Below are 101,613 nucleotides of genomic sequence, written 5' to 3'. Positions count from 1 at the left end.
TCTTTCCCCCCCTTCCCCCCCCCCCCCTCCTCCCCCCCCCCCCCCCCCCCCCCCCCCCCCCCCCCCCCCCCCCCTTTCCCCCCCCACCGCCGTGTCCGCGCCCCCGGGTGACGACGGTGCACCCGGGGTAGGAGCGGAGGCGGCCGGGGCGGCCGTCGTGACGCAGCAGGGAACCTGCTCGCCTCCAACGATCGACGCCCGTCCCGGTCCGTCGGCGGTCCCCGGTCGCCCTGTACGGCGTACGTGATCAGCCGTGACCGGCTTCCTCCGCCACGCGCTCCAGTCGGAGCCGATGGTTCTCCCACCGCAGGCGATCACCCGGCGGCAGGTTGCCGTTGCCGTCCCGCAGACCGACGGCTCCGTCGATCAGCTCCCGGACGATGTCGGCGTGGGCGGTACAGCCCGACGATCCGCTCGCGCGACTCGTCGGCGGCGGCCCACATGTCCGCGTCGGATTCCGCGCCGTCCGCCAGCCAGGGCAACGCCTCGCCGGGACGGTCCCGGGACTGACAACCGGGGCGGGGGACGTCCCGCAGCCCCTCGGAACCGGGGGAGCGGGCCCGAAGAGGGGTACGGTGCCGTGGGGCGGGCATACTCCGGAGACAACCAGCCTGGTCTGGTGAGAGACCCCACGCCACCATCCGGCCGTACTGAGCGGCTGACGGAAGGTGCGGGTGGTCTTATCCGGCTTTGCACGGCCCGGTGCCGTGTGCTTGACGGCCTTCTCGCCCCGTTCGGGGAGCCGACCGTGATGGGCTCCCAACCGAACGGCGGACCAGACCATGCCTGCCGCCTTTGCCGTAGCCGTCCATGCCCTCCAACCCGGCCGCACGGTCGTGGCCGTGACCGGGGAACTCGACATGGAAACCGGCCCCCACCTCACCGAGGCCACCGACGCCCTCGCCCTGCGGGGGCTGGACCTCACGGTGGACATGTCGTCCGTGACCTTCATGGATTCCTGCGGCCTCGACAGCCTGTTGCGCCTGCGCCGCCGCGCCGATGCCGAAGGCGCCACCCTGCACCTGCGCGGGCTGCCCGAGCAGGCCCTGCGCGTCCTGGACCTCACGGGCACCCGCACCCTGTTCCGGCTGCCGGCTGCGCCCTGTCCCACCGGCCGGGGAGGGGCCTGCTGCCCCGTGTGATCCTGCGCAGGGCGGGCCGTGCCCCGTGGGGGGACACGGCCCGCCCCGACGGTTACAGCGTGCGGCTCAGGCGGTCGGTGAGCAGCCGGGTGAAGCGGGCCGGGTCGGGCAGGTCGCCCCCTTCGGCGAGCAGCGCGCTGCCGTAGACCAGCTCGGCGATCTCCACCAGTGCGGGGTCGTCGGCGCCCGCCGCGTGTGCCGTGCGCAGGGCGGTGATCAGCGGGTGGGCCGGGTTGAGTTCCAGGATCCGCTTGACGGTGGGCATCTGCTGGCCCATCGCCCGGTACATCTTCTCCAGGGTGGGCGTCACGTCGTGGGCGTCGCCGACGATGCAGGCCGCCGAGGTGGTCAGGCGCGAGGACAGCCGGACCTCCTTGACCTGTTCGGACAGGGTGGTGGTCAGCCAGGGCAGGAGGGCGGCGAAGTCCTCCTCGCGCCGGGCCTTGTCGGCCTCGGTCTCCTTCTCGTCGTCGGCGGATCCGTCGAGGTCGACCTGGCCCTTGGCGATGGACTGCAGACGGTGGCCGTCGAAGGCGGGGACCTGGTCGACCCACACCTCGTCGATGGGGTCGGTGAGGATCAGGACCTCGTACCCCTTGGCGGCGAAGGCCTCCATGTGCGGGGAGTTCTCCACCATGGCCCGGCTCTCGCCGGTCAGGTAGTAGATGGTGTCCTGGCCGTCCTTCATGCGCTCGACGTACTCGCGCAGGGTGGTGGTCCCGTCGGGGTCGTGGGTGGAGGCCGCCGACACCAGCTCCAGCAGGGCCTCGGTGTTGTCCGTGTCCTCGACCAGGCCTTCCTTCAGCGCCCGGCCGAACTGGGCCCACACCTTCGCGTAGCGCTCGGCGTCCTTCGACCGCATGTCCTTGAGGGCGCCGAGGACCTTCTTGACCAGGCGCCGGCGCACGCCGCGGATCTGGCGGTCGTGCTGGAGGATCTCGCGGGAGACGTTCAGCGACAGGTCGTGGGCGTCGACGACACCCTTGACGAAGCGCAGGTAGTTGGGCATGAGCGCTTCGCAGTCGTCCATGATGAACACCCGCTTGACGTACAGCTGCACGCCGGGCTTGGTCTCGCGGGAGAACAGGTCGAAGGGGGCCTGCGAGGGGATGAAGAGCAGCGCCTCGTACTCGAAGGTGCCCTCGGCGCGCATGTGGATCGTCTCGGCCGGGGGCAGCCAGTCGTGGCCGATCTGCTGGTAGAACTCGTTGTACTCGTCTTCGCTCACCTCGCTGCGCGGCCGCGCCCACAGCGCCTTCATCGAGTTGAGCGTGTCCTCGGTGCCGGCGTCCGCGGTGGCCATCCGGATCGGCCAGCGGATGAAGTCCGAGTACCGCTTGACGATCTGACGGATCTTCGTCTCGGACAGGTAGTCGGCGAGGCCGTCCTCGCTGTCGGCCGGCTTGAGGTGCAGGGTGACCGAGGTGCCCACGGGCAGCCCGTCGACGGCCTGGATGGCGTAGGTCCCCTCGCCGTCGGACTCCCACTGGGTGCCGGAGTCGGTGCCGGCGCGCCGGGTGCGCAGGGTGACCTTGTCGGCGACCATGAACGCCGAGTAGAAACCGACGCCGAACTGCCCGATCAGGCTCTCGGCGGTGGCGGCGTCCTTGGACTCCTTGATCTTCTCCAGCAGGCCCGCGGTGCCCGACTTGGCGATCGTGCCGATCAGCTCCACGAGATCGTCCCGCGTCATGCCGATGCCGTTGTCACGGACGGTCAGGGTGCGGGCGTCCTTGTCGACCTCCAGCGAGATGTGCAGGTCAGGGGTATCGGTCTCGGTGAGGCTGGAGTCGGTCAGCGATTCCAGCCGCAGCTTGTCCAAGGCGTCGGAGGCGTTCGAGATCAGCTCGCGCAGGAAGATGTCCTTGTTCGAGTAGATCGAGTGAATCACCAGGCGGAGCAACTGGCGGGTCTCGGCCTGGAATTCCAGCGTCTCGACACTGCTGCCCATGGGGGTCTCTTTCTGTGGTCAACGGGCGGATGACAGTCCGATTGTCATCCACTGGATGACATGTTACAGCCGTGGCAGTCCGGCGCGGGGGCGTTTCCCGATGCCGGTGCGCACGCCCCCATCCCCCATCCCCATCCCCCTGGTGGGACGGTGGTGGGGTGTTGGTCGAAGTAGAGGCAGCGCAGCTTGCTCCGTCGATGCCCATGGCTGTCCGCGTGCACTCGCCGGTGGGCGCCGTTGTGGGGCTGTGGCAGGGGGATCCTGAGGCAGTGGGGCGGGAGCACCACGTCGAGTGGACTGTGGATGAGGACATCGCCTGGACTGTGAATACCTGGCCAAGTGCCGCTGGTGTCTTCGAGCTGCGGGACGAGGGCGACCGCATCGTCTTTCGTGGGCGGCTGAGCCTCTTCGAAGACGGAGGCGCTGCCCTGGAGGTGGGTGGCACGCAGATCCTGTTCGACCTTGCCGACCCGCCACCGCCGGAAGGCGTCGATGGGATCGTGGGTCGAGGTTTCTGCGGAACGGGACCGCGTCACCGTCTGGCCCTGCGGGTTCTGACTGCCGGCGGCTGGTCCGGTGTCGCGCCGGTCATCGCACCGCCGCCGGACACTCCGTCTTGAGCGCGTACCTGCGGCTCCGGCACCCGGCGCAAGAGCCGGCGCCGATCCATGCGCCCTCTCAGGCCGCCATGAAGCGGCTCAACTCGCGTGACCTCTGCTGAAGGGCGGCTGCCCAAGCCTCGTCAGAGGAATCGGGGGCCGTCGGGACCTGAACATCCTTGAGGCCGCCGGCCCCGGCGACGGGTGCCGGCTGCCATGCCACCTCGATGCCCGCTCGCTCCGCCAGGGCCAGCACCGTCACGACGAACCCCTCGGACAGGGCAGCCACGACGGCGTGCCTCGTTCCCCGGTGCCATGCGAGCAGGGCGGCGACGAACGCCTCGAACACGAGGGGGTCGATCTGGCACTCGTCGCTCCGCATGGGGCCGATGCCGGAGGGGAGGTTCAGTTCGGCCTGGTAGACGCGCACCTGGCGCATGAAAAGCCGGGAGGCCCCGTTGGACGGGTTCCACAGGGTCTGGTCACCCATGCCGTAGTACTGGCTCAATGCGGCTCCTCCCTGTGAAGGTCGTGCTGTGGTGGGCGATGACCGGCACGGTGTCCGGCATCCCGCGAGGCTATCCGAGGGTTCCGAAACGTTGCTGCGCGGGTCTCGCCTTGAACCGCCAAACGGCGTGCTCCAGGCCGCCCTCGTCGTGCCCGAGAAGCGCGGTGGCGTCTTCGTACACCCTGCGCAGTTGCTCGTAGCCGAGGCCCAGGCTGCCGGCGTCCGCAGCGAAAGCACGCGGCCGAGCCATGTGCGGAGATCGTCGCGCGTGTCCACTCCGTGGGCGGCCAGGAGGTCGGTGATGGCGCGGGCTGTCGCGGCCTTCCCGGCGTGGCCGAACCTCATGGCGACGGCAAGGTCCTCCGTGGCCAGTCGAGGGCCGGCGCCAAGAAGGTGCTGAACGTGGTCGGCGAGGCGCTGGGCGAGGCTGGGCACGGTCATGGGTCGATGGTGACGGGCGCGTCCGGTCGTCCGGGCGGAAAGGCCGAGAAGTCGACGTCCAGCTCGTGGCCGGCCTCCCCGGCCTTTCCGAAAGGCGCGGGTGACGGGCGGTGCGTTTCGCGTGAGCGTTTACTCACCGGTACGCAGGAGGGGGGAGGGGAGGGAGGGGAGGCGGTCGGCCAAACCACGGCAGGTTTCGAGACAGACAAGCGGTCGGCGGTGCAGCCCGGGGGGAGCGGAAAACAAGGCTCCGGGTTCATCTCACCTGGGATTACTGGTCAAAACCGAACAGAAAACGATCGAAACGTGACCTGAGTCACGCTGAGATGGGGTGGTTTCGCAGCTTAGGGTGGCAATGTCGATCACGGGCCTGGCGGCACTTCCGCCCCCCATCAAGCCGGCCCTGAGTATGCGTACCGGCATACCGGCAAACCGACAGACCATTCACGAGTTGACCCACTAGCGGGGACGCTGAGGTATTGGTTATGCGGAAAGCTTTGAGAGATCGGATCCTGGTGACCGGCGGCGCCGGTTTCATCGGCGGGCATCTCGCCCGCGCCCTGGCGGCATCCGGCAAGGACGTCACGGTCGTCGACGACCTGCGGGTACCGCCCCTCATTCCGCCGGAGGGAACGGGGAAATTCCTTGAGAAATCCGTTCTGGAGTTAGAGGAGAGGGACCTCTCCGATGTGCGGCTGGTCTACCACCTCGCCTCGCACAAGAGCGTCCCTCGGTCCTTCAAGCAGCCGCTCGACTACCTCGACAACGTGGATTCCGGCCGCCACCTGCTGAACCTCTGCACCACGGCCGGCGTCCCGAAGACCGTCGTCGGCAGCACCTGCGAGGTGTACGGCCAGGCCGACGTCCTGCCCACCCCGGAGAGCAGCGCCCTCTCCCCGCGCTCGCCCTACGCGGCCAGCAAGGTCGGGCTGGAGATGGTGGCCGGGGCGCACCAGCGGGCGCCGGGCGCCCCCGAGGTGGGCATCGTCCGGTTCTTCAACGTCTACGGGCCCGGTGAGCGGCCCGACGCCCTCGTCCCCAGGCTCTGCGCCAACCTGCTCACCCGCAACGAGCTGCCCGTGGAGGGCGACGGCGAGCAGCGCCGCGACTTCACCTACATCGCCGACGTCGTCGGCAAACTCCTCGCCCTCGCCGACCGGCCGCTCCTGCCCGTCGTGAACTTCGGCTCGGGGCGGTCCCTCTCGGTCAACGAGGTCGTCGCGATCCTGGAGGGGATGTCCCCGGGAGCCCGGGTGGCGCGCAAGGAGGGGCGGCCGAACGAGATCGCCGAGTTCCGGGCCGACACCGCCCTCCAGACCGGGCAGGTCGGCGCCGCGCCCGCCGCGGTGGGCATCGAGGAGGGGATCCGGCGGACCCTCGCATGGTGGCGTTCCCGGCATCCCGACGACACACGCCAGCGCATCTTCCAAGAGGAGGGGGCCGACTGATGGCCGGCTACACCGCACCCGTACGCGCCAGTCTGGACGTCACCTACGCGTGTGACCTGCGCTGCATCCACTGCCGGACCAACACCGGGGAGATCCCCCTCCACATCCGGCGCAAGATGCTCTCCATCGAGCAGCTCCAGGACATCATGCTCCAGCTCGACCGGATGGGCACCTTCGAGATCACCCTCACCGGCGGCGAGCCCACGATCCGCAAGGGGTTCTGGCAGCTGCTGGACGTGGTCCCGAAGCTGCGGCACTCGACCGTCACCCTCATCACCAACGCGGCGGCGCACACCCGGGAACAGCTCGACCGGATCGTGGACAGCGGCATCTCGTCCGTGCGGGTCAGCATGGACGGCACGCGCGAGACCTTCGCCGCCGTCCGCCTCATGGACGTGTTCGACACCGTCGTGGAGAACTCGGTCTACCTGCGCGACCGCGTCAGCAGCTTCAAGGTGCTGACCACCGTGATGAAGACCAACCAGCACAACGTGTTCGACCTCGCGCACTACCTGCGGGCCCACGGCTTCCGCCGCCAGGACCTCATCCTGGTCCGGGCGCACGGCCGCGGCGGCCGCAACCGCCTCCTGCTGACGGAGGAGGAGACCATGGCGGTCCACCGGCGGGTGACCGCGTTCAAGCAGGACGTCCCGGCCACGGACTTCGACCTGAACCTCAACGCGCCCTACCTGGTCCCGGGCGAGAAACTGCGCCCGTTCCAGGACGTGGTCATGTTCCCCTACCTGGTCCGCGACAGCAGCATCGCGATCTCCGCCACCGGCGACGTCACCATGAGCCGCCTCTACAGCGCCGCCCCCCTGGGCAACACCAAGGACGCCGCGGTGCGCGAGATCTGGACCCAGGGCCAGCGCCAGCTCGTCGAGGAGCAGGAGGAGTTCACCGAGGAGCGGCTGCGCGAGATCTTCTGGGACTTCGCCTCGGACGAGGGGGCCGACGGCCCCCCGCTCACCTCCCTGCTGGACCGGCAGATCTTCGAAGGCGCGGAGGTGAGGTAGGCCGTGGCCAGGGAGGCACTGATACGGCTGTACGACCTCACCCCGGGGCTCCGGGCCCTGCCCGCCGCAGCCGCCGAGGCCAACGCCGCCGCCGGGGCGGCCCCCGTCGCCGTACGGGTCCGGCCGGGCGCCGGCCCGCGGGCCGAGTCGGCCGTCGAACTGCACCGCGACGGGACCCTCCTGGGCCGGTGCGCCGTCAACGCCGACGGGCCGGGCACCGTCGGCGCCGTCGAAGTGGCGGGCACGGTTCCCGCGGCGGACCGGGCCGACGTCCACTGGCTCCTCGTCCGGGCGGCCCTGGAGCGGCTGCTGTGGCTCGGCTACGCGTACGCGCTGGTCGAGGTCGGCGCGCACGCGGACCGCTTCCCGCCGGAGCTGAGCCGCGCGGCGTGGTGGATCCCGGACTCCACGGAGCCCCGCAGCGCCGTGGCCCGCGACGACCGCAGCCTGGAATGGGCGGACCTCTTCATCGACTTTCGCACCTGGAAGCCGAGTTCCACGCCCACGTCCCTGACGGTCGGCGGCCGGGACCTGTGGGTGCGCCGTCCCGAGGCCAGTGAGGAACTGCTGATCGTCGACTGGCTCAGGGAGACCTTCGGCGGCGGCTGGGCGAGCGAGATACACCGCTCGTTCGCGCGGGACCCGATCTCCTCGGTGATCGTGGTCGACCGCGACAGGGAACTGCCGCCCAAGGACCGCCTGCTCGGCTTCCTCGCCTACGACACCGCGCGGCTCGGGATGCTCTCGGCGATCGCGCTCGTCCCCGGGGCGCGCGGCCGCGACCTGTCCCTGGCGACCGCGCTCATCGAGGAGTGCCTGCGCGAGGCCCGGGCCAGCGGTATGACCTACGCCGTCCTCGGCGGGGTGGGCGAGGCCCGCCCGGCGGCGCTGCGCGCCTTCGGCGCACTGTGGACCATCCCCGGCTCGTGCCCGGGAATCTTCGGGAGGGGTGTGCGGAACTGATGGAGATCGTCCTTACCGTCTCCGACCAGGTCTGGGGCGGAAAACACCGCTACATGTACGACGCGGCGCTCGGGCTGGCCGGGGCGGGCCACGCGGTCACCGTCCTCGCGGAGGAAGGCGGCGCGATGCTCCGCGAGTGTCGCGCCGCCGGGCTCCGGGCCGTCGCCGTACCGCCCTTCGCCGCCGACGCGGCCGACGCGGCCGAGGGAGCCGACGCGGCCGCTGCCGCCGACGCCGCCGACGCGGTCAGCCAGGCGCTCGCGGACCTCCGCCCCCGCATCGTCTGCGTCACCGGCCGCGCGGACGCCGCCGCCGTCCACCGGGCCCGCGCCCGGGACGGCCTCGACGCCGCCGTGGTCCTCTTCCGCCACTCGGCCTTCCCCCTGGGGACCACCGAGGAGGTGCGCGGCCTGTTCAGCGGCGTGGACCTCGTCCTCGCCACCTCGCGGGAACAGCGCCGGCGCCAGTTCGAGCCCCTGATCAAGGCCGGCGTCCTGCGGGACGAACAGGTCGAGGTCCTCACCAGCGGCGTCGGGGACCCGCTGCTCGCGGCCCTGGACGCGTCGGACCGCGAGGCCGCACGGCGGGAACTGGGACTGCCGCCCGACCGGTTCGTGTTCCTCGTACTGGCCCGGCTCTCCTGGGAGAAGGGCGTCGACCGGGTGATCGACGCCCTCGCCGACCTCGGCCTCCCGCCGACGGCCACGCAGCCGCTGCTGCTCGTCGCGGGTGACGGGCCGCTGCGGGAGGAACTGCGCCGCCAGGCCGCGGAACGGGGCGTCGCCGACCGCGTCCGGTTCACCGGCCACCAGACACAGGTCGCCCCGCTGCTGGCGGCCTGCGACGCCGTCGTCCTCGCCGGCACCGTCCCCGAGACGGGCCCGCTCGCGCTGAAGGAGGCCATGGCCGCCGGCCGTCCCGTCATCGCCTCCGCCCAGGGCGGCATCCCCGAGTTCGTGGAGGACGAGCGGCACGGCCTGCTGGTCCTCGACGACGAGGACCTCCGGCAGGCGATGCGCCGGCTCCTGGACGACCCGGAGGCCGCCCGGGCGTACGGGGCCGCCGGATCCGAGGCGGTGCGCGGCGGCCACCGGGCGGCGCGGCGCGCGGAGTACCTCGTCCACCGCCTCGACCTCCTGGCCCTGGACCGGCTCGGCCCGCAGGCGCTCCTCGACGAACTGGCCTGGGACGACGTACGGGTGCGCGAGGAGGCGGAGGGCGGCTTCGTCTTCGTACCGCGCACGTCGCACATCATGGAGCTCGACCGCGACACCTACGCCGCCCTGCGCACGGCCGTCGAGGCCGGTGAGCCGCGCCGGCTGCTCACGCCCCCGGGCACCGGCCCCGCCGCGCTCGTACGCCGGCTCTACGCCATGGGCGCGCTGGTCAGGCAGGGCGCAGCCGCCCCCGGGCGACCGGCCGCGGAGGACGCGTGAAGGTCCTGGTCATCGCCGCGCACCCGGACGACGAGGTGCTCGGCGCCGGAGCGACGCTCTCCGCCCTGAGCCGGCAGGGCGCGCACGTGCACGTCCACATCCTCGCCGAGGGCGTCTCCCTGCGGCACCGGGGCGTGACGATCGAGCACGCCCGCGACCGCTGCCGGGCCGCCGCCGAGGCACTCGGCGCCGCCGAGGTCTCCTTCGGCGGCCTGGCCGTGGACGGCAGCCTCCTCGCCGACCTCCCGCAGCGCCATGTGGTCGACGCCGTCGGCCGGACCCTGCGCGCGGCGCGCCCCGAGATGGTCCTCACCCACCACCCGGGCGACATCCACGCCGACCACCGCGGCGTGGCCCGGGCGGTGGTGTACGGCACCCGGATCCTGGGGGCCGGATCCGTCCGGCAGGTGCTGCACTTCGAGGTCCTGTCGTCGACGGAGCAGCAGACGGGCCTGGCGGCCCCGTTCGCACCGAACCTGTTCTACGACGTGACGGGGCACGTCGAAGCCAAGTGCCGGGCGCTGGCCGCCTACCCCTACGAGGTCTTCGAACCGCCCCACCCGCGCTCCCCGGAAGCCGTGCGGACCCTGGCGTCCTACCGGGGCACGCAGGTCGGCGTGGAGGCGGCCGAGGCGTTCATGACCGGCCGGGAACTGCGCGGCCCCCTGTCCGTACGACCCGATGGAGGCGATGTGCGATGAGAGTGCTGGTGACCGGGGGAGCCGGGTACGTGGGCTCCTTCACCGTACGGCGGCTGCTGGCCGCCGGCCACGAGGTCGAGGTCGTGGACGACCTCAGCACCGGCCGCCGCGAAGCCGTCCCGCACAGCCGCCTGCACGTCGTGGACGTACGCGACACCGCGGCGATGGCCCCGGCCTTCGAGGGGTTCCGCCCCGACGCCGTGATCCACTTCGCGGCCCTGAAGTCCTCCGAGGCCTCGCTGCGCGACATCGCCACCTACTTCGACGTGAACGTCACCGGAACGCAGAACGTGCTCGCGCTGTGCGCCCGCACCGGGGTGGAGCGCTTCGTGTTCTCCTCCTCCTGCGCGGTGTACGGCACCCCGCAGATCTGCCCCGTGGACGAGACCGCGCCGGTCCGGCCGCAGAGCCCCTACGGCGAGACGAAGTACGTGGGCGAGCGCATGATCGCCTCCTACGCGCAGGCCACCGGGATGCGCCACGCCGCCCTGCGCTACTTCAACGCGGCGGGCGCGGCCGACGACGCCTCGTGGGGGGAGTACGCGGGCCCCTCGGCGACCCAGCTCCTGCCGGTGGCCGTACGCGTCACCCTCGGCCTGGCCCCCGTCCTGCGGATCTTCGGCGAGGACCATCCGACGCCCGACGGCACGGCGCTGCGCGACTACGTCCACGTCGAGGACCTCGCGGCCGCGCACCTGCGCGTGCTGGAGGGCCTCGACGACCCCGCGCGCTGCGGCCCCGTGAACCTGGGCCGCGGCAGGCCGGTCAGCGTGCGCGAACTGGTCGACGCCCTGCGCCGGGTCTCGGGCAAGGACACCCCCGTCGCCGTGGCGCCGCGCCGCCCCGGCGACCCGGGGCTGTCCTGGGCCGACCCGGGCCTGGCGCTGAGCCGGTTCGGCTGGCGGGCCGAGCGCGACCTCGACGACATCGTCCGTACGGCGTGGGACTGGCACACCACCGCCCCCGCCTCGCTGGAGTGACATGCACCTCTACCTACTGCGCCACGCCGAGGACCGCGGCGGCACACACCTTCCGCACGGTGCGGACCTGACCGGGCGGGGGCGGCTGCAGGCCCGGGCCGCCGCCCGGTGGCTGGCCGGACGCGGCCCCACCGAACTGCGCACCAGCGTGCTGCCGCGGGCCCGGCGGACCGCGGAATTCGTCGCCGGGCGCACCGGCCTCGCCGTCCGGGAGGACCCGCGCCTCAACGAGATCGCCTGGGCCGCGCCCGGGGGCGGGCCCCTGCCGCACCCCCGGGAGGACCGGCTGCATCCGCCGCCCCCGGGCGCGGAGTCCTGGCACGCGTTCCTGACCCGGGTCGCCGCCTGCGTGAGCGGGCTGTGCCGCCGGGCCGCGGCGGACCAGCGGATCGTACTGGTCACCCACAGCGGCTTCTTCGACGCCGTGAACGAGCTGCTGTGCGGCGGCGGAAGCCGGATCGAGCTGCTGGTGGACCACGGCGCGATCACCCACTGGCAGTACCGGCCCGGGCACCCGGGCGGAGCCTGGCTGCTGCACCGGCACAACACGGTCCCCGCCGTCGAGCGGGGACCCTCGGACAGGACGGGGGCGGGAGCATGACCGGACGACGCAGGCTGGTCGTCATCTGCGTGGACGGCGGCCTTCCCGGGGTCATCCGGGAGCACGACTTCTTCAACCTGAGCCGGGCGCTGACCACCCTGCCCGGTACCCCCGTCCACGACCTGCGCAGCGTCTTCCCCTCCTCGACGGCCCCCTCGCACGCCTCCTTCCTCACGGGCACGCACCCGAACGGGCACGGGATCGTCGGGAACCGGTTCTGGGAGCGGGAGGACGCCCGGGAGATCCGGGAGCGCGCCGAGGACCCGCTGTCCTCCTTCCACCCGTACGAGAGCAGTTCGCTGACCGCACCCGGTCTGCTCGACTGGTTCGCCGGCCAGGGCGCCTCCGCGGCCGCCGTGCACTTCCCGCAGACCTTCTCCCGTACCGTCCGGCAGACGTCCCCCGGCTGCTACTGCCTCTACGCTCCCGCGCGCGAGCTCGTCGTCCCGCTCGCGCCGGCCGCCGCCGGGGCGGCCGACGGATGGGTGGACGTCCCGTACCCGGGGCACGAGGTGCGCCTGTACCTGCACGTGGACCGGCGGTCCGGGACGGTCAGGGTGGGCGGCGGCGAAGGGACCGCGTCCGTGGCCGGCCCGGAGCCCGTCCGGCTGGACGTCGCGGTGCCCTCGGGCTCGGTGTCGGTGGCGGTCTCGTGCCGGCCGCTCGGCGGTGACCGGATCGGGCTGCGGCTGGGCACCGCCGTGATCACCCTGGGGTTCGGCGGGCTGGAGGTGGCCGGCCGCCCGGGGGAGGGGCCCGCCTCGCTGCACGTCGAGTACACCGCCAACCCGCACCACGCCTTCCACGAGTCACCCCGCGCCGAATGGGTGGAGCGGACCGCCCTGGAGGTGCTGGAGCGGCACGATCCCGACGTCCTCTTCGTCCGCTTCAACCAGGCCGACCACGCACAGGAGTTCCTGTACTGGCACGCGGTCCGCGGCGGCGCCGGCGAACGCGACCGGGCCCGGCAGCAGATCCTGGACGTCTACGCCCGGATCGACGCCTGCGTGGCACGGCTCGCGGAGGCCGTGGGCGAGCAGGCGCAGTACCTGCTCTTCTCCGACCACGGCATCGACTACGTCGAGACGCACCTGCGGCCCGACACCGTACTGGCGGACCTGGGCCTGGCCGACCGCATGGTGTTCCAGGGCGACAGCAACTGCGCCTACCTCTACGCCGACGTACCGCTTCGCCCCGAGGAGGAGGACCTCGTCGGACGGGCGCTGCTGGCGCTCGATCCGTCCGTGCGGGTGCTCCCGGCCGCCGAGCAGGACCGGCTGAAGCTGCCCGTGGGCAGCCCCCGGCTGGGGCGGCTGACGGTCGCCTGCGGCCGGCACGTGGAATTCCAGTACGCCGGCGCTCCGCCCGCGGAGGCCGTGGCCTCGGCCTCCCACGGGTACCTCCCCTCGGATCCGGCCATGAACGGCTTCTACCGCGCCTTCGGGAGCGCGGCGGTACGGTCGACGCCCCCCGCGGACATCACGGGCGCCGCCGCCGTGGTCCGCAGCACCTGGCTCCGGGCCACCCGGGGAACCTGACATGGCACACACCGCGAGTGACAGCGCGTACGAGGTCGAGGGCCTGCACAAGCAGTTCGGCGGCGCCGCCCGGCCGGCCAATACGGAGATCTCCTTCCGCATCGGCCAGGGCGAGTTCTTCGGACTCCTCGGCAGCAACGGAGCGGGAAAGACCACCCTGATCAAACAGATGATCGGACTGGTACGGCCGGACCGGGGCACGGTCCGGCTCCTCGGCCGGGACGTCCTCGCCCACCCCCGCTTCACGGCCTCCACCGTCGGCTACATGCCGCAGACCGCCTTCGCCCTCAACAGCCTGACCGTCAAGGAGGCCGTCTACTTCAGCGCCCACCTGCGCGGGGTCACCGCCCGGGCGGCCCGGCGGGAACGCGACGCCCTGCTGGAACTGCTCGGCCTGACCGGCCTGGCCGGCAAGGTGGCCCGGCAACTCTCCGGCGGGGAGCGCCGGCTGCTGCAGATCGCGGTGACCCTCAGCGGCTCGCCCCCCGTCCTCATCCTCGACGAACCCACCAACGAACTCGACCCCTCCCGCCGCCGCCAGGTGTGGCACCTGCTCAGGGACCTCAACCAGCGCGACGGCCGCACCATCGTCCTCATCACCCACAACGCCATCGAGGCGGAACAGGTGATCGAACGCGTGGGGATCCTCAAGGAGGGCCGGCTCGTCGCCCTGGGCGCCCCCGCCGCACTCAAGTCCTCCCTGCACTCCCGGGTACGCCTGTCGATCACCCTCGGCGAAGGGCAGGCGCACGAACTGCCCGACTACGCCCAGGTGCAGCACCTGCACCGCGGCAGGGTCGTCGCCCTGGTCGACTCCGCGGACCTGCCCCGCCTGACCAAGGAGGTGGACCTCACCCGGTTCCCCGAGTTCACGCTGCACACCGCGACCCTGGAAGACGTCTATGTCAGCTACGCATGACGGAAAACGCGGGCTGGGCTTCCCCGGGCAGGTCTGGGACCTGTTCCGGATCCAGCTCACCAACTGGCGCTGGTCCTGGCCCCAGATGGTGCTCACCGGGACCCTCGCCCCGCTCGTCAGCATCGCCGCCCTGGGCCTCTTCGCCAGGAACTCCGGCGCCGGGGCGACCGAGTACGTCCTCACGGGCAGCGTCACCATGGCGATCCTCTTCGAGACCCAGAACAGGATCGCCAGCAACTTCGCCTTCATGCGCGGCAACGGCGCCTTCGAGTACTACGCCGCCCTCCCGGTGCGGCGCGAAGCCCTCATCCTGGCCACACTGGCGGCGTTCACCGTCCTGGCCCTGCCCGCCATCGCGGTGACGCTGCTGCTCGGTTCGGCCCTCCTCGACGTCCGGCTCGCGTTCTCCCCCCTCGCCCCGGCCTGCCTGCTGCTCGCGCTGCTCCCCTCGGCCGGGCTGGGCGCCCTCATCGGCAGCAGGTCCGCCACCATCGAACAGGCGTCCTCGCTGAGCCTGGCCACCACCCTCGTCATGATGGCCGCCGGACCCGTCGCCGTCCCCCCGGACCTGCTCCCCGACGTACTGGTCCGGATCGGCCGCCTCAACCCGGCGGTGTACGCGGCCGACGGCCTGCGCTCCTCCCTGACCAGCCCCGACGGCCACCGGGCCCTCGCCGACATGGCGGTGCTCGGCGTCTTCGCCGCCGCGGTCTGGGCACTGACCGCCACCCGCATGCACTGGCGCGCCCGCCCCCTCTCACGAAAGGGACCACGTCCATGACCGAGCAGGAATTCCTCGCCGTCCTCGCGCCCCTGATGGAAGAGATCACCGGAAGCCCCTTCTCGCGGGAGCAGATCGACGTGGCCTTCGGCGACCTCGACATCGACTCCCTCAACCAGATGGAGATCATCAGCCGGGTGGAGGACGAGTTCGGCTGTCAGCTGGAGGACAGCACCCTGCGGACCATCCGCACCCCGCGCGAACTGCTGGAGCACCTGGCGAAGTCCGACAGCCCGGCATGAGCACACCGAGCCGCACCCGGTCGCGGGCCCGATGGCCGCTGCGGCCGGTGTGGCCGGTGTGGCTCGCGTGGTGGGCCGCCGTACACGCCGTCCTGCTGCTGCTGCTCCTCCTGACCCTGCGGCGGGACGGGGAGCTGAGCGCCGCGCTCTGCTCCTGGGCGGCCGACGGCGGCGGGCGCGTCCGGATCCTGGAAGCGCTCACCTCCTGGGGCGACCCGTGGCCGGTGACCCTCCTCGCCGTCGGATCGGCGTCCTACGCCCTCCTGCGGCGGGACGTCACCGGCGCCGCCGTCCTCCTCCTCGTCCCGTACGCCGCCACCCTGAGCTGCAACCTGCTCAAGGACCGGGTCCAGCGCCCGCGCCCCGCGCTGGGCTGCGCCGCGCTCCACGCCGAGGGCTTCGGCTTCCCGAGCGGACACGCGGTCGGCGTGACCACCGGCTTCCTGCTGGCCGCCCTGTACGCCGGCGCCCGCACGCCCCGGCGCGTGGCGGGGCCGCTCCTCGTACTGGCGGCGGTGGCGGCCGAACTCGTCGCGTGGAGCCGGGTGTTCCTCGGCGTGCACTTCGGTGTCGACGTGCTGGCCGGCCAGCTCCTGGGCGTCGCCTGGCTGCTGCCCGCCGCCCTGGCGCTGCGCCGCCCCCGTGGCCCCGTGCCATGATGCGACGGTGCCGTTCAACCACAATGACCACTACCACGACCTCTTGCTCCGCGAGCTCCCCGCCTCCTGCCGCAGGGCCCTCGACGTGGGCTGTGGCGAGGGGCGGTTCGCGACGGAACTCGCCCGCCGGGGGATCGAGGTGGACGCCATCGACCCGGACGAGCGCGTCATCGCCATCGCCCGGGAGCGCGGCGCCGGGGCCGAACTCCCCGGACGCGTCCGCTTCGAGCGGGCGGACGTCACGCGGCTGGAGCCGCGACCGGGCACCTACGACTTCATCGCCTGCCTGGCCAGCATCCACCACGTCCCCTTCGAGACCGTCCGCACGCTTCGCGCCTCCCTCACCGACGACGGCGTCCTGGTGATCCTCGGCTGCTACCGCGAGACCTCCTTCACGGACCGCGCGCTGAGCCTCCTGGCCGTGCCCGTCAACGCCGCGTACCGAGCGGCGGTCTTCCTCGCGGAGCGCCGCTCGCCCGCTCCCCCCTCGGCCTCCACCGCTCCGGTGGCCGCCCCGTCGATGTCCCTGGCGGAGATCCGCCGCGCCTGCGGAACGGACCTCCCCGGAAGCCGCATCCGGCGGCTCCTCTTCTGGAGGTACCTCCTGGTCTTCCGCAACGACGCGACGGGCGGGACCACCGCATGAGCGACCGGTACCGCCTGGGGGCCACCTGCGTCGCCTTCGACGCCGCGGGGCGCGTGCTCATCACCCGCCGCCGCACCCCCGAACGCTGGGAACTCCCGGGCGGACTGGTGGACCCGGGCGAGGCGTTCCAGGACGCGGCCGGGCGCGAGACCCACGAGGAGACCGGGGTCCACGTGGAGGTCCACGGCCTGGTGGGGGTCTACCAGCACCCCAGCCGCGGCATCCTCGCCGGTGTGTTCCTCGCGACCGCCGTGTCCGGAGAGCCCGGCCCCACCGCCGAGGCCAGCGCGGCCGAATGGGCGGAGGTGGACGACGCCCTCACCCGCCTGCACCCCCTCTACCGCCCCCGGCTGGAAGACGCCCTGCGGGCCAGGGCGTCGGTGGCGTTCCGGGTGCACGAGGGCACGGAGGTGCTGGCACTCCTCGAATCCAGACCCCTCTGAGGCGAGCTGAGGACAACGCCGGGCAGACCGCTTGCCCACCGGCCGGCGCCGACTACGGCGACGCTCCGTCCAAGGCCAGCGCCGTCCGCGCCAGTCCGCGCAGCCAGGCGTGGGCCTGGTCGGTGTCGTAGCGCTGATGCCACGACAGGTACACCGACGCCGACGGCAGTTCGAGCGGGAGGGGCAGTACGGCCAGGCCGAGGTCGGCGACCGCCGGCCGTGCGGTGGCTTCGGGGACGCTGACCAGGAGATCGGAGCCGCGCGCGAACTCCAGCGCGGCCGCTTCGGTGGGCACGCTCGCCACCACGCGGCGGGTGAGGCCGTGCAGCGCGAGGGCGTCGTCGAGCGCGTTGCCGAGGTTTCCACGCCGCGAGACGGTGACGTGTTCCGCCGAGGCGTACTGCTGGGCGGTGACGGTTCCGACGCGGGTGAGCGGGTGCCCCTGCCGCACGACGACGACCAGGCGGGTCCGGCCCACGTTCTCGGCACGGATGTCCGGTGCGCTCGGCCGGTTGGCGTTCGCCTCCAGGTCGACCTCGCCGCGCCGCAGCCCGGGGGTGTCGACGCTCGATTCCGCGACGAACCGCAAGCGCACCCCCGGCGCCTGTCCCCGTACGGCCGAGAGCAGTGCGGCACCGCTCAGGGCGACCAGGGAATCGTGCCAGCGGAGTGTGAAGGTGCGCTCCAGCGTCGCCAGATCGAGTTCACGGCTCGGTGCCAGCACCCCCTGGACCTGGTGCAACAGCTCATGCACCTGGGCCCGGACGGCGATCGCATACGGCGTCGGGGTCATCGTGCGCCCGGTGCGCACCAGGATCTGGTCCCCGGTCGTGCGCCGGATCCGGCCCAGACTCCGGCTCATCGCGGGGGCGGTGACGTGCAGGCGGGCGGCCGCCCCGGCCACGCTGCCTTCCTCCAGCAGCGCGTCGAGCGCGGCGAGCAGATTCAAATCCAATTGCATCTGAGTAATCCTAGGCGTGCTTGACATGCATTTGAAGTTAATCAAGGAGGTGGATACCTTCGAAACCAGAGCGGGGCACGGAACGCACAGCCCGGACCGGACCGCCTCAATCACCCCTCCTCACCTGGGAGTACCGCCATGCCCGAAACGCTTCAGGCCACTGATGTCGCCGCCTCCGACGCCGACCTGCTCGGCCGGACCGCGATCGCCGTGCGCGCGGCCGGTGCCGCGCTGCGCGAGCGCTTCGGCGAGGTGGTCCGCTACCGGACCCGCGAAGAGCTGATGCGTGCGCTCGCCGCCAACGACGACACGGCCCTCGACATCCTGCGCCCCCGCCTCACGGCACTGCGCCCGGCCGCCGGCTGGGTGGAGGACGAACTGGACGGCGGGGCGCTGCCGCCCGGCGAATGGTGGGTCGTCGATCCGGCCGAAGGCAACGTCAACCACCTGCACGGCCTGCCGGAGTGGGCGGTGACCGCCACCCTCGTGCGCGAGAACCGGCCGGTGCTCACCGCGGTCCACCTCCCGTTGACCGGCGAGACCTACACCGCGCTCACCGGCGCGGGCGCCCACCTCGACGGCCGGCCGCTGCGCGTCTCCCAGACCGCGGACCTCGGCCTGAGCATCGTGGCCACCAGCCAGGCCCGGCCGGACGAGGACGAGCAGGTCGTGCGGCGCGTCGGCTCCTCGATCACCGCGATGCTCTTCGACGCGCTCGTCGTCCGCACCGCCGTGCCCGCGACACTGCACCTGCTGGACGTGGCCGCCGGCCGGATCGACGCCTTCTGGCAGTTCGCCGGAGCCCGCGCGGACCTCCTGCCCGGGGCGCTGCTCGTCACCGAGGCCGGCGGACGGATCTCCGACGCCGAGGGCCGCCCCTGGACCCCGCAGAGCCAGAGCCTCCTGGCCGCCGCGCCCGGCGTCCACGCCGAGGCCGTCGCCACGCTCTCACGCTGACCGCGCACCACCAACCGCACGCACGGAAGGACCAGATCATCATGACCAGGATCGCAGTTCTCGGAAACGGCCGCGTGGGCGGCAGCCTGGCCGCAGCCCTCACCCGGGCAGGGCACGAGGTGACCGTGGCGGACCGCACGCCGGGCGCCGCCGCCGACGCCGCCCGCACCGCCCGGATCGTCATCAACGCCACCCCGGGCGCCGGCTCGCTGGACCGGCTCGTCGCCCTGCGCGGGGAACTGCGCGACAAGATCCTCGTCGACGTCTCCAACGCCACCGTCGACGGACCGGACGGACTGCCCGCCGACCTGATCTATCCCGGCTCAAGCCTTGCCGAGCAACTCCAGGAAGCGCTCCCCGAAACCCGCGTCGTCAAGACGCTCAACACCATGCTCTTCCCGGTGATGACCGCCCCGGCCACGCTCACCAGGGCGCCCGACGCCTACCTCTCCGGCGACGACCCGCAGGCCAAGGAGACCGTCCGCGAACTGCTCCTCGACCTCGGCTGGCGCAGCGAGTGGATCACCGATCTCGGCGGGATCCGGACCGCCCGCGCCACGGAGGCCGCGATCCTGTTCGTACCGCACGTGATCCGGGCCAGTGGATTCGCACCCTTCGCGATCTCCATCGCCCGCTGATCCGCACGCGGCGGCAAGTCGGCGCCAAGTGCGTGCCAAGAGGGGCCGGGCACGGTGTCGTATCCCCTGTCGGCATTCGACCCTGGAGCGAACGACCGTGTCTCCCCGCAGTACCCCCCGGAGCGGCGCGATGACGCTGCTCGACTCCGCCCCGCCCGGCGTCCTGGACGCCTACCGCACCTGCGAGTTCGTCACCCTCGCCAAGGACGGAACGCCACTGGCCTGGCCGACGGCGGTCGCACGCCGCGAGGACGGGACGCTGCTGCTGACCACCTCCCTCGCCTTCGCGCAGAAGGCGTTCAACGTCCGGCGGGACGGCCGGGTGGCCCTGCTCTTCTCCGACCCGACGGGCAGCGGTCTCGCACACGCGCCGCAGATCTTCGTCACCGGCCGCGCCGAGTGCCCGGACACGGTCATGGCGGGCCCGCGGGGCGCCGAGGAGTACTGGCGCACGCTCTTCGAGCGGCAGCCGCACAGCCGCGCGTACCTCCGGCTTCCCCTGCGGCCGCTGATGTCCTGGTACTACCTGCGCCTCCTCATCACGGTCACGCCGGAACAGGTCATGGTGCGGCCGCCGCTGGAAGAGCTCCTGCACCACGACCTGCCGCCCGCCGTGGCCGGCCCGTCGCTGCTCCCCGGAGCCGAACAGCTGGGGCGGCTCCCCTCGGCGGTGCTCGCCGCACGCGATGCCTCGGGGGCCCCGGTCCTGGCCCGCACCCGCCCGCGGCCGACGCGGTCGGGCTATCTGGTCGAGGTGCCGCCGGACTGCCCCGTCGAGCCGGGAGCGGCCAGCCTGCTGGTCCACCGGCACGACGAACTGCTCCACCACATGTACAACGCGCTCGTGCGCGGCGACCTGCGGCATACCGGCGCGGGATGGCTCCTGACGCCCTCCGCCGTCGTCGAGCCCATGGGCTCGGGGCGTGCGAGCGACGCCCTGCGGGTCCTGAGGCGGACGAAGCGGTCCACCGACCGCTACCTCCGGCGCCGAGGCCTGCGCCGCCCGACAGTGCAGTGGGACCGGTTCCGCGCCCTCGCGGAGCCGGGGGCGGCGGCGGAGGGGAGCTGAGGGGAGACCCACCCCTGACCAGGGACCCGTCTACGATGTTCTTGTCATGATCACATTGAAGGTGCTCGGCCCCTTCCGGGCCGAGGTCGACGGCCGTCCGGTCGACACCCGGGGCCGGCTCGCACGGATGGTCCTGGTCCAACTGCTGGTCGCCCGCGGGTCGGTCGTTCCCACGGAGCGCATCATCGAGCGGCTGTGGCCGACGCGCGTCCCGCCGAGCGCGCAGGCGTCGCTGCACGCCTACGTCGCACGCCTGCGGCGAGCCCTCGAACCGCGGCGGCCGCCCCGCACCCCGGCACGGGTGCTGGTCAGCGCGCCCTACGGCTACGCCCTCGCCGTGGAGCGGGACGCGGTCGACGCCTGGGTGTTCGAGGACCAGGTGGCCGCCGGCTCGGCGGCGGGACTGCCCGCGCACATCGCCGCCGAGTGCCTGACCCGGGCGCTCGCCACCTGGGGCGGTCAGCCGTACGCCGAGTTCGCGGACGAACCGTGGACCGCCGGGGAGCGCACCCGCCTGGAGGAGATACGGCGCGGCGCCCGCGAACGGCTCGCCGCGGCCCGGCTGCGCTGCGGACAGACCGCACAGGTACTCGCCGACGCGAGGGCTCTGACCAGGGAGCAGCCGCTGCACGAGGAGGGCTGGCGGCTGCTGGCCCTGTCGTTGTGGGCCCACGACCGTCAGGGCGACGCCCTGGCCGCGCTGCGGCAGGCCCGGCGCCTCCTGGACGAGGACCTGGGCGTCGCACCCGGCCCCGCCCTGCTGGAGCTGGAACAGGCCCTGCTGCACCAGCGGTTCGACCTGCTCCACCGGGAGACCGCCGATCCCGCCGCACCGGGCGTACCCGCCGCACCGGGCGTACCCGCCGCACCGGGCGTACCCGCCGCACCCGGCGTACCCGCCGCGTCCGCCGTGCCCCACGCCCCGCCGCAGACGGCGCCGCCCGCCACCCCGACGGTGCTCGCCGCCGACCGCCTCCTGGGCCGCGACGAGGAACTCGCCCGCATCTCCGCCGCCGCCGACCAGGCCCGCGCCGGCCGGGCTCAGGTGGTCCTGGTCTCCGGAGAAGCCGGAATCGGCAAATCGAGCCTCCTGGAGGCCACCCTCCGGCAACTGCCCGCACAGGGCTGGCTGACCGCCTTCGGACAGTGCCCGGAGACCGAGGGCGCCCCGCCCGGCCGGGCCTGGTTCGACATGCTGCCGGACCTCGCGCAGGCCTCCCCGCCCGGCCCGTACGCCGACGAGCTCGCCCCCCTGCTGGCCCCGGGCACCGAGACCGGCCCCGCGCAGCCGGACGGCAGCCCCGCCCGCCGCTTCCGGCTCCACAAGGCCCTGCTCGGCTGGCTCCGCGACACGGCACTGCGGCAGCCGCTGGCCGTCCTCCTGGACGACCTGCACCGGGGCGACCAGGAGAGCGTCGAGCTGTTCCTGCTGTGTGCCGAACAGCTGCGCGACGTACCGCTGCTCCTGGTCGGCTCGTACCGCACCGGCGAGGGCGACCTGACCGCGGCACTCGCCCGCCTCGCCGCCCACCCGCCCGTACGCCTGGCACTCGACGGACTGTCGGACACCCAGGCGAAGGCGCTGCTGCGGCGCACGGCGGCCGGCATGAGCGACCGGGCCGCGGCGGCCCTGGCCGAACGCGCCGGCGGCAACCCCTTCTACCTGCGCGAGAGTTCGCTCCTGCTGGCCGGAGAGGGCGAGGAGAAGGCGCTGGCCAGCATCCCGCAGGGCGTCCAGGACGTGCTGCGCCGCCGGCTGGCCCTGCTCGCGCCGACCGTCACGGCCGGGCTGCGCCTGGCGGCCGTCGCCGGACGCGAGGCCCCGGTCGCCCTCCTGGTCCACGCCGCGGACCACGACGCCGATCAGCTCCTCGACGCCCTGGACGCCGGCATCACCGCGGGACTGCTCAGCGAACCGCGACCGGGCACCGTCCGCTTCAGCCACGCCCTCGTACGCGACGCCCTCGAAGCCGACCTCACCCGCCTGCGGCTGGCCCGTATGCACTCCCGCCTCGGCCGGAGCCTGATCGCGCTCGGCTCCGACGACGTCGCCGCCACCGCCCACCACCTCCTGCGCGCCTCGGCGGTCGTCACCGCAGACGCCGGCCCGGCGGTCCACCACGCCCGGCTCGCGGGCGAGCAGGCCGTACGCCGCTACGCACCGCAGAACGCGGAGACCCTCCTCGGCGAGGCCCTGCGCCTGCTGACCGACCACCCGGCCGCCTTCGCCGGCCAGGACGCCTCCCTGCTGCGCGTCCTGCTGCTCGGCCAACTGGTCGACTGCCGGATCCGGATGGGCGCCGTGGTGCCCGCCCGCGAGGCGCAGCGGCAAGCCGTACGGGTCGCCCGCGCGGAAGGACGCGCCGATCTGCTGACCGCGGCCTACACGACCTGGACCGAACCGACCCCCTGGCGCGTCCGCGCGTACGCCGACTCCGACCCCGAGGCCGTCGCGGAACTCGGCAGGCTGCTGGAGAACCGAAGCCTGGCCGACCGGCAGCGCTGCCTGCTCCTCGACCAGCTCGCCGACGCGCTCGACGACACCGATCCGCGCGCCCTGACCGTCGCGTACCAGGCCGTGGAGGTCGCCCGGGCGATGGGCGAGCCACGCCTGCGGGGGCTGACCCTCACCTCGCTGCTGCGCCGGGTCGACTGCGAACTCGACCCCGGCGCCTACCTGCCGCTCCACGAGGAACTCACCGAGGTGGCCGCCTCCCAGGACAGCCCCGAGTACTCCTGGATGAGCGCCTACACCGCCGCCCGCATCGCCGCCGCCCGCAACGACCCCGAGCACATGGAGCGCTGCCTCGTGCGCGCCGACGGCATCGCCCGCACCTACGAGCTCCAGGGCGCGTTCGCGGTGGCCCGGCTGCGCCGCCCCATGCTCGCCATGGCGCAGGGGCGCTTCGAGGAGGCGGAACGGGAGCTGGGCGCGGCGGTGGCGGAACTGCGGGCCCGGGGAGCGGTGGACCTCAGCGGTCTGGCGGGTCTGGCCCTCGGGTGCATACGGCTGCGGCAGGGCCGCCTCGCGGAGGTCCTCCCCGTGCTCCTCGCCGTGTGGGAGCAGTACCAGCCGCACAACGAGGCCCTCACCGCGCTCGCCCTGCTCGCCGCGGGACGCCCCGACGAAGCCCGCGAGGTCTTCGCCCGGCGCGCTCCGCTGCTGCCCGACTTCGCCTACTCCATCCTCGCCGGGCTGCGCGGCGCGGCCGCCGTCGCCTTCGGCGACCGGGAAGCGGCCGCCGAGGTCTACGCGGACCTGCTGCCCCTCGCGGGGCTGGCGGGAGGGGCGAGCAGTCTCAGCCTCGTCTTCCGGCCCGTCGCCCAGACCCTGGGCGAACTCGCCCGGTTCCTGGGCCGCCCGGACGACGCCCGGCGCCACTTCCACGAAGCCGTGCGGGTGGCCGCCGCCTGGGACTCGCCGCACTGGGAGGCCGCCGCCCGGGCCGCCCTGGCCGACCCGCCGGCGGCGTCCGCGCCCGCGTAGGAACGGCCGGGGTCAGCCGCCGGTCAGCTCGGCCGTGAACCGCGCCGCCAGATCCAGGTATTCCTCGGGGGAGTCCGTCGTCAACTGGAGGTCCACCAGCACCTCGTCGGTGTCCGCCCGGCACATCGCCCTCAGGTGGTCGCAGATCTGCCGCACGGTCCCCCGCCGATGGGTCTGCGCGGGGTCCGCTTCGGCCGTGGTGACGTGGGCGTTGACGCGGAACACCCGGCGCAGCGCCCCCGGGTCGCGTCCCGCCCGCTCGGCCGCTTCGCGGGCCACCGCCCAGAGACCGTCGAAGTACGGCAGCGGCATCGAGGCCGCGAGCCAGCCGTCCGCACGCCGCCCGACCCGCTCCAGGGCGAACGGGGTGAACCCGCCCAGCAGGAGCGGGGGCCTCGGGCTCTGGAGGGGCCGGGGCAGGACGGTCGAGGGCGGAATCGTCCACAGCGGGCCGGTGTGGACCACCGTGCCGGACCGCCACACGGCCTCAAGGACGTCCAGGGTCTCCTCCAGCCGAGCGCCACGCCCCTGCCACGGCACCGCGGCCGCCTCGTACTCCTCGCGCATCCAGCCCAGCCCGAGCCCCACGTCCAGACGTCCGCGGCTGATCAGGTCGAGGGTGGTGAGCGCCCGTGCGAGCACGAGGGGCGGCTGCCACAGTGCGTTGAGGGTGCTGCTGCCCAGGCGCACCCGCGAGGTCGCCGCGGCCGCCACGCCCAGCGCGAGCAGTGGATCGAGGTGCGTGCCGTAGCGGACGGGCATCGGTCCGCCCGGGTAGCCCTCGGGCGGGGTCAGCGGCGCCAGGAGCCGGTCGGCCACCCAGAGGCTGTCGCAGCCCAGCGCCTCCAGGGCCGTACACATGGCGGCCGTGCGGCCGGGATCGGCGAACGGGCCGAACTGGGGGACGGAGAATCCGAAGCGCATCGGCGGGCTTTCCTCGATCGGTACGGGAAGTGCGGTGGGACGGTACGGACGGACGCGGACGCGGACGCCGCCCGCCGGTACGACGGCTCACGCGGCGGTCGCGCGCCGGCCGCGGATCCGACGCGTCTCGCGCCGGTACTGCCGCTGCCCGAGCAGCTTCCACAGCACCCGCGCCGGGACGGGCAGGCGGGCCAGGAACTCCCGGCGCTCCTCGGGCGGGCAGTCCTCCAGGATGGCTCCCAGGGCGATCATCAGCCGGTCCCTGGGCGTCTCGGCGAGGCCCCGCTCACCGACCGCCCGCCAGTCCTCCCCGCCCACGTGGAGCGCGACCAGCGGCATGACCTCGCGCTCCTCCTCGTCGAGATGGGCGCACAGCTGCCGGTGGTGCCGGCGCAGCGCCTCGGCCAGCTCGTCGCGGTCCGCCGGCAGCGCCCGTGCCTGCCAGCGGTCCATGAGCACCTGGACCTCGTCCATACCCTCGGTCAGCTCGCGGTGCTGCGCCCCCATCGCGAGGACCTGCTCGGCGTCGAGGTCGAGGTGGGGGAGGAGGACCGGCCAGAGCACCTCGTCCTCGCCGGTGTGGTGGGCGTGCAGGCCGACGGTGTACTGGCGCCAGTGCTCGGCGAGAATCCGGGCCCGCGCGGTGTCCGAGGGCCGGACGTCCTGGACGAGCTCGGCCAGCAGGCGCGACTCGCGACGGAACACCTGGTGGATCATCGCCATCTCACGGGTGTAGGGGTGGACGGCGGGGTCGGAAACCTTGTTCGTGGTCATGCGCCCAGTCTTCGGAGCGGGGTTGCCGGCCACTTGCAGCCGGCTTGCCACACCCGTCACCGCCGAGGAACACCGTCAGGACGGCGCCGATTCCCTACGATCGTGCCGTGCCCCCCTTTTCCCTCGAACGCACGCCCCCGCTCGCCCCTGCGGAGGCGTGGCGCCGGCTGACGGAATGGCCCCGCCACGCCGACGTGGTCCCGCTGACCAGGATCGAGGTGCTCACCGCGCCGCCGACCCGCGAGGGAACGCGTTTCGTGGCCCGGTCGGGCCTCGGACCGGTGAGCGTCGACGACGTCATGGAGGTGACGGTCTGGCGCCCGCCGACGGGCGAAGAGCCCGGCCTGTGCCGGCTGGAGAAGCGCGGCCGGGTCGTCCTGGGCTGGGCGGAGATCGAGGTCCGGCCCGGACCGGGGGGCGGCAGCCGGGTGGTGTGGCGGGAGGAACTCCGCGTCCGCTTCCTGCCCCGCCTCTTCGACGGCGCCCTGAACCGCGCGGCCCGCCTCATGTTCGGCCGCGCGGCGACCCGACTGCTCAGGAAGCCCTGCCCTAACGGGTGAGAGTTCCTCCGATTCCGGCGACTCAGTGTATGGCTGTCGATACGCTCTGTCATCGCAGAGGAAGAGCGCTCACGAAAGGCAGCTTGCATGAGGAACGTCTCCCGGATGTGCGTACTCGTCGCGGTGAACCTGATGACCGTCCTCGCGGCCGTGACGGGGCAGGCCACGGCCGCCCCCGCCGGGGCCGCTCACAGTGGCGTCCGGGTATTCGAGGAGTGCCGGAACGACGGCACGTCCTTCACCGACCGGCTCATCCCCGGCCACTGCCTCCGGAACGGCGGCTACCGCCTGGAGATGCAGTACGACGGCAACCTGGTGCTCTACTCCGGCTCCCGCCCCTGCTGGGCGAGCGGCACGGACGGGACCAACGAGGTCTACGCGAAGTTCTCCGGGGACTGGAAGCCCGACTCCCCCTACATGACGCTGGAATCGCCCGTCGGGGAGCTGCGGAAGTACCGCGGGAAGTACACCGGGCTCCACAAGACCGGAAACGTCAGCCTCAACAACAAGGGTGAGGTCTGGATCGCCTACGAGAAGATGGCGGGCTGCTGATCCGATGGGCACCCACGTGCGGAAGCTCGCGATCCGCTGCGTGCTGGCCGCCGTCCTGGCGGGCGGCGCGCTGGCGGGCTCCCCCCTGGCCGCGGAGGCGGCCGCCGGCCCCGCTCCCGCCCGTCTCGCCACCGAGCGCCGTCCCGATGACGTCTGTGCGGCGAACGAGAACCTGGGTGAGATCGCCACCAACTTCATCTCCCGCTGTCGGCGGGGTTCCATCCGGCAGGTGTTCCCGGGGCAGCACTACGGCGACACGCTCGGCTATCTCAAGGGCTGCCGGGAGAGCTCGTGCAACACCGCCTGGAAGCTCCTGAACGACAACCGCTTCAAGAAATAGCCGGGACCATGCCCACGTACATCGCCGTCCTGCTGTGCGAGAGCTCGGCCGGCACCCCCGATCACGCTCCGCTCTACCAGGAGAGCTTCGTCCTGCTGACCGCGGCCGACGGCGCGCGGGCCCGCGAGAAGGCGGAAGCGCACGGCAGGAGCCTGGAGACGAGTTACGAGAACGAAGCCGGCGAGCTGATCACCTGGCGGCTGCGGCACGTCGTCGACGTCGGTGAGGTGCTCGACGAGCGCCTCACCGACGGCTCGGAGCTGTACGCCCGGCACTTCAGGAACTACGCCGCCTACCGCTCCTTCGAGCCGCTCCTCTCGGGGGAGCAGACCTGACGTACCTTCGTGGTCGGGCGCAGGCCGTCCGCGAACGTGGCCGGGGGCTCGTCGGGCCGGAGGAGGCCGTGCCGGTGGGCGAGGTAGCCGAGCTGGAGACGGCTCGTCGCGCCCAGCTGCTTCATGACCGCGGCCACGTGGCGCTGGCAGGTGCGTACGGAGATGCCCAGGGCGCGGGCGGTGGCGCGGTCGTCGTCGCCGTCGACCAGGTGCTGGAGGATGGAACGTTTCGTCTGGTCGGCCATGTCCTGCACGAAGGCCTTCTCGCGCGGTTTGCCGAGGTCCTCGCCCGCCGCCCACAGCAGGTCGAACGTTTCGCCGATGAACGCGACGAGCTCCGGGCTGCGGACCAGCAACGCCCCGTCCCCGGTGTCCTGGAGCGGGAGCACGAGCAGTCGCCGGTCGAAGACCAGACAGCTGGTCAGCCCCCCGGAGACGGTCCTGGCTTCCGCCCCGCGGGCCGCCATCCGCTCCTCGAACCGCACCGTCGTCGGGTCGAAGCGGGCGGAGTGCTGGTACAGCGTGCGGACCCCGACGCCGGGGGCCAGCAGGTCGCGGCTGTGGCCGAAGGCGCGGCGGATCGCGTCGGCCGGGTGGGGGCCGCCCGGCCGGGCGCTGAGGACCTCGTCGGTGCAGGCGGCCGCCTGCTGTTCGACGATCCTCTGTAACTCGCCCGCCGATTCCACCCGTTCCAGCGGCGGCCCCTGGAGGGTCCGCTGGCGGGCGGCGTGGACGATGGCGAGCTCGGCGAGCTGGCCGCGCATGCGCAGCAGGTCGAGCTGGGCCCCCTGGACGCGCTCCTCCCAGCGCTTGAGGAGGCGTTCGGAGACGTCGGTGGGGTTGGCGGCGGCGAAGCGTTCGGGGCCGATCCGCTGGACGAGGCCGGCGGAGAGGAGGGAGTCGAGGGTCGCGGTGGTCCGCTGCCCGTCGGGCCGGCCGTGCAACTGGCCGGCGTGCAGCGGGCCGTGTTCGGCGAACTCGCGGTACAGGGCCATTTCTTCCGGGGTGAGCTCCCTGGGCCGGTCACGGTCCGGGGGGAGCTGCGGTGCGGCTGAGTCCATGTCGCTGCTTTCTGGTTCGCATCCGTCGCGACGACCGCGATGCTAGAAGACTCCGTTCCGTCGCGCCGTCCCCATGAACGTGTATCGGACATGAATTCTTGCCGCCAACGGCCCCGGACGTCCCTCCCGTCCCGTCCGCAACCCGCCGCCGGTGTGGGAGGGGAGGGCGGACGGGCACCGCCGCGAAGTGGCGAAAACTGCCGCACCTTGCTGCCGTCGTCTTCCCGACAGTCGCCAACACGACGGTCGTCCCCCCTTGGCCCGGGCGCCTTTCCCCTCCGATGCTGGCGAAAGGGACGGTTCAGCCGTCCGCCGGATGGACCACCTCCACGCCGCGCTCCCGCAGTGCCTTGACCGCGGGGGAGTCGGCGGGAGCGTCCGTGACGACGATGGCGATCTCCTCCACGGAGCAGATCCGCCCGAGAGCGACGCGGCCGAGCTTGTCGGCGGTCGCGACGAGGACCACGCGCTGGGCCGAGGCGACCGCGGCCCGCTTCACCTGGACGTCGTCGAGGTTGTACGCGGTGGCGCCCTGTGCCGGGTCGATGCCGCAGCAGCCCAGCACGAACGTGTCGAAGCAGAGGTCGCGGAAGGTCTGTACGGGGGTCTGCCCGTAGAAGGAAAGCTCCTCGGGGCGCACCTGGCCCCCCGGGAGGACGAGCTGGATGCCGGGATTCGGGGAGAGGGCGAACGCCGCGTGCAGGGAGAGGGGGGAGACGGTGAACTGCCGGCCGGCCATGGCCTTGGCGACGGCCACGGCGGTGCTGCCGGTGTCCAGGGCGACGGTCTCGCCGTCGGTGAGCAGCTCGACCACGGCGCGGGCGAGCCGTTCCTTGGTCTGCGTCGCGGACATCGCCCGGATGGCGTACGGGGGCTCGACGCCGCCCGGCAGGGCGCTGACGGCGCCGCCGCGGACCCGGCGCAGCGCGCCCCGGGACTCCAGGACCTCCAGGTCCCGTCGGACGGTCATCTCGGACGCCCCGGTGGCCTGGGCCAGCTCGGCGACGGTCGCGCGGTTCTGCTGCATGAGCAGTCCCACCACGAGCTTGTGCCTCTCCATCACGTTCATGTGTCTGCTTTTAGCACAAGGGGGCGCGCGGGGCCCCTGCCAGGTGCGTTCCGAACATGGAGGCTGTTGAAACAAACATCGCGTGTGCGTAATGTGGAATGGCCGGTGTGAACTTCATGCCGTTGTGGACGAGGAAGATGTTCATTCCGCCCATGGACGATGAGGAGACCGATGTCCGCCACCAGTGAGGGTGACCTGTCGCAAGCGACCAGGCCCCTGCTCAGCACCGTCGCGATCGTCGCCTCGTGCGTGGCCTTCGTGGTGATCGGCGCCCTCCAGGCGCTGTACGGCCCGGCCATCCCGGCGCTGCGGGAGGAGTTCGGCATCAGCCCCGCCGTCGCCGGTCTCAGCCTCAGCGCACACTTCGTCGGCGCGCTCCTCGGCGTGCTGATCTACCACGTGCTGCGCGGCCGCCTGAACAACCGCGTGCTGCTCGGCGGCTCGTACGTGCTCATGGCCGCGGGCTCCGCGGTCTTCGCCTTCTCGCCGAGCTGGATCCCGGCCCTGGCCGGCGCCTTCGTCATCGGCGTCGGATTCGGCGGCATCGACTACGGCCTGAACCAGCTGTTCGCCGTCGGCTTCGGCCGCCGCAGCACCGCCATGCTGAACCTGCTCAACGGGCACTTCGGCATCGGCGCCATCGCGGGACCGGCCCTGATCGGCTGGCTCGGCGCGGACAACTACCCCGGCATCTTCATCGGCGTCGGCGTGCTCAGCCTGCTGATCCTGCTCACCCTGGGCGGCGTCGCCGCCCGCGAGCCCGCGCCGGCGCCCGTCGAGGGCACGGCCGGGGGCGGGGCGCGGGTCATGCCGATCATCGCCGCGTTCATCGGCATCTACGTCCTGCACGTCGCCATCGAGACCGGCGTCGGAGGCTGGGAGCCCACCCACCTGGAGGCCGTCGGCTACGGCGCCGCCACCGCCGCGACCGCCACCTCCGCCTACTGGGCGGCCATGACCGTCGGCCGCTTCGTCGTCGCCCCGCTCAGCCTGCGCTGGTCCGCCCCCTCGATCCTGACCGTCTGCTGCGCCGGGATGGCAGGCTTCCTGCTCCTGGCCACCGTTCCGGCCCTCGCCCCGTACGCGTACTTCGGCGTCGGCCTGATGATCGCGCCCATCTTCCCGACCTGCCTCCCCTGGCTCAACCGGGCCGTCCCCGGCGTCGGCGCGGCCGGCGCGTACGTGATCGCCGCCTCGATGATCGGCGGGGTCGCCTTTCCCCCGCTGCTCGGCGCCGTCATCGGCACGATGGAGGTGAAGACCGTGCCCCTGGTGCTGTTCCTCCTCGCCGTCGTCTGCGGCGTCCTGAGCCTGTGGCTGCGCCGCCACGCCCCCGACCCCGGCGGCGTGCCCGGCCCGCGGGGCAAGGGCCGCGCGGAGGCCGTCATCACGCCGTGAACCCCCGCACCCCCCTTCGTCCGTCCCGAAAGCGAGGAGACCGAGGATGAAAGCCGTCCTCTTCGACATGTTCGGAGTCATCGCCCGCGTCCAGTCACCCCGGGCGCAGGCCGCCCTCCAGGCCGTCGCCGGCGGCGACCCCGACCGCTTCTGGGCGGCGTACTGGTCGCAGCGCGCCCCCTACGACCGCGGCGACGTCGACGGCGTGGCCTACTGGAACGGCGTCTGCGCCTCCCTCGGCATCACCCCCGACGCACGCCGGACCGCCGACCTGATCGCCGCCGACCTGGCCAGCTGGAGCGAGGTGGACGAGCGCGCCGTCGCACTGCTCGAAGAGCTGGCCGAGCGCGGGCTCACCCTCGGACTCCTCTCCAACATCCCCGAGGAACTGGCCGTCCGCTACGAGGCCACCCAGCCGTGGCTGGAGCGGTTCGCCGTGCGCGGCCTGTCCTGCCGGATCGGCAGCGCCAAACCCGAACCCGCGGCCTACGAGTGGTGCCTGCGCGCCCTCGGACTGCCGCCCGAGGAGGTCCTGTTCGTCGACGACCGGGAGGACAACGTGCGCGCGGCCCGCGAACTCGGGATGGGCGGACACCTGTTCACCACCCCCGACGCGCTGCGGACCGCCCTGGAGACGGCCTTGCCGTGACGAGGACCGCACAGCTCCGGGTCCTGTACGCCGGCGGGCCGGCCCGCCGCGCCACCGCCGCCGCACCACCACCGCCGTGGCGGCGGTGGTGGTGCCCGCGGGCTTCCGCCATGGGCCTCGTATTCGCCGGACAGGAGAATATGAGCCATAAGACCGGCATGTGGAAAGAGCCTCTTGTCAGGCTCTCGTTCATATGATCGGATCATCGTGAAGGCGCTGCCTCGGAACCCTGTCCGAACAGGTGAAGAATTCGAGCCGCCCCCCACCGGCACACGCCGCATTCCTTTTCCAGCCGCCGGACCGCGGAGACCTTTCTCCGGCGTCCGCGCCGTGAAATCTCGAATGACCCGCTTGAGAGGGACCGATGGAAACCCAGGACGTCACGGACCACATCTATTACCCCGTCAGCGATTACAAGATGGCCCGCGGTGAGGGCGTCTACCTCTACGACGAGGACGGCAGGAGCTACCTCGACTGCGCCTCGGCCACCTTCAACCTCAGCCTCGGCTACTCCCACCCCGCCGTGGTCGCCGCCATGAAGGACCAGCTCGACAAGCTCGTCCACATCACCTCCTCCTACCAGAGCGACCCGGTCAACGGGCTGGTCCAGCGCCTGGTGGAGGTCTCCCCGGAGAACCTCACCAAGGTCCACCCCAAGGTCTCCGGCGGCTCCGCCGCGAACGAGGGCGCCATCAAGATGGCGCAGCTGGCCACCGGCAAGTCCGATGTCATCACCCTGTTCCGCAGCCACGTCGGGCAGACCATGATGATGACCTCGATGTCCGGCAACGCATTCCGCCGCGAGCCGTTCCCCAACCTCTTCCCCGGCAGCCTCCAGGTACCGGACCCGTACTGCTTCCGCTGCTTCTACGGGCAGAACCCGAACACCTGCGGAATGATGTGCGTCGACCGGCTGGAGGACTTCGTCGACTACGCGAGCTCCGGCCGCGTCGCCGCCGTGTTAATCGAGCCGATATCCGGCAACGGAGGAAACATCGTCCCGCCGGACGGCTACATGCAGAAACTGCGCGCATTCTGCGACGAGCAGAACATCGCCCTCATCTTCGACGAGATCCAGACCGGCATCGGCCGCACCGGCCACATGTTCGCCGCCCAGTACTTCGACGTCGAACCGGACGCGATCACCACCGCCAAGGGCCTCGGCGGCTCGGGCGCCCAGGTCGCGGCCATCCTCACCAACGACCGGCTGGCCGGCCTCCCCGCCAACCACCACTCCTTCACCTACGGCTCCAACCTGCTGGCCGCCGCCGCCGCGAACGCCACCCTCGACATCGTCCGGCAGCCGGAGTTCCTCGCCAACGTCACCCGCACCGGCGCCTACATCATGGAACGCCTGGCCGACATGAAGGGCCGCTACCCGGCGATCGTGGACGTCCGCGGCGTCGGCCTCATGATCGGCTTCGAGCTGGCCGAGGCCGACGGCAAGCCGGCCGTGAAGCTCACCAACCACCTCGCCGCCAAGGCCATGGACCACGGCCTGATCCTGCGCACCTCGCGCTACGGCTACGGCAACGTCCTCAAGATCCGCCCCCCGCTGATCCTCACCCTGGACCAGGCGGAGGAGATCTGCGACAAGCTGGAGAACCTCTTCCTCGCGGAGCTCGCCCGATGACCCGTACCGCCCGCCCCGTCGCGCCGCCCGCGGACACCGCCACCGGCGACCGCCCCATGAAGCGGCTCCTCACCTCCCTCGGGCAGTACGTCCGCTCCGAGCTCCTCGCCTACGAGGCCGGCGGCGGCGAGCGCGCCGTCCACGGCGACTCCCCGGGCGGCGACGCCCAGTTCGACGTCGACGAGGTCGCCGAGAAGGCCGTCCTGGAGTACCTCCGCGCCCACGCCCACGTCCGGGCCGCCCTCTACACCGAGGACGGCTCCTACGTCGAGCTCGCACCCGACCCCGAGGTCCTCCTCGTCGTCGACCCCATCGACGGCACCCGCCCCACCTCCGCCGGCCTGGAGATGGGCATGGTGTCCATCGCCGCCGCGCCCTACGGCGACGGCGCCCCGACCCTCGCCGACGTCGACGCCGCCTGCCTCGTGGAGATCAAGAGCGGCGCCTGGCTCTACGGCGACGACACGGGCGGACTCGACAGCGGCGGCTTCGCCACCCCGGTACCGCGGCTGAGCCGGAACACCGACCTGACCCGCATGTTCTGGTCCATCGAGTTCAACGGCCACCCCATGGACCTGATGACCACGGCCTACGGCCACCTCGTGGACCGGTCGGCCAACACCGGCGGCATCTTCGTCTTCAACAGCAGCACCTTCTCCATCTCCCGCATCATCACCGGCCAGCTCGACGCCTACGCGGACATCGGCAACCGGATCCTGCGCGACCACCCCGACACCGAGGCGGACTTCCTGCGCGTCGGCCGCGGCTCCATCCTGCACCTCTTCCCCTACGACATCGCCGCCGTCGTCTACCTCGCCCGCCTGGCCGGCGTGGTCATCACCGACGCCTACGGCGAGGACCTCGGCAGCACCTCGCTGGTCGACCTGGGCCCCATGAACCAGAAGTCCTGCATCGCCGCCGCCACCCCCGAACTGCACGCGCAGCTCCTCAAGGCCATCCGCTGGGACCTCGGACGCGCCCCCGCCACGCCCGCGACGGAGGAATCATGAAGGCCCTCAAGCTCACCGCCGAGCGCACGCTCACCCTGGTCGACCACCCCAAGCCCGAACCGACCGCCGCCGACGACGTCGTCATCCGGGTCGCCCAGAGCGGCATCTGCGGCACCGACCGCAGCGTCCTCGTCGGCAAGTTCCCCGCCGAGACCGGCGTGGTGATGGGCCACGAGGCCGTCGGCACGGTCGAAGCCACCGGCCCAGGCGTCACCCGCTTCGCCGCCGGCGACCGGGTCATCGTCAACCCGACCCTCTACTGCGGCAACTGCCCCGCCTGCCTCGAAGGCCACTGGAACTTCTGCGAGCGCAAGGCCGGCACCGAGGTCGGCCTGGACTACGACGGCTCCTTCGCCGAGTTCATCCGCCTGCCCGAGCTGTTCTGCCACGCCGTGCCCGACGGCATGGACTTCGACCGCGCGGTCGTCGTCGAACCGCTGGCCTGCGCCCTCAACAACGTCGAGGCCGGACGGCTCGCCGCCGGAGAGACGGCCGTGGTCGTCGGCGGCGGCCCGATGGGCGTCGTCACCGCCATGGCCGCCCAGCTGTACGGCGCCCGGGTCCTCCTCGTCGAACCGGACCCGGTGCGCCGGCGGCTCGACGCCGAGGTCTTCGAGGCCCCCGAGTTCGGCGGCCGCGTCACCGTCCACACCCCCGACGACCCCGGGCTCACCGCACGCGGAGACCTCGTCGTCGACTCCGTCGGCAACCTCCTGGAGCAGAGCATCGGCTACGCCGCCCTCCGCGGCCGCGTCGTCATCATGGGCTTCAACAGCAACGCCTCCGCCACCGTCCGCCCCCTGACCGTGCTCCAGCGCGGCCTGCAGATCATCGGCGCCGGCGACTACAACAGCATGATCTTCCCCAAGGCCGTCGAACTGGCCCGGCAGCTGCCGCTGGAACGCATCGTCACCCACCGCTTCGCCCTCGCCGACCACGAAGAGGCCTTCAAGGCCCTCGCCGCCGTCCCCGGCGCCGAGTACGCCGCACTGAAGGTCGTCCTCGTCCCGCCCCACCCGGAGGAGGCCGCATGAACCCCGCCGCGCGCCCCCGCCTCGCCGGAGCACTGCTGCCCGGCACCACCCGGCCCGTGGTCGTCGGCGAGTACCCCTACTACCGGGCCGACCCCGCCCACTGGGCCGCCAACCTGCGCGAACTGCGCGGCCTCGGCGTGGACGTCGTCTCCTGCTACCTGCCCTGGCGCTTCCACGAGACCGGCGAAGGCACCGAGCGCTCCTTCGACTTCACCGGCCGCACCGACCCCCAGCGCGACATCGTCGGCCTGCTGGAGCTGGCCGCCGCGGCCGGACTGCGCGTCCTGCTCAAGCCCGGCCCCTTCATCCACGCCGAAGTCCAGCTCGGCGGCCTGCCCGACCGGCTCTGCGGACCGGACCACACCCCGTACACCGGCCTGGACGGCACCGTCCTCACCTCGCAGGGCAAGCCGCTGCCCAGCCTCCTCGACCCCCTGGTCCGGGCCGAGACCGAGACCTGGCTCAAGGCCGTCGCCGACGAGGTGGTCGCCAAGGCCGCCGCCCCCGCCGGCCCCGTCGTCGCCCTCCAGCTCGGCAACGAGGGCACCTGCGGCGACGCCCACCTGCCGGTGGACGCCCAGGACGCCTCCCCGGCCGCCCGCGCCGGCTTCGCCCGCTGGCTCACCGGGCGCGGCCTGCCCGACGAGGCGTCCCTGGCCGCCGCCGACGTCACCCGCTGGACCAGCGCCCTGCGACAGCTGTGGTCGCAATGGTCCGGCCACGCCATCGTCGGACTCTGGGACGAGATCTCCGGCCTCTTCCCCGACGGCCCCGCCCGGCTGGCCAACGTACCGCTGACCGCCGTCGGCGCCCCGCGCGCCGCCCTCGACGCCTGGGCCGCCCGGCAGCACGCCGTCCGCGGCTCCCGCCACCTCGTCGGGCACACCGAATGGGTCGGCAACCCCGCCCGGGACCCCGCCGCCTTCGGCTCCCACCTGGCCGGCATCCTCCTCGGCGGCACCGACGTCATCGAGGCGAACTGGGGGTTCACCTGGACCGACGACTCCTTCGCCCGCCCCGCCACCCCCGTCTTCAACGCCCTGCTCGCCCTGATGCTGGGCTCGACCACGATCAGCGTCTACACGGCCTGCGCCACCGCCAACTGGGGCCCGCTCGTCGACATGGACCCCGACGGCCTGCGCTCCGAAGGCGTCGACCCCGACCTGCACGCCCCGCCCTACAGCCCGGGCGCGCCGCTCGCCGAGACCGACGGCCACCAGCCCAACGCGGAGGGGCTGCGCCTGCTGGCCGCCTTCCTCGAAAGGTTCGGCGACCAGCTGCTCGCCGCCGCCGCCGACCGGGACGGGACCGTCCTGATCGACCGCACCCTGCCCGAGGCCGGCGCCTGGCAGCGCACCGGCCGCACCGCCCTCGCCGAACTCGCCGACGCCGTGCACCACCAGCTCGCCGGCTCCGGACGGCGGATCGGCCTCGGCTGGCTGGACGAGCACCCCGCCGCGGCGGCCGACGGCTCCCCGGCACCGGTGGCCCTCCTGCGGGCCGGACACCCGGGCGCCGACCGGCCCGGCGAGCTCAGCCTCCCCGCGGGCGAGCCCGCCGAGGGCGCCGTGGCCGCCTTCGTCGCCGCCTTCGCCGCAACGCTCCCGGCACCCGAGGGGGCGCACTGGCGGACCGGGCACGGCCGGGCCCGCGTCCTGAGCCGGACCGGCCCCGGCGACGTGCGCTTCATCGGCGCCTTCAACCCCACCGACGACGAGGACCGGATCACCGGCACCACCGCCACCACCGGCTGGGAGCTGCGGCTGCCCGCCGGAGCGGCCGCCGTCCTCGTCACCCGCGGCGGCGCCCTCCAGGGGTGGCTCGCCACCCCGGCGGAACCGGCCGCCGCCCCCGCCGCCCTCCTCTGGGACGGCGCCGAGGCCGACGCCCAGCGCGTCACGGCCTCCTGAGAACGCGGGCGGCGGGGGAGCGAACCTGACAGCGCACCCCCGCCGCCCGCTCCCTCCCCGGCGCGCCCCCCGCCCGCCGGCCCCCGATGCCCCGCCAGACCCGCGGACGAACCGGCCCGCGGGACCCTCCCACGAGCGAAACGGCGTCATGCACCCCACCACCCCCGCCGCAGCCGGCCCCGAGCCCGTACCCGGCCCCGAGCCCGCACCCGGCCCCGGGCCCGTACCCCACCTGCGCCCGGCCGGCCCGCAGACCCTCGCCATCCTGGACGACCTCATCTCCCGCGAACGCCCCGTCTTCGCGATGCCCTCCTGGTTCCTCAGCACCGAAGCCGCCCAGGCCGGCCACCTCGTCAGCGAGTTCGTCCGCGAGCTCGGCGGCCGCCCGCCCGGCACCGCCTACCGCAGCTTCTTCGCCAACTCCCGCTACGAGGCCCTCCACGGGGCGGTCAAACTGCTGCGCCACCGGGCCGCCGCGACCGCCGCCCACCACCGCGGCCGCGTCCTCGTCCTCGACCCCGACGGCACCCTCGGCCGCCGCGCCGACCCGCTCGGCGAAGGCCCCGACCGGGCCCTGGCCCCCGGCCTGCACACCCACCCCACCGTCGAGGGCCTGCGCGCCGCCCTGCGCACCACCACCGTGTGCGCACTCGTCGTCCGCGCCCCCGAACGCCTCGACGCCGCCGCCCTGGCCGCCGTCGCCGAGACGGCCCGCAGCGCCCGCGCCAACGGCGCCCGCATCGTCGTCGACCTCAGCGACATCGCCCCGGACGCCCCCGAGGACCCCGCCGTCACCGCCCTGCGGCCCGACCTCGTCGTCCTCGGCGAATCCCTCACCGGCCACGAGGTCCCCTTCGGCGCCTTCACCGGCACCCACGACACCTTCGCCCCCTGGAGCACCCCGCAGACGGGCTTCCTGCACTCCAACACCTACGGCGGCAACACCGTCGCCATGCGCGCCGTCATCACCCGGCTGCTGCCCCGCTGGGACGCCGGCGCCCCCGTCCACCGGGTCCTCGCCGCGGCCGCCGCCGACCGCTCCGCCGCCCTCGGGCTGTACGCCCGCCACGTGAACCCCATGACCGCCCGCATGCAGCGCAAACTGCACGGCGCGCTCAACGTGGTGCGCGCCAAGGGGACGAGACTGACCGTCCGTCTCGACTCGGGCCGGGAACTGGAACTCGTCGACGGCCTGTGCGGCGCCGGCCTCGGCGTGTCCGGGCACAACCCCGCCGACGCCCTCGACGAGGTCGTCCGCGCCCACGACCCGGTCGCCCGCGACCACGTCCGCGAACTGGAGCGCAAGCTCGCCGAGGAGACCGGCCTGCCGCGCACCTTCCCCGCCGTCAGCGGCGCCTCGGCGGTCGAGAGCGCCCTCACCCTCGCCCGTCTCGCCCGCCCCCGGCGCCGGCGCATCGTCGTCTTCAAGCACAACTACGGCGGCAAGACCCTCGTCTCCCTCCTCGCCACCGCCGCCGACCGCACCCGCGCCCCCTTCGGCCCCCTCTACGACGACATCCGCTACATCGACCCCTTCACCCCGCACGCCGTGGACGAGTTCCGCGCGGAGGCCGCCGGCGGGAACGTCGGCCTCGTCTGGATCGAACTCGTCCACGGCAGCTCCGACGCCTACGCCCCGATCCCCGGCCCGCTCCTCGACGCCGTCACCGAGGGCCGCACCGCACACGGCTACCTCGTCGGCGTCGACGAGGTCCTCACCTCCTACTACCGCTGCGGCACCCGCTTCGCCCACCACGGACGGCTCCCCGACATCGACCTGATGAGCCTGTCGAAGGCACTCAGCCACGGCTGCTTCCCCACCGGCGCCGCCCTCGTCTCCGAGGAGGTGTACGAGGCGGCCCGCCGCACCAACCCCCGTCTGGTCGAGGAACTGCGCACCCACCACGCCCACGGCCTCGGCGCCCACTTCGCCCTCCAGGCCATCGCCCGGGTCGACGCCCTCGGCCTGCCCGAACGCGTCCGGGCCCTGTCCGGCACCGTCCGCGAAGGCCTCGCCGCCATGGACAGCGGGCCGCGCGGCGTCGTCGGACGGCGCTTCGCCGAGGGACTGCTGGGCCGGCTCGAACCCCGCGTGCCCGGACCGCTCGGGCGGTTCCTGGACCCCGAGGGGGAGGCCATGACGTACGCCCTGATCCTCTGGTGGATCACCCGCGCCCGCGCCTTCGTCGTCTACGACGTCTTCCTGCTGCCGCTGACCGCCACCGAGCGGGAGGTCCGGCACGTGATGCGCGGCGCCCGCCGGCTCTCGCGCACCGGGCCGCTGCGCCTCCTCGCGCACGCCGCCCGCTTCCGCCTGGGACAGCGCCTGTCCCGCACCGCCGCACCCCGCAGGAGCACCGTATGAGCACCGCGCACGTCGACGTCGTCCGCCGGTTCTTCCGGCTCTTCGACGAGGGCCGGCTCGCCGACATCGAGCCGCTGCTCGCCCCCGACTTCGAATGGGTCTACCACGGCCCGAAGACCCTGCCCTGGGCCGGCGTCTACCGGGGCGTCGCCGGATTCCGCGAGTTCTTCACGATCGTCCGCGGGCTGATCCAGGTGCAGGAGTGCGAACCGTACGAGTACCTGGACGCCGGTGACCGGGTCGTCGTCCTCGGCGTCAGCCGGACCAGGGTCCTGGCCAACGACGCCCGCTACGAGGCCCAGTGGATGAACGTCTTCACCGTCCGCGACGGCCTCATCTCCCGCTACCTGGACCTCTACGACACCGCCAGCGTCGTCGCCGCCCTCGAAAGCGGCCCGAGGGAGGTGACCGCGGCCCCGTGAACGCCCACGCCCCCGCCCCCACCGGGACGCTCGGCGCGGCCTTCGCCGCCGCCGTGCACCACCACCCCCACCGCACCGCCCTCGTCCGCGGCGGCCTGCGCCTCGACTACCGCGAGCTCGCCGCCATGGCCGCCGCCGTCACGGACCGGCTCACGGGCCGGATCCGCGCCGGAGAACCCGTCGGCCTCTGCGCCCGCCGCTCTCCCGGCACGATCGCCACCCTGCTCGGCACCGTCCTCGCCGGCGGCGCCTACCTGCCGCTGGACCCCGACGCCCCCGACGAGCGGATCCGCGCCCTCGCCGCCGCCGGCGCCCTGCGCACCGTCTTCGCCGCCGAAGCGGACCTGGGCCGGCTGCGGGGCCTGCTCCCGGACGGCGTCACCGTGTTGCCCGTCGACGAGCGGATCCCGTCGCCCGCCGCGCCCCCGTCGCCCGCCGCGACGGCGCAGCGCCCCGACTCCCTCGCGTACGTGATGCACACGTCGGGCAGCACCGGCACCCCCAAGGGCGTCGAGATCGAGCACCGCTCGGTGCTCGCCCTCGCCACCGCCCCCGAGGCCGGTCTCGGACCGGACGACGCCGTGCTCCAGCTGGCCCCGCTCCACGTGGACCCGTCGGTCTTCGAGATCTGGGGCGCCCTGCTGAACGGGGCCCGTCTGGTGCTCCCGGAGTCCGACCGCCCCGGGGTGCACGAGATCGGCCGGGAGTGCGCCCGGCACGGCGTGAGCGTCCTGCGGCTCGCCGCACCGCTGTTCCGGCTGGCGATGGAACACGTCACGGCCGACCTGCGCGGGCTGCGGCTGTGCGTCTCCGGCGGGGACCGCGCCGACCCGGACGCCGTCCGCACCGCCCTGCGCGAGCTGCCCGGATGCCGGATCGTCAACGGCTACGGGCCGACCGAGACGACCGTGTACGCCTGCTGGCAGGTCCTCGACGGCCCCGGGGACTGGGACGGCGACTGGACGGAGGTCCCGATCGGACGCCCCTTCGCCGGCGCCACCGCGTACGTCCTGCGCCCCGACCGCAGCCCGGCCGCACCGGGCGAGGAGGGCGAACTCTGCGTCGGCGGACCCGGGGTGGCCCGCGGCTACCGGGGCCGGCCGGACCTCACCGCGGACCGGTTCGTCCCCGAGCCGGGCTGCCAGGGCCGCACCGCCTACCTGACGGGCGACCGCGTGCGGCGGCTGCCCGGGGGCGGGTTCGCCTTCCTGGGACGGTTCGACGACCAGGTCAAGATCCGCGGCCACCGCGTCGAACCCGCCGAGACCGAACGCGCCCTGCGCGCCCACCCCGCCGTCCGCGAGGCGGTGGCCGTCCCGTACGGCCCCCCGGGTGAACGCCGCCTCGCGGCCTGGGTCGTCCTGAGCCCCGACGCCGTCCCGGACCCGGACCCCGCGACGGCCCTGAAGGCCCACACCGCCCGGCTCCTCCCCGCCCCGGCCGTCCCCGCCGCCGTCCGCTTCCTCACCGCCCTCCCCACCACCCCCAACGGCAAACCGGACCGCCGCCTCCTGACGGCCCGGGCGGACGAACCGCCCCCGGCGGAGCCCGCCGCCCCGGCCCGGCTCACGCCCCGGCCACCTGAAGCCGACCGCCCCGCCCCGACCCGGCCCGCCACCACCACCGGCGTGGGCGGCAGCGACGACCTGGCCGCCCCGCCCCGGGCCCGGCTCACGGCCCGGCCCCCCGGGGCCGACCGCGCCGCCCCGGCGCACGCGCCGGGCACCGCGGACGGGCCCGCCGCCGCCACCCGCGCGGGCGGCAGCGAAGGGCCGGACGGCCCGACCCAGGTTCGGGCCACGGCCCGGCCCCCCGGGGCCGACCGCGCCGCCCCGGCACACGCGCCGGGCACCGCGGACGGGCCTGCCGCCGCCACCGGCGTGGGCGGCAGCGACGGCCTGGACGCCCCGGCCCGGGCGCGGGCCACGGCCCGGCCACCTGGAGCCGGTCCCGCCGTCCCGGCGCACGGGCCGGACGCCCCGGCCCGGGCACGCCTCACGGCCCGGCCGCCCGGAGCCGACCGCGCCGCCCCGGCACACACGCCGGGCACCGCGGACGGGCCCGCCGCCACCATCCGCGCGGGCGCGCCGCCGGCCACCGCCCGGCCGGCACACGTCCCGGCCGGCGCCACGGCGGCGCAGGTCGCGCGCACCGGGTCGGCGGAAGCGGAGGCCGCCGTCCGCCGGAGCGTGTCCGCGCACTGGGAGGCCGTGCTCGGCCACCCCGCCGGGCCGGACACCGACTTCTTCGCCGCGGGCGGCGACTCCCTCGCCGCCATGGCGCTGCTGGCCCGCCTGGAGCGCGAGCACGGCTCGGCGCCCACGCTGGCCGAACTGTTCGCCGCCCCGACGGTCCGCGCCCTGACGGCCCACCTCACCGCCCCCGCCCGCCACGGCGCCCCCGACGCCACACCCGCGCCAGAAGCCGCCCCGAGCCAGGCACCCCCGGCTCCGCCGGCCCCGGCCACTCCGGCCGCCCCCACCGTCCCGGCGGTCCCGACCACCCCGACCACCCCGGCCACCCCGGGGCCGGGCGGGTCCGTCGAGCCGGCTCCGGGCGCCGTTAGGGCCCCCGGGCCGCACGGGGCCCCCGGGCCGCACGGGCCCCCCGGGCCGGTCGTGTCCGTGGCCCCGGGGCCCGCCCCGGCGGGGCACCGGGCCGAGCCGTGGCTGCCGTTGACCCCCGGTCAGCAGGGCATGTGGTTCGAGCAGGAGGCCGCCGCCAGTGCCGGGCGGTACGTCATCGGGCGGGGGTTCCGCATCGAGGGGCCGGTGGACGCGCCCCGGCTGCGGCGGGCCCTGACCCTGCTGGGCGAACGGCAGGCCGCACTGCGCACCGTCGTGCGGCGGGACGCCGACGGATGGCGGCAGAGCCTGCGCGCCGACCCCGGCGCCGAACTGCGCCACCACGACCTCACCGACGGCCCCGCCGACGGGCGCGCCGCCCGCGCCCGCACCCTCGTCGCCGAACAACTGGCCGCCGGCCCCGGCCCCGACGGCACCCGCCTGCTGCGCACCCTCCTCCTCACCCTCGGGGAGCACCACAGCGTGCTGCACCTCGCCGTGCACCACGCCATCGCCGACGACTGGTCCCTCGACCTCCTCCTCACCGAACTGGCCGCCCTCTACGCCGACCCGGCCGCCGCCCTGCCCCCGCTGCGCCGGACCTACCCCGAGCACCTGCGCCGTGCCCTCGCACCCCGTCCCGAACGCCTCGCCGCCGCGACCGCGTTCTGGCGCGCCGCGCTCGACGGCGGGGCCGCCGCCCCCGACCTGGTCACCGACCGCCCCCGCCCGGCCGTGCTCAGCGGGGCGGGCGACCGGGTCCGGCTGCGGATCGGGCCCGAGCGGCTGGCCCGCCAGGCCCGGGCGGCCCGCCGGCACGGCGTCAGCCCGTACATGCTGCGCCTGGCCGGCGTGCACACCCTGCTGTCCGCGCACGCCGAACGCGACACCCTCACCCTCGGCACCCTGGCCGCCGGCCGCGACCGGGCCGCCGCCCAGGACCTCGTCGGCTGCTTCGTCACCCTGTTGCCCGTACGCGTCACGGCCGGCCCCGACACCACCACCGGCGAGCTGCTGACCCGCGTCCGCGCCGCCTGCGCCGGGGCACTGGAGCACCAGGACGTACCGTTCCAGACGGTCGCCCGCGAGCTGGCCCCCGTCACGGCCGGCCGGGCCGCCGTGCCCTTCCAGGCCGTCGTCAACCACCGCCGGGGCGGCCCGCGCCCGCTGGAGCTGCCCGGCGCCCGCACCACCCCCTGGGACGCCGGAGCCGGACCGGCGCGCGCCACGTTCGAGCTGGCCTTCACCTTCGAGGAGGACGACGGCGCGCTCGACATCGAGGTCGAGTTCAGCACCGACCTCTACACCCCCGCCACCGCCCGCCTCCTCGCGGCCCAACTGGCCGCCGTGCTCGACCGGCTCGCGGACGGCGACCGCCCGCTGCGCGAGGTGACCACGCACGCACCGGGCGAGGAGGAACGGCTGCGCCGCGCCCCCGCACCGGGCCCCCGCGGCGCGGACACGACCCTGACCGCGCTGTTCGCCCGGCAGGTCGCCGCCCGACCCCACAAGACGGCCGTCACCGGCGGCGGCACCCGCCTCTCCTACGCCGAACTCGACCGGCTCTCCGACGCCGTCGCCCGCCGGCTGGCCGCCCGCGGCATCCGGCCCGGCGACCGGGTGGCCGTCTGCCTGGAGCGCTCCCCGCTGCTCGCCGCCACCCTCCTCGGCGTCCTCAAGTCCGGTGCCGCCTACGTGCCCCTCGACCCCGCCTACCCGGCGCGGCGGCTGCGCCACTGCGTCGAGGACGCCGACGCGGGCGCACTGGTCTGCGCGAAGGACACCGCCGACGCCCTGCTCCCGGCGGGCCCGACACCGGTCCTGTACGCGGAACGGCTCACCGCCCCGGAAGACGGGGCTCCCGAAGCCCAGGCCCCCGCCCCGCCGGCGGCCGTCGATCCCGGCGCCCCCGCCTACCTCATCTACACCTCCGGCAGCACCGGCCGCCCCCGCGGCGTCGCCGTACCGCACCGGGCCGTCGCCAACACCCTCCTGGCCTGCCTGGAGGGCCACCCCTTCACCGCCGACGACGTCTGGCTCCAGCTCACCTCGCCCGGGTTCGACGTCGCCGCCTTCGAGCAGTTCATGCCCCTGGTCAGCGGCGCCACCCTGGTGTACGCCGACGACGCCACCCGCACCGACGGCCCGGCCCTGACCCGTACCCTGCGCACCGCCGGGGTGAGCGTCATGGTGACCGTCCCCTCCCTGCTGCGGGCCATGGACCGCCCCGACCTGGCCGGCGTACGGGTCCTGCTGGTCGCCGGCGAGCCCGCCGACGTCCACGACAGCCGCCACTACGCCGCGCAGGGCCGCACCGTCCTCAACGGCTACGGCCCCACCGAGGCGGCCGTCCTCGCCACCACCCACCGCGTTCTCGCGGACGACGACCGCGCCCGCGTCCCCGTGGGCACCCCCCTGCCCGGCACGGCGGCGCACGTCGTCGACCGGCACGGACGGCTCGCCGCCACCGGCGTCCCCGGCGAACTCTGGCTCTCCGGCGCCGGCCTCGGCGACGGCTACCGCGGCGACCCGGAACGCACGGACCGGCTGTTCACCACCCACCCCGCCCTCGCCCACGCCGGGCGCTGCTACCGCACGGGCGACCGGGTCCGGCGGCTGCCCGACGGCTCCCTGGACTACCTCGGCCGGCTCGACCACCAGGTCAAACTCCGCGGGTTCCGCATCGAACCCGGCGAGATCGAGAGCGCGCTGGCCGAACACCCCGCCGTCCGCGAGGCCGTCGCCGTCCTGCTGGGCAGCGGCCCCGACGCCACCCTCGGCGTCGGCTACGTCGGCACCGCCACCCCCGAGGAGGCCCGCGCCCACCTCGCCCGGCTGCTGCCCGACCACATGGTGCCCCGGCTGGCCGTACCCGTCCCCGCCCTCCCCACCGGAAGCCACGGCAAGGCCGACCGGCCCGCCCTGGCCGGCCTGCTGGCCGCCTCCCGCGACCGGCAGCGGACGCGGGACGCGGCCACCGCACCGGCCCCCGCCGACGCGACGCAGCGACGCCTGCTCGCCCTGTGGGAGGAAGTCCTGGACGGCCCCGCCGGCTCCCTCGACGAGGACTTCTTCGCCCGCGGCGGCCACTCCCTGCGCGTCGTCCGGCTCCTCGGACGCATCGAACGCGAGCTGGGCACCCGCCTGCCCGTCGCCGACTTCCTCGCCGAGCCCACCGTCCGCGCCGTCGCACGCCTCCTGGACGGGGCCCACCCCACCGCCGGCCCCGGCACCGCGCCCGTGGGCCCGGACGACGCACGCCTCGACCCGTCCCTGCGCTTCCCCGCACGTCCCGGCCCGCCGAGCCCGGCCGACCCCGTACTGCTGACCGGCGCCACCGGGTTCGTCGGAGCCCACGTCCTGGCCGACCTCCTCGACCACACCACCGGCCCCGTGCTCTGCCTGGTCCGGGCCACCGACCCGGACACCGCCCGCGCACGCCTGGCCGCCGCCCTGCGCCACCACGGGCTCCGGCCCGACGCCCGCGACCCCCGCATCGTCCCGGTACCGGGCGACCTGGCCCTCCCCGGCCTCGGCCTGGACGGCACCCCCTGGGCCGAGGAGGTCCGGCGGGCCACCACCGTCCTGCACCTGGGCGCCCCCGTCCACCACGTCTCCGGCTACCGGCACCTGGAGGCCGCCACCGTCGGCGGCACCGCCGCGCTCCTGCGGATCTGCGCCGAGGGCCGGCCCGCCCGCTTCCACCACGTCTCCACCCTCGGCGTCTTCCGCGACGGACCGGCCGGCGCCCCGCCGCGCACCGTCACCGAGACCACCTCCGCCGCCGGCGAACGCCATCCGCGCGGCCGCGGGTACGCCGCCGCCAAATGGGCCGCCGAACACCTCGTCGCCCAGGCCGCCGCCCGGGGCGCCGACACCCGCGTCCACCGCCTGGGCCGGGCCGGCGGCAGCACGCGCGGCGCCGTCAGCCGGGGCGACTTCCTCAGCCGCCTCCTCGTCACCTCCGCCGCCCTCGGCTGCCACCCCGACGACCCCCGGCTGGCCACCGACGCCCTGCCCGTCGACACCATGGCCCGCGCCCTCACCGCCCTCGCCTTCGCCGACGGCGCACCGGGCACCGTCCACCACCTCCACCACCCCCGCCCGACCCCGCTGGCCGCCCTGACCGCCGTACACGACCGCCGGACCGGCCGCAGCACCCCGGCCGTTCCCCTGGGCACCTGGCTGCGCCGCCTGGACGCCGCCGAGGCCGCCGGCACCGCCCTGCCGGCCCTCGCCTACCGCGAGCACCTGCGCGACCTGCGCGACCGGCCCACCGCCGCCCGCCCCCACTTCCGCAACGACACCACCCTCGCCGCCCTGCACGCCCTCGGCGTCACCGTGCCCGCCCTGGGCGACGCCCTCGTCGGCCGCTGGTGGCAGACCCTCGACCGGAGCACCCCCGATGACTGACCCCGCCGCCGAACCGCTCTACCCCATGGACCGCCAGTGTCCCTACGCCCCGCCCCGGGAGGTCACCGCCGTCCGGGAGGCGGGCACCGTACCCCGGGTGACCCTGTGGAACGGGGTGCGGCCCTGGCTCTTCACCCGCTTCGACGACGCCCGCACCGTCCTGTCCGACCCGCGCTTCAGCGCCGACAAGAGCCGCCCCGGATACCCGCTGTCCAGCGCCGTCGCCCTCGCCGAGACCGCCGTCGAACCCACCCTGCTCGTCCTGGACAACCCCCGCCACGACGCCCTGCGCCGGCTGGTCCTCGGCGAGTTCACCGTCAAACGGGCCGAACGGTGGCGCCCCGCCGTCCGCGCCGTCGCCGACGGCTGCATCGACCGCATGCTGAACGGCACCACAGCGGACCTCGTCACGGACCTGGCGCTGCCCACCGCCCTCACCGTGATCTGCGAGTTCCTCGGCGTGCCCGGCGAGGACCGCGACCTGTTCCGCACCCTCACGCACACCATGAACCTCGTCGCCGGCAGTACCGAGAGCGCGGCCACGGCACGCCAGACCCTCCAGGACTACCTGGAGGACCTGGTGGCCGGCCACCGCGGCCTTCCCCAGGACGGCTTCATCGCCCGCACGGCCGCCCGCCACCTCCCCGACGGCACCATGAACCGCCGCCAACTCGCCGCGATGGCCCTGCTCCTGCTCACCGCCGGCCACGACACCACCGCCAACATGATCTCCCTCGGCGCCTTGACCCTGCTGCGCCACCCGCGCCACTTCGCCGCCCTCGCCGGCGCCGCCGAGGACTCCCGGATCGCGGCCGACACCGTCGAGGAACTGCTGCGCCACCTCACCGTCGTCCAGCGGGGCATCCGCCGCATCGCCGTCGAGGACGTCCCGGTCGGCGGCCGGCTGGTGCGCGCGGGGGAGGGGGCCGTCGCCGCGATCAACGTCGCCAACCGGGACCCCGGACGCTTCCCCGCCGGCGAGGACTTCGACCCCACCGCCCGCGCCCACGGCCACCTCGCCTTCGGCTACGGCCCCCACCAGTGCATGGGCCAGTCCCTCGCCCGGGTCGAACTCCAGGAGGTCTTCACCGCCCTCGCCCTCCGGATCCCCACCCTGCGCACCGCCGTGCCCGAGGAGGAACTCCGGTTCAAGTCCGACATGGCCGTCTACGGGCTCCACGCCCTGCCCGTGACCTGGTGACCGCCCGGATCCGCCCGTACCCCGCCCCGCACCCCCCGAAGGAGCCGATCCGTTGAAGGTCACCGTCACCCTCGAACCCGAGCGCTGCGTCGGCGCCGGCCACTGCGTGCTCTCGGCCCCCGAGGTCTTCGACCAGGACGACACCGACGGCGTGGTCCTGCTCCTCGACCCCGACCCCGGCCCGGACCTCGCCGACGCCGTCCACGAGGCCGCCGACCTGTGCCCGGCCCGCGCCATCCTCCTCACCGCGGCCGACGGGAGCCCGGCATGACCCCCGCCGCCGCCCCGCCCGCCACCCTGGCCACCGCCCTGCGCGCCGCCGTCGGCGACCGGGGCCTTCTCACCGCCCCGGACGCCACCGCCGGATACGCCCGCGACATGATGCCGCTGGCCCCGCACGGCCGGCCGTACGCCGTCGTCCTGCCCGCCACCACCGCACAGGTCCAGGCCTGCGTACGGGCCTGCGCGGCCGCCGGGGTCCCCCTCGTGCCGCGCGGCGCCGGCACCGGTCTGACCGGCGCCGCCAACGCCGTCGACGGCTGCGTCGTCCTCGTCACCACCCGGATGGACCGGATCCTGGAGATCGACCCGGACGACCGGCTCGCCGTGGTCGAACCCGGCGTCGTCAACCAGGACCTCAAGACGGCCGCCGCCGCCCACGGCCTGTACTACCCGCCCGACCCGTCCAGCCTGGAGACCTGCACCCTGGGCGGCAACCTCGCCACCAACGCCGGCGGCCTGTGCTGCGGCAAGTACGGCGTCACCGGCGACTACGTCCTCGGCCTGGAGGCCGTCCTCGCCGACGGCTCCCTCCTGCGCACCGGCCGCCGCACCGTCAAGGGAGTCGCCGGGTACGACCTGACCCGCCTGTTCGTGGGCAGCGAGGGCACCCTCGGCGTCATCACCCGGGCCACGCTCGCCCTGCGCCCGCTGCCCGCCGCCCCGGGCACCGTCGTCGCCGCCTTCGACTCCGTCACCCGGGCCGGCGCCGCCGTCAACCGGGTGGTCCGGGCCGGACTGGTGCCCTCCCTGATGGAGATCATGGACGGCACCTCCCTGCGGGCCTCCGCCGCCCACCTCGGCACCGCCCTCGCCGGCGCGGGCGAAGAGGCCCTCCTCCTGTGCCAGTCCGACGCGGCCGCCCCCCTCGGCGCTGCCGAACTGGACCGGCTGGACGAACTGCTGCGGAGGTCCGGCGCCGTCTGGACGCGGGCCACCCGCGACCCGGCCGAAGGCGCCCTGATGCTGCGCGCCCGCCGGGTCAGCCTCACGGCCCTGGAGGCCCAGGGGGCCTGCCTGACCGAGGACGTCGCCGTGCCCCGCAGCAGGATCGCCGAACTCATCGACGGCTGCGCGCGGATCGGGGACACGGCCGGCCTGACCGTCGCCGTCGTGGGCCACGCCGGCGACGGCAACATGCACCCCACCGTGCTCTACGACCGCACCAGCGACAGCGAGTACGCCCGCGCCCGCACCGCCTTCGACGCGATCCTGGCCCTGGCCCTCTCCCTCGGCGGCACCATCACCGGCGAACACGGCGTCGGCAAGCTCAAACAGGACTGGCTGGAGCGGGAGATAGGCCCGGTCGGACTGCGCGTGCACCGCGCCGTCAAACAGGCCCTCGACCCGGCCGGCCTGTTCAACCCCGGTGGCGTGCTCCGCCCGGCGGGAGGCCCGGACCGGCCGTGATCACCCAGACCTGGCGGACCGTCACCGGGTTGCCCGCCCCCCTGCGGACCCTCTTCCTCACCACCCTCCTCTTCCGCACCGGCACCATGGCCTACCCCTTCCTCACCCCCTACCTGCTGCGGGACGGCGGCCTGGACACCGCCGCCGCGGCCCTGGCCGTCACCGCGTTCGGCGTCGGCGCCCTCGCCGCCGACCTCGCCGCCGGCCGGCTCCTCGGCCGGCTGCGCCCGCACGCCCTGATGCGCGGCGGGTTCCTGCTGGGCGCGGCCGCCACCGTGACGGTTCCCTTCCTGCACGGCCTGCCCGCCCTCGCCGCCGCACTGCTGGTGTGGGGGTTCGCCTACGAGACGGCCACGCCCGCGGCGTACGCGGCGACCCTCGCCGGGGCCCCGCCCGCGCTGCGGAAGGTCGCCTTCTCCTGCCACCGCCTCGCCGTCAACCTGGGGCTGGCCGTGGGCCCGCTGCTCGGCGCCCTCTTCTACGCCCTCGACGCCCGCGCCGTCTTCTGGGCCAACACCCTGGCCGTCCTGGGCGCGGCCGCCTTCCTCCAGGCCCGGGGCGAACGCGGCACCCGACGGCCTCCGGCCGCCGCCACGGGCCCTTACGCCCCCGCGGCCGGGCCCGCGCCCGGGGACGGGGACGGGGACGGCGGCGCGGACGGGGACGGCGGCGGGGCCGCAGCCCGGCGGACCCGCTTCTGGACCGTCTTCGGCCTGTCCCTGCCCGTCCAGCTCGCCTACGCCCTGCCCTCGGTGTTCGCCGCCGCCTACGTCATCGTCGGCCTCGGGCTGCCCGGCTACTGGGCGGGCGTCGTCTTCACCGTCAACGCCCTCGGCATCGTCCTGTTCGAGGTCCCCCTCACCGTGCGCATGGCCCCGGTCGGCGACCTGGCCACCCTCGTCACCGGATACGGGCTGGCCGGCGCGGGATTCCTGCTGACGGCCAGCGCCGACACCGGCCCCGAGCTGGTCCTGGCCACCCTGGTGTGGACCGCTGGCGAGATCGTCGTCTTCCCCCGCCTCCTCGACTACGTCAGCCGGCTGGCCGGACCCGCCGCCGACCGCACCATGGGCCTGTTCTCCAGCGGCGTCAACCTCGCCTTCATCGCCGCCCCCCAACTGGCCGGCCACGCCGCGGACCTCACCGGCCCCGGCCACCCCGGCGCCCCCTGGGCGGCCGCCGGCACGGCCGTCTGCGCCGCCGGCCTCCTGCTGCTCGCCGCCCGTACCCACCCCCGCACCTGGCACAAGGAGCACCCGTGCACCAGCGCGACCTGACCCCTTCCCTCGGCGTCGAGTACACCGGCCTCACGTACGCCGAACTGACCGTCCCCGAGGTCTTCGACCAGGTCCTCGACTCCCTCCACCGGCGCGACCTCGTCGTCGTGCGCGGCATCGACCTGACACCCGAGCAGCAGATCGGCATCGCCGCCCGGCTCGGCCGGCCCGTCCCCTTCGTCCTGGCCGACTGGCGCCACCCCGACCACCCCGAGATCCTCGTCTCCTCCAACGAACGCCGGGCGGGCCGGCCCGTCGGGATCGAACGGGTCGGGCACTTCTGGCACCAGGACTCCTCCTTCGAGGCCGACCCCAGCGCCTACACCGTCCTGCACGGAGTCAACGTGCCCGGCGACTGCGGGCACACCGTCTTCGCCGGCGCCGCCGACGTCCACGACCGGATGCCGGCCCACTGGCAGGCCCTCCTCGCCGACCGGACGGCCCTGCACACCCTCACCAAACAGCAGCGCGTCGCACCCGAACACGTCGGCCTGTCCATCGCCGAGGTCCAGGCCCTGGTCGCCCGCCAGTACCCGCCCGTCGAGCACCCCGTCGTCCCCCGCGACCCGCACACCGGCCGCCGCTACCTGTACGCGGCCCGCGCCTACACCGACCGGGTCATCGGCCTCGACGCCAACCAGAACGAGGCCTTCTTCGACCTCGTCGACACCCTCCTGGCCGACCCCGAGCACACCTACACCCACCACTGGACCCCGCACGACCTGCTGCTGTGGAAGACCGCGACCACCTACCACGTCGCCACCGACCTGCCCCCCGGCGTCTCCCGCACCGTCCACCGCGTCAGCGTCGCCGAGTCCTGACCGGCTCCCGTGACCGGTTCGGTTGACCGGCTCCCCTGACCGGCTGGGTTGACCGGTTCGGTTGACCGGCTTCCCTGACCGGTCGCCCCCGCCGGCTCCCCTGAACGGCCGCCCCGCTCCCGCTCTTGTCCGGAGGACCCCACCATGACCCCACCGCCCCCGCCGACCCCTTCCACCCCGCCCGTACCCGCCCCGCGCACCGGGTACGGTCCCGCCGCCCCCGGCCGGCCGGGCAGCCGCGCCCCCGTCGGCGTGGTCGTCGACGGCTACTCCGTCGGCAAGTACCTCCCCGCCGCCTTCCGCCGCCTCGGCGCCGACGTCGTCCACCTCCAGAGCACCCCCGAGTTCCTGGACTGCGTACCGCCCCCGGACCTGCGCCCCTACCTCGCCAACGTCGTCCAGGACCCGGCCGACCCCGCCCGCACCCTGCGGGAACTGGCCGCCTTCGGCCCCTGCGGGGTGCTGCCCGGCCAGGAGAGCGGAGTCCCGCCCGCCGACCGGACCGCCGAACTCCTCGGCCTGCCCGGGAACCCGTCCGCCACCTCGGCCGTGCGCCGCGACAAGTACCGGATGGCCGAGGCCCTGCGCTCCGCCGGCGTCCGCTGCGCCGACCAGCTGAAGTCCGACGACCCCGACGAGGTCCTCGACTGGGCCCGCCGCCACGGCTACCCGGTCGTCGTCAAGCCGCTCAGCTCGGCCTCCACCGACAAGGTCTCCGTCTGCCGCGGCCCCGCCGAGGTCCGGGGCGCGGTCGCCGAGGTCCTCGGCAGCCTCGACATCTTCGGCCGCCGCAACACCGAGGTGCTCGTCCAGTCCTTTCTCGACGGCACCGAGTACATCGTCGACGCCGTCCGCGGCGCCGACGGCGGCCGCCACGTCTGCGGGGTGTGGCGGTACGAGAAGACCCTGGTCGGCACCCGGCCCGTCTACGACCGCGACGTCCTCCTCGACCCGGACGCCGCCCCCGTGGAACCCCTCGTCCGCTACCTGGACACCGTCCTCGACGCCCTGGACATCCGCTTCGGCGCCGCGCACGCCGAGATCATGCTGACCGCGGCCGGGCCCGTGCTCGTCGAGGTCGGCGCCCGCCTCGACGGCCTCATGGACCCGGGCCACCACGACTCCTGCCTGGACGGCAACCAGGCCGACCTGCTCGCCCTGGCCTGCGTCCGCCCCGAGGAGTTCGCCCGCCGCCACCCCGGCGACACGCTGTACCGCAAGCACCGCGAGGGGATGGTCGTCCACGTCCGGACCACCCGCGAGGGCCTGGTCGAAGCCGTCGACGAGGAAGCCCTGGCCGAGATCACCGCTCTGGAAACGGTGCACCTGGCCGTGCCCCGGCTCGCTCCCGGCGACCGGATGCGGCCCACCACCGACCTGCTCTCCAGCCCCCTGCGGGTCTTCCTCACCGGAGACACCCAGGAGCAGCTCCGCGCCGACCACCACCGCATCCGCGCCCTGTCCGACGCCGTCTTCCGCCTCGCCTAGGAGCCCCGTGACCCCTGCCGTCCGCGCAGACCTGGCCACCGTCCCCGACTACAACATCCCGGCGACCGCCCCCGACGCCGTCCTCCTCAACTCCAACGAAGCCCCCCTGCCGCCACCGCCCCACGTGGTCCACGCCATCGCCCGCGCGGCCGCCGAAGGCCACCGCTACCCGCAGTGGTTCTCCGACACCCTGGTGGCCCGGCTCGCCCGGACGCTCGGCGTGCCCGAGGCGGGCATCGCCGTGGGCTGCGGATCGGTCAGCCTCTGCCGCGACCTGGTCCAGGCGTTCTGCGCCCCGGGCGACGAGATGCTCTGCGCCTGGCGGTCCTTCGACGCCTACCCCGTCTTCGCCCGCGTCGCCGGGGTCCGCGCGCGCACCGTTCCCCTCGACGCCGGCCACCGCCACGACCTGGACGCGATGCTCGACGCCGTCACCCCGGCCACCCGGGTCGTCTTCGTCTGCAACCCCAACAACCCGACGGGCACCACCGTCGACGCCCGCGCCCTGGAGGCCTTCCTCGACCGGCTGCCCGAAACGGTCCTGGTGGTCCTGGACGAGGCCTACCGCGAGTTCGCCGACGACCCCGGCCTGCCCGACGGGGTCGAACTGGCCCGCCGGCGCCCCAATGTCGCCGTCCTGCGCACCTTCTCGAAGGCGTACGCCCTGGCCGGCGTCCGCATCGGCTACTGCGTGGCGGCGCCCGCCGTGGTGGCGGCCGTCCACAAGGTGGCCGTGCCCTTCGCCGTCAGCGGCATTGCCCAGGCCGCCGCCCTCGCCGTCCTGGACCGCCCCGCGGAGCTGCGCGCCCGCACCGCGCAGGTCGTCCGCGAACGCACCCGGCTGACCGACCGCCTCCTGCGCGAGGGCTACCCCGTCACCCCGTCCCAGGCCAACTTCGTCTGGCTACCGCTGGGCCGCCGCGCCACGGAGTTCGCCGACTTCTGCGCGGCCCGGCGCGTCCTCGTCCGCCCCTTCCCCGGCGAGGGCGTCCGCGTCACGGTAGGCCTCCCCGCGGAGAACGACGCCTTCCTCGCCGCCGCGACCCGCCACCCCACCACCCCCTGACCGTCCTGACAAAATGAAGAGGACAGCCATGGGCGACAGTGCCCCGAGCGAGCTCATCGCGCTCGCTGATGACGAGGGCAACAGCGTCTCGGTCAACGTTCTGGGGCGTAGCCCCACATGGACGGCCGGGCTCGACGCCTGCGAAGACGTGGCCCCAGCGTCTTCGCCAGGTGATGGATCACTGGGTTCCGATGCTGTCAGGGTAGGCAGACGAGTCGCCGCCGGCAGACATCCGCTGGGCCAGACCACCCATACGGAGCTCGATCAGTGGCGCGGCGCCCAGCCCGGTGGTTGGTTGACCGAGAGCGGTGACCGCGGAGCGCATACCTCGCGGAGCTGCTTGGGCAACGAAGACCTAGTGCGAAGGAATCCTTGTCCATGGCGAGTAAGAGTCAGAAATTCCAGGTCGACATCGATGGAATCGACCTGCCCGATGAGGTGGTGCAGCGCATCGACGCCGCTATTCGAAAGGCGGTGCTTGTCGAACTTGCCACCACAAATCTCCACGCTCGATCCGTCGACCTCCTGGGACAGGGCCTCGCGGTGGAATCCCTGGGAGCGCATGGCCCTACGCAGGGAGTTCGTGTCAAGCCGACGAGGGCATGAATGCGCGACCCGGCCTCCAACGCCAGCTCATCAGCCTCCCCGAAGCGGCAGGCGCAAGGCACCACATGCCCAAGCTCCACATGCCACGAGGGTGCCGTACTGATCGGTGTACTGGGTGAAGACGGACGTCTCGGGTACCTGCGTCCTCCGCTCACTGTCGACGAAACGTTCTCCGCGGCCTGCGGGGAGCACGGCGACCCCGAGTCGCGGTTCCGGTTCGCCGATGGCTGCAGAGAGGACGGCTGCGAGCACTGGAGTGGCCGTCACTGCTCGCTCATCGGCCGATTGATCAGCGCCGGCGCCCCCACCACCCCGGAAACTCCGGAGTGCTTGCCACGATGCGCCATCCGGGCCGATTGCCAGTGGTTCGCCCAGGAAGGCTCGCGTGCCTGCGCCATCTGCCCGTCCGTCGTCTACCGACCCAGCGGCGCCCCCGCCGAGTAGGGCATCTCCGGTCCGCCGACAAGCATTACCAGAGCGGTTGAATTGTCATTCAATACCCAGGATGCGCTATTCGGGTGACTGACGTAGATTCGTCAGTAGATGGCGCACGCCACCGCTCAGGGAAGAAATAGAGTGGAGTATCGCCGTGACCGAATCCAACGAAGAACCTGAAGACTTCCTGATGCTCACTGTCGAGCCAGGGCAGATGGAAGCAACTTTGAAGGCGCTGGGGGACGCAGGCATGACCCGCACGGCGGGTCAGAGCACCGGAACCAGCTGTCACAAGTCAGGCCCGGGTTGGGCATGCGGCGACCGTGACACGGATCAAGCTTGACCCGTAATTGGGGGCATGAGTGGAGTCAGTGGAAGATGATTCCGTAAGAGCGGGTAATAAGGGCGACCCTTGGGAGGGCCGCCCTGTTCCCTTTACCTTGCGTGTAGCCGTCGAATGGACCGACTTTGAGGACATCGACGAACTGTCAGAGGGTGTGGGCTATTTCATGAAGCGCGCACGGCTCACGGGATCCTTGAATACCACGTCAAATTTTCAAGATATCGAGTTCTCGGACTTGGGTTACAAACATTGATTTTGATCGTCTCCAACTCGGAACTGGACGCGCATGTCGAGCCCGTCACTTCGGAGCTTTCCCGCCGGGGTGCGGAATGGACGGTCTACGACCCGGCGAATTTTCCGGGGAGCTCCCGCGTCGCCATCGAAACCACCAAGGCGGGGGTACGGGCGTTCCTCGCTCACCACGACGATGAGTTTATCGATCTTTCCCGGGTCACCGCAGTATGGTATCGCCGACCAGGTGCGCCTGAGCTATCGGACCTACTATTGGGCCCGGAGCAGGAGTGGGTGGGCAATGAGTGCGCTCATCTCATCCGCAGCCTATGGGGAGGAGGATTTCTGAGCGGCTGGGTGAGTGATCCGGAACGCGTAAGAAGGTCGTCCGTCAAGGTCACGCAACTCAGGATTGCCGGAGAGATGGGATTTCCCATCCCTCGCTTCACTGTTACCAACGATGTGAAGAAGGCTTCCGCATTTCTTTCTTCATGCCCCCGAGGGGCAATCGTTAAGGTCCTCTCCGATCCGGGGATCCTCTACCCCAATCGAGCGGGGACCATCTACACCCACCTCGTCACTGAAAAAGACATGGATGAAATCCAGTCTGTGCGATTCGGGCCGACCTACCTGCAAGAATTCATTCCAAAACTGATGGACATTCGAGTAACGGTGATGGGGCGAACTGTCTTCGCGGTCGGGATTGCGTCGCAGGCGACGCGGAAGTCGCGCGTGGACTTTCGCCGAGCGCCAGCTTATGTGCTGGCCCACGAACCAATGGAGTTGCCAGCCCCTCTTAGTGAACTCTGTGTTCAGCTCGTGAGGCGGCTCGGGCTGCAGTTCGGCGCCATCGACCTTGTCCTCACTGCCGAGGGTGAGTACGTATTCCTGGAAATCAACCCGAACGGGCAATGGTACTGGCTCGAAGAGATCACTGGAATTCCACTGACCAAGTCGATGTGTGACCTACTGATCGCGCAAGGAGGGCGGCGCGGTTAATCGGCGGAGGCATGCTCAAGGCCTCCAAAATACATCTTCAGTTCTCCTCCTGCCTGCGTGATCCACACTTGGGTGGCATCAATCAGAGGGCGCGATCCCGGCCCGAGCCGGCGAATGTATGCGGAAAGCGCCGCAGGTAGATCGATGACCTGGTAGCCGATTGGAATGTTCAGTATTCCGTCAGAGTCGTAGTCGTCGTGGGATCCAGTCACGCGAGACGCTCTCTCTCCGTAAGTGAATTCTTTCACGTCAGGTCTGAGTCCACGTCTTGACACGAAAAGGAGGCGGCGATGTTGGTGACACCGTCAAGCTGCAGCCCGCCGATGGCCAGGTTGCGCCAGGCCGCCATCGCGCGGGGCGCGTTGCCGGTCCGTAGCCGGGAGGCATCCTCCGCGAACGCAGGGTCCCGGACACGGTGCAGCGCCTCGACGTTCCAGTGGCGGCGGACCAACTCCGCAAACATCTACCTCGGCACCGTTATCGCAGCAACCCTCGTCATCTGGCTCCGCACATGACCGCGCGGACGGAACCTAGTTGCCGACGTTGGCGCAAATGGCGTAGACGGTTACCGTGAACGTGGAGTCCCCGGTGTTGAAGAACTTTGCCACCCACCCGGTATTGTCCGCGGTCGGACCATTGTCATGCGAACCGATGTTCGTACTGGACCCATTGAAGCGGATGCCACCGCCCGTCACCTTCTTGCCGGCGGGGCAATTCGCCTGGACTGGGACGCCAAGCGAGTGGGGCAGCAGATCGCCACTCGTCGACACCACCTCGTAGCCCGTGAAGCCCTGCCGGCCCGCTGGGGTCGAGGTCTGCTCGGCGCTCTGACTGCAACTGATGTTTTGGTTGCCGGTGAAACTGTTCCCTTGCCCCACCTGCCCCGAGGGGAAGCAGGCGAGGGTGATCGAGGGGGAGTCGAGGAGACCGAGGCCGAGGAGTCCTCCGTCACCGTCTGCATGGGCCGCAGTACCTCCGAGGAGTACGCCCGCGGCTGCTACAGCGCAGATGATGCTGATCTTCTTGGCTGGTTTCACTCGCATGTCCTTACCTGCTGAGCAGTCGTCCGGCGCCTGGAGATTGCTCGCTGCGCAATCAAGTCCTTGGAAAGAATGCCGAAGCGGACGGATCACTCTCGCGGTTCCCACACCAAATCGAAGCAGACTCCCTCATTCAGCGGCGACGATGCCCCCGGACGGGTGACCGGTCGCAGCAGGATCGGCGCCATCAGGGTGACCGCGCCGATGACGATCCCCGCCACGACCGCGCCGATCAGCATCCCGATCCCCATCAGCCACCGCACGGGTGTCATCACGCGGCGCTCCACCGCGCTCTCGCCCAGCCCCTCGATCGGCCGGATCAGGGAGACCCGGATCAGGGTGGCGGATCCGTCTCGCGCAGGACGCGCAGCAGACCGGGTGCCCGGCGGACAGGTGATCGACGACGGCCGTGACGTAGGCGTAGGCGGTCCCGGCGGATATGCCGAAGCCGGCGGCGATCTGTCCGGTCACCCTCACGGGTGACGATGAGCATCGATACCCACTCGACCAGAGCATGAGGCAGGTCGAGGGCGGCAGGGCGGGGAGCCAACGAGGCTCCTGTGCTGTTGAGTTGAGACGTCGAGCATCTCTCAACGGCACGGGAGCCTCGTGTCCTGCTCGCCCGGCGTGGGGACGTCGGGCTGCTTTTCCGGACCACAGGTGGGTAGGCGCAGACCTGTTCCACCGTGGCTGAACCCATGCCGGGGTCAGGCCGCGACGAGTTCCCGCTCGCGGTCCGGTGTCCTGAGCGTGGGCTTCTTGTTCGGCAGTGAGAGCCGGAAGACTTTGCGCCACGCGGAGAACACCTGCTTGGGGAGCGGCCCGGTGACGTACTCCAGCTCGTACTTCTCGAACAGCGCGCGCACCTTCACCGCGACCTCGGCGTACCGGTTGCTGGGCAGGTCCGGGAACAGGTGGTGCTCGATCTGGTGCGACAGGTTGCCGGTCATGAAGTGCATGGCCTTGCTGCCGCTGATGTTGGCCGAGCCCATCATCTGGCGCAGGTACCACTGCCCGCGCGTCTCGTCCTTGATCGACCGGCGCTCGAAGACCTGGACGCCCTCGGGGAAGTGGCCGCACATGATCACCGAGTGGGTCCAGATGTTGCGGACCAGGTTCGCGGTGAAGGTGGCGGCGAGCGTGGGGAGGAAGGAGGGGCCCGACAGCAGCGGGTGGATCACGTAGTCCTTGAGCACCTGCTTGCGGATCTTGCGGCCCACGGCCTTGGCCCGCGCGCGGAACTCCGGGCTCTTGCGGCGGCGCCCCCGCAGGTTCTTGCCGAGCTCCAGGTCGTACGCCGCGATGCCGTACTCGAAGAAGCAGGCGTTGAGGAAGTTCCACAGCGGCTGGCCGAGGTGGAACGGGTGCCACTTCTGGTCCTCGTCGACGCGCATGATGCCGTAGCCGAGGTCGTTGTCCTTGCCGATCACGTTCGTGTACGTGTGGTGCAGCTCGTTGTGCGAGTGCTTCCACTGGTCGGACGGCGAGACGTGATCCCACTCCCAGGTGGTGGAGTGGATCTTCGGGTCCCGCATCCAGTCCCACTGGCCGTGCAGGATGTTGTGGCCGATCTCCATGTTGTCCATGATCTTCGCCACGGACAGCCCGGCGGTGCCGATCAGCCAGGCGGGCGGGAAGAAGGAGAACAGCAGCACACCCCTGCTGACCAGCTCAAGCTTGCGCTGCGCCGAGATGACCTTGCGGATGTAGGCGGCGTCTTCCTCGCCGCGGCCCGCGATCACCTCGTCGCGGATCGCGTCCAGCTCGCGGCCGAGCTCCTCGATCTGCTCCGCGGTCAGGTGGGCCGTGGGGTCGATGGCGGTCAAGGTGCTCCTACCGTTCGATGTCGCAGGGGCCCGCCGCGGCGGACACACAAGTCTGGATGAGGACGCCCGGCTCGGCCTCGGTGATCTCGCCGGTGCGCAGGTCGCGGACGGCGCCCGCCGTGAGCGGCGTGACGCAGCCGAAGCAGATGCCCATGCGGCACCCGGACGGCATGAGCACGCCGGCCTCCTCGCCGACGTCCAGCAGCGGCGTGGCGCCGTCCGCGTCGACGGTCCTGCCGGTGGCGCTGAACCTGACCTCGCCGCCGTCACCGGCGACGACGACGGCCGGGCGGAAGCGTTCGGTGTGCAGGCGCTCCGGGATTCCGTGCCGGCTCCAGTGCTCTTCGGCGGCGTCGAGCAGGCCCGCGGGCCCGCACGCCCAGGTCTCCCGCTCGGCCCAGTCGGGCACGAGTGCGTCGAGGCGGGCGATGTCGAGCCTGCCGTCCGTGTCGGTGTGCACCTCGGTGAGCCGCAGCTTCCCGTCCGCGACCAGGTCGTGCAGTTCGTCGCGGAAGATCACGTCCTGCGGCTGTGGCGCGCAGTGGACCATGACGACGTCGTCGAACCCGGTGTCCCGCAGCATGCCCATCACCGGCGTGATGCCGCTGCCGGCCGTCAGGTAGAGCACCTTGGCGGGCCTGGCATCCGGCAGCACGAAGTCACCGGCTGCCTGGTCGAGCTGGACCAGCGTGCCCGGTTTCGCCCTGCGGACCAGATGATTGCTGACCTTGCCGCCCGGGACCGCCTTCACGGTGATCGTGACGCGGCCGTCCCGGCGGTTCGTCGGTGACGTGATGGAGTACGCACGCCACAGGCGCCTCCCGTCGACGTCGACCCCGATCCGCAGGTACTGGCCGGCCGTGTGACCGCGCCAGCCCCGTCCCGGCCTGATCACGACGGTCGCGGCGTCACCCGTCTCGGGATGCAGGGCCTCGATGCGCCCCCGCAGGTCAGCGCCCGCGCGCAGCGGGCTGACCAGGTCGAGGTAATCCGACGGCAGCAGCGGCGTCGTGACCATCTCCAGCAGTTTCCACGCCCTACTGCGGAGGGCTGCACTCGTCATGACTCCAGCTTGATGCGCCACGAGGCGTAAAGTCCTGACCGTAGGACGTAAATCTGGCCAGTCGGATTGTTCGCAGGGAATAGAAAATGAGCCATCCCATCCGGAGGGTCGCCGAACCGGCCCTGGATGAGACGACGGTCACCGCACTTCGGGCCGCGCTGAGGAGCACCGCCGACGAGGTCGTCCAGGCGATCATCGACGAGGTCCCTCCCTACGCGAACGCCCTCGCGGGCCGCATGGGCGTCACCATCCGCCGAGCCGTCCGCACCGCCCTGGGGCACTACCTGGACCTCGCGAGCGGGAAGGCGACGGGCGGCGACGCCGGTGACGCGGCCTACGAGCTGGGCCGCGGCGAGGTGCGCGACGGCCGTTCGATGGACGCCCTGCTCAGCGCCTACCGCGTCGGCGCCCGCGTGGCCTGGCGATGCCTGGCAGCGGGTGCCGTGCCCGCAGGCCTGCCCGCCGCCGAGGTCGCCAAGTTCGCCGAGCTGACCTTCGCCTACATCGACGAGCTCTCCGCCGCGAGCGCCGCGGGCCACGCCGACGAACTGGCCGCCCGGGGCCGGGAGCACGAGCGCCACCTGGAACACCTGGCCCGCGACCTCCTCGCCGGCGCGAGCCCGGACGTGCTGCTGGCCTCCGCCCAACGGGCCGGGTGGCAGCCTCCGGCATCGCTGACCGCGGTCCTGCTGCCCGCCGTCCAGGCCCGGCCCGCCTACCGCACCCTCGACCCGGGCACCCTCGTCCTCGACGACCTGCCGGACGCCACCGGTGTGCTGCTCGTCCCCGACGCCGACCGGTCGCATCTCCTGCGGCAGCTGACCGACCGCACCGCCGTGGTCGGCCCGGCCCGGCCATGGACGCGCGCGTCCGCCTCGTACGCACGAGCCGTGCGCGCGCGCTCCCTCTCCTCCGATATCCGCGACACCGAGGACCACCTGCCCGAGCTGGTGCTGAGCGCCGACGTGGACGCGTTCGCAGACCTGCGCGCCCGGGCCCTCGCACCGTTGCGGGCCCTGACCGACGCGACGGCGCGGCGGCTGGAGGAGACGTTGCGGGCGTGGCTGCTGCACCAGGGCAGGCGGGACGAGGTGGCGGCGGCGCTGTTCGTCCATCCCCAGACGGTCCGGTACCGGATGTCGCAGCTGCGGGAGCTGTTCCCGGATCTCGCATCGCCCCAGCGGGTCCTCGAACTGACGCTGGCGGTCGGTCTTCGGGTCGACTGACGCGCGCGTCGGCCCTCCACGACCGGGTCCATGAGCAGAAGCCGCTCCTCCCGACCGCGGTCTCGCGGCGGTCGGGAGGAGCGGCCTTCTGTTCGGTCGCCGGTCGCGCGTCAGCTCACGGACGGGTCTCCGTACTGGAGGCCGCGTCCGTTGGTGCCGATGTAGACGCGGCCGAAGGTGTCGGGGTCGCCGGTGATGACGCCGACGGCTCCGATGCCGCCCCACTGGTGGGCGTCGTCGTTGACGCGGAGCCAGGTGGCGCCCTTGTCGGTGGAGCGGAAGACGCCGGTGACCTCCTTGACGGTGCCGATCAGGTACAGGGCCTGGTAGGAGCCGCCCGGCGCGGCCTTGCCGAAGCCGAGGGCGGAGGCGGACCGCACCGTGCCGAGCGCGGCGAACGTGCGGCCGCCGTCGGTGGAGTGCAGCAGCCCCTTGGCGCCGCCCGCGATCCACAGGTCGCCGGCGATGCCCGGGACGGCCTTGAGCCGACCGTCGGGCAGGCCGGCGGCGCGGGCGGTGAAGGTCGCGCCGCCGTCGGTGCTGGCGTAGAGGGTGCCGCCGGACAGGGAGTAGAAGGTCGCGGCCGAGGAGCGGTCGGAGACCACCACGGCGTCCGCGCCCAGGCCGCCGACCCTCGACCAGCTCGCCCCCTTGTCGGTCGAGCGGTACGGGACCTGCCCGGCCTGGGTCCAGACGATGGCCGAGCCGTCCGCCGAGAGCGCCACGCGGCCGCTGTCGGCGCCGCCCACCGGCTCCGAGGCGAAGCCGTTCCAGCTGACACCGCCGTCGGTGGACCAGGCGCCGTCCTTCTCGCCGCCCTTGCCGACACGGACCATGACCGCCGGGTTGGACTGGGCGAAGTCGATGCCGGTGCTGTTGGCCATCATCGGGTTCTTCAGCCGCCCGGCGGGCACCTCGGTGAGGGAGCCGTGGCGGAACCCGCCCTGGTCGCCCATGGCCGTGATGACCTGGGCGCCGCCGGGCGGGGCGATCGCGTCCAGCAGTGCGGTCTCCTCCAGCCCCCGGGCGCCGCCCACGCTCCAGTGACTGGTGCCGCCGCTGTCGGAGGCGTTGGCGTCCTTGCTGCGCAGGACGCCGTTGCCGGTGCCGTACAGCACGTGCCCGGAGTCGAAGGGGTCGACGGCCAGGGCGGTCATCCAGTGCCCGGTGCCGGTACCGACGTACGGAGCGGCCGAAGCGTCCCGTACCGAGGTCCCGGCCAGTGCCTTCCAGGTCGTTCCGCCGTCGGTGGTCCGGTAGATCTCGTCCTGCGGCCACCAGCGGTCGAGGGTGGTGACCATCACCGTGGAGGGCTTGCGCGGGTCGACGGCCAGACCGGAGAACCCGTAGCCGCCCTGGGACGGGGAGACGTTCTTCCACGCCCCGTCGGCCGGGGTGTGCTTCCAGACCGAGCCCCCCGTCACGCCGTTGGGTCCGAGGGCGTTGGTGTACGTCAGGTACAGCGAGCCGTCACCGGAGAGCACGCCGTGCTGCGGCAGCTGGCCGGTGGGCTGCCCCGGGACGGCCTGCCAGGTGCTGCCGCCGTCGGTCGAGCGGTACAGGGAGGTGGACTTGTCGGCGACGCCGACGTAGACCGTCCTGCTGCCGGCGGGGCCGTACGTCACGAAGGAGATGCCCGCGCCGCTGCCCGCCCCGTCCTTCACGGGGAACGAGGAGACCTGGCTCCACGTCGCTCCGTGGTCGGTGCTGCGCCAGAGGCCGTTCTTACGGGTGCCCAGCAGCAGCGTGCCGTTGTCCGAGGGGTTGACCGCCAGCCGCTCCCCGGCCCCGCGGCCGTCCTCGTTGCCGCCCAGCTTGAAGGGCAGCTCGGTGCGCTGGAAGGTGCGGCCCCGGTCGGTGGAGCGCAGGATCGCCCCGTTGCCGGCCCAGTCGTTGGTGTAGGTGCCCGCCGCGAGGTAGAGCCGGCCCGGGTCCACCGGGTCGGTGGCCAGCGCGTCGATGCCCAGCAGGTTCCAGTCCTTCTCGCCGATCCAGTCGGTCAGCGGGACCCACTGCTCGGCGCCGGCGTCCCAGCGGTAGGCGCCGCCCATGTCGGTCCGCGCGTACAGCAGGCCCTTCTCCCGCGGGTTGAACACCAGCCCGGTGACGTAACCGCCGCCCACCACCTGGGCGTTGCGCCACGTGTACGGTCCGGATCCGGGCGCCTGGGCCCCGGCCGCCTTCACCAGCTTCCACTGCTGGTTGGTGCCGCCGTGGCCGGGATACTGGATGACGGCCGCGCCATCGGCCGCGGAGCCCCCGGAGACGTCCAGGACCTGGCCGCTCCTGCGGGAGGTGAGGACGACGGCGTCGGAACCGCTCACCTCGTCGATCCGCCACTCCTGGGAGGCGGAGGAGGTGTCGCTCTGCTGCTCGGCGGCGGCCGCCTGGCCGGTCGAGTCCTCCGCTATGCCCAGGACCTTGCCGCTGTTGCGGTTCACCAGCTCGTAGAAGCCGTCCCCGGTGGGGCGCAGCCTCCACTGCTGGTTGGCGGTGTTCTGGTCGGTCCACTGCTGGACGCGGGTGCCGTCGGCGGTGGAGAAGGCGTTGACGTCCAGCACCTTGCCGCTGCGTACGGAGACCAGCCGGTAGTAGGCGTCGCCGTCGACCGTCGCGGCCTGCGAGTCGTCCTGCACAAACAGCAGATACGGCACGAGGACGGCGGGCACGCCGAGCAGCAGTCCGGTCCCGGCCCAGCGGCGGCGGTGACGCCCGCGGCGCCCGTTGTGCGTGGGGTTGTTCATGGGGAGGTGTTCTCCTTGCGTATCACCGTGGATCGGGGCAGGTCAGCGCTGCAGGGTGAGGACACCCGGCCGGTACGGCAGCCGGTCGTAGTCGCCGCCCGCCGCCGGGGACTTGCCCTGGTAGAGGAACTGCAGGTGGCAGGGGTCGATGGTCATGGTCTGGTCGGGGTTGTCGCGGACCAGGTCACCGTGGCTGATGTCGTTCGTCCAGCCGGCGCCGCTGTTGGCCTTGCCCGCGAAGGGGTTGCCCTCGCTCGCGGCCTGCGGGGTCCACGGACCGTTCAGGCCGGGGGCCGTGAACGAGCGGAAGTAGCGGACCTGGTGCGCGCCCTTGGCCTCGACGATCATGAGGTACTGGTTCTGGCCCTGGACCTTGTAGACCTGCGGCGCCTCGAACAGGTTGTCCGGCGTGTCGCTCATGACGGTCGTGTACGAGGAGCCGAAGCTGCCCGGGAAGTTCCCGATCGGCATGCTCGCCCGGTAGATCCTGCCGTTGTCCCCGGCGAAGAACAGGTACATGTTCTTGTCGTCGGCGATCAGGGTCTGGTCGATCGGGCCGGTGGGGGACTCGGTGCGGGGGATGCTGCCGGTGAACAGCGGCTGCGGCGCGGACCAGCCGTTGGGGTTGGCCGGGTCGCTCGACGTGCGGTAGATGAAGGGCCACGGACCCCACTGGTACGCCAGCACCCAGATCTTCTTGGGTGCGAAGTAGAACAGCGTGGGCGCCACCGCGGCCTGGTTCATCCCGGTCTGGGCGGCCGACGCCATGTCCGGCCAGTTCGTGAAGGGACCGAACATCATCGACCCGTACGACGATCCCGAGAAGTCCGACCCGTAGACCAGGTGCTTGCCGTTGTACGTCACGGTGGTGAAGTCCTTCAGGGACGCCCATCCGTTCGCCGGCTGCGCCAGCGCACCCGTCGACGTCCAGCGGTACGTCGACGGAAGGGCACAGGTGCCGCCCGTCGGTGCCGGCGTCGTCGGGGCGGGCGTCCCGGACGGGCCGGTCCACTTCTGGTTGCCGCCGCCGGACCAGCAGGCGTACAGCTGGATCCTGGTGCGGTTGGCGGTGCCCGCGCCGACGGCGTCGAGGCACAGCCCGGACTGGACGCCGGCGATCGAGCCGTCGGGGTTGACGTTCCACTGCTGGCCGGTGCCGCCGGTGCAGTCCCCGATGACCACCGCGGTGCCGTTGACGGTGCCGTTGGCCTTGGCGCTCAGGCACTTGTTGCCGTAGACCATCAGCTGCTTGCCGGCGGTGTAGGTCCAGCGCTGGTTGGTCTGCCCGTTGCAGTCCCACAGCTGGGCCTGCGTGCCGTTGACGGTGCTGGAGTTGTCGATGTCGATGCACCGGCCGGAGGCGACGCCCTTGATCGCCCCGGTACCGGTACCGGTACCGCCGGCGCCGCCGGTGGCGGCCTTGAGGGCGTTCACGACGGCGGTGTAGGCGGCCTTGGGCCTGCCGTTGTCGTCGAACAGCAGGGGGCTCTCGCCGCGACGCCAGGAGTCGCTGTCGCGGATGCCCCACACCGTGATGCCGGTGCACCGGGCCACGGACAGGCAGGCCTTGACCGTGTCGGCGTAGTGGGCGGGTGAGGCCTGGGCGATGTCCAGCTCGGTGAGCTGGACGTCGACGCCGAGGGCGGCGAAGCCGGAGAGGGTGGTCCGGAGGCTGGACGGCGGCCCGCCGGGGCCGAAGTGACTCTGGAACCCGACGCAGTCGATCGGCACGCCGCGGGACTTGAAGTCCTTGACCATGCTGTAGACGCCCTGGGTCTTGGCGTCCGACCAGTTCTCGATGTTGTAGTCGTTGTAGCAGAGCTTGGCCGAGGGGTCGGCGGCCCGGGCCGTGCGGAACGCTTCCTCGATGAAGCCGTTGCCCAGCACGTTCTGGAACACCGAGTCGCGGTGCTGGGTGGAGCCGTCGGCGAAGGCCTCGTTGACCACGTCCCAGGCGTAGACCTTGCCCTTGTAGTGGGTCATCAGGGCGGTGATGTGGTTGTTCATCACGCTGCGCAGCGTGTTCGCGTCACCGATGGATTTGACCCAGGACGGGAGTTGCGAGTGCCAGACCGCGGTGTGGCCGCGCAGGCGCTGGCCGTGTGCCGCGGCATGGTCGACGATCCGGTCGGCGCCGGCGAAGGTGAAGTTGCCGCGGGACGGTTCGGTGGCGTCCCACTTCATCTCGTTCTCCGGGGTGACCATGTTGAATTCCCGGTCCAGGATCGTGGAGTACGCCGAGTCGCCCAGCCTGCCGGCGGCGACGGCGGTGCCGAAGTACCGGCCCGAGGGGGCGGCCTGGGAGCCCAGGGGGGTCGCGGCTCCGGCAGAGCCCGGCAGGAGCGTCACGACGCCCGCCACCAGCGCGGCGGCCGCCAGCGCTGTCGTCACGGTCCGGCGCCGCCGGGTGAGCCGGTGCGTGCCCTTCATGATTCACCTCGGGGGTCACGGGCCGCCTGGGGTGACGTGGTCGTGTGCGGATCGGGCGCCGGGGGTCGGGGGGTGTGTCGCGTCATGGGAAGGCTTTCTTCAGGCGATGCGTACGGTGGAAGCCGGGGAACCTTCCGCGCCGGCACCTTGTGGTGAGCGGCGGAAAGGAAACCCCACGAAGTGGAGGCTTCCGAACGCATGGCCTCGTAACGAAAAAGTCGCCCCGCCCGGACGATCGCCCGGTGATGCATCTCGCAGGCGGAAAGTGTTATGACGGGCCCGCCCGCCTGGTCGTCCCCGGGGAGGGGCCCGGGGAACGGTTCTCAGCCCTGGGCCTTGCGCACGATGAAGGAAGCCTGTCCGGCGAAGGTCCGCGTGCCGTCGGAGCCATCGAGCCAGATGCCGCCGTCGCGGTGCCGGAGGACCGATCCCGGGTAGTTGTGCGCGTGCAGGGTCACCGCCCCCGCGACCGCCGCGGGGCGCGGACAGAAGGTGGCGTCCTCCCGGAAGAGTTCGCTGCCGTCGTCGGTGCTCAGCTGGAGGCGCAGATCACGATGGCGGAGGAAGCGGCCGTCGGCTGCGCGGAAGGTCACACACCGGGTGTCGGCCAGCCCCCGGACGACCGTGAACGTGACCTGCTTGCGTGTCTGGGCGCTGCTGGAGGCGGAAACCCGGCCGAGCGTCGCGAAGTCGTCGGCATACGAGAGGTACAGCCCCGGTTCGTCCACGGACTCCAGCGACTGCGCGCCCAGCGGAACAGTGCCCGCGACGGCGGACGGACTCACCGGGGACGGGGACGGGGACGGCGACGGGGGCGCGGACGGGGACGGGCCGGCCGACGCGGTGGCGGTGGGCGAGGGGACGGGCGTGGGATCGCCGGCCGTGCGGGCGGCGGTGACACCGGGCTCCCGGTGCTCCGGTGCGGGCCAGGCCGCGTAGGTGGCGGTCCCCGCGACGAGCACCGCGCCGGCGGCGAGGCTCAGCAGCGGATGAGCGGTCACCGCGTGCAGCGTGCCGCCCAGCGCGCCGTGCAGACCGCCTCCCCCCGTCGCCGTGCCGGCGGCGGCGGGCGCCATGGCGAGCCCGGCGGAACTCGCGGCCGCACCCGACAGCAGGCCCTTGGCGGCCAGCGCGGCGACGAGCCCGGCCGGGACGGCCAGCGGTGTGAGGGTCAGCAGCAGCAGTTCGTCGGCGGGCACACGCTGCGTCGTCGTCGCCAGGCAGACCTGGCAGTCGCGGGTGTGCCGCGCGATCCGCTTGCGCCACACCGGTGCACGGAGACCGTCCCAGCCGGCGACGGTCTCGTCCAACCCCGGACAGCGCGGGCGGGCTTCCAGCGCGGCGACGATCGTCCGGCTCAGGTCGAGCTGCTCGCGCATACGTTGCAGGCGCACGCCCGCGTGGGCGACGGTGAGGCCCGTCGCGGCGGCGAGGTCGTCACGGCTCAGCAGGCCGGCGCACTCCTGCCACCACAGCGACAGCAGCACCCGGTGGTCGGGGTCGAGCCAACGGCCGGCCTCGACGACCCGACGGCGCTCGTCCGACATCCGCAGACGCAGGATCGTCGCGTCCTCGGGTTCGGCGCCGGCCGCCGGTATCGGCAGCGCCTCGTCGATGTCCGCGCTCCGGTCGACGAGGGCGCGGTGCCGCTGCCAGTGCGTGGTGATCTGACGGAGCGTGATCGCCACCAGCCAGGACCGGAAGCTCTCGGGGGCACGCAGGGCAGGCAGGTCGCGCACCGCGCGCAGCAGGGTCTCCTGGACGACGTCGTCGGCGTCGGCGTCGGCGCTCAGCGCCCGCCTGACGATGTTGTAGACCAACGGCAGGTAGGCGGCGATCAGATCCTCCCGCGCCCGCTCGTCACCGGCCTGCGCCGCGACGACCAGCCCCGTGTGGTCCGCGTCCATGAGCCCCATTCCCACCCTCCTTCGAGGAGCGATCCGCCGAGTGCGGCGTCAAACCCCAGCCCCCAAAGGTATGCGCCCGAGGCCCACACCTCGCCCCCCGGCCGCTCCCGACCCTGCGCGCCGTGATCCCCGCCCGTCGCGGAACGCGACCTTTCCAGCGGCCCCGCCGCGCAGGATCATGCAGGACATGAGCGAAAGCGCGGACGGTGGCCGGGGTGTGCGTGTGGTGGCACTGAGCTGGGTGGACAACGCCGGTATCAGCCGGGTCAAGGCGGTCCCCGTCCACCGCCTGGAGCACGCCGACCAGTGGGGCGTGGGCATGGCCCCCGTCTTCGACACCTTCCTCGTCGACGACTCCAGGGCCGGCGGCCCCGGCTTCGACGGCCCCGTGGGGGATCTCCGGCTGCGCCCCGACCTCACCCGGCTGACCCCGCTCGGCGCGCAGCCCGGCTGGGCCTGGGCGCCGGCGGACCGCTACCGCCAGGACGGCACACCGTACGAGGGCTGCCAGCGTTCCTTCGCCCGCCGCATGACCCGCGAAGCGCAGGCCCGCGGCATCGAGCTCCGGATGGGCTTCGAAACCGAGTGGACCGTGGAGGAGGACCCCCGCGCCGCTCCCTCGCTGTCCGGCCGCAGCGGGCCCGGGCCCGCATACGGACTCGCCCGTCTCGCCGGATCCGGACCCTACCTCCTCGACATCGCGAACGTCCTCGCCGACCAGCGGATCGACCTCCTCCAGATCCACCCGGAGTACGAGACGGGCCAGTACGAAGTCTCCACCGCACCCGAGTCCCCCGTGGACGCCGCCGACACCGCCGTCCTCGTACGCCACTCCGTGCGCGCCCTCTCCGTCCGCCACGGGCTGCTGTCCTCCTTCGCCCCCCTCACCACACCATCCGGCGCGGGCAATGGCGGCCACCTCCACCTCAGCCCCTGGCGGTCGGGTTCCAATCTGCTGCACGGCGGCACCGGCCCGTACGGCATGACCCGTGAAGGCGAGGCCTTCCTCGCCGGGATCCTCGAACACCTGCCCGCCCTGACGGCGATCGGCTGCCCGAGCCCCGCCAGCTACCTGAGGCTGATTCCCTCCCAGTGGGCGGGCGCCTACCAGTGCTGGGGCCGGGAGAACCGCGAGGCCGCGCTGCGTCTGGTCACGAGTCCGCACGCAGCCGCCGACAGCGCCAACGCCGAGGTCAAATGTTTCGACCAGGCGGCCAACCCGTACCTGGTCGTCGGCGCGGTCCTCGCCGCCGGGCTCGCGGGAGTCGACGAAGGGCTACGGCTTCCCTCCGAGTACACGGCCGACCCGGCCTCCGCGCCGCCCGCCGTCCTCGAACGTCTCCGCGTCCGGCGCCTCCCCGACACCCTCACCGCCTCGATCGGGCACCTGGAGAAGTCCGCGCTGCTCCGGCGGGCCATGGGCGAACGCCTCCTCGACGCGGTTCTCGCCGTCCGCCGCGCGGAGGACACGCTCTTCGCGGGCCGGACCCCGGCGGAGATCGTCGAAGCCACACGTCACCGCTTCTGAACGCCTCGTTCTGTCCTGCGCGCCTCCGGAGCCTCCGCGCGCCCTCCGCGCGCCCTCGAATCCCACTCCGGCCCTGGTCATCCTGGCGCGTCGGACCAGGACCAGGGGGGCCTGATGCAGACGTCTGACCTCATAGCCCTGCTCGCCGTCGCCATTTCGATCGGCGCGAGCGTTTTCGCCCAGAACTCCGCGTCGAAGAGCCACCAGACCGCCGCCAGGAGCCACGAATCCGCCTCGTACCACTCCGGGACCGACCTCTTCATGCAGCTCAACCTGGTGTTCGTGGAATACCCGCAGGTCCGTCCTTACTTCTACGACGGCAAGTCGCTCACCCGGGACGACCCCGACTACCACCGGGCGCACGCCGTGGCCGAGCTCATGCTCGACGTCTTCGAATGGATCTGGCACAGGCGAGAGGGGATCACGGAGGTCGACCGTCAGGCCTGGGCGGACTACGTCGGCTCGATGTTCGCCCTCAGCCCGGTCCTGCGCGCCTACCACCTCAGCCACCTGGCCTGGCACCCCACGATCACCGACCTGTACTTCTCGCGCGGCGAGTTCGAGGGCACCACCCTGCCGCACCAGCGTTCCCAGGAACCGGAAGGTGCGTGAGGGCGGGTGAGGGTGGACGTCACGGTGGACCTCGAGGGTTCCCTCGCGGGTCAGGGATACCGGTTCGTCCGGGGTGCCGACTTCAGGCTGGACCCGGACTGCGCCCGCGCCTTCCGGAGGTTCCGTGAGGCCTGGGACGACCTGCCGCCCGACGGCTACCTGCCGGACCACGGCACCTACCGCCGCCGCCGGCACGCCAAGTTCCTGTACTCCCGGCGCCGGGGACACGTACTCGTGCGTGTCCCCGACGCCGGTTACCACCAGAGCGCCGAGGCGAACCCGCTGATCGGCGGCCGGATCCGGCACTTCGCCCCCTTCCGCGACCACGAGGCCGACAACCCCTTCTTCCACGCCCTGACCCACCACAACGCCCTGACCTTCGACCAGTGCGCAGGGCGGGCTCCGTCGTTCTGGGAGGTCGACGCCCATCTGATCAGGGTCACCGCGATCGCCGGAGCCCGGGGCGAGCCGTCCCCCGAAGGCCGCCACCGCGACGGCTTCGACTACATCGCCCTCCACCACATCGGCCGCACGAACGTGAAGGGCGGCCACACGGTCCTCTACACGACCCCGGAAGGCCCACCGATCGCCACCACCACCTTCCGGTCCCCGCTGGACAGCCTCTACGCCGAGGACGCCCGCATCCTCCATGACGTCACCCCGGTCTCCGTGGCCGGAGCTGCGGCGTCCGGCCACCGGGACATGCTCCTGATGAGCTTCAAGGCCCGGGAAGAGGCGGACCTGCCGGCCGACCCGCCCGGCGCACCCGCAGATGCGCACCCGCCAGCAGTACCAGCACCGCCACCGTGAGCGCGGCGTTCACCGTGTACTTGACGGTGAGGGACACCTCCCCCAAGGGATCCACCGCGAACGACAGCCCCGCGTTGACCACCAGCGCGGCACCCGCGACGGCCAGCACGTGATGGCCGCCCCACCCCGCAGCACGGGAGCACCACAGCAGCAGACCCCCGCCGAGCGCCAGGACGACGGCGTCCAGGGCGGCTCCGGTCCAGGTCGGAGACGACAGCTGGTGCGCGGCCAGCAGGACCACGGCGGCGCCCCCGGCCACCCAGGGGGGCACGGCCCGCCGGGACGCGACGGCGACTCGGCGCGGTACGGCGAACGCCGCGGCGACGAGCGTGAGCACGGCCGCCGCCGTCACCCCGAGCTCGACGGGACTCGCCATGAACCTCCGCGTGTGCTCATGGGTGAACACCACCACCGCCAGCACGTACAGCACGGCCACCACCACCGTCCCCGCACGGCCGAGCCACGGCCGGCGCGCAAGCCGCGGAACGCACGCCTCCACCACGGCGATCGGCGCGGCGAAACTCCAGATCACATGCCCCGCGACGAACCCCAGCAACTGCTTGACGCTCACACCGAGAACGGGGACGTACGTCGGCATCCGATCCCGGTCCCACGACGGCTCGTCCACGAAGTCGGGGTTGAAGAGGCTCTGGTCGACCAGCCCCGCCTCGATCAGCCCGAACGCCGCGCCCAGCAGCAGGATCGTCGGCCACCCGCGCCCCGTCCTGCGCGCGGTCTCGCGGATGAGCACGGCGACGGTGCCGTAGAGCGGGGCCAGGACGAGCAGGCCGGTCAGCAACTCCAGCGGGCGGCCGATGATCTGGTCGTACCCGATCAGGTACTCGGCGCAGACCGGAGCGAGTACGAGGAGTCCCAGGGCCGGTAACAGCCTCCGGAGCACGGCCGGCTTCGGGGCGGGCGGGGCGGCGCTGTCCACGAAAGGTTCCCTTCACTCATCAAGACGATCGGACTTCGCCCTCAACATAAACCGAGTGCTCGGTCTATGAATCCTCCGCGAGGATGAGGCAGGATCAGCACCCCGAAGGAAGGACGCCGACAACGTGAGGACCGTCGACCCGGTCAAGCACCAGGCCCAGCGCCGGCGCATCGTGAACGCCGCGGCCGCCCTCTTCGCGGCCAAGGGCTTCGAGCGCACGACGACCGCGGACATCTGCAAGGCGGTCGGGATGAGCGCCGGGAACCTCTTCCACTACTTCCCGAACAAACGGGCGATCTTCCTCGCCGTCTTCGACGGCGACCGGGAGGAGAAGGCAGAACGCCTCGCCCGGGCGCAGGCGGCCGACGATCCGTGGGAAGCGCTACTGGAGACGGTCGACCTGCTCGCCGAGGCCGCCGTGGAGCCGCTCGTCCCGCACCTGGTCATGGAGGCCATGGTCCAGGCGTACCGCGACCCGGAGCTTGAGGCACTGCTGAGCCGCGACAACGCCACCGAACACGCGGCGGTGAGCACCCTCTTGACGCGGGCCGCCGCCGCCGGGCGGATGGACCCGGGCCTCGACCCGGACGACACGGCCACCTGGGTCCTCGCGCTCATCGCCTCGCTCTATACCAGCGCCGCCACGGACCCGTCCTTCCGCCCGGCCGAACAACTCCCCACCCTCCACCTCATCCTGCACCGCTTCCTCCAGGGCCGCCCCGCCTGACGAAGCGGCCGCCGCACCCCACCGTCGTCCTGCCGGCGACGCCGGCCAGGGCTCGGCGGACCCGCAGACGCACCGGACGCGCTCTGGGACCGGGCCTCAGCCGCGGCGACAGCCGTGTTCCGGCAGGCGGGCCGCTCGTGGATTTGGGGCGAACGCAGGCTTGTCCGGTCCGTTCCCCGCCGCTCAGCGCTCTGTGAGGAGCTGGCCGAGGCCGGCCGAAGCGGGCCCACTGGCGAGGGTCACCTTTGGCAACGTGAGCCGCCACACCGGTCCACAGCGACCGTTTCCAGCCCGGAGCCCGTCTCGTTGGTGGGTCATGATCGCCCAGGACCGTGCTCCCCGATGCAAGCCTCTCGCTGCTCTCCTCAGCGCATGCATGGCGTTCCTCCTCACCGGCACCGCGACCACCACCGCGGTGGCCTCCAGCCCGTCCGCCGGATACGTCGCCCTCGGCGACTCCTACTCCGCCGGGGTCGGCGCCGGCGCCTACGACTCGGGCAGCGGGCAGTGCCGGCGCAGTGCCGGGGCCTACCCCGCCCTGTGGGCCAAGGCGCACCCCGCCGAACCCTTCTCCTTCACCGCCTGTTTCGGCGCCACCACCGAGGACGTCCTCAACACACAGCTCGGGCCGCTCTCCCGGCAGACCGGGCTCGTCAGCATCACGGCGGGGGCCAACGACGCCGGGTTCAAAGAGGTCATGCAGGACTGTGTCCTCAGCCGTGACGACTCGTGCATCGAGCGCGTGAACGAGGCTCGCGCCTACATCGCGGGCGTCCTGCCCGGCAAGCTGGACAAGCTGTACGACGCCATCGGCCGCCGCGCCCCCGGCGCCCGCGTCCTGGTGCTCGGGTACCCGCGCCTGTACAAGCTGCAAGGCGGTTGCCTCGGGGGCCTGAGCGAGCGGAAGCGGACGGCGATCAACCAGGCCGAGGACCACCTCAACACCCTCACGGCCAAGGCCGCGGCGCGCCACGGCTTCGCGTTCGGGGACGCCAACTCCACCTTCGCCGGGCACGAGATCTGCTCCGGCGACCCCCACCCCTGGCTGCACAGCGTGACGTTCCCCGTCGACGAGTCCTACCACCCCACCGCCGACGGGCAGTCGCGCGGCTACCTTCCGCTGCTCTCCCGCACCTGAGTCGGACGGGAGGTTTCAGTCGGGCCGGGCGGGGGCCCGTAGCTCGACCTCGTACCCGCCCTCCGGGGTGGGTTCGGCGGTGAGGGTGCCGTGGAGCAGTTCGGCGCGTTCCTTCAGGCCGATGAGGCCGTGGCGGGCGCTGGGCAGGGGGACCGACGGGCGGGTGGGGGCGGTGTTGGTGACGGTGACGCCGAAGTGGTGCGCGTCGTGCCACAGCCGTACGTCGGCGCGGGCGCCGGGGGCGTGCTTGCGGACGTTGGTGAGCGCTTCCTGGACGGTCCGGTAGACGGTGCGCTGGGCGGTCGTGCCGATGTGCGGCGGCAACGCGCCGGTCAGCGTGGTCTCGATGCCGCTGTTGGCGATGAGCTGCTGGAGGTCGGCGAGGGTGGGCTGGGGGGTGAGTTCGGTTTCCCTGCCACCGGAGGCGCGCAGCAGGGTGACCATGTGGCGCAGTTCGTCGAGGGTCTTCGCGCTCAGGGTACGGATGGCGCGGGCACCCTCACGGGCGTCGGCGTCCTTCGCGGCGACCTGGAGGGCTCCGGCCTGGACGGCGATGAGGCTGACCTGGTGGGAGACGACGTCGTGCATCTCGCGGGCCAACTGGGCGCGTTCGCGGGCGAGGACGTTCTGGGCGTGCAGGACGCGCTCGTGTTCCCGGGCTTCTTCGACCTCGACGAGCTGGCGGGCCACGTCGCGCCTGGCCTGGACGAGCTGGCCGAACAGCACGGGGGCGAAGGCTGTGGCCAGGGTGTAGACGAACTGGACGAGCGTCCAGGCCCGGTCGCCGGTGAACGTGTGGGACAGCGGCCAGGCGAGGGTGTCCGCGGCCGCGTTCAGCAGGGCGCAGCCGGCCAGCAGGGGGCGGTTGCGGGTGGATGCGGCCAAGGTGTAGAGGGCGGCGATCGGGGCGACCGCCACGTCCATGAACAGGGTCATGGGAAGCGTCAGCAGGAAGACGGCCAGCGGGAAGCGCCTGCGCAGGAACAGTCCGGCGCAGCCCACGGCGACGCAGGCCCACATCACAGGGGCGCCCTCGCCGAAGAGGTTGATCCAGGCGTCGAGCCCGGCCAGCGCCACCAGGACCGTGTCCACGGCCCAGGGCGGCACGCGCCGCCAGAGCGCCCCGCCCGTGCTCATCGTCCGGTCTCCCAAGTCGCGCCGCCCCCCTCGTCGTGGTGGCTGAGCAGGCCGGACCGCTCGGCCAAGAGCGCGGCCTGGACCCGGCTGGTGACCCGCAGTTTGGTCAGGATCGAGCTGACGTGGTCCTTGACGGTGCCCACGCTCAGATGGATGCGCGTGCCGATGTCCGCGTTGGACAGGCCCTCCGCGACCAGGACGAGGACGTCGCGCTCCCGTTCGCTGAGCAGGCCGACGCGGGCCACGTCCGCGTCCTGGGGCGCTCCCGCCCCCGGGTGGCCGCGCAGCAGCGCGCGGGAGGCTTTGGGCGACATCACCACCCCGCCCGCGGCCAGGGTGCGCACCAGCTGGGCGAGCTGTTCGGGCTCGGTGTCCTTGAGCAGGAAGCCGGAGGCCCCCGAGCGCAGCGCGGTCAGGATGTAGTCGTCGGTGTCGAACGTGGTCAGCATGGCCACGTGCGGGGGCGCGGGCAGTTCCTGGATCTGCCGCAGCACGGTCAGACCGTCCACGTCCGGCATGCGGATGTCCAGGAGCACGACGTCCGGCAGCTCACGCCTGACGACCTCGGCCGCCCCCGCCCCGTCCGCCGTCGCCACGACCTCGATGCCGTCGGACGCGTTCAGGATCATCCGGAACCCGGACCGCACCAGAGCCTCGTCGTCCACCACCACTACCCGGATCACCGGCGTCCCGCCTCACACTCGTCTGCTCTGTCCCGCTGGCCGGCGCCCCGCACCACCTGGGCGGGGCTCCGCCGTCCCGTACGGCGTGCGCCTGACGTCGACCGTACGCCCGGCAGGCTACGCGGTGGTGCGATCACCGACGGACCCCGGACACCCGGCGGACCCGCTCCAGCCGTTCGGGGGGTGCGCCCCGGCCCCTCGGCGGCCGACGGTGGCGACCCGCCGGCCCGACGGTGGAGACCCGCCGGACGGCGTCTGCCGGGCCTCTGGTGCTGCACGCCGGCCGCCGGTCGGCGGGGTGGCTGTGGCCGCTCGGCGGGGGTGTCACCGGAGCCTGCCGGATGGCCCGGCTGCGTACGGCACCGGGAGATTGCCCCTATGACACAGACACAGCCGCCGCAGGGGACACCGGCTCAGCGGGAGAACCCGCCTGCGCGCCCCCGCTCCCGCACCTCGCCCTCGTCGGCCGGGGCGGCCCCGGACGGGCCCTCGACGGGACGCCTGGTCGGGGTGGACCTGGCCCGGGCGCTGGCGGTGTTCGGCATGTACATCGTCCACATCGGCCCGGTGCTGTCGGCCACGCACGGCGCCGGCACCTGGGTGCGGTACCTGGCCGACGGCCACTCGTCGGTCCTGTTCGCCACCCTCGCCGGGTTCTCCCTGATGCTGATCGCCGGCCGCCGCGAACCGAAGAGCGGCCTGGCGGGCCGGCAGGCGAAGGCGCGGATCGCGATCCGCGCCGTGGTCCTGCTCGCGCTGGGCACTGTACTGGCGATGCAGTACGGCGGCGTGATCATCCTTGGCTTCTACGGCGTCTACTTCCTCCTCGCCCTGCCCCTGCTGCGCCTGCGCGCCGGGACGCTCGCGGCGGTCGCGGCCGGGCTCGCGCTGGTCACACCGCAGCTGGCGTTCGTCCTGAACTCACTGCTCAGCGAGTCCGTCCAGCAGGGCATCAACGCCTACGACCCGCTGAAGAGCCTCAGCGAGGTGGGGATGCTCGACCTGCTGCTGACCGGCTTCTACCCGACGATCACCTGGATGTCGTTCGTGGTCGCCGGTATGGCGCTCGCCCGCCTCGACCTGTCCGCCCCACCCGTCCAGCGGCGCCTGGCCGCGCTCGGTGCGGCCCTGACCGCGAGCGCCTACGGGCTGTCCCTGCTGCTGGCCGGCAAGGACGCGCTGCGCAGCAGCGCGGAGGACGGGACGTCGTCCACCGGCTCCGAGGCGGCGTCCTCGGCCGGTGGGACCTTCGGCTCGCACGGGGCGGCCTCGGACCTGCTGTCCGCCGGGCCGCATACCGGCACCACGTTCGACATCACCGGCAGCGTGGGCGTCGCGATCCTCGTCATCGTGGGCGCGACCGTGTTGATGGACCGGCTGCCGCGGCTGCGCCGCCTGGCCGCTCCGGTCATCGCCGTGGGCACCATGTCCCTGACGGCCTACGTCGGCCACTTCCTCGTGCAGTCCCTGCTCGGCGTATCGGCCGGCGAAAGCAGCCAGACGTCCTGGGTACCGGTGCTCCTGTTCATCCTCGGGGCGATCGTGTTCGCCGCGCTCTGGTCCCGCTTCTTCCGCCGCGGACCGCTGGAGGCGTTGCTCCACGCCGCCACCAAGCCGGCGAAGTACATCCGATGACGCCGGGCCGGGGCCATCGGCCGTCAAGGCCCGCCCCGGCCCCGCGGGCCCTTCCGCCGGCTCGGGCGCAAGAGCTCCCGGCCGTTCCCTCCGAAGTTCGCGAAGCGGGTTTCCGATGACCTTCGTCCTGATCGTGATCACTGCGGTGGTGGCCGGGTGGGCGCTCGTCGCCAGACGGCTGGAAGGCCGTCATGTGCGGGCGCCCATGGTCCTGGTGCTCGCCGGTGTCGTCACCGGCGTGTTCACGCAGAGCCAGATCGCGGCCGCGCTCAACTCGGAGATCGCCCTGCGGGTGGTGGAGGTGATTCTGGCCGTCCTCCTGTTCGTCGACGCCACGGAACTGCCGGGCGGGCGGCTGTTCGGCCGTGATCCCGGTTCGGCCGCCCGGGCCCTGCTGGTGGCACTGCCCCTGAGCCTGATCCTCACCGTCGCGCTGGGGACGTGGCTGTTGCCGGGGCTGCCGCTGGCGGTGCTCCTGCTGATCGCGTGCATCATCGTGCCGACCGACTTCGCCCCCGCCGACCTCCTCGTGCGCGATCGGCGCATCCCGGAGCGGGTGCGCAGCGTCCTCAACGTGGAAAGCGGCTACAACGACGGGATCGTCTCCCCCCTCTTCCTGTTCGCGGTGATACTCGCCGGGTCGAAGTCCCAGGCGCGCACCCCCCTGGAGGCGTTGGCCACAGTCGTGCCGTTCGCGGTGAAAGCGCTCCTCGTCGGCATCCTGCTGGGGGCGCTCGTCGCGTGGCTGATGAACGCGGCCGACCGCGCCGGCTGGATGACCGAGCAGTCGAGGCGGATCCTCGCCTTGATCACACCGCTGCTCACCTACACCACGACGGTGGCGGTGGACGGGAACGGCTTCGTGGCCGCGTTCGTCTGCGGCATCGCCTTCCGCTGCGTACGGCAGGCACCGGTCCGTCGGCACGGGGCTTCAGCCCCCGCCGCCTCGGACTTCCAGCTCGTCGAGGACACCAGCTCCCTGATGACCATGATCATGTGGTTCTTCTTCGGGAACGCCGTGGTCCTCGCGCTGAGCGAGGGCGTCGAATGGCGCGTACTCCTGCTGTGCGGGGCGGCACTCACCGTCGTGCGGATCCTGCCGATCGCGCTCGCCTTCCTGGGCTCTCGGTTCAGCCGGCGTGAACGGCTCATGGTCGGCGCGCTCGGACCACGGGGCACCACCTCCATCGTGTTCGGCCTGCTCGCCTTCAACGCCCTTCCGCTCGGGCTCTACGCCGACACCGCCCTGGACGCCATGACGCTCGCCGTGCTCGGCAGTGTCCTGCTCCACGGCGGCGGTTCCATGGCCATGGCCCGGCTGCTGGCCCCTCCTACCCCGTCCCCGTCCCCGTCCCCGGCCTCGGCCTCCGCCGCCCGGCCGCTCGCCAAGACGCACGTACGGGCAGACGGCAGCCCGGGAGCGTGACCGGCGCGTACCAGCGGGGGCGCCGCGCCGGTCTGATGGTCCCGCCGGGTGGCGGGGGAAGCGCCGGACACCTGGCGGGGCGCCCCCGGACACCTGCCGTGTTCCGGCCAGCTCGGACGGCGGGCGAGGGTGGGAGACGTCAGCCAGTGCGCGGGCGGGGGGCACCCGTCCACACGCCTACCAAGGGAATCGACAGCCACGATGACGGTGAACCTCACCAAGGGCCAGCAGATCAGCCTGACCAAGACCGACGGCCGCCCCCTGACCCTGATCCGTATGGGACTGGGCTGGCAGGCCACCCCGCGCCAGGGACTCCTCGGCCGGTTCATGCCGCCGCGCGACATCGACCTCGACGCATCGGCCGTGTTGTTCAGCGGCGCCCGCGTCATCGACGTCGTCTACTTCAACCGCCTGCTCAGCGACGACCGCGCGGTGGAGCACTCCGGCGACAACCGGACCGGCAACACGGGCACGGGCGGCGGCGACGACGAGTTCATACGGGTGGACCTGCCGCGGGTCTCGCCTCAGGCCGACCAGATCGTGTTCGTCGTGAACTCCTTCAGCGGCGAGACCTTCGAGGCGATCGAGAACGCGTACTGCCGGCTCGTCGACGATGCCACCGGGCAGGAGCTGGCCCGTTACACGCTCACCGAGGGCGGCCCGCACACCGCCCAGATCATGGCCAAGGTCGTCCGCAGGGGGCACACGTGGAACATGGTCGCCATCGGCCGGCCCGAGAGCGGCAGGACCTTCGAGGACCTGCTGCCGGCCGTCGCCCGCCACGTGTGAGGGGCAACAGCCGGCCCCGACACCCCACGGTCCCCCACCCGGCCGCCCCCGCCGCACGCCGTCCCGGCCGGCTCCGGCCACCCGGAGGCCCTGAGCGGCCGGAGGACTTCGCGGAGTACGTCCGGATGAGGCGCCCCGCCCTGCTCCGCACCGCCCGGCACCTGGTGCCCGACCCGGCCGACGCCGAGGACCTGGTCCAGACGGCGCTCCTGCGCACCCATGAGCGCTGGGACGGCATCGCCGACAAGTCCCTCGCCGACGGCTACCTCCGCCGCGTCATGATCAGCGTACGGACCGACTGGTGGCGCGCCCGTACCACGGACGAGGTGCCGATGGAGCGCCCGCCGGAACGCCCCGCGGAAAGCGGCACGGACCAGCTCCTGGACCGGGCCGAACTGCTGGACCTCCTGAGGGTGCTCAGTACCAGGCAGCGCGACGTGGTGGTGCTGCGGTACTGGGCACAGCTCAGCACCGAGGAAACCGCCGGGGCACTGGGCGTCTCCCCGGGCACGGTCAAAAGCACCCTGCACCGGGCGCTCCTGCTCCTGCGCCGGGAGCTGACCGGGCGCGCCAGCGCAGCCTGACAAGTGGGCCGCAGGCCATCCCGGACGGGCCGACGCCCGGCAGACCGTAAGAGAGAGAAACTACGTGAACACCGCACCCGACCCGTCACCGAAGGACGCTGAGCACCTGACCACGCGCCAAACCCTCAAGGCGCTGTACGCGCATGCCCGGCCGCAGCGGTGGGCCATCGCGCTCGGCCTGCTGTGCGCCCTGGCCGGATCCGCGGGCGCGCTGCTCCAGCCGCTGGCCACGAAGGCACTGGTGGACCGGCTGACCTCCGGTGGGACCCTCACCACGATCCTGGTGTCACTCACCGGTCTGGTGCTGGTGGGCATGGTGTTCGAGGCCCTCGGCACCTACGTGCTCGAACGGACGGCGGAGTCGGTCGTGCTGTCCGCGCGCCGCTCCCTGATCGGACGGCTGCTGCGGCTGCGTCTCGCGGAGGTCGACCGGATCCCGCCGGGCGATCTGATGTCACGGGTCACCTCCGACACGACGCTGCTGCGCGCGGTCACCACGCGGGCCGTCGTCGCCGGGGCCACCGGTGCGGTGACGTTCGCCGCGGCGCTCGTGATGATGGCGGCCCTGGACGCCGTACTGCTGGGTGTGACGCTCGGAGCGCTCCTGCTGATCGGCGGGGCCACCGCACTGGTGATGCCGCGGATCGCCCGGGCCACCGAGCGTTCGCAGGAGGCGGTCGGGGAGATTTCCGACGCGCTGGAACGGGTCTTCGGCGCGTTCCGCACGGTGAAGGCGTCCGGAGCGGAGGCGCGGGAAGCCGCCCGTGTGGAGGCGGCGGCGCACCGGGCGTGGCAGCACGGTGTGAAGAGCGCGAAATGGGAGGCCGTGGCCTCATCGGCGGACGAGCTCGCCGTCCAGCTGGCGTTCCTCGCGGTGCTCGGGATCGGCGGGGCGCGGGTGGCCTCCGGGGACATTCCCGTCTCCACCCTCATCGCCTTCCTCCTCTACCTCTTCTACCTGATGGAGCCCCTGTCCAAGCTGGTCGACGCCGCCACCCAGTACCAGGAGGGCGCGGCCGCGATCTCCCGGATCACGCAGGCCGAGCGGCTGTCGACCGAGCCGCCGCCTCAGCGGCAGCCCACCCCGCCGGCGAAGCCGGCAGCGCCGGAAGGCCCGGCGACGGTCCGCTTCGACAACGTCTCCTTCCGTTACCGTGCCGACCTCGCGGAGGTCCATCATGACGTCGGCTTCGAGGTGCCCGCGGCCGGGATGACGGCCTTCGTCGGCCCCTCGGGCGCGGGCAAGTCGACGGTCTTCGCCCTCATCGAAAGGTTCTACGAACCAACCGGCGGCCGGGTCCTGGTCGACGGCAAGGACGTACGCGACTGGCCCCTGCCCGAACTGCGGGCAGCCATCGGGTACGTGGAACAGGAGAGCCCCGTACTGGCCGGCACGCTCAGGGAGAACCTGCTCTTCGCGGCACCCGACGCGACGGACGCCGACATCCGTGAGGTGCTGACGCGGGCCGGACTCGACGCCCTCGTCGAGCGGCTCCCGGAGGGCCTGCGGACACCGGTCGGACACCGCGGCTCCACACTGTCGGGCGGCGAGCGGCAGCGCTTCGCCATCGCCCGTGCCCTGCTGCGCAAGCCCCGGCTGCTGCTCCTGGACGAGGCGACCTCGCAGCTCGACGCCGTCAACGAGCTGGCGCTGAGGGAGGTCATCGCCGAGGTGGCCCAGGAGACCACCGTGCTGGTGATCGCCCACCGGCTGTCGACGGTGATCAACGCTGACCGGATCGTGGTGATGGAGGCCGGCCGCGTCCGCTCCGTGGGCACGCACGGGGACCTGGTGGACCGGGACCCGCTGTACGCACAGCTGGCGGCCACCCAGCTCCTGGCGCCCGCCCCGTGACCCACGCCGGCAGAGGGGCCGGACGGGCCGGGTCGCCCCGGAGCGACCCGGCCAAGCCGCGCACGGATACGGAGCGTTCGCCGTCAGTGGTGGTCGTCGTGCTCGTCGTCGCTGAACGCCTCGTTGAGCAGGGCGCCGCCGACCAGACCGGCGGCTCCGGCTCCGATCAGCGCGCCGGTGCCGAACCGGCGGGGCCGGTTCTCGCCGGGCGTCTGCGGATAGCCCTCCCGGGGGTACCCCTGCTGGTGGTGGCTCTGCTGGGGATACCCCTGCTGAGCCGGTGCCGGATAACCGGCGTGCGGGTCCGCCACCGGGGGCGCGCCGTAGTAGGGCGGCGGCGTGCTCTGCACCCGCTGGGCACAGCCCCCGCACGTCTGGACCTGGCGGGGCGTTCCCCACTGGGGTGACCACATCACCCAAGTGGTGCCGGCGCCGTGGTGGGGGTCGAAGAAGCAGGTCATGGTGGAACTCCCGTCGGATGGTGACGATGTGTCCGGCGCCTCCTGGGGCGCGGCGGAGGCCGGAGTGTGGTGGGCGGCGGGCAGGGACGCGGACGCGGTGGCCGGGCCGGCGTCCGCGCGCAGCACATCGACGCCGTAGTCGATCGCGATGCCCGCCAGACCAGAGGCGTAGCCCTGGCCGATGGCGCGGAACTTCCATTCCGTACCGTGCCGGTACAGCTCGCCGAAGACCAACGCGGTCTCGGCCGACGCCCCGGCCGTGAGGTCGTAGCGAGCCAGTTCACGGCCGCTGACCCGGTCGAGGACACGGATGTATGCCCCCGTGACCTGCCCGAAGCTCTGGCCGCGCCGGTCTGCTTCGTACAGGGACACCGGAAAGACGATCTTCGCCACACCGGCCGGTACGCGGACGAGGTCGACGTCGATCCGCTCGACGTCCGCTCCGCCGACGGCCGCCGCGTTCTCGACGAGGACGACCGAACCATCCAGACTGCGCGGGTTGTTGAAGAAGACGAAGTGCTGGTCGGAGAGCACCTTCCCGGCCCCGTCGCACATCAGCGCACTGGCGTCCACGTCATACCCGCCACCGCCCGGGCCCGGAGTCCGCCACCCCAGTCCGACGGTCACCGCGGTCAGTCCGGGTGCCTGTTTGCTCAGCAACACGTTGCCGCCCTTGACCAGCGCCGTTGTCATGACCGTCCTCCATGCCTGTCCGCGTGCGGTCCGGGCGCGTGAGGCCCTGTACTCCTTCCTCACCCCACCACTCGCCACGGACCATCTCACTCCGCCGGTCGGCGGGACGCCCCCCGCCGACCGGCGGCCATTCCGCGGTCCGTGATCCCAGTTCGGCGCAGGAGCCCGGCACGTCACCGCTCCGATGAGGCCCTGGGACCCTCGTGAGGTGGGCTCACCTGAAAGATCCACCTCGCCGGAGAAGGCGGGCTTCCACCGGAACGGTCACCGTGGCCGCGATCCGCCTATGGCTCCGTCCGGAGTGAAGCTCCCCGTTCAGAGGTCCTTGGCACCCGGGTAGTGGTGGCGAAGCTCGCTGAGTACGCGCTCGTCGACAGCCCTGACGTCCCACAAGGAACTGTCGAATTCGGTCAGGACGACCACCAGGTCATCCCCGGCGAACCCACATGCTTCGGCGTCGATCAACTGGAGGAAGGGAGTCGTCAACGACAAAAGCGTCAACGTGTCCATGCCGGAATCGGCGGACCGTCTCTCCATCTCGACACAGCGAGGGTCGACGATCTCGTCGAGTTCGACGCGCCAGGTCAGGTCCAAGGCGAAGCTGCCGAGGCGAACCAGCAGCTCGGCCAGGGTCACGTAGTGCTTTCCGTGCCAGGCGGGAAACGTGACCCCCTTCATCCTCGCCTCTGCTTCGGCTGTGTAGCGCGACATGCGACCCCTTCGTTCAGCGAAGACCAGGCCACAGCCGTGATCGGCTCTCACAACCCATCGGACAGCCCCTACAAGTACCACGGCGAGGTGGCCACGGTGGCCCTCTACGCCCGGGAAGTCGCGCTGGCGGCGGAGGCGCGCCGGGGCAGGGTGCCGGGCTGATGTCGTGGGTGGAGGACCACCGGGCGGCCGCCGACCGGGACCGGCAGGCTCAGGAAGCGGCGGGCACAGTCCGGCCGCCTCTCAGCAGAGGCGGCGGCGGGGGAGGTCGGGCAGATAGGTCGCCCACTCGCGGTCGGTGAGGTCGCGGCCCGTGCGTTGGCAGACCTGTTCGGCCAGCCGTTCCGGGGCCAGGTCGATGGACTGGGCCCGGGTGCCGGCGACCGTTCGCAGCCCGTTGCCGTCGAAGGCGGGGGACTCGACGCTGCGTCCGGCCAGGAAGAGGGGGTCCCCAGGGCGAAGTGCTCGTCGGTGTCCCAGAGCTGGACGGCATAGCCGTCGGCCACGGCGGCGAGGAGTCGGCCGTCCCGCGAAAAAGTGAACCGGTCCAGGTCCTGGCCGCCGTGTGTGCCGCCGCGCGAGACACTGCTCGACATCGCCGTGATCCGCCGGGTGACCTGACCGTCCCACAGTTCGATCACGCCGGTCTCCCTGAAGGCGGCCACGAGGCGTCCGTCCGGGGAGAAGGCCACGCTGCGGACTCCACCGCCGAAGTCGGGCTCCTTCCGCTCGGCGCCGGTCGTGAGGTTCACGAGCAGGCCGCTGGTGGTCAGGTCGAGCCGCCCGTCGGGGCTGAAGGCGCCGGAGACCTGGGTCCCGGAGACGGAACGGACTTCCTTGCGGGTGTGGACGTCGAGGATCTTCAGGGTGTCTCCCTCGCCGGTGGGGACGCCCGCTTCTCGTACGAGGGCGGCGATGTGGGCTCCGTCAGGAGCCAGATCCAGCCATGCCGGCCCCGACCCTTCAGGGGAGTCCCACTGCAGCAGGTCCCGTCCGGTGCCGACCTCGCGCAGGGTGATGCCGTACCGGTTGCCCGCCCCGCCCTGGGTGAAGGCGATCAGCCGGCCGTCGTCGGTGATGAAGGGCCCGGATCCGGATCGAGCCGACCAGGCTGCCGATGACGGGCGTCGTGTGAGGGCGCCGACGCCCGCCGCGCGCGCCCCTGGCTCGGCCGGGTGCTCGCGGACTTCTCCCTCACGCACGACCTCCTCGACACCCCCACAGACATCCAGGGCCCCGCAGGCACGTGGCTTCAGCGGATCGACCCGGATCGAAGGGGCCGAAGAGTGTGACAGCGGTGTACGGAACATGTCACAGGGTGCGCACCCCCCGGCGCCCTCGCTTCCCCCCGAGCCCCATCGGTGGGACGTTACGGGCAGCAACGGCCCGCAGCAGGCCGTAGGGAGGGATCGGGTGGACACCTTGAGACGTCATCAACACCGCACCGGCAAAGGCAGAACCGAAGGAACGACTCCGGGGATCGACGGGACCGGCGTACACAGCGCGCGCCGTTCCACCCGCACACCGCGGCGCCGCTGGGCGGCGGTGCCGGCCACGGTGCTGGCCATGGCCGCACCCCTGACCCTCGGTGCCGCAGGAGGCGCGGGGGCGGCGGGGGACCACCCGATCGTCTTCGCCCGCTACACCGCCGCAGCGCCCACGGAAGACCTCTACGCGATCTCTCCCAGCGGTGGCACGACCGTCAAACTCACCCACACCCCCACCGTCAGTGACGTGATGCCCAGCTGGTCCCCGGACGGCAAACGCGTCGCCTTCGTCCGCTACGAAGCCGGCGGCGCCACCGACGGCATCTGGACGATGAGCACCACGGGCAGCGACCTCAAGGCCGTCCCCGGCACCAAGGGCGCCTCCGACCCGGCGTGGTCCCCGGACGGAAAGCGGCTCGCCTACGCCAAGCCGGTCGGCACCCAGCGGGAGATCTACGTGGCCGGCATCGACGGCACTCCCGCCACCCGGCTCACCCACACCGCCGCCGACGACCTCCATCCGACGTGGTCCCCGGACGGCAAGTACCTGGCGTTCAGCCGCGCGGATGCGGCGGGAAACAGCAGGCTGATGAAGATCCGGCTGTCCACCCTGGCCCAGACGGCGATCACCGGCCCCAGCTCCCACGACGGGACGCCCGACTGGGCTGCGCACGGCGGCCGGATCGCCTTCAGCCGCGTGGACGCCTCCGGCTTCGCCCACCTCTACGTCGTCCGCCCCGACGGCACCGGACTCCACCGCGTCACCTCGGCGCGCTTCAACGACAAGTACCCCTCCTGGTCCCCGGACGGCAGCACTTTGGTCTTCACCAGAGGCGGCACCGACGACGCGGACCCCGAACACCTCTACCTCGTACGGGCCGACGGCACCGCACTGACCCAGCTCACCAAGACCGGCTCCCACGACCTGGAAGCCGACTGGCGCCCCTGAGGCTGTACTGGCGTGAGTGCCTCCCGCTCGGCGAACGGTCACGGTGACCGTTCGCCGAGCGGCTCTGAGAGGGGTGACGGCAGACCCGGCGCACTGACAGGCCGCCGACAAGCGCGGTCGTTCAGCTCGTCACGAGGGAGGCCTGCCAGGAGGCGAGGACGTGGCCGGTCTGGGACCAGCCGATGCAGTCGTACACCCCGGGCGAGGCGCCGCTGGAGAACATGTAGCTGATCACGCCCCGGCTGGTGATCTTCCCGTCGGCGCGCCAGTTGAACACCGGGCCGCCGGAGTCGCCGTGGCGTACGGCGGTCGAGCCGTCGCGGGTGCACGCCTCGATGCCGCCCTGGACCCAGATGCCGTTGTCCCGGTGCTGGGCGTCACCGGTGACGAAGATCCCGCAGCGGTAGCGGGTGACCGAGCCGCTCTGGCAGACCTCCTCGCCCATCAGGGACCAGACCCAGTTCGCGTAGTACCGGTTCTCGGTGCCGATGTACACGCCGGAGTTGGAGCCGCCGGCGGTCTTGATGATCCCCGCGTCGATGACCGGCAGGGTGTTGAAGACGGTGCCGTAGTCGCTGCTGCCGCTGGTGAAGTGCGTACCGGGCCCGCCGCAGTGCGCGGCCGTCACCATGTAGCGGTCCCAGCCCGGCACGTCCATGGCGAAGGCCGTGGTGCACTGGGCCGACGACGAGGTGATCGTGGCCCCGCCCCAGTGCGGCGCCCCGTCGTTGTCGCGGTCCACCGGCACCGGCGTCGCCGCCAGGAACCGGACGTCGGCGGGATCGACCCCGACGCCCGCCCCCTGGCGGACCGGCCGGGCCCGGTTCAGCGCGGCCGCGCGCGCCGGATCGTCCGTGGCGACCCGCAGGCCGTCCCCCTGCGCGCCGAAGGAGACCATCGAGACCTGCGGTCCGGCGGCACGCCAGCCGTCGGCCGCGGCCTCCAGCTCGGTACGGGCCGCCTCCAGCTGCTTCCTGCTGTACTTGGCAGCCTTCACCTCCACACGGACCCGGCCGCCGGTCGGCGCGGACCGCTCCGCGGCCGCCGCCAGCGCCCGGCCCCGGCCCGTGTCGGTCGCGAACACCGTGACACGGCCGGCCTCCGCGTCGACCGACACCCCCGCGTAGGTGTCGGCGTAGCCCGCCGGGGCCGCCGCGTCGATGACGGCGGCCAGCTCGCCCGCCGCCGTCCGGATCGGTGCCCCCGCCGGGAGGGCCGCGCCGCGGCCCCCGTCCGTTCCGGGGCCCGCCCACGCGGCTCCGGCCGAGGGAGCGGCCAGCGCGCCCAGGACGGCGGCCAGGACACCGAGCCGCCGCAGCGGCCCGCGCCCTAAGGATGAGGACATGCTCTTCCTGCCTTCTGAAGTGGGTCGACTTGCCGACGGAGAAACATTTTTCTTCGCCGGGGCAGAAATGTGGGGCCCGAGCGGGAAACCGTCAAGGATCCTTGACAGGAACGCGCCATCATCATGAAGAATTGTTCTCCGTGAGCCAGACAGTCGACCGACTCCGCGCCCTGGAGCCTGAGCTGCCCGAAGCGCAGCGGGCCCTCGCCGTGTTCATCCTCCACGACCCCCCTGCCGCCGCCGCGCGGACCATCCTCGAACTGGCCGAAGCCGTAGGGGTCTCCACCGGCAGCATCACCCGCCTGTGCCGCGCCCTCGGCCTGCCGGGTTACGCGCAGCTGCGCCTCGCCCTCGCCGCGTCGGGGGCGGAGCGCGACGCTCGCGGAACCTGGCGCGCCGACATCGGCCCCGACATCGGCGAGCACGACTCCCTCGCCCGGGTCGCCGCCTCGGTGGCCACGACCGTCTCGGACGTCGTCACCCGCACCGTCGAGGCCCTGGACCTGTCCGTGGTGGAACAGGCCGCCGCCCGGATCGCCTCCGCCCGCCGGACCCAGCTCTTCGGCGTCGGCGGCAGCGCCACCATGGCCGCCGAGCTCCAGCAGCGGCTCTACCGCATCGGCCTGCCCGTCTGGTCGTGGAGCGACAACCACGTGGCGCTCACCGGGGCCGCCGTACTCGGCCACGGCGACGTGGCCCTCGTCCTCTCGCACAGCGGCGGCACCCGCGAGCCGCGCGAGGTACTGGCGGAAGCCGCCGCGCGCGGGGCCACCACCATCGCCGTGACCAACGCCCCCGCCTCACCGCTCGCCGCCCACGCCGAACTCGTCCTCACCACCCGCGTGCGCGCGGCCGGCCTCAAGGCCGAGGCGGTCCTCGCCCGGCACGCGCAGATGGCCGTCCTCGACGTGCTCTACGTCGCCGTGGCACAGCGCACGTACGACCGGACGACGGAGGCGATGGCCGCCACGGACGAGGCCGTCCGGCCCTACCGGCGCGACGACGACAGGCGCTGACGGTGCGCCGGGAACCGGACGGATGGGGCCGGAGCACGGGAACCGCACTGGTGCTGGGCATCGACGGGGGCGGCTCCGGGCTGCGGGCGGCGCTCGCGGCGGCGGCCGGGGGACCCGTTCTGGCGACGGCCTCGGCCGGGGCGGCCAACGTACGGTCGGTCCCCGAGCCGGAGCTGACCGAACGCCTGGCCCGGGTCGTGGGGCGGGTGCTGCCCCCCGGCGGCGCCGCGGACGTCGTCTGCGTCGTCGCCGGGTTCGCCGGGGCGGGGATCCCCGGGCGGGCCGGCGACCGCGGACAGCAGGTGGCCCGCCGGGCGTTGCACACGGCACTGGCCCGCCACGGCTGCGCACCCCCGCACGTCCGGGTCGCCGCCGACTCCGAGGTCGCCTTCGCCGCCGCCCCGGGCTGCCCGCCGGACGGCCTCGCGGTGATCGCCGGCACGGGCGCGGCCGCCACCCGGATGCGCGGCCACCGCCTGGCCGCGACGGCGGATGGCTGCGGCTGGCTCACCGGCGACGACGGCAGCGGCTTCTGGATCGCCCGCGAGGGCGTACGCCGGGCCCTGCGCGCGGTGGACGGACGCGGCCCCGCGACCCTGCTGGCGGCCCGGCTGGCCGAGGCCTTCGGGACGCCCGTCCCCGACCCGCCGTCACTGCGCTACGCCCTCATCGACGGAGCGCTGGACCCGGCCGCCCCCGTCCGCCTGGCCCGCCACTGCCCCCTGGTGGTCCGGGCAGCCGCGGAGGGGGACGCGGTGGCAGGAGCGATCCTCGACGAGGCCGCGGACCTGCTGGCCGAAAGCACGGCCGCGCTCCGGCCCCGGCCGGGCGAACCCCTCGTCACGGTGGGCGGCCTGCTCGGCCCGCGGGGCCCGCTGCTGCAGCGCTTCACCGCCCGGATGGCCGACTGGGGCCTGGCGCCTTACCCGGTCGCGGACGGCCTGGCCGGCGCGGTCGCCCTCGCCCGGGCGGCCTGCGCGCCTGGAGCAGGCTGAACCGCGCACGCGCATGGGCCGCGGCCCGCCGCCCGGAGGGAGCGGCGGGCCGCGGGGATCGGCAGCCGTGGATCGGCCGCCCGTCGGGGCGGCGGTCAGAAGCCGCAGTCGTTCACCCACTTCCCTGGACGGGTCCGCCGCCGGCGGCTTCGAGAGCGCCCTCGCCCAGGCCGCCGAAGCCCTGTACGACTCCCTTTCGGCCCCCCAGCAGCGCCTCGCCCGTCAGGTGTTCATCCACCTCTTCGCCCTTGGCGAGGGCACTGAGGACACCAAACGGCCCGTCTACCGGGCCGAACGGGGCCAGGACGCCGACACCCGCACCGTCCTCGCCCGGGTCGCCGCCGCCCCCGCCTGCTCACCCTCGGCCACGGGGCCGTCGAGCCCACCCACGAGGCCTTCATCCGGGCCTGGCCCCGGCTGCGCGGCTGGCTCGGCGACGACCGCGGACGGCTGCGCCGCCACCGCCGGCTCGCCGAGGTCGCCCGCGCCCGGGAGGCGGTGGGGCGCGACCCCGGGGCCCTGCTCCGCGGCGCCCCGCTCGCCCTGGCCCGCGAACTCACCGCCGGCGGCGGGCCGGTCCGGCGATACCGACGAAAAGAGTGGCTAGAGCTGCGTCCACCGGGCCAGTACAGCACTCCCGGCTCACGGTCGTCTGCCCGGCATGGCAACGTCGCCGGTTCATCACACCGTGCGCGTAACGACTGCCGTTGCAAGGGCCAGAACTCAGCTTCCGCACCCCGCCCGGACACGGCGGCCGCGACGGCTTCACCCCGAGCCCGGCGAGACGCCGCTGCTGTTCCTCGGGGAGTCGGCCGAAGGCGCGGCGCTGTGCGGCCGACCGGCGGCCGATGGGCACGGATGGGGCACGCCGGGGCGCACCTCACCGCAGGGCTTGTGGGCGATGACCCAGCGGTTGGCGGCGAGGGCGTCGTCCGGCTCGGGGAGCGGGCCTCGGCCGTGGCGGCGGGTGAAGTCGAACGGGGTGTGGACAGTCGTGGACCAGCCGCGCGCGGTGAGGTCGGCGGGGGTGTCCGGCCGGGATTCGGCGTCGAAGAGAGCGAGCAGGTCGACGCCGATGCGGACGCGGGCGGCCGTGTAGACCGGGTTGGAGCGGACAGCGTCCGCCTCGACTCCGAGTTTGGCCTCGTAAGCCAGGGTGCTGCCATCGGCGCTGAGCCGGTCGACGGTGTCGACGAGGGACCGCTCGGCGGCCGACGGCAGGTAGAGCAGCAGGCCCTCGGCCAGCCAGGCCGTGGGTTCTGACGGGTGCAGGCCCGCCGCGAGCAGGGCCGCGGCCCAGTCCTCCCGCAGGTCGACCGCCACGGGGACCCGGCGGGTCGCCGGTACGGCGCCCCGCCGGTCGAGGACGTCCTGCTTGAAGGCGAGGACGTCGGTCCGGTCGAGTTCGAAGACGGTGCACCCGGGCGGCCAGTCCAGCCGGAACGCCCGGCTGTCCAGGCCGGCCCCGAGCAGGACGACCTGGCGGGCACCGGCCCGGGCGGAGGCGAGGAGATGATCGTCCAGAACCCGGGTGCGCAGGCCGAAGTAGCGGCCGAGCCGCCCCCAGAGCGGGTCGGACTCGCCGTCCCGGACCTGCCGGGGGTGGACCGGCCAGTGCGCGGAGGCGCGAGCCGCGCGGACGAAGTGTTCGGCGTACCGGTCCGTGGCCAGCGCGTCGGGGCGGTGGGATTCGATCGCCCGGGCCGCCGCGACCATCAGCGCGGTCAGACCGACGCCGGACTCGACTCCCTTGCCCACGCGTCCTCCTCTCCCGGACCGCGAGTCCACTCGGTGACCCGGTCGTGGGTGGTGACGCGTGCTCCGTAGACCCGGCTCATGAACCCCAGGACCGACTCGTCGGGCAGGTGGAGCGCCGTGGTGCAGTCCCGCAACACGGTGACGTGATAGCCCTTCTGGAAGGCGGTGCGGGCCGTGGAGTCCACGCAGACGTCGGCGAACAGCCCGGTGAGGACGAGGTGCCCGGCCCCGCTCCCGACGAGGTGCCGCTCGAATCCGTCGGCGAGGAAGGCGTCGAAGCAGGCGTGTTTGGTGAACACCGCCTCGCCCGGGGCCGGCGCCACCCGGTGGAACTCCGCGCCCCAACTGCCGTCGAGGCACTTCGGGCGTTTGCCCTGGGCTTCGTCGCGGCGGCGCCAGCTCTCCCGTTGCAGGTGGACGTCGCCGAGGAAGCGGACGAACACGACCTCGACGCCGTGCGTCCGCGCGGCCGCGACGGCCTGCTCGGTGTGGGCCGCCACCCGCTCCAGGCGGGCGGGGTCGCCCGGGTAGCGGGCGGTGGCGACCGGGCCGGCGCAGAAGTCGTTCTGCAGGTCGACGACCACCAGTGCCGTGCCGTTCGCCGCGGTCATGGGCGGAGCTGCGCTTCGAGCGCGTCCAGCAGGGCGGTGACCGTGTCACCGGTGGAGTGGCGACCGCCGAGGTCCGGCGTCCGGATGCCCCGGTCGAGCACGGCGGCCAGTGCCGACTCCACGGCGGCGACCGCGCCCCGGCAGCCGCCGTGCCGCTCCGCGATCAGCGCGGCGGCCCGGACGGTCGCGGTGGGGTTGACGGTGTCGGTGCCTTCCAGGTCGTCGGCGGAGCCGTGCACCGTCTGGTACTCGACCAGGCCGTTCAATTCCGGGTGCAGGTAGACGTTCTCCGTGCAGCGGTTCTCCTGGCGCTCGGCGCCGAACCGGTCGAGCAGCACCACGTGCATGATGTCGGCCCACTCGTTGCCCGCGACGATGACGGTACGGTCCGCCAGGCCGTGCGTGATCATGTTGCGGTTCACGGTGTCGGGCTGGAACAGCCGCGCGTCGACACCGTGCCTGTCCCGGAACGCGGCCACCCAGTCGTCGAGGGCCCCGTCCAGGAGATGGAACTTGTACGCCATCACCACCCGGTCCGGCCCGTCCCCGGGCCACTCCTCCCGGGCGCGGTCCACCGCGTACCGCAGAACCTTCTCGGTGATCTCCCGGCTGAACTCCATGGTGCGGGTGACCACACCGGCCGCGTGCTGGTTCTCCCCGGTGTAGAAACCCTGCGCCTGGTCCCGGACCAGCAGCACAGAGGCGTCCCCGGCGGCGATCCTCTCGACCTTGACCGCCTGCAGACGCTGTCGCACCAGGTAGAGCGACTGGGCGTTGATCGCCGTACGGAAGACGGCGGCGGTGCCGAGCCCCGCCTGCTCGCGGCAGAACCGCTCGTAGTGGACGGCGTCCTCGTCGGTGAGCCGCGCGATCTTGCCGACGTCCCCCTCCTCGGCCTTGAGCGAGACGTACGAGTGGTACGTGCGCGGGGACCGTACGAGCTCGACCCGGGCTCCGTACAGGTGCGTGATCCTGTTCAGGACCTGTACGAAGACCTCGGCGAGCTCCGCCCCCGTGCCTCGGCCGACCGCGAGTCCGATGACCGGATTCACCTTGTTCCCCTCCTGTGGTGTGCGACGGCGTCCCGGGGCGGCCTGCGCCGACCCGGGACCGTGGTGGGCAGGCCGCGTCAGACGGCCGGCGCGGAGACGAGCCGGTCGCCCGGGATCCCCGCCATCTGCGGCGCGTAGTAGTCCTTGATGCCGGCGGCCCAGGTGGCCACGGGGATGCGGTCCTCGGCGTCGGGGCCGAAGGCTTCGAAGAGCGCGTGGATGTTCGCCTCCTCGAAGCCGATCGCCGTCATCAGCGACACGAACAGCGGGCGCTCGATCAGCCCGTCCCTGTTCGGGTCGCCGAGAGCGGCGAGAGCCTCGGCGAACTCGGTGACGGTGGGGCCGAAGCGGGCGGAGTCGAGCACGAACGGACGGAACTCGTCGACCGTGATCACACCGTCGCCGTTGGCGTCCAGTTCGGTGGCCAGCGTCGTCCAGTAGCGGCGGAACGCGGCTCGGATGGCGGCCTTGGCGTCGGCGTCCGAGTCCGCCGCCGCCTTCAGCACGCGGTCGGTCATGAGGTCGAAATCGTTGGAGTCGATGACTCCATTGCCGTTGGCGTCGAAGAGGGAGAAGATCAGCTCGACCCGCTGGGCGGCCTCGGTTCGCATGTCCATGTCACCTGTCTGCTGGGGCCCGTGGATCTCGGGCCCGGCTCAATACGTGCCCCTCCATAACCTGGTTGGGGGAGGAGACGTGACGGCGACACAGCTCCTGTGACCGGAAAGAGTGACGAGCTGCGCTGCCGCCGATGCGACGGGAGGCTCATGTCCCGCTGCAGAGCGAGCGGACACGGACCACGGACCACCTGACGCGCTGCGGGGTCCCAGGCTTGCGGCGTTCGGTCAGCTGCGGGTGATCCGGGCCCAGGTGAACGGCCCGAACGAGGTGTCGGTCGTGGGGTTGTGCGCGCCCGGGGTGACGGTCAGCTTGAGCCATTCCAACGGCACGGTGCTGCCGTGGACGACGATGCGGTGGAAGTTCGGCACGTCGTAGCCCGGGTGGCTGTTCCAGGCGTTGTAGGAGCAGACGCCCGCGTCGCCCGTGCAGGGTGCGTCCTGGCGCAGCGGGTCGTCCGAGCGGTAGACGTGCGAGTCGCCCACCAGCAGGAGCACCGGCTTGCCGAACGCGGTGGTGTGCGAGGCCAGGCCGGCGACGATCGGCTCGTAGTTCGCCACGTGTGCGGCGGTCTTGCCGTCCACGTCCCACATGTCGGCCTGGGTGCTGACCACGACGCTGGAGATGCCGCCGGTGTGGGCAAGGGCGAAGGCGGTGTCCAGCCAGCGCAGGTCGGCCGCAGTGCGCCGGGCGGCCTCGTCGAGCTGTTCCTGGGAGGCGGTCGGTGCCCCGTACCAGGGGTCGGCGTCGTTGTTGGAGCCGCCGGGCACGTTGATGGTGACGAACAGGGTGCCGTTCTTGACCCACAGCACGTTCTCCACGTACCGGGCGTCCTCGGAGTGGGCCCGGTTCGGCAGCTGTGCCTGCGACAGGACGCGCAGCGTGCCGCTGCCGAGAGTGCGGCCGGGGGTGGGGAAGAAGGTTTGGCGGACGAGGTCCAGGTTGGCGGCCGGGTTGCCGGAGGCGTAGCCGACGGGCTGGCCGGTGGCCGGGTCGAGGACCGGGTCGATCGTGCCGGTGGCCGTGTTGTACTTGCCGCCGCCCTCGCCGGGCTTGTGACAGTCCGTCCACTCGTTGTCGCCGGGGGTGTAGACCAGCGGGTCGGCGAAGGTCTTCCAGAGTGCGGCGATGGACTGGTTGTACGCGGCGGTGCAGTACTGCTTGCCGGAGTGGATGTCGCCGACGTGGATCACGGTACTGACGTCCGGGTCGGCATTGACGTCGGCGATGAACGCCGGCGTCGCCTGCAATTCGGACGTGTCGGTCGGCGAGGTGCCGTAGGGGGCGTCGCCGTACACGGCGAGCGTGAACGGAGCGCGGGCGCCGTGCGGGGGTCCGTCCTCGGCCGCCGTCGCGGGGATGGCCGGCACCACGCCCATCGCGAGGGCGAGCGTTGCGGCCGCGTAGAACCTTCTGGTCATCCGGACTCCCTGTGTTCCCTGTGCTCGCTGTGTTCGCTGTGTCGGAGCAGTGTCCGGGTCGCGCGCACCGCGCCGGGAACGGCCAGGTGAACGGGAGTGCAAGAGAGAAAATGAAGTGAGATGCCTCGCCTGAGCGCGGCGCGCTCAAGCCGCTGCTGCTCCCGCCGGCCGCCGCGGCTGACGGAGGCCCTCGGAGTGCCGCTGCCGACCCTGCGGCCGAGGGGGCTGCGGGCCGGCGCGCGGAGCCGTCAGGGAGCGGCGACGTAGACGACCTGGCTCACGGCGTTCTCGAACTGCGGCGCGCCGGTGTAGGTCGCACGCCAGTAACCCGCCCCTGCCTGCGGGGCGGTGGTGGAGAAGGCGTAGCCCTCACCGTTCCACCCGGCATCCGGCACGGTGGCGACGGTGGTCCAGCCGCCCTTGCCGGTGGCGGAGTACTGGATGTTCACCGGGATCGTGCCCGGCGTCGAGTTGCCTTCGAACCTCATGCTGCCGCCGACCTCCACGGTCGCCGCATCGGAGCGGGTCGCGGTGAGGGACCGGAACGCGGCGGGCTGCACGACCATGATGTCGACGTTCGCCCGGGCGTCGGCCAGGAACAGGTCGTCGCTGTGCCAGCCGACCGCGATCGAGGAGTTGCTCCAGAGCGGCTGGGTCGCCGGGAAGAGCGCGTTGCCGCCGGCGTCCGTGGTGCGCTGGACGAAGTCGCCGAAGGAGTTGGAGCCCATCGTCTTGCCGGCCAGCGGCTGCCAGCCGGTGGGCGAGTTCCAGAGCAGGGTGGCGCTGGTCGAATTCACCGTGCCCTTGAACGGGACCTTCCGCTCGCTCGGGGTCTCGACGATCTTGGTGGCGGTCTTCTTCACCGTGATCGGGAAGGCCTTCGAGGAGGACTGGTTGTAGAAAACGTGGTTCGGGTCGTACTGGAAGGCCGCCTCGATGCGGTTCTGGTATTGGTCGGTGACCGGGAGCGTGGCGGAGAAGCTGCCGTCCGCTGCCGTCGTCACCTCCGCGTACTCCATGTACGAGTTGACCGCCACGGTCAGGCCGCCCATCGGGGTGATGGCGCCGGAACCCGGCCACTGGCCCATCAGGTGACCGCTGATGGTGACGCTGCGGTGCTGGTAGTCGACCGTGGTGCGGTCGACCTTCGTGTCGTTCAGGTTTGTCTGCACGGAGTAGTAGAAATAGCCCACGCCGGCGGCGGAAAGCGTGTCGCCGCCCTCGTCGGAGGCCGACACGTCGATGCGGTAGCTGCCCAGGTTCGGCAACTGGACGCGCCCGCGGTTCTTCCACGTACCGTTCTCGGCGGTGCCGGAGGTCAGCTCGAAGTTCCCCACCGTGGCCACGGTCTGCTGGGTTTCCATCGAGTACAGGCTGACCTTGACGTTCTTGACGGCGCTCGGCGCGGTCAAGGACAGGACGATCTTGCCGTTGTTGGTCCAGTCGTTGTGAGCTTCCTGGACCGTGATGCCGGTGACTCCGCTGTCCGCCTGCGCGGCCGTGGTGCCGCCCAGTACGAGACTCCCGGCGGCCAGCGCTGCGGCACTGGCCAGCAGCGCACGTCGAGTTGCCATAGTTCCCCCCTTGTAAACCGCTGTGTCGCCGACTGGCGATCAGCAGACGGACGCTACCAACACCCCCGCCCCGTCCTCCAACGGATATGCGGGACGTGGCGGGGCCGCGGTCACAACCCCACAGGGGGCGGGAAGCGCCGCGGGGTGGGGGCCAGGTCGTCGGGTGTGTCGGTGCCGGGTCAGCAGGTGATGGCGGCCCAGGAGTGGCCGGGGAAGGTTCGCGAGCCCGCTTGGCCGCTCGCCAGCACGTCGAGTTCGGCGCCGGTGGTCGGAGCGAGGATCACGAACGACAGCGTGGCCTTGCCGTCGGCGTCGAAGACGCCGGACGCTCCCGAGGAGTAGGCCTTCTGACCGACGATCCAGTAGTCGGCCCAGACCGACCGGCCCGCGTACGGCGAGGGCCCGTAGGACGGACCGTGCGCGACGTCCACCGTCACGACGTCCTCGGGGATGTAGGCGTGCCTGCCGCCGACGCCGATGTCGACGGTCTCGCAGCGCTGGGAGACGCCGGTCACGGTCACGTGGTCGTTCCACGTCGAGGCGTCGACGTAGGTGGGGTTCTCCCAGGTGCAGGGCGCCAGCGGAGCGCTCACGAAGTTGCTGTAGTAGACGCCGTGCACCCACACCTGGTAGGTGACGGTCAGTGTCGCGCCCGGCGGCGGTTTGGCCACCGAGAAGTTGAACGTGGCGTTCTTCCTGGCGGTGTCGAACGTGCCGTTGGCGGTGCCGGTCCTGGTGCTGCCGCTGATGGCGTAGGAGACGGTGATGGTGGAGTCGGTCGGGGGATAGCCGACGGTCTCCAGGTTGAGCGTGACCCGGTCGACGGGTATCGCGGTCGTCATGGGACCGCTGCCACTGTTCTGTATGGCGCAGTGCTGGTCCAGGTTGGGCGCGAACGGTCCGCCCGGGTCGGCGGTGGCGGCCGACGCCCCGGCGGCGGTCAGACAGATCAGGATGCCGAGAGCGGTGGTCACCGCTCTCCAGGATCTCCAGGTCTTCCAGGTTCCTCGGGTCTTTCGGACCATCGCGGGTGCCCCCAGATCGTCGGTGCCGGACGGTGCTCTCCACTTGCGGCGGCAGAGACGCCCGCACAGCACCGATGGTTCCTGCCCCGGTCCACGGTGGGTGGGGTGCCTACGAAGCAGGCCGTTCGGGGTGGAGCGAAGCGGAGGCCCGAAACCAGTCCGAAGGGAGCGCGGGACACCGGCCCGAAGGGCACGAGGGGTGGGACGGCCGCCCGCCTGGCCTCGGCGGCAGTTGATCGACGCCATACGGTTCCGGGTCCGGCCCGGGGTTCCGTGGCGGGACGTGCCCGTCGAGTACGGGCCGTGGGGCCGGGTCCACGACCTGTTCCGCCGGTGGCAGCGGAGCGGCACCTGGCACCGTCGATTCCACGGTCCGCCGCGCCCACCAGCACGTGGCCCAGGGCCTGTCTCTGCGGCCGGGTGGGCGCACGGTGTCACATTTCGCAGCGCTGCCCGGCCTGAGGGGTGTACTGACGGACGCGCGGCCCCGGGCATCCCGGACCGCGCCCCTCGTGGAGGTGGCACTCGTGAAGGAATCCGGGACCGGCCTGGTGGTCAGGGGCGGCACGCGGACCCGCGGATGGCTCCGCGCCGGGCAGGCCTTTCTGGCTGCGGCCCAGTTCGGCGTCGGATGCTGGGCGCTGCTGTTCCCGCACGCGTTCTTCGCCGTTCCCTGGGTCGGCATGGGAATGGCGTACAACGTCCACCTGGTGACGGACTACGGCGCGATGAGCCTGGCCACATCCGTTGCCCTCGGTGCCGGAGCCCTCACGATGGACCGGACGGTGATCCGCACCGGCCTCGTGGTGTACCTGGTCTTCGCCGTACCCCATCTGGTGATCCACATGAGGCTGGCGGGCCACCTGTCTCCGGGAGGGCGCGCACCGCTCCTGGCTGCTTTGACGGTGGCGGTCCTGATCCCGACAGTGCTGCTGGGGCTCACCCGCCCGCCTCGGCAGGGTGCCGCAGGTGGGGAATCACGTGAACAGGTCTGAGGAGCGCCCGGGCGCGAGGTGGGGAAGTTGCCCCCCATCGGAGGCGAAACACACCCCAGCGCCCTCGGCGCCCCGGGCCTCGCCACGTACAAGGGACGCCTGTACCCGCGCGCCGACCGCGGATGGTCAGGGCTCCTTGCTTGGTCAGGCCGGAATGAGTCCGGCGGCCCGGAGCAGCGAATCGCGTTCGTCTTCGAGCAGCGGATCGCCCTCCGGGAGTTGATCGTCGGCCAGCAGCCGGCGCACCCATACGGCGTTGGCCTCGAACGCCTTGCGGCACAGGGCCCGCTCAGGGTGTTCTTCTTCAGGGCCGTTGACGGAAAGATCCCACGGGTTACCGGGGTCGACCGGCTCCGACAGGGCCGCAGCCACCAGTATGAGATCGAAGTGCTTGCCCCGATGGGGCACTTCGGGGTCGGCCGCCAGACGGAGCAGGTACGGCACGATCGCCGGCATCGCGGCGCTGATATGCATCGGCCCTGCCATCACCAGTCGGCTCAGCGCCTGTCCGGCAACCTCGGCGGCATCAGGGTCGACCAGACCGTTCAACAGTGCTGGAACCCCGTCCACACAACCAGGCAGCTCCGACCAGATGACCTCCTCACACCCTGCCAGTGCGGGATGTGGGGAGGGATTCACCGCCAGGTGTGGATGCGCCGCCACCAGATCTGCGATCGCGGCCGCTATCGCCGCCCGGCTCACTGCGCACACACCACGGCCTCCGTCCGCTGCCCCACCCGTAGCCTTGAGCCTGCCCGCCCGAGCTCGCTCCGGGGCCGGGTACGGGCCACACCTTGCGCAGGATCATGCCATGTTTCCCGGTCCGGGATATGTGCCGCGTTCGCATGGCCAGGTCGGCACTTTTCTTATCCGGAACCGTTTCCGTGTCGACCTCAAAGCTACGCTGGTTCCAGCAAGACGGCTGGCAAGGTGCCTTCCACGATCAGGGCCTTCGGCAGCGAGATGCCGAGGAAGCGCTCGATGACCCCGAGCGCGGCCCGGTGGACATCCCTGCGCTCCAGGTCAGGGTGAGGCAGGCCGGCATTGGTCAGCAGATTTTGCAGTCGGGCGGCTGTCTCAGGGGCGCCTGCGACCCCCTGATAGCCCCATGAAACATCCAGGTTCATCGAGGGCACCGTAATCCGGCTGGCAGTCGCAAAAGCTGCCCAGCGGCGCGGGCACCGGCGCCGGCCCTGCCGACGTCGACCGGCGCTGGCAGGCGTTCCTCCGCCGCTTCGATGTGGAACACACGTATCGGCTGCTCAGGCAGGCTCTCGGGTGGACCCGGCCCAAGCTGCGGGACTCGGCGGCGGCAGACCGCTGGACCTGGCTCGTCTTGGCCGTACACACTCAGCTCCGCCTCGCCCGCCCCCTCGCACGCGACCTCCGGCGTCCCTGGGAACACGGGCACACCAGCCGGTGCACCAAAACCCACTCGCCCCGGCCCCGGACGCCCGGTCGGCTCGAAGAACCGGCAGCCCGCCACCCGCTACGACGTCGGACGAGGCCC

The 101,613-nt window shown here is 72.7% G+C and carries 89 protein-coding genes and 6 pseudogenes; 62 read left to right on the top strand and 33 right to left on the bottom strand.

The window, feature by feature from the left end; all coding sequences use genetic code 11:
- Positions 1 to 247 precede the first annotated feature (247 nt).
- Positions 248 to 491 (bottom strand): annotated as a pseudogene (locus ACZ5NJ_RS03610) (hypothetical protein); the annotation flags it as partial.
- A gap of 291 nt (positions 492 to 782) precedes the next feature.
- Between ACZ5NJ_RS03610 and ACZ5NJ_RS03605 the strand changes: the two are divergent.
- Positions 783 to 1,142 carry an STAS domain-containing protein gene (locus tag ACZ5NJ_RS03605; protein ID WP_468762309.1) on the top strand — a complete coding sequence of 120 codons (360 nt, stop codon included), beginning with the start codon at positions 783 to 785 and terminating at the stop codon, positions 1,140 to 1,142.
- 52 nt (positions 1,143 to 1,194) lie between these two features.
- Here ACZ5NJ_RS03605 and htpG read toward each other — a convergent pair whose 3' ends face one another.
- Positions 1,195 to 3,093, bottom strand: coding sequence for a molecular chaperone HtpG (gene htpG, locus ACZ5NJ_RS03600; protein ID WP_468762307.1), 1,899 nt, complete (start codon positions 3,091 to 3,093; stop codon positions 1,195 to 1,197).
- A gap of 158 nt (positions 3,094 to 3,251) precedes the next feature.
- Between htpG and ACZ5NJ_RS03595 the strand changes: the two genes are divergently transcribed.
- A complete protein-coding gene (locus ACZ5NJ_RS03595; RefSeq protein ID WP_468762305.1) occupies positions 3,252 to 3,713 on the top strand; it encodes a hypothetical protein in 462 nt (153 codons plus the stop codon).
- A gap of 58 nt (positions 3,714 to 3,771) precedes the next feature.
- Here ACZ5NJ_RS03595 and ACZ5NJ_RS03590 read toward each other — a convergent pair whose 3' ends face one another.
- Positions 3,772 to 4,200, bottom strand: a complete 429-nt coding sequence (locus ACZ5NJ_RS03590) for a DUF6086 family protein (protein ID WP_468762303.1) — start codon at positions 4,198 to 4,200, stop codon at positions 3,772 to 3,774.
- Positions 4,201 to 5,138: 938 nt separating this feature from the next.
- Here ACZ5NJ_RS03590 and ACZ5NJ_RS03585 point away from each other — a divergent pair.
- From ACZ5NJ_RS03585 to ACZ5NJ_RS03520, 14 genes are read left to right on the top strand one after another with little or no spacing between them, the layout of a single operon-like run.
- A complete protein-coding gene (locus ACZ5NJ_RS03585) occupies positions 5,139 to 6,089 on the top strand; it encodes an NAD-dependent epimerase/dehydratase family protein (protein WP_468762301.1) in 951 nt (316 codons plus the stop codon).
- Positions 6,089 to 7,105: a radical SAM protein gene (locus ACZ5NJ_RS03580; RefSeq protein ID WP_468762299.1), complete on the top strand. Its 1,017-nt coding sequence runs from the start codon at positions 6,089 to 6,091 to the stop codon at positions 7,103 to 7,105. The genes ACZ5NJ_RS03585 and ACZ5NJ_RS03580 overlap by 1 nt, the downstream gene beginning before the upstream one ends.
- A gap of 3 nt (positions 7,106 to 7,108) precedes the next feature.
- Complete coding sequence (locus tag ACZ5NJ_RS03575) at positions 7,109 to 8,068, top strand: GNAT family N-acetyltransferase (RefSeq protein WP_468762297.1); 960 nt, start codon at positions 7,109 to 7,111, stop codon at positions 8,066 to 8,068.
- On the top strand, positions 8,068 to 9,504 hold the full coding sequence (locus ACZ5NJ_RS03570) for a glycosyltransferase family 4 protein (RefSeq protein ID WP_468762295.1): 1,437 nt from the start codon (positions 8,068 to 8,070) through the stop codon (positions 9,502 to 9,504). The genes ACZ5NJ_RS03575 and ACZ5NJ_RS03570 overlap by 1 nt, the downstream gene beginning before the upstream one ends.
- Positions 9,501 to 10,205 (top strand): PIG-L deacetylase family protein, encoded by a 705-nt coding sequence (locus tag ACZ5NJ_RS03565; protein ID WP_468762292.1) that lies wholly within the window; start codon positions 9,501 to 9,503, stop codon positions 10,203 to 10,205. The genes ACZ5NJ_RS03570 and ACZ5NJ_RS03565 overlap by 4 nt, the downstream gene beginning before the upstream one ends.
- Entirely contained in the window at positions 10,202 to 11,185 is a 984-nt protein-coding gene (gene galE / locus ACZ5NJ_RS03560; RefSeq protein ID WP_468762290.1) for a UDP-glucose 4-epimerase GalE, read from the top strand. The genes ACZ5NJ_RS03565 and galE overlap by 4 nt, the downstream gene beginning before the upstream one ends.
- Before the next feature lies 1 nt (position 11,186).
- Positions 11,187 to 11,786, top strand: a complete 600-nt coding sequence (locus tag ACZ5NJ_RS03555; protein WP_468762288.1) for a histidine phosphatase family protein — start codon at positions 11,187 to 11,189, stop codon at positions 11,784 to 11,786.
- Complete coding sequence (locus ACZ5NJ_RS03550; protein WP_468762285.1) at positions 11,783 to 13,324, top strand: alkaline phosphatase family protein; 1,542 nt, start codon at positions 11,783 to 11,785, stop codon at positions 13,322 to 13,324. Before ACZ5NJ_RS03555 ends, ACZ5NJ_RS03550 begins: the two co-directional genes overlap by 4 nt.
- A gap of 1 nt (position 13,325) precedes the next feature.
- On the top strand, positions 13,326 to 14,243 hold the full coding sequence (locus ACZ5NJ_RS03545) for an ABC transporter ATP-binding protein (RefSeq protein WP_468762283.1): 918 nt from the start codon (positions 13,326 to 13,328) through the stop codon (positions 14,241 to 14,243).
- The gene (locus ACZ5NJ_RS03540) at positions 14,227 to 15,024 is read left to right on the top strand and encodes an ABC transporter permease (protein WP_468762280.1); all 798 of its coding nucleotides are present in this window, start codon (positions 14,227 to 14,229) and stop codon (positions 15,022 to 15,024) included. Before ACZ5NJ_RS03545 ends, ACZ5NJ_RS03540 begins: the two co-directional genes overlap by 17 nt.
- Positions 15,021 to 15,266 carry an acyl carrier protein gene (locus ACZ5NJ_RS03535; protein ID WP_468762278.1) on the top strand — a complete coding sequence of 82 codons (246 nt, stop codon included), beginning with the start codon at positions 15,021 to 15,023 and terminating at the stop codon, positions 15,264 to 15,266. Before ACZ5NJ_RS03540 ends, ACZ5NJ_RS03535 begins: the two co-directional genes overlap by 4 nt.
- Positions 15,263 to 15,925, top strand: coding sequence for a phosphatase PAP2 family protein (locus ACZ5NJ_RS03530; protein ID WP_468762276.1), 663 nt, complete (start codon positions 15,263 to 15,265; stop codon positions 15,923 to 15,925). Before ACZ5NJ_RS03535 ends, ACZ5NJ_RS03530 begins: the two co-directional genes overlap by 4 nt.
- Positions 15,926 to 15,932: 7 nt before the next feature.
- Positions 15,933 to 16,571 (top strand): class I SAM-dependent methyltransferase, encoded by a 639-nt coding sequence (locus ACZ5NJ_RS03525; RefSeq protein WP_468762274.1) that lies wholly within the window; start codon positions 15,933 to 15,935, stop codon positions 16,569 to 16,571.
- Positions 16,568 to 17,014 (top strand): NUDIX hydrolase, encoded by a 447-nt coding sequence (locus tag ACZ5NJ_RS03520; protein WP_468762272.1) that lies wholly within the window; start codon positions 16,568 to 16,570, stop codon positions 17,012 to 17,014. Before ACZ5NJ_RS03525 ends, ACZ5NJ_RS03520 begins: the two co-directional genes overlap by 4 nt.
- Before the next feature lie 52 nt (positions 17,015 to 17,066).
- Here ACZ5NJ_RS03520 and ACZ5NJ_RS03515 read toward each other — a convergent pair whose 3' ends face one another.
- Positions 17,067 to 17,975 carry a LysR family transcriptional regulator gene (locus tag ACZ5NJ_RS03515; RefSeq protein ID WP_468762270.1) on the bottom strand — a complete coding sequence of 303 codons (909 nt, stop codon included), beginning with the start codon at positions 17,973 to 17,975 and terminating at the stop codon, positions 17,067 to 17,069.
- Positions 17,976 to 18,113: 138 nt separating this feature from the next.
- Between ACZ5NJ_RS03515 and ACZ5NJ_RS03510 the strand changes: the two genes are divergently transcribed.
- The 4 genes from ACZ5NJ_RS03510 to ACZ5NJ_RS03495 all read left to right on the top strand — a co-directional run bounded on the left by ACZ5NJ_RS03510 (position 18,114) and on the right by ACZ5NJ_RS03495 (position 24,126).
- A complete protein-coding gene (locus tag ACZ5NJ_RS03510; protein WP_468762267.1) occupies positions 18,114 to 18,932 on the top strand; it encodes an inositol monophosphatase family protein in 819 nt (272 codons plus the stop codon).
- Between the two features lie 41 nt (positions 18,933 to 18,973).
- On the top strand, positions 18,974 to 19,570 hold the full coding sequence (locus tag ACZ5NJ_RS03505) for an NADPH-dependent F420 reductase (RefSeq protein WP_468762265.1): 597 nt from the start codon (positions 18,974 to 18,976) through the stop codon (positions 19,568 to 19,570).
- 130 nt (positions 19,571 to 19,700) lie between these two features.
- Complete coding sequence (locus ACZ5NJ_RS03500) at positions 19,701 to 20,639, top strand: pyridoxamine 5'-phosphate oxidase family protein (protein ID WP_468762263.1); 939 nt, start codon at positions 19,701 to 19,703, stop codon at positions 20,637 to 20,639.
- A 46-nt stretch (positions 20,640 to 20,685) separates the two neighbouring features.
- The gene (locus tag ACZ5NJ_RS03495) at positions 20,686 to 24,126 is read left to right on the top strand and encodes a BTAD domain-containing putative transcriptional regulator (RefSeq protein ID WP_468762261.1); all 3,441 of its coding nucleotides are present in this window, start codon (positions 20,686 to 20,688) and stop codon (positions 24,124 to 24,126) included.
- Positions 24,127 to 24,138: 12 nt separating this feature from the next.
- On the opposite strand, the gene ACZ5NJ_RS03490 is transcribed toward ACZ5NJ_RS03495, so the two are convergent.
- Positions 24,139 to 25,050: an LLM class flavin-dependent oxidoreductase gene (locus ACZ5NJ_RS03490; RefSeq protein ID WP_468762259.1), complete on the bottom strand. Its 912-nt coding sequence runs from the start codon at positions 25,048 to 25,050 to the stop codon at positions 24,139 to 24,141.
- Between the two features lie 87 nt (positions 25,051 to 25,137).
- Positions 25,138 to 25,824: a hemerythrin domain-containing protein gene (locus ACZ5NJ_RS03485; protein ID WP_468762256.1), complete on the bottom strand. Its 687-nt coding sequence runs from the start codon at positions 25,822 to 25,824 to the stop codon at positions 25,138 to 25,140.
- A 107-nt stretch (positions 25,825 to 25,931) separates the two neighbouring features.
- Here ACZ5NJ_RS03485 and ACZ5NJ_RS03480 point away from each other — a divergent pair, with 107 nt between their 5' ends.
- From ACZ5NJ_RS03480 to ACZ5NJ_RS03465, 4 genes are all read left to right on the top strand, one after another.
- On the top strand, positions 25,932 to 26,384 hold the full coding sequence (locus ACZ5NJ_RS03480) for an SRPBCC family protein (RefSeq protein WP_468762254.1): 453 nt from the start codon (positions 25,932 to 25,934) through the stop codon (positions 26,382 to 26,384).
- Between the two features lie 87 nt (positions 26,385 to 26,471).
- On the top strand, positions 26,472 to 26,936 hold the full coding sequence (locus tag ACZ5NJ_RS03475) for a hypothetical protein (RefSeq protein ID WP_468762252.1): 465 nt from the start codon (positions 26,472 to 26,474) through the stop codon (positions 26,934 to 26,936).
- A 4-nt stretch (positions 26,937 to 26,940) separates the two neighbouring features.
- Positions 26,941 to 27,276, top strand: a complete 336-nt coding sequence (locus ACZ5NJ_RS03470; RefSeq protein ID WP_468762250.1) for a hypothetical protein — start codon at positions 26,941 to 26,943, stop codon at positions 27,274 to 27,276.
- An 8-nt stretch (positions 27,277 to 27,284) separates the two neighbouring features.
- Complete coding sequence (locus ACZ5NJ_RS03465) at positions 27,285 to 27,611, top strand: DUF4288 domain-containing protein (protein WP_468762248.1); 327 nt, start codon at positions 27,285 to 27,287, stop codon at positions 27,609 to 27,611.
- On the opposite strand, the gene ACZ5NJ_RS03460 is transcribed toward ACZ5NJ_RS03465, so the two are convergent.
- Positions 27,569 to 28,672 (bottom strand): helix-turn-helix transcriptional regulator, encoded by a 1,104-nt coding sequence (locus ACZ5NJ_RS03460; RefSeq protein ID WP_468762246.1) that lies wholly within the window; start codon positions 28,670 to 28,672, stop codon positions 27,569 to 27,571. The two genes, ACZ5NJ_RS03465 and ACZ5NJ_RS03460, sit on opposite strands and share 43 nt — an antisense overlap.
- Before the next feature lie 301 nt (positions 28,673 to 28,973).
- Positions 28,974 to 29,816 carry a DeoR/GlpR family DNA-binding transcription regulator gene (locus ACZ5NJ_RS03455; RefSeq protein ID WP_468762244.1) on the bottom strand — a complete coding sequence of 281 codons (843 nt, stop codon included), beginning with the start codon at positions 29,814 to 29,816 and terminating at the stop codon, positions 28,974 to 28,976.
- Between the two features lie 96 nt (positions 29,817 to 29,912).
- Here ACZ5NJ_RS03455 and ACZ5NJ_RS03450 point away from each other — a divergent pair, with 96 nt between their 5' ends.
- The 19 genes from ACZ5NJ_RS03450 (at position 29,913) to ACZ5NJ_RS03360 (ending at position 57,295) form a co-directional block, all read left to right on the top strand.
- The gene (locus ACZ5NJ_RS03450) at positions 29,913 to 31,139 is read left to right on the top strand and encodes an MFS transporter (protein ID WP_468762241.1); all 1,227 of its coding nucleotides are present in this window, start codon (positions 29,913 to 29,915) and stop codon (positions 31,137 to 31,139) included.
- 46 nt (positions 31,140 to 31,185) lie between these two features.
- A complete protein-coding gene (locus ACZ5NJ_RS03445) occupies positions 31,186 to 31,788 on the top strand; it encodes an HAD family hydrolase (protein ID WP_468762239.1) in 603 nt (200 codons plus the stop codon).
- Positions 31,789 to 32,152: 364 nt separating this feature from the next.
- The gene (locus tag ACZ5NJ_RS03440) at positions 32,153 to 33,421 is read left to right on the top strand and encodes an aspartate aminotransferase family protein (protein WP_468762237.1); all 1,269 of its coding nucleotides are present in this window, start codon (positions 32,153 to 32,155) and stop codon (positions 33,419 to 33,421) included.
- On the top strand, positions 33,418 to 34,431 hold the full coding sequence (locus ACZ5NJ_RS03435; RefSeq protein WP_468762235.1) for an inositol monophosphatase family protein: 1,014 nt from the start codon (positions 33,418 to 33,420) through the stop codon (positions 34,429 to 34,431). The genes ACZ5NJ_RS03440 and ACZ5NJ_RS03435 overlap by 4 nt, the downstream gene beginning before the upstream one ends.
- The gene (locus ACZ5NJ_RS03430; RefSeq protein ID WP_468762233.1) at positions 34,428 to 35,465 is read left to right on the top strand and encodes a zinc-dependent alcohol dehydrogenase; all 1,038 of its coding nucleotides are present in this window, start codon (positions 34,428 to 34,430) and stop codon (positions 35,463 to 35,465) included. Before ACZ5NJ_RS03435 ends, ACZ5NJ_RS03430 begins: the two co-directional genes overlap by 4 nt.
- Complete coding sequence (locus ACZ5NJ_RS03425) at positions 35,462 to 37,375, top strand: beta-galactosidase (protein WP_468762231.1); 1,914 nt, start codon at positions 35,462 to 35,464, stop codon at positions 37,373 to 37,375. The genes ACZ5NJ_RS03430 and ACZ5NJ_RS03425 overlap by 4 nt, the downstream gene beginning before the upstream one ends.
- Positions 37,376 to 37,523: 148 nt before the next feature.
- The gene (locus ACZ5NJ_RS03420; RefSeq protein WP_468762229.1) at positions 37,524 to 39,740 is read left to right on the top strand and encodes an aminotransferase class III-fold pyridoxal phosphate-dependent enzyme; all 2,217 of its coding nucleotides are present in this window, start codon (positions 37,524 to 37,526) and stop codon (positions 39,738 to 39,740) included.
- Positions 39,737 to 40,162, top strand: a complete 426-nt coding sequence (locus tag ACZ5NJ_RS03415) for a nuclear transport factor 2 family protein (protein WP_468762227.1) — start codon at positions 39,737 to 39,739, stop codon at positions 40,160 to 40,162. Before ACZ5NJ_RS03420 ends, ACZ5NJ_RS03415 begins: the two co-directional genes overlap by 4 nt.
- Positions 40,159 to 47,139 carry an amino acid adenylation domain-containing protein gene (locus tag ACZ5NJ_RS03410; RefSeq protein WP_468762225.1) on the top strand — a complete coding sequence of 2,327 codons (6,981 nt, stop codon included), beginning with the start codon at positions 40,159 to 40,161 and terminating at the stop codon, positions 47,137 to 47,139. Before ACZ5NJ_RS03415 ends, ACZ5NJ_RS03410 begins: the two co-directional genes overlap by 4 nt.
- Complete coding sequence (locus ACZ5NJ_RS03405; protein ID WP_468762223.1) at positions 47,132 to 48,340, top strand: cytochrome P450; 1,209 nt, start codon at positions 47,132 to 47,134, stop codon at positions 48,338 to 48,340. The genes ACZ5NJ_RS03410 and ACZ5NJ_RS03405 overlap by 8 nt, the downstream gene beginning before the upstream one ends.
- Positions 48,341 to 48,392: 52 nt before the next feature.
- Entirely contained in the window at positions 48,393 to 48,611 is a 219-nt protein-coding gene (locus tag ACZ5NJ_RS03400) for a ferredoxin (protein ID WP_468762221.1), read from the top strand.
- Positions 48,608 to 50,029, top strand: a complete 1,422-nt coding sequence (locus ACZ5NJ_RS03395; protein ID WP_468762219.1) for an FAD-binding oxidoreductase — start codon at positions 48,608 to 48,610, stop codon at positions 50,027 to 50,029. Before ACZ5NJ_RS03400 ends, ACZ5NJ_RS03395 begins: the two co-directional genes overlap by 4 nt.
- A complete protein-coding gene (locus tag ACZ5NJ_RS03390) occupies positions 50,026 to 51,306 on the top strand; it encodes an MFS transporter (protein ID WP_468762217.1) in 1,281 nt (426 codons plus the stop codon). The genes ACZ5NJ_RS03395 and ACZ5NJ_RS03390 overlap by 4 nt, the downstream gene beginning before the upstream one ends.
- Positions 51,288 to 52,127, top strand: coding sequence for a TauD/TfdA dioxygenase family protein (locus tag ACZ5NJ_RS03385; RefSeq protein WP_468762215.1), 840 nt, complete (start codon positions 51,288 to 51,290; stop codon positions 52,125 to 52,127). The genes ACZ5NJ_RS03390 and ACZ5NJ_RS03385 overlap by 19 nt, the downstream gene beginning before the upstream one ends.
- Before the next feature lie 144 nt (positions 52,128 to 52,271).
- Positions 52,272 to 53,615 (top strand): ATP-grasp domain-containing protein, encoded by a 1,344-nt coding sequence (locus tag ACZ5NJ_RS03380; protein ID WP_468762213.1) that lies wholly within the window; start codon positions 52,272 to 52,274, stop codon positions 53,613 to 53,615.
- 7 nt (positions 53,616 to 53,622) lie between these two features.
- Positions 53,623 to 54,681, top strand: a complete 1,059-nt coding sequence (gene hisC / locus ACZ5NJ_RS03375; RefSeq protein ID WP_468762211.1) for a histidinol-phosphate transaminase — start codon at positions 53,623 to 53,625, stop codon at positions 54,679 to 54,681.
- Between the two features lie 378 nt (positions 54,682 to 55,059).
- Complete coding sequence (locus ACZ5NJ_RS03370; RefSeq protein ID WP_468762209.1) at positions 55,060 to 55,287, top strand: hypothetical protein; 228 nt, start codon at positions 55,060 to 55,062, stop codon at positions 55,285 to 55,287.
- A 589-nt stretch (positions 55,288 to 55,876) separates the two neighbouring features.
- Positions 55,877 to 56,065 carry a hypothetical protein gene (locus tag ACZ5NJ_RS03365; RefSeq protein WP_468762207.1) on the top strand — a complete coding sequence of 63 codons (189 nt, stop codon included), beginning with the start codon at positions 55,877 to 55,879 and terminating at the stop codon, positions 56,063 to 56,065.
- Between the two features lie 255 nt (positions 56,066 to 56,320).
- The gene (locus ACZ5NJ_RS03360) at positions 56,321 to 57,295 is read left to right on the top strand and encodes an MvdC/MvdD family ATP grasp protein (RefSeq protein WP_468762204.1); all 975 of its coding nucleotides are present in this window, start codon (positions 56,321 to 56,323) and stop codon (positions 57,293 to 57,295) included.
- Between the two features lie 244 nt (positions 57,296 to 57,539).
- Here ACZ5NJ_RS03360 and ACZ5NJ_RS03355 read toward each other — a convergent pair whose 3' ends face one another.
- The 6 genes and pseudogenes from ACZ5NJ_RS03355 to ACZ5NJ_RS03330 form a co-directional block, all read right to left on the bottom strand.
- Positions 57,540 to 57,758 (bottom strand): hypothetical protein, encoded by a 219-nt coding sequence (locus ACZ5NJ_RS03355; protein WP_468762202.1) that lies wholly within the window; start codon positions 57,756 to 57,758, stop codon positions 57,540 to 57,542.
- Between the two features lie 67 nt (positions 57,759 to 57,825).
- Positions 57,826 to 58,332, bottom strand: a complete 507-nt coding sequence (locus ACZ5NJ_RS03350; protein WP_468762199.1) for a hypothetical protein — start codon at positions 58,330 to 58,332, stop codon at positions 57,826 to 57,828.
- 92 nt (positions 58,333 to 58,424) lie between these two features.
- Positions 58,425 to 58,610: a hypothetical protein gene (locus ACZ5NJ_RS03345; protein ID WP_468762197.1), complete on the bottom strand. Its 186-nt coding sequence runs from the start codon at positions 58,608 to 58,610 to the stop codon at positions 58,425 to 58,427.
- Between the two features lie 68 nt (positions 58,611 to 58,678).
- A pseudogene (locus ACZ5NJ_RS03340) lies at positions 58,679 to 58,885 on the bottom strand (IS5/IS1182 family transposase); the annotation flags it as partial.
- A 157-nt stretch (positions 58,886 to 59,042) separates the two neighbouring features.
- Positions 59,043 to 60,161, bottom strand: a complete 1,119-nt coding sequence (locus ACZ5NJ_RS03335; RefSeq protein WP_468762194.1) for a fatty acid desaturase family protein — start codon at positions 60,159 to 60,161, stop codon at positions 59,043 to 59,045.
- Between the two features lie 7 nt (positions 60,162 to 60,168).
- Positions 60,169 to 61,224, bottom strand: a complete 1,056-nt coding sequence (locus ACZ5NJ_RS03330; RefSeq protein ID WP_468762192.1) for a ferredoxin reductase — start codon at positions 61,222 to 61,224, stop codon at positions 60,169 to 60,171.
- An 86-nt stretch (positions 61,225 to 61,310) separates the two neighbouring features.
- Here ACZ5NJ_RS03330 and ACZ5NJ_RS03325 point away from each other — a divergent pair, with 86 nt between their 5' ends.
- Positions 61,311 to 62,450 (top strand): PucR family transcriptional regulator, encoded by a 1,140-nt coding sequence (locus tag ACZ5NJ_RS03325; protein ID WP_468762190.1) that lies wholly within the window; start codon positions 61,311 to 61,313, stop codon positions 62,448 to 62,450.
- A 110-nt stretch (positions 62,451 to 62,560) separates the two neighbouring features.
- On the opposite strand, the gene ACZ5NJ_RS03320 is transcribed toward ACZ5NJ_RS03325, so the two are convergent.
- From ACZ5NJ_RS03320 to ACZ5NJ_RS03310, 3 genes are all read right to left on the bottom strand, one after another.
- The gene (locus ACZ5NJ_RS03320) at positions 62,561 to 65,194 is read right to left on the bottom strand and encodes an RICIN domain-containing protein (RefSeq protein WP_468762188.1); all 2,634 of its coding nucleotides are present in this window, start codon (positions 65,192 to 65,194) and stop codon (positions 62,561 to 62,563) included.
- A gap of 42 nt (positions 65,195 to 65,236) precedes the next feature.
- Positions 65,237 to 67,624 (bottom strand): non-reducing end alpha-L-arabinofuranosidase family hydrolase, encoded by a 2,388-nt coding sequence (locus ACZ5NJ_RS03315; protein ID WP_468762186.1) that lies wholly within the window; start codon positions 67,622 to 67,624, stop codon positions 65,237 to 65,239.
- A gap of 323 nt (positions 67,625 to 67,947) precedes the next feature.
- On the bottom strand, positions 67,948 to 69,540 hold the full coding sequence (locus ACZ5NJ_RS03310; protein ID WP_468762184.1) for a sigma-70 family RNA polymerase sigma factor: 1,593 nt from the start codon (positions 69,538 to 69,540) through the stop codon (positions 67,948 to 67,950).
- 178 nt (positions 69,541 to 69,718) lie between these two features.
- Here ACZ5NJ_RS03310 and ACZ5NJ_RS03305 point away from each other — a divergent pair, with 178 nt between their 5' ends.
- From ACZ5NJ_RS03305 to ACZ5NJ_RS03295, 3 genes are all read left to right on the top strand, one after another.
- Positions 69,719 to 71,059 carry a type I glutamate--ammonia ligase gene (locus tag ACZ5NJ_RS03305; RefSeq protein ID WP_468762182.1) on the top strand — a complete coding sequence of 447 codons (1,341 nt, stop codon included), beginning with the start codon at positions 69,719 to 69,721 and terminating at the stop codon, positions 71,057 to 71,059.
- Positions 71,060 to 71,173: 114 nt separating this feature from the next.
- Positions 71,174 to 71,671, top strand: a complete 498-nt coding sequence (locus ACZ5NJ_RS03300; RefSeq protein WP_468762179.1) for a hypothetical protein — start codon at positions 71,174 to 71,176, stop codon at positions 71,669 to 71,671.
- A 24-nt stretch (positions 71,672 to 71,695) separates the two neighbouring features.
- Complete coding sequence (locus tag ACZ5NJ_RS03295; protein WP_468762177.1) at positions 71,696 to 72,481, top strand: 2OG-Fe dioxygenase family protein; 786 nt, start codon at positions 71,696 to 71,698, stop codon at positions 72,479 to 72,481.
- On the opposite strand, the gene ACZ5NJ_RS03290 is transcribed toward ACZ5NJ_RS03295, so the two are convergent.
- Positions 72,390 to 73,418, bottom strand: coding sequence for a hypothetical protein (locus ACZ5NJ_RS03290; RefSeq protein WP_468762175.1), 1,029 nt, complete (start codon positions 73,416 to 73,418; stop codon positions 72,390 to 72,392). The genes ACZ5NJ_RS03295 and ACZ5NJ_RS03290 overlap by 92 nt on opposite strands.
- 124 nt (positions 73,419 to 73,542) lie before the next feature.
- On the opposite strand from ACZ5NJ_RS03290, the gene ACZ5NJ_RS03285 reads away from it, so the two are divergent.
- Both ACZ5NJ_RS03285 and ACZ5NJ_RS03280 read left to right on the top strand, forming a co-directional pair.
- Positions 73,543 to 74,145: a TetR/AcrR family transcriptional regulator gene (locus ACZ5NJ_RS03285; protein ID WP_468762173.1), complete on the top strand. Its 603-nt coding sequence runs from the start codon at positions 73,543 to 73,545 to the stop codon at positions 74,143 to 74,145.
- Positions 74,146 to 74,521: 376 nt separating this feature from the next.
- On the top strand, positions 74,522 to 75,283 hold the full coding sequence (locus ACZ5NJ_RS03280) for an SGNH/GDSL hydrolase family protein (protein ID WP_468762171.1): 762 nt from the start codon (positions 74,522 to 74,524) through the stop codon (positions 75,281 to 75,283).
- A gap of 15 nt (positions 75,284 to 75,298) precedes the next feature.
- On the opposite strand, the gene ACZ5NJ_RS03275 is transcribed toward ACZ5NJ_RS03280, so the two are convergent.
- Positions 75,299 to 76,420 (bottom strand): sensor histidine kinase, encoded by a 1,122-nt coding sequence (locus ACZ5NJ_RS03275; protein WP_468762169.1) that lies wholly within the window; start codon positions 76,418 to 76,420, stop codon positions 75,299 to 75,301.
- Entirely contained in the window at positions 76,417 to 77,049 is a 633-nt protein-coding gene (locus tag ACZ5NJ_RS03270; protein WP_468763133.1) for a response regulator, read from the bottom strand. The genes ACZ5NJ_RS03275 and ACZ5NJ_RS03270 overlap by 4 nt, the downstream gene beginning before the upstream one ends.
- A 432-nt stretch (positions 77,050 to 77,481) precedes the next feature.
- Between ACZ5NJ_RS03270 and ACZ5NJ_RS03265 the strand changes: the two genes are divergently transcribed.
- The 5 genes from ACZ5NJ_RS03265 (at position 77,482) to ACZ5NJ_RS03245 (ending at position 83,392) form a co-directional block, all read left to right on the top strand.
- Positions 77,482 to 78,738 (top strand): DUF418 domain-containing protein, encoded by a 1,257-nt coding sequence (locus ACZ5NJ_RS03265; protein ID WP_468762167.1) that lies wholly within the window; start codon positions 77,482 to 77,484, stop codon positions 78,736 to 78,738.
- Between the two features lie 115 nt (positions 78,739 to 78,853).
- Positions 78,854 to 80,164 carry a cation:proton antiporter gene (locus ACZ5NJ_RS03260; protein WP_468762165.1) on the top strand — a complete coding sequence of 437 codons (1,311 nt, stop codon included), beginning with the start codon at positions 78,854 to 78,856 and terminating at the stop codon, positions 80,162 to 80,164.
- 201 nt (positions 80,165 to 80,365) lie between these two features.
- Positions 80,366 to 80,953 carry a TerD family protein gene (locus ACZ5NJ_RS03255; protein WP_468762163.1) on the top strand — a complete coding sequence of 196 codons (588 nt, stop codon included), beginning with the start codon at positions 80,366 to 80,368 and terminating at the stop codon, positions 80,951 to 80,953.
- A 125-nt stretch (positions 80,954 to 81,078) separates the two neighbouring features.
- Positions 81,079 to 81,537 (top strand): SigE family RNA polymerase sigma factor, encoded by a 459-nt coding sequence (locus ACZ5NJ_RS03250; RefSeq protein ID WP_468762160.1) that lies wholly within the window; start codon positions 81,079 to 81,081, stop codon positions 81,535 to 81,537.
- Between the two features lie 64 nt (positions 81,538 to 81,601).
- The gene (locus ACZ5NJ_RS03245) at positions 81,602 to 83,392 is read left to right on the top strand and encodes an ABC transporter ATP-binding protein (protein WP_468762158.1); all 1,791 of its coding nucleotides are present in this window, start codon (positions 81,602 to 81,604) and stop codon (positions 83,390 to 83,392) included.
- An 83-nt stretch (positions 83,393 to 83,475) separates the two neighbouring features.
- Here the strand turns inward: ACZ5NJ_RS03245 and ACZ5NJ_RS03240 are convergent, their stop codons facing one another.
- The 3 genes from ACZ5NJ_RS03240 to ACZ5NJ_RS03230 all read right to left on the bottom strand — a co-directional run bounded on the left by ACZ5NJ_RS03240 (position 83,476) and on the right by ACZ5NJ_RS03230 (position 86,459).
- Positions 83,476 to 84,546: a TerD family protein gene (locus tag ACZ5NJ_RS03240; RefSeq protein WP_468762156.1), complete on the bottom strand. Its 1,071-nt coding sequence runs from the start codon at positions 84,544 to 84,546 to the stop codon at positions 83,476 to 83,478.
- A 315-nt stretch (positions 84,547 to 84,861) separates the two neighbouring features.
- A complete protein-coding gene (locus ACZ5NJ_RS03235) occupies positions 84,862 to 85,257 on the bottom strand; it encodes a hypothetical protein (RefSeq protein ID WP_468762153.1) in 396 nt (131 codons plus the stop codon).
- Between the two features lie 104 nt (positions 85,258 to 85,361).
- Entirely contained in the window at positions 85,362 to 86,459 is a 1,098-nt protein-coding gene (locus ACZ5NJ_RS03230; RefSeq protein WP_468762151.1) for a WD40 repeat domain-containing protein, read from the bottom strand.
- A 364-nt stretch (positions 86,460 to 86,823) separates the two neighbouring features.
- On the opposite strand from ACZ5NJ_RS03230, the gene ACZ5NJ_RS03225 reads away from it, so the two are divergent.
- The gene (locus ACZ5NJ_RS03225) at positions 86,824 to 87,693 is read left to right on the top strand and encodes a hypothetical protein (RefSeq protein WP_468762149.1); all 870 of its coding nucleotides are present in this window, start codon (positions 86,824 to 86,826) and stop codon (positions 87,691 to 87,693) included.
- A 121-nt stretch (positions 87,694 to 87,814) separates the two neighbouring features.
- Here ACZ5NJ_RS03225 and ACZ5NJ_RS03220 read toward each other — a convergent pair whose 3' ends face one another.
- Entirely contained in the window at positions 87,815 to 89,038 is a 1,224-nt protein-coding gene (locus ACZ5NJ_RS03220; RefSeq protein WP_468762147.1) for a chymotrypsin family serine protease, read from the bottom strand.
- A 140-nt stretch (positions 89,039 to 89,178) separates the two neighbouring features.
- Here ACZ5NJ_RS03220 and ACZ5NJ_RS03215 point away from each other — a divergent pair, with 140 nt between their 5' ends.
- The 4 genes and pseudogenes from ACZ5NJ_RS03215 to ACZ5NJ_RS03200 all read left to right on the top strand — a co-directional run.
- Positions 89,179 to 90,054, top strand: a complete 876-nt coding sequence (locus tag ACZ5NJ_RS03215; protein WP_468762144.1) for a MurR/RpiR family transcriptional regulator — start codon at positions 89,179 to 89,181, stop codon at positions 90,052 to 90,054.
- 50 nt (positions 90,055 to 90,104) lie between these two features.
- The gene (locus tag ACZ5NJ_RS03210) at positions 90,105 to 91,049 is read left to right on the top strand and encodes an N-acetylglucosamine kinase (RefSeq protein ID WP_468762142.1); all 945 of its coding nucleotides are present in this window, start codon (positions 90,105 to 90,107) and stop codon (positions 91,047 to 91,049) included.
- A gap of 13 nt (positions 91,050 to 91,062) precedes the next feature.
- Positions 91,063 to 91,380: pseudogene (locus ACZ5NJ_RS03205) on the top strand (nSTAND1 domain-containing NTPase); the annotation flags it as partial.
- A gap of 20 nt (positions 91,381 to 91,400) precedes the next feature.
- Positions 91,401 to 91,550, top strand: a pseudogene (locus ACZ5NJ_RS03200) (nSTAND1 domain-containing NTPase); the annotation flags it as partial.
- Positions 91,551 to 91,814: 264 nt separating this feature from the next.
- On the opposite strand, the gene ACZ5NJ_RS03195 reads toward ACZ5NJ_RS03200, so the two are convergent.
- From ACZ5NJ_RS03195 to ACZ5NJ_RS03165, 7 genes are all read right to left on the bottom strand, one after another.
- Positions 91,815 to 92,765 carry an SAM-dependent methyltransferase gene (locus ACZ5NJ_RS03195; RefSeq protein WP_468763131.1) on the bottom strand — a complete coding sequence of 317 codons (951 nt, stop codon included), beginning with the start codon at positions 92,763 to 92,765 and terminating at the stop codon, positions 91,815 to 91,817.
- 8 nt (positions 92,766 to 92,773) lie between these two features.
- Positions 92,774 to 93,418: a cysteine hydrolase family protein gene (locus tag ACZ5NJ_RS03190; RefSeq protein ID WP_468762139.1), complete on the bottom strand. Its 645-nt coding sequence runs from the start codon at positions 93,416 to 93,418 to the stop codon at positions 92,774 to 92,776.
- Positions 93,415 to 94,470, bottom strand: a complete 1,056-nt coding sequence (locus ACZ5NJ_RS03185) for an isocitrate/isopropylmalate family dehydrogenase (RefSeq protein WP_468762137.1) — start codon at positions 94,468 to 94,470, stop codon at positions 93,415 to 93,417. Before ACZ5NJ_RS03185 ends, ACZ5NJ_RS03190 begins: the two co-directional genes overlap by 4 nt.
- A gap of 77 nt (positions 94,471 to 94,547) precedes the next feature.
- A complete protein-coding gene (locus tag ACZ5NJ_RS03180) occupies positions 94,548 to 95,081 on the bottom strand; it encodes an EF-hand domain-containing protein (protein WP_468763129.1) in 534 nt (177 codons plus the stop codon).
- Positions 95,082 to 95,315: 234 nt separating this feature from the next.
- Entirely contained in the window at positions 95,316 to 96,509 is a 1,194-nt protein-coding gene (locus tag ACZ5NJ_RS03175) for a hypothetical protein (RefSeq protein WP_468762135.1), read from the bottom strand.
- A gap of 248 nt (positions 96,510 to 96,757) precedes the next feature.
- On the bottom strand, positions 96,758 to 98,083 hold the full coding sequence (locus ACZ5NJ_RS03170) for a hypothetical protein (RefSeq protein WP_468762132.1): 1,326 nt from the start codon (positions 98,081 to 98,083) through the stop codon (positions 96,758 to 96,760).
- Between the two features lie 179 nt (positions 98,084 to 98,262).
- The gene (locus ACZ5NJ_RS03165; protein ID WP_468762130.1) at positions 98,263 to 99,057 is read right to left on the bottom strand and encodes a hypothetical protein; all 795 of its coding nucleotides are present in this window, start codon (positions 99,055 to 99,057) and stop codon (positions 98,263 to 98,265) included.
- Between ACZ5NJ_RS03165 and ACZ5NJ_RS03160 the strand changes: the two are divergent.
- Positions 98,948 to 99,409: pseudogene (locus ACZ5NJ_RS03160) on the top strand (transposase); the annotation flags it as partial. The gene ACZ5NJ_RS03165 and the pseudogene ACZ5NJ_RS03160 overlap by 110 nt on opposite strands.
- A 226-nt stretch (positions 99,410 to 99,635) precedes the next feature.
- Positions 99,636 to 100,103: a hypothetical protein gene (locus tag ACZ5NJ_RS03155; protein WP_468762128.1), complete on the top strand. Its 468-nt coding sequence runs from the start codon at positions 99,636 to 99,638 to the stop codon at positions 100,101 to 100,103.
- Positions 100,104 to 100,247: 144 nt separating this feature from the next.
- Here ACZ5NJ_RS03155 and ACZ5NJ_RS03150 read toward each other — a convergent pair whose 3' ends face one another.
- Both ACZ5NJ_RS03150 and ACZ5NJ_RS03145 read right to left on the bottom strand, forming a co-directional pair.
- Positions 100,248 to 100,814: a hypothetical protein gene (locus ACZ5NJ_RS03150; protein WP_468762126.1), complete on the bottom strand. Its 567-nt coding sequence runs from the start codon at positions 100,812 to 100,814 to the stop codon at positions 100,248 to 100,250.
- Positions 100,815 to 101,002: 188 nt separating this feature from the next.
- Entirely contained in the window at positions 101,003 to 101,230 is a 228-nt protein-coding gene (locus ACZ5NJ_RS03145; protein ID WP_468762123.1) for a hypothetical protein, read from the bottom strand.
- Here ACZ5NJ_RS03145 and ACZ5NJ_RS03140 point away from each other — a divergent pair.
- A pseudogene (locus ACZ5NJ_RS03140) lies at positions 101,229 to 101,608 on the top strand (NF041680 family putative transposase); the annotation flags it as partial. The gene ACZ5NJ_RS03145 and the pseudogene ACZ5NJ_RS03140 overlap by 2 nt on opposite strands.
- Positions 101,609 to 101,613: the final 5 nt, after the last annotated feature.

Source organism: Streptomyces sp. NPDC032091 (assembly GCF_055580265.1).
This window is presented reverse-complemented; position numbering and strand designations above follow the sequence as displayed.

Excerpts from the sequence above, each read along its gene's own strand:
- ACZ5NJ_RS03605 (WP_468762309.1), top strand. The coding sequence starts at position 783 with ATGCCTGCCGCCTTTGCCGTAGCCGTCCATGCCCTCCAACCCGGCCGC.
- htpG (WP_468762307.1), bottom strand. The coding sequence starts at position 3,093 with ATGGGCAGCAGTGTCGAGACGCTGGAATTCCAGGCCGAGACCCGCCAG.
- ACZ5NJ_RS03580 (WP_468762299.1), top strand. The coding sequence starts at position 6,089 with ATGGCCGGCTACACCGCACCCGTACGCGCCAGTCTGGACGTCACCTAC.
- ACZ5NJ_RS03570 (WP_468762295.1), top strand. The coding sequence starts at position 8,068 with ATGGAGATCGTCCTTACCGTCTCCGACCAGGTCTGGGGCGGAAAACAC.
- galE (WP_468762290.1), top strand. The coding sequence starts at position 10,202 with ATGAGAGTGCTGGTGACCGGGGGAGCCGGGTACGTGGGCTCCTTCACC.
- ACZ5NJ_RS03555 (WP_468762288.1), top strand. The coding sequence starts at position 11,187 with ATGCACCTCTACCTACTGCGCCACGCCGAGGACCGCGGCGGCACACAC.
- ACZ5NJ_RS03550 (WP_468762285.1), top strand. The coding sequence starts at position 11,783 with ATGACCGGACGACGCAGGCTGGTCGTCATCTGCGTGGACGGCGGCCTT.
- ACZ5NJ_RS03545 (WP_468762283.1), top strand. The coding sequence starts at position 13,326 with ATGGCACACACCGCGAGTGACAGCGCGTACGAGGTCGAGGGCCTGCAC.
- ACZ5NJ_RS03540 (WP_468762280.1), top strand. The coding sequence starts at position 14,227 with ATGTCAGCTACGCATGACGGAAAACGCGGGCTGGGCTTCCCCGGGCAG.
- ACZ5NJ_RS03535 (WP_468762278.1), top strand. The coding sequence starts at position 15,021 with ATGACCGAGCAGGAATTCCTCGCCGTCCTCGCGCCCCTGATGGAAGAG.
- ACZ5NJ_RS03530 (WP_468762276.1), top strand. The coding sequence starts at position 15,263 with ATGAGCACACCGAGCCGCACCCGGTCGCGGGCCCGATGGCCGCTGCGG.
- ACZ5NJ_RS03520 (WP_468762272.1), top strand. The coding sequence starts at position 16,568 with ATGAGCGACCGGTACCGCCTGGGGGCCACCTGCGTCGCCTTCGACGCC.
- ACZ5NJ_RS03515 (WP_468762270.1), bottom strand. The coding sequence starts at position 17,975 with ATGCAATTGGATTTGAATCTGCTCGCCGCGCTCGACGCGCTGCTGGAG.
- ACZ5NJ_RS03510 (WP_468762267.1), top strand. The coding sequence starts at position 18,114 with ATGCCCGAAACGCTTCAGGCCACTGATGTCGCCGCCTCCGACGCCGAC.
- ACZ5NJ_RS03505 (WP_468762265.1), top strand. The coding sequence starts at position 18,974 with ATGACCAGGATCGCAGTTCTCGGAAACGGCCGCGTGGGCGGCAGCCTG.
- ACZ5NJ_RS03500 (WP_468762263.1), top strand. The coding sequence starts at position 19,701 with ATGACGCTGCTCGACTCCGCCCCGCCCGGCGTCCTGGACGCCTACCGC.
- ACZ5NJ_RS03495 (WP_468762261.1), top strand. The coding sequence starts at position 20,686 with ATGATCACATTGAAGGTGCTCGGCCCCTTCCGGGCCGAGGTCGACGGC.
- ACZ5NJ_RS03490 (WP_468762259.1), bottom strand. The coding sequence starts at position 25,050 with ATGCGCTTCGGATTCTCCGTCCCCCAGTTCGGCCCGTTCGCCGATCCC.
- ACZ5NJ_RS03485 (WP_468762256.1), bottom strand. The coding sequence starts at position 25,824 with ATGACCACGAACAAGGTTTCCGACCCCGCCGTCCACCCCTACACCCGT.
- ACZ5NJ_RS03475 (WP_468762252.1), top strand. The coding sequence starts at position 26,472 with ATGAGGAACGTCTCCCGGATGTGCGTACTCGTCGCGGTGAACCTGATG.
- ACZ5NJ_RS03470 (WP_468762250.1), top strand. The coding sequence starts at position 26,941 with ATGGGCACCCACGTGCGGAAGCTCGCGATCCGCTGCGTGCTGGCCGCC.
- ACZ5NJ_RS03465 (WP_468762248.1), top strand. The coding sequence starts at position 27,285 with ATGCCCACGTACATCGCCGTCCTGCTGTGCGAGAGCTCGGCCGGCACC.
- ACZ5NJ_RS03460 (WP_468762246.1), bottom strand. The coding sequence starts at position 28,672 with ATGGACTCAGCCGCACCGCAGCTCCCCCCGGACCGTGACCGGCCCAGG.
- ACZ5NJ_RS03450 (WP_468762241.1), top strand. The coding sequence starts at position 29,913 with ATGTCCGCCACCAGTGAGGGTGACCTGTCGCAAGCGACCAGGCCCCTG.
- ACZ5NJ_RS03445 (WP_468762239.1), top strand. The coding sequence starts at position 31,186 with ATGAAAGCCGTCCTCTTCGACATGTTCGGAGTCATCGCCCGCGTCCAG.
- ACZ5NJ_RS03440 (WP_468762237.1), top strand. The coding sequence starts at position 32,153 with ATGGAAACCCAGGACGTCACGGACCACATCTATTACCCCGTCAGCGAT.
- ACZ5NJ_RS03435 (WP_468762235.1), top strand. The coding sequence starts at position 33,418 with ATGACCCGTACCGCCCGCCCCGTCGCGCCGCCCGCGGACACCGCCACC.
- ACZ5NJ_RS03430 (WP_468762233.1), top strand. The coding sequence starts at position 34,428 with ATGAAGGCCCTCAAGCTCACCGCCGAGCGCACGCTCACCCTGGTCGAC.
- ACZ5NJ_RS03425 (WP_468762231.1), top strand. The coding sequence starts at position 35,462 with ATGAACCCCGCCGCGCGCCCCCGCCTCGCCGGAGCACTGCTGCCCGGC.
- ACZ5NJ_RS03420 (WP_468762229.1), top strand. The coding sequence starts at position 37,524 with ATGCACCCCACCACCCCCGCCGCAGCCGGCCCCGAGCCCGTACCCGGC.
- ACZ5NJ_RS03415 (WP_468762227.1), top strand. The coding sequence starts at position 39,737 with ATGAGCACCGCGCACGTCGACGTCGTCCGCCGGTTCTTCCGGCTCTTC.
- ACZ5NJ_RS03405 (WP_468762223.1), top strand. The coding sequence starts at position 47,132 with ATGACTGACCCCGCCGCCGAACCGCTCTACCCCATGGACCGCCAGTGT.
- ACZ5NJ_RS03395 (WP_468762219.1), top strand. The coding sequence starts at position 48,608 with ATGACCCCCGCCGCCGCCCCGCCCGCCACCCTGGCCACCGCCCTGCGC.
- ACZ5NJ_RS03380 (WP_468762213.1), top strand. The coding sequence starts at position 52,272 with ATGACCCCACCGCCCCCGCCGACCCCTTCCACCCCGCCCGTACCCGCC.
- ACZ5NJ_RS03370 (WP_468762209.1), top strand. The coding sequence starts at position 55,060 with ATGGCGAGTAAGAGTCAGAAATTCCAGGTCGACATCGATGGAATCGAC.
- ACZ5NJ_RS03355 (WP_468762202.1), bottom strand. The coding sequence starts at position 57,758 with ATGTTTGCGGAGTTGGTCCGCCGCCACTGGAACGTCGAGGCGCTGCAC.
- ACZ5NJ_RS03330 (WP_468762192.1), bottom strand. The coding sequence starts at position 61,224 with ATGACGAGTGCAGCCCTCCGCAGTAGGGCGTGGAAACTGCTGGAGATG.
- ACZ5NJ_RS03325 (WP_468762190.1), top strand. The coding sequence starts at position 61,311 with ATGAGCCATCCCATCCGGAGGGTCGCCGAACCGGCCCTGGATGAGACG.
- ACZ5NJ_RS03320 (WP_468762188.1), bottom strand. The coding sequence starts at position 65,194 with ATGAACAACCCCACGCACAACGGGCGCCGCGGGCGTCACCGCCGCCGC.
- ACZ5NJ_RS03315 (WP_468762186.1), bottom strand. The coding sequence starts at position 67,624 with ATGAAGGGCACGCACCGGCTCACCCGGCGGCGCCGGACCGTGACGACA.
- ACZ5NJ_RS03310 (WP_468762184.1), bottom strand. The coding sequence starts at position 69,540 with ATGGGGCTCATGGACGCGGACCACACGGGGCTGGTCGTCGCGGCGCAG.
- ACZ5NJ_RS03305 (WP_468762182.1), top strand. The coding sequence starts at position 69,719 with ATGAGCGAAAGCGCGGACGGTGGCCGGGGTGTGCGTGTGGTGGCACTG.
- ACZ5NJ_RS03300 (WP_468762179.1), top strand. The coding sequence starts at position 71,174 with ATGCAGACGTCTGACCTCATAGCCCTGCTCGCCGTCGCCATTTCGATC.
- ACZ5NJ_RS03280 (WP_468762171.1), top strand. The coding sequence starts at position 74,522 with ATGGCGTTCCTCCTCACCGGCACCGCGACCACCACCGCGGTGGCCTCC.
- ACZ5NJ_RS03275 (WP_468762169.1), bottom strand. The coding sequence starts at position 76,420 with ATGAGCACGGGCGGGGCGCTCTGGCGGCGCGTGCCGCCCTGGGCCGTG.
- ACZ5NJ_RS03270 (WP_468763133.1), bottom strand. The coding sequence starts at position 77,049 with ATGATCCTGAACGCGTCCGACGGCATCGAGGTCGTGGCGACGGCGGAC.
- ACZ5NJ_RS03265 (WP_468762167.1), top strand. The coding sequence starts at position 77,482 with ATGACACAGACACAGCCGCCGCAGGGGACACCGGCTCAGCGGGAGAAC.
- ACZ5NJ_RS03260 (WP_468762165.1), top strand. The coding sequence starts at position 78,854 with ATGACCTTCGTCCTGATCGTGATCACTGCGGTGGTGGCCGGGTGGGCG.
- ACZ5NJ_RS03255 (WP_468762163.1), top strand. The coding sequence starts at position 80,366 with ATGACGGTGAACCTCACCAAGGGCCAGCAGATCAGCCTGACCAAGACC.
- ACZ5NJ_RS03250 (WP_468762160.1), top strand. The coding sequence starts at position 81,079 with ATGAGGCGCCCCGCCCTGCTCCGCACCGCCCGGCACCTGGTGCCCGAC.
- ACZ5NJ_RS03240 (WP_468762156.1), bottom strand. The coding sequence starts at position 84,546 with ATGACAACGGCGCTGGTCAAGGGCGGCAACGTGTTGCTGAGCAAACAG.
- ACZ5NJ_RS03235 (WP_468762153.1), bottom strand. The coding sequence starts at position 85,257 with ATGTCGCGCTACACAGCCGAAGCAGAGGCGAGGATGAAGGGGGTCACG.
- ACZ5NJ_RS03225 (WP_468762149.1), top strand. The coding sequence starts at position 86,824 with ATGGCCGCACCCCTGACCCTCGGTGCCGCAGGAGGCGCGGGGGCGGCG.
- ACZ5NJ_RS03220 (WP_468762147.1), bottom strand. The coding sequence starts at position 89,038 with ATGTCCTCATCCTTAGGGCGCGGGCCGCTGCGGCGGCTCGGTGTCCTG.
- ACZ5NJ_RS03195 (WP_468763131.1), bottom strand. The coding sequence starts at position 92,765 with ATGGTCGCGGCGGCCCGGGCGATCGAATCCCACCGCCCCGACGCGCTG.
- ACZ5NJ_RS03190 (WP_468762139.1), bottom strand. The coding sequence starts at position 93,418 with ATGACCGCGGCGAACGGCACGGCACTGGTGGTCGTCGACCTGCAGAAC.
- ACZ5NJ_RS03180 (WP_468763129.1), bottom strand. The coding sequence starts at position 95,081 with ATGCGAACCGAGGCCGCCCAGCGGGTCGAGCTGATCTTCTCCCTCTTC.
- ACZ5NJ_RS03175 (WP_468762135.1), bottom strand. The coding sequence starts at position 96,509 with ATGACCAGAAGGTTCTACGCGGCCGCAACGCTCGCCCTCGCGATGGGC.
- ACZ5NJ_RS03170 (WP_468762132.1), bottom strand. The coding sequence starts at position 98,083 with ATGGCAACTCGACGTGCGCTGCTGGCCAGTGCCGCAGCGCTGGCCGCC.
- ACZ5NJ_RS03145 (WP_468762123.1), bottom strand. The coding sequence starts at position 101,230 with ATGAACCTGGATGTTTCATGGGGCTATCAGGGGGTCGCAGGCGCCCCT.